We start from the raw sequence: 84,862 nt of genomic DNA, 5'->3' as shown, positions 1-84,862 counted from the left end.
ATGCTCGATGCTGTGAGTGCCCACACAGATTGCTTGATTCAAATTGTTAAAGAGCGACGCAGCTTTTGGCTGCTGAGGGAGTGGCATTCTACTCAACCGCCTTCTCGAGTCAAGCCTTATTTTTACAGGCTTTTCGAGGCTATCGACTCAGGCTTTGCGTTGCCGCTTGCCCTGTCGATGGAGGCGCATTATAGAGACATAGATCACATTGGCAAGCCTTCATCGCAATAAAATTGCAAAAAAATGCTAATTCTTAGTTATTCATATCAAAACACAGTTTTTATACAGACTTACCCACAGGACAAGCCCGAAAAGGGCTCATTATACCCCCTATTACCTCCCGTTCCTCTCTGCCCGTCTCCTGTTCGAAGGGTTGCTGACCATATCAATCCATATATAAAGGAAGAGAATCGCAAAGTGACGCTCAGACCAGTCCTGCCTCAGCAACCCAGGCAGCGATCAGCTCGGCTGCCGCCATGGAGCGGCAACCCGATATATTCTGCCCGGCCCAGAGTGGCGAGAAACCGCGGTCTCCCGCCTTTTCGGCTGCGGCACGCAACGGAGCCAATGCGCCGCTGGCATACGGGAAGTCTGGCGGCAGCACCGAAAGGGGGCCGAGTTCCCGCATCAAGCGGTTGACTATCCCCCGCGCCGGACGGCCGCTGAACAGATTGGTCAGTGCGGTGTGTTGGCCATGCCTCCCCTGCAGCGCCGCACGGTGCTGGGGCGAGGTCGTCGCCTCGTGGCAACAGAGGAACGCCGTTCCCATCTGGACTGCGCTCGCCCCCATAGCAAGGGCGGCTCTGATGCCCTTTCCATCCACGATGCCTCCTGCAGCGATGACCGGGATCGCTACTGCCGCCACTACCTGTGGCAGAAGGGTAAAGGTGCCCTGCTGCAAGCTGAGATCCTCACTCAGGAAGTGGCCGCGATGGCCACCCGCCTCCAGCCCCTGGGCGATGACGGCATCGGCTCCGTGGTCAGCAAGCCACTGCGCTTCTGCCACCGTGGTGGCGCTGGCAAACACTTTTGCGCCTGTGGCTTTTACCTGGGTAAGCAATTCGGGCTCGGGCAAGCCGAAGTGGAAACTGACCACGGCAGGTCTGAACTCTGCAAGCAGGGCTGCATGCTCGTCATTGAAGGGGGCCCGAGAGGGGGCTCGCGACGGCGCAGCGGCATCCACCCCGAACTCGGCGTAATAGGGTAACAGTACCTGGCGCCAGCGCTGCTCCGCTGCCGGTTCCGGCTCCTGCTGCCGATGGCAAAAGAAGTTGATGTTGTATGGGCCCGGCCCGCTGGCGGCGAGGCGGCTCAGCTCCTGGCGCAGCTCGGCACCACTCAGCATGGCGGCAGGCAGGGAGCCCAGTGCCCCCGCACTGGTCGCCGCCATCGCCAGGGCGCTGTCCTGCACGCCCGCCATGGGGGCCTGAATGACGGGATAGCGCATCCCCAGTTCGGCAAAGAGCGTCATGTGATGGTTTCCTGTTTCTGATGGTGAGTCTGCCTGTGCGCCAGAGGAGGGTTGAGTCGGCAGAGCGCACCTGACATGCTGACACGTCGTCTGGCGATATCGCCTGTCCAGTTCCCGGCCAGACATCCTGTCTTGGCTTTCATCCATCAGGCTCCTTGAGGTTCATTGCACATCGGGCCCGCGAAGGGCCCGAACGTGAGGTGTCAGCGCACGCTGCGCAGCAGGAAGTCCGGCTGGCCACAGGAGCGGCGCTCCCGCTTCTGCATCTCGTCGGAGCAGGGAACGGCATCCGTCCCCTGCTTGTTGATGCAGATGTAGATCTCCCGCAGGAAACGGCCCCCATCAGCGCAGGCCACCGTGATGTTATCGGGGGCCAGCCACTCGTTGGCACTCGCCAGATCGGCCTTGAGCTGGAAGCTGTTTTTGCGCAGCGGCTCTTCCGGCGATTCATAGGCGGCCGGGATCTTCACCTTCTGGCGCAGATCGCTGGCCAATTGGTGAAATGCCTCCTGGCTCAGCCCGGAACAGGTGCCGTGCTTCTCCCATTCATGGCGATAGAGGAAGCGGCTGGGGTAGAGCCCGGCAAACTGCTGCTCCATGTCCGCATCCAGCCGCTCGCGGGTGCAGCTGGCGGGGTAGCCACGCTGATACTGGGGCCAGAGCCCATGCAGCACGAACCCCAGCTTGCGGGCGCACTGCTCCCGATCCCCTGGCTTGATGGCGCAATGCTCGGGCGACCAGGAGAGTGCCATGGCGTAATAGTCAAACTCCCCCGCATAGCCTTTGCCCTGGGCGGCGGAGATCCACAACAGCGACCCCACCAGCCATACCATGACCTGCTTCATCTCTCGTTCCCCCTCATCTCTTTGCACCCGGTGGCGCCCCATTTTGCGCCCTCATGCTCCCATAACAGGGAGTCAAAGAACAATCGCTCAAAATGGCCTTACTCACTGTGGGTCAGACCAGTAAAAGGTTTCCCCTGCCGGATCAGAGGCGTAAGCTGGCTCTCCGGCGGGCCTTCATGACGCGCCACGTTTCCCCGATTTCATCAGCAACAGGACGTAACATGATCCGCAAGAATCCCTCAGGTCACCTGCCCGTTATCGACGAATCCGCCTATATCGACAAGACCGCCATCATCTGTGGCAAGGTGATCATCAAGGAGAACGTGTTTGTCGGCCCCTATGCCGTGATCCGCGCAGACGAAGTGGACGAGAGTGGTGACATGGAACCCATCGTCATCGGCGCCAACTCCAACATTCAGGATGGCGTCGTCATCCACTCCAAATCCGGCGCTGCCGTCACCATCGGCGAGTTCAGCTCCATCGCCCACCGCAGCATCGTCCACGGGCCCTGCGAAGTGGGTAACCGGGTCTTCATCGGCTTCAACAGCGTGCTGTTCAACTGCCACATCGGCGAAGGGTCAGTGGTGCGCCACAACTCCGTGGTCGATGGCTGCGATATTCCCCCCGGCTTCTATGTCCCCTCCACCACCCGCATCAACCAGCAGAGCGATCTGGCGCAGATCCCGCGCGTCACCGTGGACGCCACCGAGTTCTCCGAGGATGTGGCTCACACCAACATCGACCTGGTCAGGGGTTACAAGGCGCTCTCCAACGAGTTTTGAACCGGCGAGCGGTTCACGACACACAACGGGCGCCACGGCGCCCGTTGTCACAACTGTAAAGAGGGCGAAAAGAGGGTGTAAAGGTGGTTGAGCCGGGCGCACGCGTCGCGTTTGATGGGGGCGTTCCCATCAATGGAGTCATCATCATGTCACGCTATCCTGTCGCCATTGCCCTGCTGCTGGGCACCACTCTCCTTCATGCCGGCGAGATGCCGCCCCCGATGGGCGCCCGCCAGGGAGGTCCCATGACACCGCCCCCCTCCGTGCTCTATCACGCCAGCAAGCAGGGTGCGGATCCCCAGGCCCTGGTCCAGGCGCTGTCCAAAAACATTGATGCCGCCAAGCCGGATACCCGCTACGAGGTCACGGTCAGCGTGCGCGAACTGCCGCCCCAGCCACTCAAACCCCAACCCGCCGGTGCGCCGCTCAAAGGGCAGTGAGATGAGTCTGCACCGCCCTTCACTCTGGCTGCTTGCCATGGCCATCGCCCTGCCCGCCATGGCGGGTCCGGGGAACATGGGCAGACCGGGCGGATGGGAGAGCCCTGCCCCGCAGTACGGCCATGGGGCTGGCCCCGGCTTCGGCCACCCCGTCGACAGGCTGCCGGGAGGGGTGGAAACCTTGCTGCTGGCCGGACTCACCTACTATGTGCTCGACGGCATCTTCTACCGTCGGCAGGAGAACCACTATGTGGTGGTCTCCCCGCCTCCTCAGGTCCTAGTGGTGGCAGAGACAGGGCTCATCCCTCTTGATCTGGATGGCCGCCGCTATTACGTCAGGGAGGGTCACTACTACCTGCGAGAAATAGACGGGCGCTACACCGAGGTGCCGCCGCCAGCGGCGCTGCGCTGAATCGCACGGAGGAACTACGAGCAGGGGGCCTTGGCCCCCTCTTTCATTACCGGGGTGTTTACCCCACTCAGGTCTGAGCCGCGTACCTCAGGACGGGTCATGCAGGGGCAGCGTCATGGTCACTCTCAGCCCCCCCTGTGCGCGATTGCGCGCCTGGATGGTGCCGCCCTGCAGAATCACCGCCTTGCGGGCGATGGCGAGACCGAGCCCGTAGCCCTTGCCCATGCGGGGTGAGCCGATGCGCACGAAGGGGTCGAAGATCCCCGCCAGCTTCCCCTCCTCCACCCCGGGCCCCCGATCGGCGATGGAGAGCTGCATCTCTTGGCCCAGGCGCAGCAAGCGAACACTCACCATCTGGCCCGACTGCGAGAAACGCAGGGCGTTGCGCACCACATTATCCACGGCGCGGCGCACCAGCTCGGCATGCCCCAGCAGGAGGCAACCCTCCCCCAGCGCCGCCTCGAGCGCTATCTCGACTCCGGATTGCTGGGCTTCGAACCTGGCATCCTGGACGACGGTCTCCACCAGCGCCAGCAGGTCGTAGTGGCTCTGCTCAAGCCCGTGGCCCTGCTCGGCACGGGAGAGGGTCAGCAGCTCCCCTATCATCCTGTCCATCCGCTCCGTCTCGAGCCGGATCCGCGCCAGGGCGTCGCTCGCCTTCTCCGGGCGCTGCTCCGCCAGGCCGATGGCCATCTGGATGCGGGCCAGGGGGGATCGCAGCTCGTGGGAGACGTCGTGAAGCAGCTGCTCGCGCCCCTCGACCAGTTGCTGCAACCGCTCCACCATGAGATCGAACTCCTTCGCCACCTCCGTCAGCTCGTCCCGGCGCCAGCGCAGAGCGGGCCAGAGTCTGACCTCCAGATCCCCTCTGGCTACCCGATCGAAGCTGCGCCGCAGGGCGTTCATGGGCCGGGTCAGGTGCCAGGCGAACAGAATGCTGAACAAGAGTCCCCCCAGGCCGCCAATCCAGAGCATGGGCGGAGGAATGTTGAGCCAGGAGAGGGGGCCGGGAGCAGGCCCGCCGGGGAGGACGCGCGGGTCCGCTCTGGTCTGCAGCAGATAGGTCTGCCCGTCGCTGGCAATCACGGTGCGTGTCAGCACGCTGCCCGGGCCAGGTTCCCCGGAGGCTGGCAGCCTGGATGCCCGGGGCGCTGGCCGGGAAGGCGCATCGGAGACATCGAGGAGTGTTATCTGCAGCAACGGCGGCGACATGGCCTGGCTCAATGCCGTCGCAGCCTCGATTCCCCCCTTTGCCAGCACGGCTGCCGCCATCTCCAGATGCTGGCTCGCCAACTGCTGGGCCAGGTGCTCTTCCGGGGGAGCACGCTCGGCACGAAAACCGAGCCAGAGCAGTTGGCTGACCAGCACGATGGCCAGCCAGAACCCCAGCAGAATCTTCCAGAACAAACGTCCCTTGAGGATCACCGTATCTTGTACCCTATGCTGCGCACCGTCTCTATGGTGACGGCCTCTCCCGCCTTCTGCTGCAGCTTCTGCCTCAGGTTGCAGATGTGCACATCGACGCTGCGATCATAGGCCTCCCGCGGGCGCCCTACCCCTTGCAGGGAGAGGGTGTCCTTGGTGACCACCTGCTCCGGTGCTCGCACCAGCAACACCAGCATGTTGAACTCGGTGGCGGTCAGCTCCAGCGGCTCCCCCTGCCAGAGGCAGACCCGGTTGGCCGGGGTGACCGTCAGATCCCCCAGGATGAGGGCATCCGGCGAGGGGGTTGCGCTCCCCCCCTCGTTGACCCGCCGCAGAACGGCCCGCAGCCGGGCCACCAGCTCCCTGGGGTAGCAGGGTTTGGGCACATAGTCATCGGCCCCCATCTCCAGTCCCACCACTCGATCCACGTTGTCCCCCTTGGCGGTCAGCATGATGATCGGCAGGCGGCTGCGCTGGCGCACCTGGCGCAGCACCTCGGTGCCGCTCAAGTCGGGCAGCATCACATCCAGCAGCAGGGCGCTGTAACGGCCGGAGAGGGCATGGTGCACACCTTCCCCTCCGGTCAGCACCTGGGTGGTATCAAACCCCTCTCCCCCCAGGTATTCACTCAACATGGCGCCCAGTTCGGCATCATCATCCACCAGCAGGATCTTCATATGCGGTCTCCCTTGTCGGCGGCCATTTTCGCCGCTTGCCACGCACTTGGCAGCCATTTTTACGAAACCCTTACGCTTGGCGCAAAGAGCCTTAACCCGGCTCTGGGGTAGAGTGCCGCCGTGATCGTCATTCAGGATACAGGTTGTCATGCCCACGTTCTCCCCTCGTCTCTTCTGGCTGCTGCCCCTGTGCGCCCTCGCCCTGTTGCTGGCCTGGCGCCCCCAGGCCAAGGCACCCGCCAGCGACTACATCACCGCCAGTGCCGAGACCCGGGATCTGGAGCAGCTCATCATGGCGGACGGCACCCTGAAGGCGCGCAAGCAGGTGAGCGTGGGCGCCCAGGTGTCGGGCCAGATCAAGAAACTGCACGTGACTCTGGGGCAGGAGGTCAAACAGGGGGAGCTGCTGGTCGAGATCGACGATCTGCCCCAGCAGAACGCCCTCAAGGATGCCCTGGCCCAGCGCGACAACCTCCAGGCCCAGCTGGATTCCAAAGAGGCCACCCTTCGCAATGCCCACCTGGCATACCAGCGCCAGCGGCAGATCGTCGCAAGAGGTCTTGGCAGCACGGCCGACCATGACAGCGCCAAGGCGACCCTGGACGAGACCCTGGCCGATATCCGGGCCCTCAACGCCCAGCGGGTGCAGGCCGAGATCGCGGTGGACACAGCCCGGGTCAACCTGGGGTATACCCGGATCCTGGCCCCCCTCTCCGGTACCGTGGTGGCCATGCCGGTGGAGGAGGGGCAGACCCTCAACGCCAGCCAGAGCACCCCTACCCTGCTCAAGATTGCCCAGCTCGACACCATGACGGTGGAGGCCAGGATCTCCGAGGCCGACGTCATCAACGTCCGGGTCGGCATGCCGGTCTATTTCACCATTCTTGGCAACAGCCAGCGCCGCTTCGAGGGATCCCTGCGGGCCATCGAGCCCGCCCCCGACACCATCAATGACGACGACACCACCAGCAGCAGCGACAGCAGCGCCATCTATTATCACGGCCTGTTCGAGGTGCCCAACCAGGATGGTCAGCTCAGGATCAGCATGACGGCCCAGGTCTATCTGGTGGTCGCCCGGCTCAAAGATGCGCTGGTGATCCCGGCCATCGCCCTGCAGGGGGATCAGGTCAGGGTGATCGACGACGGAGGCCGGATCAGCCTGCGCCGGGTCAAGGTCGGCCTGAACAACAAGGTGGATGCCCAGATCCTGTCGGGCCTGAGCACCGGTGAGCGGGTCATCGTCAGCGAAGTGAACGCAGGCCAGAGCAACGCCGCCGGGGGCATGCCGCCCCCCATGGGGATGTGACCATGGGCGCCTTGTTGCAGCTGCGGGGCATCCGCCGCCACTTCAAAGAGGGTGAGCGCACCGTCACCGTGCTCGATGGCATCGATCTGGCGATCGCCCGTGGAGAGATGGTGGCCATCGTCGGCGCTTCGGGCTCCGGCAAATCCACCCTGATGAACCTGCTGGGCTGCCTGGATCAGCCGAGCGAGGGGGCCTATCTGGTGGCCGGGCGCGATACTGCCACCCTCAGCCGGGACGAGCTCGCCGCCCTGCGCCGGGAGCACTTCGGCTTCATTTTCCAGCGTTATCACCTGCTGGCGGATCTCGATGCCCGCACCAATGTGGAAGTGCCCGCCCTCTACGCCGGTCTGGATCCGGCCGAGCGACGCCAGCGGGCCGAGGCCCTGCTGACCCGCTTCGGCCTCGCCAGCCGGCTCGAACACAAGCCAAGCCAGCTCTCCGGCGGCCAGCAGCAGCGGGTCAGCATCGCCCGGGCCCTCATCAACGGCGGCGAGGTGATCCTGGCCGACGAGCCGACCGGGGCCCTCGACAGCCAGAGCGGCGCCGAGGTGATGGCGAGCCTTCAAGCTCTGCATCGCCAGGGCCACACCCTGGTGATCGTCACCCACGACATGGACATCGCCCGCCACGCCGAGCGGATCATCGAACTGAAAGATGGCCGGGTGATCGCCGATCGCCGCACGCGCGAGCCACAGGCCCATTCCCAGGCGACCCAGACCGCCACCAAGACGTCCGCCAGGGGGAAGACCCCGCTGATGGCGGGGCTCGGGAATGCCCTGCAGATGGCCCTCAAGGCCATGGTTGCCCAGCGTCTGCGCACCTTTCTCACCATGCTCGGCATCATCATAGGTATCGCCTCGGTGGTGACCGTGGTGGCCCTCGGGCAGGGCTCCCGGGAGCGAGTGCTGGAGAACATCAACGCCATGGGCACCAGCACCCTGGAGGTGTTCCCCGGCCGCGGCTTTGGGGACATGCGCTCCGCTACCATACAGACGTTGCGGATCGGGGACGCCGAGGCCATCGCCCGGCTGGACTACGTGCACAGCGTCACCCCCAGCCTCAGCACCAGCGCCACCCTGCGCCTTGGCAGCACCGCCGTCTCCGGCACCATCAACGGCGTCGGCGCCCAGTTCTTCCAGGTCAGGGGCTATCGCCTGGCCCAGGGCATGGGCTTTGATCGCCAGAGCGAGGAGAGCCTGGCCCAGGAGGTGGTAATCGACGAGCACACCCGGGACAAGCTGTTCGCCCCGACCCAGTCCCCCCTGGGCCAGGTGATCCTGCTGGGGGATCTGCCCTGCCGGGTGATCGGGGTCGCCATCAAGAACCAGAGCGGCTTTGGCAGCGACGAGACCCTCAACGTCTGGATCCCTCATACCACCGCCATGAGCCGCCTGCTGGGGCAGAGCCATCTGCGCAGCATCAGCGTGCGGGTGCGGGACGAGGTGAGCCTGGACGCCGCCCAGGACGGCATCAGCCGCCTGCTCACCCTGCGCCACGGCAGCCAGGACTTCTTCCTGCTCAACACCGACAGCATCCGCCAGACCATCAGCCAGACCAGCGCCACCCTGACCACGCTGATCGCTCTCATCGCCCTCATTTCCCTGATCGTCGGGGGCATAGGGGTGATGAACATCATGCTGGTCTCGGTCACCGAGCGCACCCGGGAGATAGGGGTGCGGATGGCGGTCGGCGCCCGGACCCGGGATATCCAGCAGCAGTTCCTCATTGAAGCCGTGCTGATCTGCCTGCTGGGGGGCGTGCTCGGCATCGCCCTCTCCCTGGTGCTTGGCCAACTGTTCGACCACTTCAGCAGCGGCGTCCGGATGAGCTACTCCCTTGCCGCCATGGGGGTGGCCTGCCTTTGCGCCAGCCTGATCGGGGTAATATTCGGCTTCGCCCCGGCCCGCCGGGCCGCCAGGCTGGATCCCATCCACGCACTGGAGCGCGAATAGCCCGCATTGACGCCGGGGTGACGCCACTCACCCCGACACCGGATCAGGGGCCGATGCCCGGCCCCGCCACCAAGCCTGAACGCCCGCACTTCTTCCCTGAATGCGCGGGTTCTTTGACCGGGTCCCGTACCCGGTCTTTTTTTGTCTCCCGCCCGCCACACCCACAAAAAAAGCCGCCCGAAGGCGGCTTTTGTCATCACGGGCCAGGCGGTGATTCCGGGCCATCAGGCGCCGATGATGCCGCCATCGTCCCGGGTGATCCGCAACACAGCGGAGCGGGGAATGGCGGTGCCGCCGTCCGGGAAATGGGAGGGCGCCCCCTCCTCACCCGGGTGCTGCACCCCGACGAACAGGGTGCGCCAGTCAGGCGTGAAGGTGAGGCCCGTTATTTCGCAGGCCACGGGGCCGGTCAGGAAGCGGCGCACCTCGCCGCTCGCGGGATCGGCGCACAGCATCTGGTTGTTACCCATGCCGGCAAACTGCTTCTCGTTGGAGTAGTCGCCGTCGGTCTGGATCCAGAGCCGCCCCGCCTCGTCGAAGCCGATGCCGTCCGGGCTGTTGAACATGTTGTCCGGGTGGATGTTGGCACTGCCCGCCATCAGCCCCTCCTTGTGCACGCCGGGGTTGCCCGCCAGCAGGAAGAGATCCCACTCGAAGCGATCGCTCCCGTGATCGTCCCCCATCGGGCGCCAGCGGATGATCTGGCCATAGGGGTTCTCGGCCCTGGGATTGGCGCCATCGAGAGGTTGGTTCTCCTTGAGGCCGCGGTTCTTGTTGTTGGTCAGGGTGCAGTAGACCTCGGCCCTGTGGGGATGCACGGCCACCCACTCGGGCCTGTCCATGGTGGTGGCGCCGAGCCGGGTCGCCGCCTCCCGGGCGAAGATGAGCACCTCCCCCTGATCGGCGAAGCCGTTCTCCCGGGTCAGGCCGTGCTGGCCGTGTACCAGGGGCAGCCACTGGCCAGTGCCCTTGAGCTCCCCCTCCCTCGCCTCGAAGCGAGCCACATAGAGGGTGCCCTCGTCCAGCAGATCCCGGTTGGCGGGGTCATTGCCCGGCGCCACCTTGTTCTTCGAGACGAAGCGGTAGATGTGCTCCCCCCGCTCGTCATCGCCGAGGTAGACCACGGCGCGGCCATCCTGGTTGACGGTGAAGGCCGCATTCTCATGCTTGAAGCGGCCAAGGGCGGTACGCTTCTTCGGGGTGGAGGCTGGATCGCGGGGATCGATTTCCACCACCCAGCCGAAGCGGTGCGGCTCCTGGGGATGCTTCGCGAGATCGAACCGCTCGTCGAACCTGTGCCAGCCAAAGCCCGCATCCTCGGCGGCCAGGCCGTAGCGGGCGGCGCGCTGGTCCAGCACCGGCTTGCCCTCGCTGCCGAAGTAGCCGTTGAAGTTCTCCTCGCAGGTGAGGTAGGTCCCCCAGGGGGTCTGGCCATTGGCGCAGTTGTTGAAGGTGCCAAGGGCGGTGCGCCCCTCGGGATCGGCCTGGGTCTTGAGCAGAGCATGGCCCGCCGCCGGGCCGCTCAATGTCATGGGGGTCGTGGCGGTGATGCGGCGGTTGAGGGCCCCCTTGGGGTTGGCCTGCCACTTGCCATCTTTGCGTACCAGCTCCACCAGGGAGACCCCGTGGGCCGCCTGGGCCTTGGCGACGGCGCCGGCACTGAGGGCCTTGCCGCCATCCGCAAACAGGTATTCGTAGTTGGTGTATTCGTTGTTGACGGCGAGCAGGGCGCGATCCGGGCCCAGGGGGAAGAAGCTCATACCGTCGTTGTTGTCGCCAAACTGGCGGGCCTGGGCCTTGGCGTCGTTGCTTTGGGCAAAGGCGGGGGCGTCGGCGAACAGGGCATCCCCCCAGGCGATCAGCACCTCTGCCTTGTAGCCGGGCGGCACCACTATGGTGTCGGCCACCGAGGCGGGCACGGCCTGGAAGCCAAGCAGCGGCCGGGTGGCGGCGGCCACGGCCTGGGCCACGGGGCTCGCGGCAAAGAAGGCCACCATGCTGGCGGCGCCCACCCCTTTGAGGAAGCCACGGCGGCTCAGGCCCGCCTCAATGAGGCGGTTGAACGCCGGCTCCTGCTCGCGGGGGTGGTTGGCACTGTCTTTCTCGTCAAAACGGCTCATCGGCTTTTCCTTGTTATCTCGGCGCAATCATTGCGTCATCACGGCGTCCGGCCAGAGCATGGCAGCGCTTTATTAAACGAGGATGACAAATGATGAGATAACCGGCTGGCCCGGCAAGACGCCACCGCCAACGACAAGGGGCGGTGGACACCAGTCCCACCGCCCCAAGAGACACATCGCCGACAGAAGCTCTCCCCTCTATCTAGCCGCACGTCTTCAGACTGCTATGCCCGTTTGTACCGGATAGCACCCGCTGACAGCTGGCAGCCTCTAGCCGCACTTCTTCAGGCTGATATGCCAGTTGGCGCCGGATTGCACCTGATGTTTGGCGGCGAAGCTGTCCATGTTCAGCGCCACCGACACCTGCAACAGGCTGTTGAGGTAGACCAGGGGCTGGCCCTCCGGCACATCGCCAAAGCTGCTGACGTAGGGGGCCTTGCCCTCGTATTTCAGCGCATCCCCTTCGCTGATCCTGATGCAGGCGTTGTCCCCCTTGTGGATACCCGCCTTGGTCAGCAGGCTGTCGTCGATATTGGTCCAGACGTTGCCGTACTGCACGTCCAGGATCGGAATGGTGCCCTTGAGGGTACCGTCTTGCTCGGCCACCGCGGGCTGATAGGGGATGGTCACCACCTCGGCGGGCAGCAGAGGCCCCACCTGCTCGAAGCTGATGGCACCGGAGGCCAGGCGCGCGCCGGTGTAGGCGTAGACGTCGCGGCCGTGGAAGGTGTAGGACTTCTCGGAGCCCTTGAGGCGGTTGGTCTTCTCGTCTATCTGGCGCACCGCCTCGATGCCGAAGTGCTCCGCCACCAGGGTCAGGGTGCCGTTGTCAGGGCTGACGATGTAGTGGCCGCTCCTGGTCTTGAGTACCACCGACTTGCGTTCGGTGCCGACACCGGGGTCCACCACGCTGACGAAGACGGTGCCCGCGGGCCAGTATTGCAGGGTCTGATAGAGGCGGTAGGAGGCTTCCCAGATGTTGTAGGCCGGGATCTCGTGGGTCAGGTCATGGAGCGGCAGGGTGCGGTCCACCCCGAAGGCGACCCCCTTCATGGCCGAGACGGCGCCATCCTTGAGACCGAAGTCGGTCTGGAACACCAGAGCCTCGTTGGCAAGGGCACTCGCCCCCACCAGAGAGAGGGCGAGCACGAGGGCGCGGGGGACGATACGAATATCCATGTCAGGGCTCCTTTAAAGACGTTTGGACGTCTAGATTGCCACTCATGGGAATCTTTGCAACCCCTGATGCCCGAATGGGGGGCGAAATGACTCGCCAATCCGCCCCATGCGGGTGTATCCATGGGGCATCCAACGCCGGGAGCACATCAGATGACCAGAGAGCATCACGACACCATTTTGCTGAGCCTGGGCAATACCCGAAGCCAGGTCGCGCTCACCGCGGCCGATGGCTCCAGCCAGACATTTGCATTGACACTGGGGCTCGATGCCCTGACCCCGGGACCCTTTCGCCAGGATCCACCGACGCCCCTGGAACTTGAGCAAGCCATCATGGTGGTGGAGGATGTGCTGATGCCCCTCGCGGCACGGATCCCGCCCCACCCCGTGCTGCACCTGCAAAGCCCGGAGCCCCTGGCCGAGGTGCTCGGCAACCGGGTGCAGAGCCGGGAGAACATAGAGCGGTTGTTCGGCCAGCTTGCCGCCATGGTGGAGGGGGATCCCCTGGCATCGGCCCAGTTGCCGAGGGAGAGGCGCATCGCCGCCGCCCTGCTGATCCTGCGGGAGTGGATGCACCACCTGGATGCCGGGAGCGTCGTCCTGGTCGATGGGTGATGCCCTGTCACACAGCGGGTTCGAAGCGCCGCCGAGACACCGCCCAGGCCAGCCCCAGGCTTGTCAGGGTGCTGCCGATGAAGAGCAGATCCAGCGCGACGCCAAGACCGGCCCCGTCGCTCACCCAGCCCAGCAACACGGGTACCCAGTTCGCCACATAGGCGATCACATAGAAGAGGGAGAGCAGCCGCGCGTGGCTGGCCGGGGGCGCGATGCGATTGATCAGGGTCGCACTGCCCACGAACACGGCCCCCTGGGCATAGCCCGCCACCAGCAGCCCGAGTCCCGCCAGCCAGCTGGGCAGGCCGTGAACGGCCCCGGCAAAGAGCAGCACGCACAGCGCCAGGGCCAGCACGCCGCTTTGCAGGGTATGGCGGGCATCAAGGCGACGGGCCCAGAGCTGGCAAAGCCCAGAGAAGACCAGATAGGCCGCGACGAGATAGCCGAACAGCCCCAGATCCGTCATGCCCAGCATCTCGCTCACCACCTTGGGACCCATGGCCAGCAAGCTGGCCGCCACCGCCCAGGCGGTGAAGAGCGCCAGGGCGCAAAGGAAGAACCCGGCCCCCGTGGCCCTGAGCCCCTCTCCCAGGGAGCCGCCACCCTGCCCGCTCGGGGCGGCCTCCGTCGCCCTCCCCCCTTTGGGCCAGCTCAACACCAGCCCCCCGATGGCGCAGGCCGCCATCCCCAGGATCAGCAGAAACGGCAGCGTGGTCGGGTAGAGATCCTGCTGCAGCGCCAGCCCGCTGAACACGGGGCCAAGGGCCAGCCCGGCGGTGAAAGACAATGTGGCGCTCAGCGCCGCCCGCTTGCCCCCATCCCTGGGGCCAAAACGCAGCAGCGCCACATTGGCGGCACCGGTCAGGCTGCCCGTGCCAATCCCGGCCAGCAACCGCGCCAGCAAAAGGGTCCAGAAGCTGTCGGCCAGGGAAAAGAGCAGTGCCCCGCCCCCGACCGCCACCAGGGCAGGCAGGATCAGGGTGCGCAGATCCGCCACTCGTCCTGCCAGGTTGCCCACCCCGAACAAGGCGATGAGCACGCCCCCCGCATAGCCGCCATAGATGAGGCTGAGGCCGAGATCGCTCAGAGCCAGCGCCGCCTGGTAATGGGGATAGAGCGGGGTAGGCACGCTGCTGTTGAGCAGGGCCGACATCAGGGCGAGGGAGAGAAACCAGCGCAGACGAGGATGGACAACCTGACCTGGCTCGCAAGCCGGGACGCTTGAGACAGACATGGACACTCCAGTGGCAGACGAATGAAACCGCAATCGGGAGCGACATCATAGCGATCCCGCCCACTCCGGACTGCGGCAGTTCTGCATCACGCCGACTCAATCCTGCATCACGTCGGGGTGGCGCGTGCCCTTGGCCGGGGAGCGCAGGCACGCACCGGACCCGGTCTATCCCCTTGTGCTGCCATCCCCGCTGGCATCTAATATTGCGGCGCCAATCGGGCGTTCTGCTTGAGTGAGGAGCAAGCATGATCAACTGGGACGATGCCCGCTTCTTCCTGGCCCTGGCACGGCGGGGCAGCCTGCGGCAGGCCGGACTCGAGCTCGGGGTGGATCAGGCCACCGTCGGGCGGCGGATCACCCTGCTCGAGCAGCAGCTGGGGGCCAAGCTGTTTATCCGCACCCCCAGACACTATCGCCCCAGCCCTCTGGGGGAAGCGCTGCTGCCCCAGGCCGAGGCCATGGCGCAGGCGGCCCTGGCCATGATGCGCACCGCGAGCCTGGGGGAGCTGGAAGGGGAGCTTTGCATCGCCACCACGGATACCCTGGCCCAGGGCTTCGTGCTGCCCGCGTTCACCCTGCTGCGCCAGCGCCACCCCGGTATCCGCCTCAAGTTGCTGACCGCCGTCAGCGTGAGCGACATCCCCAATCAGGAGGCGGATCTCGCCATTCGCAGCGTGCGTCCCGAGCAGGGAGATCTCGTGGTCAAACGGCTCGCCACCATCAAGATGGGGCTCTACGCCTCTCCCGACTACCTGGCCAGACGGGGCACGCCCCGTTCGGGTCAGGCACTGCAAGAGCACGACCTGCTGCTCTTTCCCAAAGAGCTGGTGGCCCGTCACTGGCTGAGTCTGTGCGGCGAACCGCTCCACGAACCCAACGTGGTCCTGCAGAGCAATGCCCAGCTGGTGCTGATGGCCGCCGCCCGGCAGGGGCTCGGCATCGCCCTGCTCTCCACCTTCCTCGCCGAGGAGGATCCCGCCCTGGTGCGCCTGCTGCCTGACCAGCACGATCCCATCGACATCTGGATGGTGCTGCACCCGGACGTGCAGAAGACGGGCCGCATGCGCGCCCTGGTGGCAGCCCTGGAGGAGGTGTTCCAGCCCCTGCAACAGACCCAGCCCTCCGCTCTCCCCTGTCAAACGCACAGGGACTGAGCGGGTATGCCCCCCATACGGGGCACTTTCTTCGCAACGAACCATGTTAGAGTCCGCCGCTGTTTTTTCCTTTGATAACGGGGCCTTACATGAAGAAGTTTGTTGTTTCATCCAGTGTCATCCTGATGGCGGGCTTGCTGACAGCCTGTGCGAGCGAGTCATCGCGCACCCTGGAGGTACCCAAGGTTGCCTCCTATCAGAGCCACTATCAGGGCGCACGCAGCCCCATCGCCGTCGGCAAGTTCGACAACCGTTCCAGCTACATGCGTGGCATCTTCTCCGACGGCGTGGATCGGCTGGGCAACCAGGCGAAAACCGTGCTGATCACCCACCTGCAGCAGACCGGCCGCTTCAGCGTGCTGGATCGCGACAACATGGCGGAGATCCAGGCCGAAGCCGGGATCAAGCAACAGGCTCAGCAACTCAAGGGCGCCGACTACGTGGTCACCGGCGACGTCACCGAGTTTGGTCGCAAGGAAGTCGGTGATCATCAGCTGTTTGGCATCCTGGGTCGCGGCAAGTCACAGATCGCCTATGCCAAGGTCAACCTGAACATCGTCAACGTCACCACCTCGGAAGTGGTCTTCTCTTCCCAGGGTGCCGGGGAGTACGAACTCTCCAACCGCGAGATCGTCGGCTTCGGCGGCACCGCCAGCTACGACTCCACCCTGAACGGCAAGGTGCTGGATCTCGCCATCCGCGAGGCCGTCAACAATCTGGTGAACGGCATCGAGACCGGTGCCTGGCGCCCGGCTCAATGAGGAGAGACGAGATGACGCTGTTCCGTCCTTCCCTGCTGCTGGTCAGCGGCCTGCTGCTGAGCGCCTGCGCCCAGGGGCCGCAGACGCTCTACAACTGGGATCAATATCAGGGGGTGGTTTACCAGCACATGCAGGGTGACGACACCGGGGTCGAAGCGCAGATCGATGCGCTGGAGAAAAACCAGCAAGAAGCGAGCGCCAAGGGGCAGGCTGTGCCACCGGGCTTTCACGCTCACCTCGGCATGCTGTACGCCCAGCTCGGCAAGGATGCCCAGACTCGCGAGCAGTTCGAAACCGAGAAGCGCCTCTTCCCCGAATCGGCCCCCTTCATGAACTTCCTGATGTCCAACAAGAAGGGAGAGACCCAATGACTCTGCGCCCCCTCCTTGCCCTCACGCTGGGTGCCCTCCTCCTGGGCGGCTGCGCACAGGGCCCCGGCTACGACTACAGCAACTTCAAGGAGAGCAGACCGACCTCCATTCTGGTGCTGCCGCCGGTGAATCACTCGCCGGACATCAAGGCGGGCCCCAGCCTGCAATCCCAGATCACCTATCCGCTCGCCGAGTCCGGTTATTACGTGCTGCCGGTGGCGGTCACCAACGAGACGTTCCGGCAGAACGGCGTGACCGAGCCCGCCGACATCCAGGCGCTGCCCATCAAGAAGCTCCACGAGATCTACGGAGCCGATACCGCCCTCTACCTCGACATCAAGGAGTACGGCACCAGCTATCTGGTCATCTCCAGCGAGACAGTGGTCACCGCCAGTGCCCGCCTGGTGGATCTGCGCACCGGCAAGCTGCTGTGGGAAGGCAGTGCCAGCGCCAGCAGTGCCGAGCAGCAGGGCAATTCGGGGGGCGGCCTCATCGGCATGCTGGTGGTGGCGGTGGTCAATCAGATTGCCAACACCCTTACCGACAAGGGTCATGAAATCGCCGGTATCACCAGCGTCAGGCTGCTCAGTGCCGACATGCCCAACGGCATCCTCCATGGCCCCCGCTCGCCGAAATACCAGGCTCGCTAAGGCGCCCGTCACAGTCCACACAAGAGGGCGCCATGCCCTCTTGTTTCAGTCGCCACCCCTTTCCCCTGCCTGACATCGCATGACGCCTCATCGTCTATCTTTTTGATATTGTTGGCTCATTCTTGCGCATGCCGGGTGACGACCCACCAACTTCATCTGGTGATGCCCGGCAAAATCAGTTACAAGAATGGCCTCTGTCACCATGGACGAGTTCACTGCATGGCTGGATCACTGTTGCGTATCATCCCCCGTCAATGGCTCTACCGATTTGGCTGGCTATGTCTGGCTCTGACAGGGCTCGGGCTGGTAGCCAACTACACCTACTTCGTCATCAGGCACGACATGGCGCTCATTACCGCCAAGCAAGCCAACCTGTTCGAGGTGTTCTATCAGCGGGCCCGCATCCTGGCGCCAGAGAAACTGGCTGACTTCATCGACAACAGCAGCATCAAGATGCCCATCTTCAGCGAGAACGGGGATGCGGCGGCCTATGCCTATGGCTATGATCTCCCCACCCTGAAGCGCCTGGCGGTCATTCCCGTGTTGCCCCCGGCCAACCAGATGCTCCTCGCCTACCTGTACGTCATCTCCAACCCCGAGGTCCTCAACCTCTACGCCTTCTATGACGATCGCCGCCTGCTTGGCATGGTCGCCAACAAGGGGATGCTGCCGAGCCAGCTGCTCCCGGTCAACACCGACCTCAATGACATCGAGCCCTGGACCCACTTTTTCGGTTGCGCCTCCTTCGCCTCCACCCATGTCCCCTGCAGCACGGATGAAGCCTGGGTATCCGAGATCTACACCGACACCTTCACCGGACTGAATACCATCACCCTCTACTTCCCCTTCGTCTATTACGAGCCCGCCATCAAGGACTACCGCTATGGACTCAAGGGCATCGACATCGCCGTCGACCGGGCGTTCAAGGATGTGCTGCACCCCTTCGAGAGCCTCAATCCGACCCGGACTGTCCTCTCCTTCGAAGAGGTCGAGCCCTGCCGCCCGTTCCACCTCTGCCTGAGCACGCCGCTGATGCGCACTCAGGCAGGCAATGATCTCTACCTCAAGTGGTCATACAGTTACGGCGATTTCATCCGGTCCGTGCTCTACGGGGCGGCCTTCAAGCTCTATCTCATCATCCTGCTGCTGATCATGCTGACGGGGCGCAGCCTGGTTACCCGTCTGCGCATCCTGGCCCAGACCGACCACCTGACCCGGCTGCCACGCCGTGACATCCTCAATCAGGCGCTGCTGCGGGAGCACGACTACCTGATGATCCTCGACATCGACAACTTCAAGTCCGTCAACGACACCCATGGTCACGGGGTGGGTGACCTGGCGCTCGTCGCCTTCGCCAATCACCTCAAGACCAATATCCGCAAGGGCGATGTCGCCATTCGCTGGGGCGGGGAAGAGTTCATCGTGCTGTTCAAGGGGATGGACGATGACAAAATGATGCATCACTCCGCCGCCCGCCTGCTGGAGCGGCCATTGCGCATCCCCGAGCTGCCCGCCCCCATCACCTTCTCCGCCGGAGTAACCCGCATTCGCGATTACCTGACGGTGGCCGAGGCGGTGCAACTGGCCGACGACCTGCTCTATCACGTCAAGCAGCACGGCAAGCGCAATATCGCCTATTACCAGGGGCAGACCATCCGCCTTGTCCGCGATCCGGGTGACAATTCGGCCCCCTGAGCGGCCCGGCTTCTGCCGCTCCCCTGCTATCTGTTACCATCCCGCCCACGCTGATTGTTTCCGTCCCGGCCACGGGGCGGGATAACCCCATACTGGTGCCCTATGTCCATTGCCACTTTCGCCGAACTGGCCCTCTCCCCCCGCTTGCAGCAAACCCTGACCGAGCTTGGCTACGCCGCCCCCACCCCGGTGCAGGCCAGCGCCATCCCCCTGATCCTCGCGGGGCGGGATCTGATGGCGGGCGCCCAGACCGGCACCGGCAAGACCGCCGCCTTCGTGCTGCCGCTGCTGGAGCAGTTGTTGCAACACCCGACGAGCGATGACCCTCGCCCCATCCGCGCCCTGGTGCTGGTGCCGACCCGCGAGCTGGCGGTGCAGGTTGCCGAGAGCGTCACACGCTACGCCAGGGGCACCGACCTCACCAGCACGCTGGTCTACGGCGGGGTGAGCATCGCCGCACAGGTGGAGGCGCTGAACGCCGGGGTGGATATCCTCATCGCCACCCCGGGCCGCCTGCTCGATCACCTGCGCCAGGGGGCGCTCACGCTGGCCGAACTGCGTCATCTGGTGTTTGACGAGGCGGACAGGATGCTCGACATGGGCTTTATGGACGAGATCAAGGCGCTGCTGAAGCAAATCCCGGCGGATCGCCAGACCCTGCTGTTTTCGGCCACCTGCGACGACAACCTCTTTGCCCTCTGCAAGGTGCTGCTGCGCGACCCGGCGCTGGTGGAAGTGGCACCGCGCAACACCACGGCGGCCGAGGTGGAGCAGCGGGTCTATGCGGTGGACAGCGATCGCAAGGTGGCGCTGGTCCAACACATGCTGACCGTGAAGGGCTGGGCACCGGCGCTGATCTTCAGCCGCACCCGCCAGGGGGCCGACAAGCTGGCCCAGCAGCTTGGCAAGGGGGGCATCAATGCGCTGGCCTTCCACGGGGATCTGTCACAGAGCGCACGGGAAAACGTGCTGCTGGCGTTTCGCGCCGGCACCTTGCAGGCGCTGGTGGCCACCGACGTGGCGGCTCGCGGCCTCGATATCAGCGATCTCAACCATGTGATCAATCTGGAGTTCCCCTATCAGCCCGAGGATTACGTCCACCGCATCGGGCGCACCGGCCGCGCCGGCAACAAGGGGCTCGCCATCACCCTGTTCAGCCCGGAAGATGCGCCCCTGCTGGAAAAAGTCGAAGCCGTGCTCGATACCCGCCTGCCCCAGCAGTGGTTCCCGGGCTTTGAACCGGATCTCACCCGCTTCGACCCCGAGCCGCGCCGCGCCAGCAAGGGAGCCCTGAAGCAGAAGGCCAGAAAGCAGGCCCTCGCGGGCAACAAGGGCGGCAAGGGACGAAAATCCTGACACGACTGTTTGCTGGGGCAGCCATGTGGCTGCCCCAGCATCACCCCTCTCCAGACCCAGGCCTGTGGGGTGACGCCAACCGCTTTCCTGCCGCTCCCCCCTTGTTTTTCTCCGCGCCCTCCTCCTCAGTCCGCTTGCCCTGACCCGACGACCCTTTGCCACACTCTGCTACAAAAGAGGTAGTCAGGGGGCACACTTTCGCCACAAAGCAGGCGTGCAATGAAGGCATGGACAAGGAGGACATCATGAAACCCGCATCCCTCGTCTGGGCCCTGCCCCTGACCCTCATCTGGCTGTTTGGCCTGACCCAGTGGCCCGCCGGTCTCTGGCCCTGGCGCCACGAGCTGCTGATCCTGACCGGTCTGCTTGGCCTTGGCGCCATGACCCTCTCCCTGCTGCTGGCCCTGCGCCTGCCCAGGCTCGAAGCCTGGTGCGGCGGGCTGGATCGCATGTTGCACCTGCACCGCAGCAGCGCCCTCTGGGCCACCGGCACCCTGGTGGCCCACTGGCTGCTGGTGGAAGCCCCCAAGTGGGCTGTCGCCGCCGACTGGCTGACCCGGCCGGCGCGCCGCGGTGCTGGTGCTGGTGCTGGTGCTGGTGCTGGTGCTGGTGCTGGTGCTGGTGCTGGTGCTGGTGCTGGTGCTGGTAACGATGCCCTCTGGCACAGCCTCGGCAATACCCTGGGGGAATGGAGTTTCTATCTGCTGCTGGCGCTGGTGGTGGTAAGCCTGCTGGCGGTGGTGCGCTACGAGCGCTTCAAGGTGGTTCACCGGCTGGCCCCGGTCATCTATCTGATGGGCTGGCTGCACGGGCTCTGCCTGCTGCCGCGCATCGGCGCCCTGACCCCGGTCGGCCTGACCCTGCTCATCGGTGGCGGGCTGGGTGCTCTGGGGGCGCTCTACTCCCTGCTTGGCCGGGTGGGGCGGGACGCACGCCGCCAGGGGACGGTCAGCGCCCTCACCCCTCTGGACGAGCGCACCCTGGAGATCCGGGTTGGCCTCACCGCCCCCCTGCACGGCTATCGCCCGGGGCAGTTCGCCTTCTTCGACTTTGCCGGGCGCGGCGAGCCCCACCCCTACACCCTGGTCGATGTCTCGGCAGACTGCCGCACCCTGACCCTGGCGGTGCGCGCCCTCGGGGATCACACCCGCTGGCTGCACCGCCACCTCAAGGTGGGGAATGCTGTGATCGTGACCGGCCCCTATGGCGCCTTCGCCCTGCCGGATCCGGCCCCCGGGCTCTGGGTGGGCGCCGGTATCGGCATCACCCCCTTCGTCGCCTGGCTGGAGGCCCTGGTACGCCGTGGTGAACAACGCCCCGGCACCACCTTGCTGCAATGCGCTCCCAGCGCCGAGGCCGCCCCCTATCACGGTCGGCTGGCCGATCTGTGCCGCCGGGCCGGGGTCGACTACCGGCTGCATCTGGAGTCCGAGCGCGGCCGACTGGATCTCGCCGCCCTGGGCGAGCGCCAGCACACCCCGGTGTGGTTCTGCGGCCCCGAGCCCATGGCCCACACCCTGGATGCCCATCTGGCCACCCCACTGCACCGGGAGCTGTTTCGCTTTCGCTGACCTTCGACACACCTCACCGCGTCACCCGAGACATAAAAAGGGCTTCCCGAGGGAAGCCCTTATCGTCACCCAGCCGCTATCAGTCGCGGCTCACCGTGAGCGTCACAAAGCCACGGTTGTTCTCGTAATATCCCCAGGCATCGTTGGCAAAACAGTAGAGATAACCGCTCTTGGTCGGCTTAATGCTGGCCTCTTTGCCGATCACAAAGGTGCTGGGCCGCGCCGGGGTACCATCGTTGTCCGGGTTACCCGCATCCGCCACCACCCCTATCAGGGCAAACCATTCCGCCTCTTCTAGCCGCTTGGTAGCAGGAACATTGGCCTGACTGTTGCGAGTCACTATGCCGTAGAAGCGCTCAATCTTGCCAAACGCATCACCCAACAGGTGTGCAAGCGCCTTGTCGCGCACCCCCTCCGGGCCCGCTGGCACGTGGGAGTCATGCCACTCACCATGAGCGCTGAAGCGGTAATGGCGGCCTGCCTCCAGATAGATACCAGTCCAATACCATGGATGGCGGGCATAGACATCCAGGGTGATCGAACCTTCCGGTGACCACTCCTTGGTGGGCAGATAGGGAAGCTGATTGATGGGAGAGAGCTTGCGCCGACCATCCACTGACTTGTGGACCTCGGCGGAGTGAAGATTCGGCAAGCTGCGCGGCGAGGTGAGCAAGAGCTTCATCAGACCGACGTGGGATTCGTGCAGCAGGCCGGCAGGATCAGGATGTAGCTGCGAGCTTGCTGACTCCCTGAACACCAATCCACACTGGCCAGCCTCCTTCATCATCCAGGCCAGAGTGATATCCGAAAGCCCGTGTTCCTTGTAGCCGCCACCCACGTCGCTATGAACCCCGGCAAACCAGATCTGCTGCATGTCTCGCCCTGGGGCCGGATCCCAGAGAGTCGGCGTGAAACTACCTCGTTTCTCGTCGATAGCGACGGCATGGCGTGCCGTCTTGATATGCTGGCCAAGCTGGACGTCGTGAAAACGGTAGTTGTCGGGACGGTCGAGCAAGTTCAGCAATCCCTTGTCATCGGGAATACCGAGAGCGCCGACAGTATCCCATACCCCAATGAAGCGGATAGCTTGAGAGGCTGGATAAAAGGTGAGATCCGCCAAGAGCTGCTTCTTGCGATATCCCTGATCGTAAATCCGCTCCACCACCTCGCCCATCCCTTCATCAGAGGCGAATCGGACTATGCCGCATCGCCCAATCATGCCCCCGAGGCTACGGGCCGTGAACGCACCACGACTAAAACCAAACAAGAAAAGTTCATCTCCTTCTTGGTAATGAGTCGCCAACCATTGATAACAGTCACGAATATCCTCACTGAGCCCAAGCCCGATCGTGCCTCCCATCACCTTGTCGATCAGACCACCACTGCCAACCCCGCTCTGGTAACGTGTGAGCTGGGTTTCGTCACAGCGCAGGGCATTGAAGATTTTGAATACATTGGTAGGCGCCAGCACACCGTCATCTTTGTTGTCTTCGCTGTTCCAGGTTCCATCGCAGCAAACAATCAATTTTCTAGCCATCACGCACTCCTTACGCGGGGATATCACGGTTACCACCTCGGTACCGTATGACGCTTTATGCTAGTCCATCCATTGGCGACCCCACTGTTGTTACATCACCTTTGTTCCTCCAAGAGCACAAAGTAGTTAAGAGATCTCTTCTTTGAAGAGACAAAGGGCGGGCACTGCTACACCGGCCTTTTCGGGTCATTTTCGCCATGGGCTGACTATCCTCAACAGGGTCTTGCGCCCAATATGGAGCTACCCATGGATCGCTACTACAAACACCTGGCCATCAGCGGCCTCATCTCCTTCGGAGGCCTTGCTCTGGTACTGCTGCTACAAACCATCCCCCTCATGTCCAACATCATGACCGCCATCTTCTTTGCCGGATCGGTGGGGGCTGTCATCAACAACTATTACCGCCTCGCCAGGCTGCACGACAGCGGTGCCATCGCCCACATCAGCCAACCCCGGGTGATCGTGACGCAGTTTTATGTTTCCCTGCTCTTTTCCGGCATTCTCGGCTTTATCGCCTACGGGCTCTTTGCCAGCAGCCTGCTCCAGGGGGACCTGTTTCCCAAGTTCAAACACATGGAGCACCCCTATGTCTCCTTGCAGACTCTGCTGACCCTGGCCTCTCCTGCAACCAATCTGGATGCCGCCAAAGCCGTCATCTGGGCCTTTATCGCCGGTTTTTCCGAGCGATTCGTCCCCAATGCCATCGACGCCCTCACCAAGGCAGTCCCCCCTTCCGGGCAAGACACCCCGGGATAAGGGCCCGGGCAAACAGGAGCATTGCCACCCTGGATGCAGACCGGACTACCCGGCATCCGGATGAAATACACTGGCGCCGCCTGTTGTTCTCGTATCGCCATCACGGACAAGCACCTTACCCCCGGCGTCAACGCAGCAATACGACGCCATGACCAAAACCCTCATTCGGATATTGATGCAGGTTGAATGAATCAATATCATTTTGCCGCCCCTGGTCATGGATAAGAATGTTGTATGTCCTTTGATAAAAAGCACGGTGAGTTCATCTTCAATGTGCAGGAACACCTGGTCACCTGCGAGCTGATCGGCCCTTTCAATGAAGAGGGTATGCTGGCGTGGATTGCACAGATAAAGTCCGTGGTGAACAGCCTGGACGGTAAGCGTTTCTGCGCCCTGGTGGACCATCGTCAGCATCAGGGGGTGGTGCTCTCCGCCCTGCCCCATCTTCAGGATATTTATGGGTGGCTTGCCCAGAAGAACCTGGTGGCCATCGCCTCCCTCTATTCGGCCAAGGTGCTCCATCACATCGCCCTCTCCTGCCTCTCTCTCACCCATCCGGACCATATCCGGGCATTCAACGACCCCCAAGAGGCCATCGCCTGGCTGGATGCACAATATCGGGCGCGGTAGGCCACCCGGCCTGGCATGAGGTTCACTATGTCGCGCACTAGCCAATCCGGCCTGTGTTGATGTGCACTGTGCCGTGACATCACCGGCCCAGTCTGGTTAAAAAGGCCGGTATCAACTCCCTCAGGTGCCACGTCCGGCAGCAACCGATGGCAGAGCCTCCAGGGGCTGGAAATGGGCACCCGTCGGGAGTACCGCCTTGGCGACTGTCTGCCCCGGCAGGGCGCCATCCGTGCCAAGGGGCATCTGCGCCGCCCGCACGCTGCCACCCCAGAAACTCGCCATCAGCACCACGGCTCCGGCCAATGTGCACTTCATCCAACCTTTCATCATCTTGCTCCCTCGAACCAATCGCCCCCTCGCCACCCCTGTGGCAAGCCGGGCCTTTTAAGCAGTGGGCAGAAGATACGGGGGATTTGTGAGGGGAAAATGAGGTTGTGTGAAGTCTGAGTGAAGTCTGGGGGAAGTCAGGGGAAAGTCCGGAAAAATCAGCAGCGACATCCTGTTCGCGAACGTCCGAATACGCTTCGCTATTCGAACCCATGCCACCTTAAAGAAGAGTTTTGTCACGTTAAGACAAAAAAAGCAGATAAGGCTTTATTGTTTCTTTGCACTCTGATATTTTATTAATAAATCTGATCAAATAGAGTCTACACAATGTTATTAGAATATGGCGTTAAGAATTTTTTCTGCTTCTACGAAGGAGTAAACGTATCCTTCAAATTGCCTGCCAACTGCCCTGATAATATATCAATGGGGAATGATATTTCTAATATTTTATGCTTAAAGGGTAAAAATGGATCGGGTAAAACCAACTTATTAAAAGGCTTATCTTTTCTAGGTGAGTTTTGTACAAACTCATTCTCCTATAAACCCGACGAAAAAATAATTTTAGAGAACTTTTATAATAATAATGAAGACACAGAGTTTTATATTGAATTCAGAGTGGATAACATCACTTACATTTATGAGTTGACTTTAAACAAAGAACATGTGGTTAAAGAGACTTTATTTAGAAAGGAAAGAAGAAAATCTAAAATAATAGAGAGAGACGGTGATAGGTTTTCTTTACTGACCTCTGAGTTTTCTCAACTAAAAAACATAAAACTCAGAAAGAATGCATCATTTATTAGTATTGCTAATCAATATGATTTTGATGAGTTAGAGGCACTCACAATTGTTTATATGTTCTTTAATAGCATTATAAGCAACGTTATTCATATTGGGCTTTCTGAGTGGAGTCCAAGCATTGATGTTGTGAGTGAAATGTATTTTGATGACCCCGACATGCTAGAATTTGCAAAAAATATAATAATAGCTTGTGACACTGGGATATCAAACATTGAAATACTTAAGAAAAAAGATAGTAATGATGAAAAGCGATTTATACCGGTCTTTACTCATACAGTTAAAGGAATTAACAAGAAAATTTTATTCCAGACTGAATCAAGTGGAACGAAATCACTTTTCATCCAACTTGCAAAATATAAATGCATTCTAGATATAGGCGGCATTCTTTGTCTAGATGAGTTTGATATAAATCTTCACCCTCATATTTTACCGGTGCTGTTATCTTTGTTCTTAGATAAGAAAGTCAATACAAATCAATCTCAAATAATATTTACCACACATAACTCAGAAATAATAGACTTTTTAGGTAGATATAGAACCTATATTGTAGAAAAGACCGAGAATGAAAGTTTTGCATACAGATTAGATGAAATATCCGGTGATATCTTGAGAAATGACAGACCAATATTGCCTATCTATAACTCAGGGAAAATTGGTGGAGTCCCTAAGCTATGAGTTTCATAAATACAAGAAAGAATGCATTCCTCGAATCTATACCAAAGGTCAGCATTGAAGATAAATGTGACTATATCGCAAGAAAATGCAAATTTAATTTTTCTTATTTTGATCATACTCAAGAACCAGCACAAAACTTTTCTGACTGGTCAAATGAACAATTACTAAAGCTTTTATGGAAACTTCATGAGTATAGTAAAGAGTCTTTGCTTCACTGGCAAAAAATGCCTGTTGGGAAAAAAAGCGGGCATGTTTTAGAAATATACAAAAGCTTTCCTAACAAATCTGATTTTTCACATCCCAAGCACGTTCCTCATCAAGCACAGTGGGGACGATTTAGACTAGAAGGAAGTGTTAGGCTGGTTGGTTTCACTATCCCAGATGATTTTAAAAACATAGAACAAAACTCTTCAGGATTTAAATTCTGTACCAATACATTCTATGTTGTATTTTTAGATAAAGACCATCGATTCTATAAAACAAAATAAAATGCCACATCATTTTGATATGTGAGCCACGCATCATTGAGGGCTCACATATCATTGATATAAATGGCTATTTATAGTGAGTGAAATACACACCACTCAGAGCTAAACTCTATTTATGGATAGGTAAACACCTCTACATTTTTACCGATTATGACCCCAACATTTTCTCTGTCTTCTGACGAAAAAAAAGACCACCCGCATCACAAGTGGTCTTTGGTTTTATAGCGAGATAAGCCAAAAATAATTAATTACTAATAGCGATCACCCAACGGCGGCGTACGTGGCGGCACCATCCGCTTGCAGCCGGTAGACTCGAAGGCCGAGGCGAAGCGCAGCAGGTTGTTGTCGTCATAGGCGCGGCCGGCGAAGGTCAGGCCCACCGGCATACCGATATCGGCCATCACCCCCATGGGGACGGTGACGGTCGGCACGCCGAGGTGGCGAATGGCGAGGTTGCCGTTGGCAACCCAGATGCCGTTGCTCCAGGCGATATCGGCGGAGGCCGGATCCACGTCCGCATCAGCCGGGGCGACATCGGCGGCGGTCGGGAACAGCACGGCGTCGAGCTTGAGCCCGTCCATCCACTCTTCCAAGTCCAGCTTGCGGGTCTTTTCCAGACCACGCAGGCCGTCCGGCACAGAGGCAATCTCGTCGAAACGCTTGAGACCGCGCTTGGCCATCTTGACGTACTCGTCCATGCCGGCGGCGAGATCCCCCTCGCGGTTCGGCAAGGTGCCCGGATCGTGGGGGAAGATCTTCGGCCCATCGACATCTTCAAGTTTGTTCAACTTGGGATCGCCGTTGGCGCGCAGAAAGTCGTCGAACGCCCAGCCGGAGAGCTCCCACAGCTCGTCGTTGAGAAACTCCGGGCTCACGATGCCGCGATTGAACACGGTCGGCGCGCCGGGTCTGTCCCCTTCGCAGTTGGATACCAGCGGGAAGTCCACTTCGATAACTTCGGCGCCAGCAGCTTCCAGCGCCTGACGGGCCTGCTCCCACAGGGCAATCACGGTCTCGCGGGTATGAATACGCTGACCGGTCGGGCCGCCGATACCGGGGTTGTCGCTGGTGCCGGCCAGTTCATCCTTGTTGATAAACATGCGCGGCACGCCGAGGCGCTTGCCCTTGAGGGCATCGGCCTTGGCAGCCAGATCCAGATAGGAAGCCGGACGCACTTCAGAAGCCTTGGGCAGCTGCACCCAGGGTTGCAGGCGCCACAGATCGCCACGGGTGTCGGCATCGTCGGCGACCACTACGTCGAGCACTTCCAGCAGATCGGCCATGGTGCGGGCATAGGGCACCACCACATCCATGGTCGGGGTCAGAGGCCAGTTGCCACGCACCGAAATCACGCCACGGGACGGAGTGTAGGCACATAGGCCGTTGTTGGAGGCAGGGCCCCGGCCGCTCGACCAAGTCTCTTCCGCCAGACCAAAGGCGGCGAAGCTCGCGGCGGTGGCAGTACCGGCCCCGTTGGAGGAGCCGGAGGCAAAGGGCGCGGTCAGGTAGTCGGCGTTGTAGGGGCTCTCGGCACGGCCATAGACACCGCGCTGCATGCCGCCATTGGCCATGGGGGGCATATTGGTTTTGCCAAGGCAGATGGCACCGGCGGCGCGCAGGCGCTCAACGGTAAAGGCATCGCGCTGGGCCACCAGATCCTTGAAGGCCGGGCTGCCGGAGGCGGCGGTCAGCCCCTTGACCAGATAGCTGTCTTTGGCGGTGTAGGGGATGCCGTCGAGCGGCCCCAGGGTTTCCCCACGGGCGCGGCGAGCATCGGACGCTTGCGCCTCTTTCAGGGCATCGTGGTTGGGCACCACGACGGCGTTGAGGCGGGTTGCTGTCTCGGGGCCGTCATAGGCTTTGATCCGCGCTTGATAGGCCTCGACCAGTTCGACCGCGGTGGTGCGGCCTGATTCGAGCGCATCGCGCAGCTCGGCAATGGAAACCTCGGTCACTTCGATCATGGGGATCTCCTGTAAAAGGGTGACTGTTTGTCATGATGATCGCCGCATCGGCGCCTGCGACCATCACATTATCAAGAGATAAAACCCCACTGAGTGGGGTTTTGAATACCAACCTCGGCTGGCTTGGAACAGGTTCTTACTTGCCAGAAGGAATTTGCTGAGTAATGCAGTGGATATTGCCACCCCCCAGCAGGATCTCCCGGGCCGGCACGCCGACCACGGTGTGCTCCGGGAAGATCTCTTCCAGAATGCGCTGGGCTTCGCCGTCGGTGGCGGCATCCAGCAGCGGATAGACGATGCGATCGTTGGTGATGAGGAAGTTCACGTAGGAACCGGCCAGACGGCCTTCTGCCTCGCGCGGCACACCGGTGCCGCTCTCGACGCCGGCAGACTCCTCTTCAGTGCAGAAGAGCGGGCCCGGCTGGGGCAGCTTCCACACTTTCAGCTTGCGACCCTTGGCATCGACCGCCGCTTCCAGCACCTGGAGGGCGGCCAGGGAGCGGGCGTACTGGGGATCGTTCTCGTCATCGGTCCAGTGCAGGGCCACTTCACCTGGGCGCACGAAGCAGCACATATTGTCGATGTGGCCGTCTGTTTCATCCATGTAGACGCCTTCGTCCAGCCAGATAAAGCTGGTGACGCCCAGATAGTCGCGCAGGTGAGCTTCGATCTGCGCTTTGGTCAGGTGCGGGTTGCGGTTTTCGTTGAGCAGGCACTCGGCGGTGGTCAGGCAGGTGCCTTCGCCATCCACATGGATGGAGCCCCCTTCCAGAATGAGCGGCGCGTCGTAACGATCCATGTCGTGCTGTTCCAGCATCCGGGCTGCGACCTCTTCATCCTGGTTCCACGGGTAGTAGAGACCACCCTTGTGGCCGCCCCAGGCGTTGAAGCCCCAGTCCACCCCACGGCACTCGCCAGCGGCATTGGTGACGATGGTGGGGCCAGTGTCGCGGGCCCAGCAGTCATCGCTGGCCATCTCCACCAGGGTAACGTGGGCGGGCATGATGCCACGGGCCTGCTCCATAAACTGGGCCGGCACCCCCATAAAGACCGGCGTCGCGCCACCGATGGCATCCGCCACCTTGGCGAAGGTGGCCTGGGCGAAGCGACCGGCTTCCCGCCAGTTGTCCGGGCGGAACGGCCAGATCATCCAGACGGCTTGCTGGTGAGCCCACTCGGCGGGCATGGTGAAGCCGTCGGCGGCCGGCGTGGAATTCATGGTCTTGATGCTCATCGCAAGGCTCCTTGCATGGATTGAGGCCCCCGATTTGCCTGGGAACCCTGAAAAAATAAGAGTGGGTCGCAGTGTAAGAAGTTGCGCGCCCATCCATCAAATGAATAGGATTAATTGTCCCATAAACACGGCGAATAATCCCCCCATGAAACTGCACCAGCTCGACCTCAATCTGCTGCTCGCCTTTGACGCCCTGATGACGCAAGGGAGCGTGACCCGCGCCGCCGAATCGCTCTTTATCAGCCAGCCCGCCATGAGCCACTCCCTCGGCCGGTTGCGGGCCTTTCTCGGCGACCCGCTGCTGGTGCGCACGCCCCAGGGGATGTTGCCGACTCCCCGGGCCCAGCGCCTGCATCTGGGGGTGCAGCAGGCGCTGCGGCTGCTGGAGCAGCAACTCTGGGAGGAGGACGAGTTCGCGCCACGCCAGTCGAAGCGCCGCTTCGTGCTCTGCACCACGGATTACGTGGAGTGCGTGCTGATCCCGCCCCTTATCCAGCGCCTCAGGAAGCTGGCGCCGGGCGTCACCATCGAAATCCGCATCCTGCGCGATACCCTGCCCGAAGCCGAGCTGGCGAGCGGCGAGATAGATCTCGTGCTGGGGTTTGACGAGTACATGCAGGTGCCGGGGTATCTGGGCAAGGAGACCTGGCTCACCGAACCCCTGGCCGGGCTGGTGCGCGCCACCCTGGAGCTGGAAGAGGAGCGCATCACCCTCGAGCAGCTAATCGAGATGCCCCATGTGTTCCACTCGCCGCTCGGCACCTCGGAGGCAAGCCTCGACCGCTATTTGCAGAGCCTGGGCCATAGCCGCACCATCTCGGTCAACAGCCAGAGCTATATGTCCGCCGCCGCCATCGTGAGCCAGAGCGACCACCTCTTGGTACTGCCCAGCATGGTGGCCGAGCTGCTCGCCAGCCACTGGCCGCTGAAAAGCCTGCCCCTGCCCGACGACGTGCCGGACTATCACCTCAACTGCGTCTGGCACCCGGTCCACGCCCAGCAACCGGCCTTGATCTGGTTGAAGGCATTGATGAAGGACCTGGTGAATCCGGGCTAAGCGGCAGCGGCTGGCATACCAAAGCAGCATGCGCAGCAGCCGGCCCAGGTGTGGCTCAAGCATCTGATGAAAGAGCTGGTGAATCCTGAATAACCCGACGGCGTGTGCCCCCCTCATCCCCAACCCTTCTCCCGCAAGGGGAGAAGGGAGCAGATCTGCGCCACTGGCAGCATCGCAAACAACCTGTCTGCTAGGGCGAAATACATCCCACCAGCACATCGACCTGTCGATTCATCAGTTCAATGTCACACCACACCACGATGGCCCCGAGATGACCACCAAAATGACAACTGTCACTCGATCTGTCCCCTCTCCCTCTGGGAGAGGGCCAGGGTGAGGGGAAGCAACCCACTCAGTCACCAGACCGGGGAATGGCTATATCTAATAGGGTCAAACAGCTCTGTATAGGCACCATGAGAACCCATGCATTTGCCAAGCGCATGAGGCGAGAAGCCACCCTTGCCGAACAGAAGCTGTGGCTGCAATTGCGCGACCGCCGTCTGGCCGGGGTGAAATTCCGTCGCCAGGTCGCCAGATGCCCATCGGGCCCTACATTGTCGATTTCATCTCTCTTGAGCAGAGGTTGATCATCGAGGTAGACGGGTCACAGCACAACGAACCGGCCGGACGGCAACATGATGGCGCAAGAACGGCCTACCTCAATCAGCAGGGCTTTCGGGTGATCCGGGTGTGGAATAACGATGTATTGAGTCGGATGGAGGCCGTACTGGAACTTCTTTTGCTCTCTTTGCGCTGAGCACGAGCCCTCCCCCTCATCCCCAGCCCTTCTCCCATTCTTTTGTAAATAAGTGGGAGAAGGGAGCAAACAACCCGGTGGCGTGTGGCATCCCCAGCAACAACCATGGCTCCCGCAAGGGGAGAAGGGAGCAAACAACCCGGTGGCGTGTGGCATCCCCAGAAACAACCATGACTCCCGCAAGGGGAGAAGGGAGCAAACAACCCGGCGGCGTGTGGCATCCCAGCAACAACAAAGGCTCCCGCGGGAGCCTTTGTTGTTTCCATCCTCGCCATCACGCCCGCAGGGCGCTCATCATCCGGGCAACGACACCGGCCAGCAGAGGGCGGTCTGGGTGGCACTGGGCGAAGGTGACCAGTCCCTGGATATGGACCTGCAAGAAGGCTGTCAGGGTGGGGATGTCCCCCTCTTTTGCCAGCTCTCCCTGCGCCTTTGCCAGGGCCAGCTGCCCGGCCAGATCCTGTTCCAGCTCGCCGTAGATGGCCTTGAAGCGAAGGTGCAGCTCCTCGTCCTGCTCCGCCAGCTCCATCAGGGTGCGGGTCAGCAGGCAGGAGCCCTGCAGGGCATCGTCCACCACCTGCTCGAGGAAGGCGTGCAGCCCCGCCAGCGGGCTGGGCTGTGCCAGGCAGCGACGGCGCAGGGCTCCCTTCTCTGCCACATAGTGATCGACCGCCGCCAGCAGCAGGCCGCGTTTGTTGCCAAAGGCGGCATAGAGGCTGCCCGGGTGCAGGCCGGTTGCGGCCACCAGCTCCTGCATGGTGGTCTTGGCATAGCCTTTGGCGCGAAAGGCTTCCATGGCGTTTCGCAAGACGGCATCCCGATCGTATTCGGCGCTGCGCATGGGGTCTCCGGTGGCAAGGTCCCGCGGGACGGAAAAAACAGGGCGGCAAGTTTACCCCAGCCTCCCCCGTCAATCCATGTTGAATGCTTGCTCAAAAAATACTTGCACGCAAACCAAAAAACGTCTTGAATGCCCGTTCAAGAATCACTCCCTCAGGACAGACGATCATGAATACCCTGTTTCAGCCCTATCGCCTCAACGACACCCTCACCCTCGCGAACCGTTTCATGATGGCCCCCCTCACCCGCTGCATGGCGGGCCCGGGTCTGGTGCCCACCGAACAGATGGCCGCCTACTACGGCCGCCGCGCCGACATCGGCCTCATCATCTCCGAAGCCACCATCATCCGTCCGGACGGTCAGGGCTACCCCAATACCCCGGGGCTCTACAGCGCCGAACAGATCGCCGGCTGGAAGAAAGTGACCGGCGCCGTGCATGCCAACGGCGGCAAGATCTTCGCCCAGCTGTGGCACGTGGGTCGTCTCTCCCACCCCTTCTTCCACCACGCCGAAGTGCTGGCCCCCTCTGCCGTCGCCCATGAGGGCACGGTGCCGCGCATGCGCGAACTGGTCTATCAGGTGCCGCGCGCCCTGACCGAAAGCGAAATCGCCCAGCTGGTTGAGGATTACGCCCAGGCCGCCGCCAACGCCATCGAAGCGGGCTTTGACGGGGTGGAGATCCACGGTGCCAACGGCTACCTCATCGATCAGTTCCTGCACCACGCCAGCAACCTGCGCACCGACAACTACGGCGGCAGCCCCGAGAACATGAGCCGCTTCGCACTGGAGGTGGTGGATGCCATCAATGCCCGCATCGGCGGGGATCGGGTGGGCCTGCGCCTCTCCCCCGGTGCCTATGTGCACCTCGAAGGGGATGCCCGGGATCGCGCCGTGTTCGACCACCTACTGGCCGAGCTGAACCAGCGCACTCTGGCCTATCTGCACCTGGGTATCTTCGATGACAGCCTCACCTTCGACTACCTGGACGGCCGCGCCTCCGACTACCTGCGTGCCCGCTACGACGGCCACCTGGTAGGGGTCGGCAACTACAGCGCCGAGACCGCGCTAGAGGCCATCGAGGCAGACCGCTTCGACCTCGTCGCCATCGGTCGCCCCCTCATCGCCAACCCGGACTACCTCGCCAAGGTGAAACAGGGCGACGCCCTAGTGCCCTATGCCGACACCATGCTGGCCGAGCTGGTCTAACCCTCGCCGGCGCCTTGCCTGACCAAGGATGGGATCCGCGCCCCCGCGCGGGTTTCCAATGTTTGGGCCCTCTCCCGGGCCCTTTTTTCTGCCTGCCTTTCACCCTTTTTCACGCAAATGGTTGTCACCAACAACCAAATGATGCTATTGGTTGCGTACAACAACCAAACACCATCACTAGGAGACAACCCCATGGATCCCCGCCCCCTGCGTGCCCTGTCGAGGGAACTGGTACGCGAACTCGGCATGCTCTCCCAGCAGTGCGGCTCGCTGGCCCTGAGCCCCCTGGAGGCCCACCTGCTCATCGAGCTGGAGAACGGTCCCGCCACCAACCAGCAGCTTGCCGAGCGCCTTCGCATCGACAAATCCAACGCCAGCCGCCCCCTGGCCCGCCTCGCCGAGCGGGAGCTGATCGCCTGGCAACCCCACCCCTCGGACGGGCGCAGCAAGGAGGCGAGCCTCACCGAGCCGGGCAAGGCACAGCTTGAGGAGCTGCACCGGCAGATGGACGAGACCATGGCGGGGGCCCTGGCCCAACTCTCCCCCGCCGAGTGCGAGCAGATCTGGGAGGGCATGCGGCTCTATCGCAGCGCCCTCTCCCGCGCCCGCCGCCAGCAGGGCTTCGTCATCCGCCCCATCACCCCGGCCGACAATCCCCGGATCGCCGCCGTGGTGCGCGCCGTCTCCGCCGAATACGGCCTCACCGCCGACAAGGGGTACGGGGTGGCGGATCCCAACCTCGATTTTCTCCACGAGACCTATCAGGGGGAGCGCAGCCGCTACTGGGTGATTGAGGGACCGGACGGCGCCATTCTCGGCGGGGGTGGCATAGCGCCGCTGGCGGGGGCAGCGGATGTGTGCGAGCTGCAGAAGATGTACTTCCTGCCCGCCCTGCGAGGGCTGGGGCTGGGACGGCGGCTGGTCTTGCAGGCGCTGGCCGAGGCTCGCGCCCTGGGTTACCAGCGCTGCTATCTGGAGACCACCGCCGTGCTGCGGGAAGCCACCGCCCTCTATGAATCCCTGGGCTTCGAACACCTGCCGGGGCCCCTTGGCTGCACGGGCCACGACGCCTGCGAGATCTGCATGGTACTGGCGCTCGACTAGCTCAAACAACAACTAGGGGCCCATGGCCCCTAGTTGTTTCATCTGTCGCCCCCTGATCAGCCAGCGCTCTGCTCCAGGGTCCCAGCAGGCCGGGAAAGCGGCCGCTTGGCCCAGACCCCGGCCAGCAGCGAGCCGGACAGGTTGTGCCAGACCGAGAAGAGGGTACCAGCCATGGCCGAGGCGGGAGTGAAGAACTTCATGGCCAGCGCCGTGGCTAGGCCAGAATTCTGCAACCCCACTTCGAAGGCCACGGTGCGGCAGATCCGCTCCTCAAAGCCCAGCCAGCGACTGACCCAGTAGCCCGCCGCAATGCCGATGCCGTTGTGCAGGATCACCGCCAGCGCCACGATGGGGCCGATGCTGGCGAACTGCCCTGCGTTGAGGGCGACCACGATGGCGATGATCATGACGATGGCGGCCATGGAGACGAGCGGCAGCACGGGCTCGATACGTGCCGTCAGGGAGTGGAGGAAGACATTGGCAACCACCCCGAACACCACGGGGATCAGCACTATCTTCACCAGGCTCAGCAGCATGTCCAGCACCGGCACGTCGACGCTCTTGCCAGCCAGCAACTGCACCAGCAGGGGGGTGACGAGCACCCCGAGCAGGGTGGAGAGAGCTGTCATGGTGATGGAGAGAGCGACATCGCCCTTGGCCAGATAGCACATCACGTTGGAAGAGGTGCCACCGGCGACGCTGCCCACCAGCACCATGCCCACGGTCAGCTCGGCATCAAAACCCAGCAACAGGCTGACCAGCAGGGCGGCCAGCGGCATCACGCTGAACTGCAATACCAGCCCAAGGCCGATGGCCTTCTTGTTGCGCACCACGTCGAGGAAGTTCTGGGGTTTGAGGGTCAGCCCCATGGCCAGCATGATGATGGTCAGCAGCGGCACTATCTGGCCCTTGAGGCCGACGAAGGGCTCGGGCTGCCAGTAGGCCAGCAGGGAAAACAGCAGGGCCCAAAGCGGGAAGAGGTGGGTGATGCGTCCAAGCATGATGTACTCCTTGTTATTGTCCAGACGCGGGCTGACCGGAGGATGCCCGCAGGGAACTTTCTCTTATACCAGCTTTGTCGCCGGCAGGCCCGTGTAGCGGCGCTCAGGAAGGGAAATAGAACCAGGCGGTCTGGATAAGACCCTCCTTCACCTCGAACACCGCCACGCTCTCGATGGGCTCGGGGGAGAGGCCGTGGATCAGCTCGTGATCGAACACCTTGTTGCCCATGACAGTGCGTGACAGCAGCTCGGCCTTGAGCAGCGGGTTGTTGAATCTGTGCTGTGCATAGAAGGCCCGCAGCGCCCCCTTGCCGACTGTGCTCGGCGTCTCGGTCGGCATGCGATAGCCTTTGAAATCCGGGGCAAAGCAGGCCACGAAGGCGTCGAGGTCGTGGGCATTGTAGGCGGCAAACTGCGCCTCTACGGGTTGGGTGACGGACATGTCTCTCTCCATGGGTGAAATTAAAATCACTTATCCTGTATTTTTATTCAACCATCAAGCCCCGGATGGGGATCTACGCCCCTTCCAATGAAACGCCCCATAACAAAAAACCCCGCCGAAGCGGGGTCTCTCTTGTCATCAGCCACCCGCTGTGCGCGGGCGGGGTGATCAGTGTTCGCGGGTCTGGCGGAAGTGAACGTCCGGGTGACGCTCCTGGGCCAGGCGCAGGTTGACCATGGTCGGCGCGATGTAGGTGAGGTTGTCACCACCATCGAGGGCCAGGTTGACCTCGTTCTTGCGCTTGAACTCTTCGAACTTCTTGACGTCGGTCCCTTCCACCCAGCGGGCGGTGGCGACGTTGACCGCCTCGTAGATGGCCTCGACGTTGTACTCGCTCTTGAGGCGCGAGACCACCACGTCGAACTGCAGCACACCGACCGCACCGACGATGAGATCGTTGCTGATGAGCGGACGGAACACCTGCACCGCCCCCTCTTCGGAGAGCTGCACCAGCCCCTTGAGCAGCTGCTTCTGCTTGAGGGGGTCACGCAGGCGGATGCGGCGGAACAGTTCCGGCGCGAAGTTCGGGATGCCGGTGAACTTGAGATCTTCACCCTGGGTGAAGGTGTCGCCGATCTGGATGGTGCCGTGGTTGTGCAGACCGATGATGTCGCCGGCACAGGCCTCGACCGCCTGTTCACGGTCACCGGCCATGAAGGTGACGGCGTCGGAGATGTTCACATCCTTGCCGATGCGCACGTGACGCATCTTCATGCCCTTGGAGTAAGTGCCTGACACGATACGCATAAAGGCGATACGGTCGCGGTGTTTCGGGTCCATGTTCGCCTGGATCTTGAACACGAAGCCGGAGAACTTCTCCTCGGTCGCCACCACTTCGCGGCTCTCGGCCTTGCGCGGCATGGGGGCTGGCGCCCAGTCGGTCAGGCCGTCCAGCATGTGGTCGACGCCGAAGTTGCCGAGGGCGGTCCCGAAGAAGACCGGGGTCATCTCGCCGGCGATGAAGGCATCGTGATCGAACTCGGGAGAGGCGCCCTGCACCAGCTCCAGCTCGCCACGCAGCTGGGCAGCCAGATCGTCGCCGATGGCGGCATCCAGCTCGGGGTTGTTCAACCCCTTGACCACCCGCTTCTCCTGGATGGTGTGGCCCTGACCACTCTGATACAGGTAGGTCTCGTCCTTGTAGAGGTGATAGACCCCCTTGAAGGATTTGCCACAGCCGATGGGCCAGGTGATGGGGGCGCACATGATGTTGAGCTCGCGCTCCACCTCGTCCATGACCTCCATCGGGTCGCGCACTTCGCGGTCCAGCTTGTTCATGAAGGTGAGGATGGGGGTATCCCGCAGACGGGTCACTTCCATCAGCTTGCGGGTCCGGTCTTCAACACCCTTGGCGGCGTCGATGACCATCAGGCAGCAGTCGACCGCCGTGAGGGTACGGTAGGTATCTTCGGAGAAGTCCTCGTGACCCGGGGTGTCGAGCAGGTTGACCAGGCAGTCGGCGTAGGGGAACTGCATCACGGAAGTGGTGATGGAGATACCGCGCTGCTTCTCCATCTCCATCCAGTCGGATTTGGCGTGCTGGCCCGAGCCACGGCCCTTGACGGTACCGGCGCGCTGAATGGCCTGTCCGAACAGCAGGACCTTTTCGGTGATGGTGGTTTTACCCGCATCCGGGTGCGAGATGATCGCAAAAGTGCGTCTCTTGGAGACTTCACTCAGAAATTCAGCTGACATAATTCGACGTTCTTCTATTGAGCGGCGGCCTGGAGCCACCGTGGGAAAAATGCGGGACAGCACCTTGGAATCAGGGCGCCCATGCAGACAACGACACCACGCGGGCGGGTCAGTGACCGCCGGTGAAGACAGGAGAAGCGCGTTGCATTACATGGGTCTGGCCCCGGATCAAAGCAAAATTGCGCGGCATTATACCCGCGCGAGTGAAAAATACCCAGCCCGCTATCACGGGGGCCCGGGGTCGGCCTCACCGGGCCGTCATCACCCGGTTGCGCCCCGCCAGCTTGGCCTCGTACATGGCCTCGTCGGCCCGGCGTACCAGTTCGCCCAGGTTGTCATCCTCGGGTTTGTACTGGGCACAGCCGATGCTGATGCGGATGGGGTGATCCGCAGGCACCCCCTCAATCTCGAGACGGGCGACGGCTTGGCGGATCCGCTCGGCCACCTCGACGGCCTCGTTCAGGAGGGTATCCGGCAGCAGCACCAGAAACTCCTCGCCGCCGTTGCGCCCCACCCTGTCGAGGCTGCGCAACTGCTCCTCGATGCACTGGGCCACGGCGGTGAGCACACTGTCACCCACGTGGTGGCCCAGCTGGTCGTTCACCTTCTTGAAGTGATCCACATCCAGCAGCAGCACGCACAGGGGTTTGCCCTCCTCCCGGGCCTGGGTGAACCATTTGCGCCCCTTGGCCTGGATCTGGCGCCGGTTGTGGATGCCGGTCAGTTCGTCCGTCATGGCGAGACGCTGCATCTTGCGGGTGCGCCCGCGCTGGTGCACCACCAGGGTACCCATCACCACCAGCAGCAGGGCCACCACCAGGTATTGCCAGTAGCGCCGCTCCTGCAACTGCTTGAGTTTCTCCGCCTGCAACTGCTGCTGGGACCTGAGGGTCTGGTTTTCCAGCTCCTTGCGGGCGAGATCGAACTCGAAACGCATCTGCAAGGAGCGCTGTTCCCGCAATCTGAGCTCGAGGGCCTGGCGGGTCTCGACATAGGTCTTGAGGCTGGTGAGGGCCGACTGGATATGCCCCTGACGCTCCAGCACCCGTGCCCGTGTCTCATGCACCCGGGCGAGGAAGCGCAGGTTCTGCTCCCGGGTAAAGATGGGCTCGGCCTCGTCCAGGTGCCGCAACGCCTCGCCGGGTCGGTTCAGGGCCTCGAGGACGTCGGCCATGACGAGGTGCCAGTGGCCCAGGGTGACGCTGTCCGCCCCCTCCGCCTGATGGAGGGAGGCTGCCGCCTGATCGAGTTTGGTCATGGCCTGGTCCGGCTTGCCCTGTTTAAGCAGGATGGTGGCTATCTCGATCCGGCTCCAGGCCAGGATCCCTTCCTGGTTTAACCCCAGATAATAGATCTCCGCTTCCACCATCAGGGGCAGCGCCTTGTCGTACTCTTCGGTGTCGATGTAGAGGAGTCCCTGCTGGCTGTGAATGTCCACCAGGTGCTCCTCGTCCCCGAGCTGCCGGTAGTCGTGCTCCAGCTCGTTGAAGTAGCTCTCGGCCCGCTCATAGAGCCCCATCCTGCGATAGGCATTGGCAATATTGGCGAGCACCTCGCGCCCCTTGGCCTCCAGCCCGAGCGCCTCGTAGCGCTGGTGGGCATCAATGAGATCCATCAGCCCCTCCGCCAGCTCCCCCTGGTAGGAGTACATCTCCCCCCGCAGGCTCAGGATGTCGGCACGCTGACGCTCATCCCCGAGCCGGCGAGCCAGGGTCAGGGCGGCGTCGTAATCCTCCCCGGCCCCGGCCATGTTGCCGAGCAGTTGCCGGTGATACCCGCGGCAGGCGAGCAACCCCACCTCGGTGACCCTGTCCTTGCGGGCACGGGCCTGCGCCAGCCCCTGCTCGGCAAACGCCACCGCGCGGCGAAACTCCTCGTCCCGTTCACTCGGCTGGGCCCAGCACTGCAGCCGGGCAAGGCGGCCCTGCACCTCGGGCGGATAGTGTGCCTGTCCGGCAGTCAGGGCGGCGACGCGCTCGCGAAACACCTGCACCGGCATCGTCGACTCTTCCAGCTGCTGCAACGCCAGTTGCAACTCGTGCCCGGCCAGTGGCGCCGCCTGGGCCAGGGCAACCCCCAGCAACAGGCCACATCCCATCAGGATCTTCATGCGGACTTTTTCTCCTCTTCACCGGCCGGACGCCGCGCTCACCGCTGTCATCATATCCCCACAGACTCTGGGCGCACAGCCGTCAGAGGGTGGGAAAACGCCTCATATCGGACGAGAGCCTCCCCTATCCCCTTCTTTACAGAAGGAGAGAGTGCATCGACTATATATGCTTTCGAACAGGGGAAGGGATGAGGAATGACCTACGAGGAGCTGAGGGAGGCTTACGACAGGTTGTTGCTGGAGAACGAGCGTCTCAAACGCATCGCGGATGACGCGCGGGAGAAGCTGGACGCCGCCATGGACGGCACCGGCCTGTGCATCTGGCAGAACCATGTGCCCACCGGCAAACTCATCATCTTCAACCGGCGCTGGGGCTCCATGCTCGGTTACCAGCCCAAGGAGCTGTCGGCCCACTTCGACGTCTGGCGCGCCCACCTTCACCCGGAGGACAGGGAGCAGGTGCTGCAGGCCTTCTTCGACCATCTGGAGGGCAAGAGCCCGTTTTATCAGGCGATGCACCGCATGATCGGCAAGGATGGCAAGACCACCTGGGTGCTGGACCGGGGCCGGGTGGTGGAGCGGGATGATCAGGGCAACCCCGTCCGGGTGATGGGCACCCACATCGACATCACCCACGAGAAGGAGTACGAGCAGCAGCTCGCCCAGCTTGCCCACCGGGATCCCCTCACCGGCCTGTTCAACCGCACCGCGCTGCACCGCCACTTTCCCGGGGAGTACCAGGCCATCTGTTTCATCGATCTCGATGACTTCAAGCTGGTGAACGACAACCTGGGCCACCGGGCAGGTGACGAACTGCTGGTCTCCCTTGCCCAGCGCCTTCGCCACTGCTGCGGCGAGGAGGTACGGCTGGGGCGCATCGGCGGGGACGAGTTCGTGCTGCTGCTGCCCTGGGCGTGCGACGATCCCCGTACCAGCCACCTCGCCCGCCAGTGCATCGATGCCATCGCCACCCCCTTCGAGCTGCCCAACGGGGACGCCTCGGTGGGACTGAGCATGGGAATTGCGGCCATCCGGCCCCAGGACGATTTCGGCGCGGCGCTGGCCCGGGCGGATCAGGCCATGTACAGGGTCAAGCGCAGCGGCAAGCGGGGTTTTTATATTGCCCAGCCAAGCGGTCAGCCGCTGCTGGATCAGGAGCAGGTCAACGAACGAGGCCTCTACCACAGGCCCACTCTCTGAGCCTGAGCACCCTCAATGGCGCTGCCAGCGCCGCAGCAGGCGTCCACGCAGGCCGCAATCGAGCAGCCAGCTGTTGTCGAACACCCGCAAAATGGCCGCCTTGGCGTGACGGGACATGGCGACCGCATGGAAGCGTGTCTGCTGCGCCCGTCGCCGGTTCATCCGCTCGAGCAGGGGGTGGGGCAGGTTCTGGGCGATGAAGTCGGAGATCACCAGCACGTCGGCCTTGGCAAAGGCGGGTTGTTCGAGCTGGGTCAGGGCCTGCTCCAGGCAGGGCACCAGATCGGTCCCTCCGTGAAAACTCATGGAGAGAAAGCGCTCCGCCTTCTCAAGCCCGGTGTCGGCGGTGATCTCCAGGGTCGCCACCTCGGTGGAGAAGAGCATCAGATAGCAGCCCCGCTTTTCCTCCATCGCCCCTTTGAGCAGGGCGAGAAACAGCGCCTTGGCACACTCCTCCGGATAGCCCCCCATGGAACCTGACGTATCGACGCAGACGATGAAGGGGCCCCGCGGCTGCACCTCCTGCCCTCCCTGCTCGGGGGAGCGCAGCATCAGACGCTGGCGCGGCAGGGTGCCCCGCGACTGGTAGCTCAGCAGGCGCCGCTCCAGATAACGGCGATAGAACTCCAGCTCCAGCTCCGGCAGCGCCAGCATCACCGCCTCGCTCGGCAGGAGGCGCATCAGATCGCTGGCCGGGTGCACCCCCACCAGATCGTCGGGCACATCGTCACTTTGCACCTCCTCCAGTTCGTGCACAGGCACCGGCGGCAGCGTCCTGTCCTCGCTGCGCCGCTCCCGCTCGCTGCGTCCAAGCAGGGCGGCGATCTCCGCGAGCAGAGGCTCCTGCTGCAACATGCGGGCGTACTGCTTCACCAGCGCCAGACTGCGCTTGTGCCAGCTCCCCTGGGCCAGATCCCAGAGCCCCCCGGCGGAGATCTGGTGCGGATCCAGGGCATCGGCCAGGGTCCGGTTGGCCAGCAGTTGATCCTCGATCTCCTGGCGCTGCTTCTCCCGCTCCGCCTCCGCTATCTGCTGCTGCAACTGCAACAGGCTGCCCACCAGGCTGGCGCGCCACTTCTCGATGAAGAGCTGGCGCAGCCCCTCGGTGGGCTGGGCCACTATCTGGCGCACCAGGCTGCGGGCATCCCCCGCGAAGGGGCTGTGCTGCTCAAGGGCTTCCAGCAGGGCGGGCAGGCGCCCCACCAGCTCCGGCAGGGGCAGTTGCCGGTGGGCCTGATAGAGCAGGTATTCCCGCTCGAGAGCCACCGGCACCGGCTTGTGACGCATCTCCTCCCCAAGCTGTTCGCTCCAGGTCTGGATGCGCTTTCTGAGCAGCTTCCCCTGCAGGGGCGAGCGCTTGAGGAACTCGGAGATCTTGGGGGTGGAGGCAAGCAGCAGCGCCATCTCCCCCGCCAGCTCCCCCTCCCCCATGAGCAGCCCCAGGTCCATCATGCCGATCTCTAGCATGGGCCACCCCGGATGTTGAGATGTGATGGAGTATCATGCTGACGAAACATGTTTTTCATCCTGTTTATTTCACCAATCCCACGTCAGGCGCGACGTCACCCCTGTGCATCGAGAAGAGGCAGACGATCCCGCCACTGCTGCAGCTCGGCCCCCAGCCGCTCCAGGTCCCGGCTCAGCACGAAGAAGCTGTCCTCCACCTGACGCAACCAGTTGTCCCCCACGAACAGATGGGGCTGGTGACGGTCGAACAGGTTGCGCTGACCCTTGAGATTTTGCAGCACCCGGTTCACCTGGCCCGTCAGGTCGTCCAGGGCCGACAGCCAGGGGGCCATCACCACCTCGGGGATGGGGGTGCGCTCCACCAGCATCAGTGGCACGGGCTGGCGCTGGATATCCAGCACGTGCAGCCGCAACTGCTCGTCCAGCACCAGTTCGTAGTGCCCCTCCTTGGGGTTGCCGAGGGGCCAGCCCACCAGCGCCTCCCCGGTGGGGTGCCAGTGAGAGAGCAGGGTGCGATCGAAGGTGAGGGTGCCGGTGAGGCGCTCGGGATCGCTGCCATCCAGGGGCGCCGGGGTGAGCAGCTGGAAGTGCACCAGCTTGCCGAACGGCCTGGCGTTGGCCAGCGGCAGTTCGGTGCCGCGGGCGCGGCGGCCGAACCACTGCTTGCGCTTGACCGCCTTGCAGCCGATGCGCAGGGCGACCGCCCCCTGCAACTGCTTGAACTGCTCGCGCAGGGAGAGCAGCTCCCGGGTCAGCGCCAGTTGCTGGTAGCCGTAGAGGCGGGAAAACTCGCCGATCATCTCCAGCAGCGCGGTGCGGGAAGCCTCGTCGTGCCAGAGGCAATCCTTGAACAGCAGCAGATCCAGGGGAGCCACCTCGTCGCGGCCATTGAAGAAGGCGCTCGCCTTGATGAGCCGCACGGCCTTCTTCCAGCGCCGATCCGAGACATAGCAGCCGTGCCCGAGCTGGCTGTCGAGCTGCTGGCGCAGCTGGTAGATGAGTTCGAAACAGGCGTCCGGCAGGCGCACCTGCTCGATGGCATCTTGCCAGGCGTCGTACTCCTCCCCCCGAATCTGCACCGCCGGGGTCAGGTTCTGATGGGACTGGCCATCGCTCGCCAGCATGGCCTGGAAGTTGGATTTCTCCTGCACCCTGTCCATCCAGACCCGCACCAGCATGCGGTCGTAGAGCGCCTCCAGCCCGCTGTCCGGGGCCGGCAGCTCGTTCGAGGCGGTGACCAGCAGCCGCATGGGAATGGGGTGCTGGCTGTCGCCGTTGCGAAACTGCCGCTCGTTGATGGCGGTGAGCAGGGTGTTGAGGATGGCGGGGCCCGCCTTCCAGATCTCGTCGAGGAAGACCACCTCGGCCTCCGGCAGGTAGCCGCTGGTCAACCGCAGGTACTTGCCATCCTCCTTGAGCGCCTGGATGGAGAGGGGACCGAACACCTCCTCCGGCGTACTGAAACGGGTCATCAGGTATTCGAAATGGCGGGCATCCTGAAACGCCAGCTTGAGGCGCCGCGCGATCAGGCTCTTGGCGATGCCCGGGGGGCCCAGCAGAAAGACGCTCTCGCCACTCAGGGCCGCCAGCAGGCCGAGCCGCAGGGCATCCTGGCGCTCATACAGTCCCTCACCAAGGGCGGAAAGGAGCCGTGGCAGGCGCTCATGAATGGGGGTGGCACGAACAGTATTCTGGGCTAAAGGCGGCATAGGCACAGTTCCGAAGCTGATAGGTCATCCGTGGTGACGGGGTCCGGCCTCTGGCCCCGCCCCACTCTCATTGTCTGTCATCTCTGCCCCCGGGGAAGCGCTCGTTTGCCATCGCCACAGGGCGAAAAGCGCACGTCCGGGGTGCAGCAAATCCCGCGAGAGTGTACTCTGCGCATCATTATTTACCCCAACGCAGATCAAGAGTGAGCCTTCGCCATGCAAGATCCCCTACTGGACCCGCTGCGCCAGCGCATCCTGGCCCGCATGGGCATCCCCCTCTGGCAACAAAGAGGCCGACTCCTGGCGGGAGGCACCAGCCCCGACGGCGCCGCGCAGCCGGCAAACACGCCCGCCGACGAGGTGCTGGCCCCGCAGGAGACCGCCCCTCTGCCGACCGGCAAGCTCTGGCTGCTGGCAGAGACGCTGCCCGCGCCCTCCCTGCTCGGGGACATCTGCCGCTGGCTCGGCCTTGGCACGGACGAGGTATCCCTGCTGTCCGAGATGCCTTCCCTGCCAGCAGGGGCCACTTCGCCCCTGCTCTGGCTGACGGCGCCGGACCCTCGCTGGCCCGATGCCCTGGTCTGCCCGCTCAAGCCCGATGGGGCGCACAAGCGCGCCCTCTGGCAGCAGTGCCGGCAGCGCCACACCCCTTGATGCTCACGACCATGGCACGGCCATGGTGTCCATCGCAAGCCTGAATCCCGTCCGGAGTGACCATGTCTGACCTCTTGCCCCACTTTCGCCCCCTGCTCGAATCGGACTTCGAAGCCATCTACCCCATCGAGCAAGCCGCCCACCAGGAGCCCTGGAGCCAGGCCAACCTGCTCTCCTGCTTCGGGCCGCGCTATCTCAACGGCCTGATGCTGGTGGACGGACGACCGGCCGGTTTCTACATCTCGGATCTGGTGGCGGGAGACAGCTCCCTGATGAATCTCTGCGTGCACCCCGATTTTCAGGGCAAGGGGCTGGGGCGAGTGCTGCTCAGGGAGTACCTGGCCCGCAGCAAGGCCGGCAAGGCCGAGGCCTGGTTCCTGGAGGTCAGGGCCGGCAACCGCACCGCCATCAACCTCTACGAGAGCGAGGGGTTTGCCGAATATTGCCGCCGCGCCGACTACTATGGCACCGGGCAGGAGAGGGAGGATGCCGTGCTGATGTCCCGTCTGTTCGACTTCGGCTGACAACCCGCAGCAGACCGCCGTCAGCGGACGCCCCCCTCTGACCTCCCAGACTCCCCCTCTTCGCTTCCCCCCTCAGGGCAGGGGCGCGTTGTCGATGGAGGGGTCTTCCAGGCTCAGGGTCACCCTCAGCACGGCCTCGAAGGCGGCTCCCGAGAGGGGCATGAAGAAGCCGCGACCATAGGTGACGCCGGGCATCCAGATCTGATCGATATCCACCGCGATCTTGATGGGGCGAAGCGGCTCACCCGGTCGCTGGACATAGATGCCAGGGGCCGTCGCAACCTGGGGGAAGCGGCGCAGAATGTGCTCGCTGCCATCCCCCGCATCCGGGTTGAGTCGCACCTTCACCAGCCCCGCCAGGGCGGATTGCATCTCGGGGGCACGCCACAGCCTGGTATTCAGCGCCTTGCAGCGTCGGCACTTGGCGCGCTCGATCACGTAGAGCAAGGGGTATCCTTCCCTCAGCGCCAGCCGCTGCGCCTGCTCATAGCCCTCGGCGCCGCTCAGCCAGGGATTCTCCTGCTCCCCCGCGCCCCCCAGCAGATACCAGAGGGCGCCTGCCCCCGCCAACAGCAGCAACACGCCGGTGAACAGGCTCTTGATCCCGATATTCATGGTGCAACTCCCTGAATGAATCCGATCCCTGCCCCCTATCATGCCTCACTCTCATCTGGTTGACGACTTTGTGATCCAGGACAAATGGCGCACACTTGTAAGCTGTAATGTTAGAGTTTAAACTCCAGCCCCGATTTTGGTGCCCCTGCGGGCGCACAACTGTTACTTGAGGATGCGTGAGATGTCGCAGTTTCATCTGGTTAGAGTGATGCGTGAGCGTATTGCCCGCCTTGGCAACAAGGCCGCCCTGCGCGTCCAGCAGGATGGCCAGTGGCGCGCCATCGGCTGGCGAACCCTGGGTCAGGCCATGGATTATTGCGCCCAGGGCCTGATCCGGGCGGGCCACCAGTCCGGCGAGATGGTCGGCATCTATGCCCGCAACATGCCCGAGTGGACCCAGGCCGACCTCGGCATCCTGGCCGCCCGCGGCGTCAGCGTGCCCATCTACCCCACCAGCACCCTCGATCAGCTGCGCTACATCGTCAAGGATGCCGGCATCAGGATGCTGTTCGTGGGGGAGCAGCCCCAGTTCGATCAGGCGCTGCACCTCATCGACAGCGGCGAGATAAGCCACATCGTCGCCCTGGACGGCACCGTCGATCTGCGCGGCTGCGCCTCGGCCAGCCACTTCCAGACCTTCCTCGTCTCCGGCAACCACCAACCCAGCGAGCAGGTGCTGCGCGAGCGCGAGCGCCACTACCGCATGGACGACCTGCTGACCCTCATCTACACCTCGGGCACCACGGGCGAACCCAAGGGGGTCATGCTCGATTTCGCCAACATGGCCGCCTGCTTCGAGATGCATGACGCTCGCCTCGACCTCAGCGAGCAGGATGTCTCCCTCTGCATGCTGCCGCTGAGTCATGTGTTCGAGCGCGCCTGGAGCTACTACGTGTTCTATTGCGGCGCCGAGAACGTCTACATTCGCGACCCGCAGAAGGTGATGGATGTCATCGGCGAGGTGAAGCCCACCGTGATGTGCGCCGTGCCCCGCCTCTACGAGAAGGCCTACGCCATGATCCAGGCCAAGGTCGCCCAGGCGCCGCGCCTGCGCCGCGCCCTGTTCGGCTGGGCCACCCGGGTGGGCAAGCAGATGGTCGCCACCCGTCAGGCGGGCAAGTCCGCCTCTCCCCTGCTCTATGGCCAGCTCTGGCTTGCCGAGCGCCTGGTGTTTCGCAAGCTGCGCGCCCGTTTCGGCGGCCGCACCCGCTTCCTGCCGGTGGCGGGCGCCCGTCTCGCGGACGAGGTGAATCTCTTCTTCCAGGCCATGGGGCTCAACCTCAAGTACGGCTACGGCATGACCGAGACCACCGCCACCGTCTGCTGCTATGAAGACACCCAGTTCAGGCTGGGCTCCATCGGCACGGCGCTAAACGGCATCGAGGTGAAACTCGGCGAGAACAATGAACTGCTGGTGCGCGCCCCCACCGTGATGCGTGGCTACTACAACAAGCCGCAAGCCACCGCCGAGGTGATGACCGAGGATGGCTTCCTGCGCACCGGCGATGCAGGCGAGCTGGATGACGAGGGCAACATCTACTTCACAGAGCGCTTGAAGGAGCTGATGAAGACCTCCAACGGCAAGTACGTGGCGCCGCAACTGGTGGAGGGGACCCTCGGCAAGGATCGCTTCATCGAGCAGATTGCCATCGTCGCCGATGCCCGCCACTTCGTGTCGGCGCTCATCGTGCCCTGCTTCGAGTCCCTGGAGGAGTACGCCCGCTCCATCAACCTGCAGTACCAGTGCAAGACCGAGCTGCTGCGCCACTCCCGGGTAATGGAGTTCTTCGAAGCCCGCATCGCCGATCTGCAAAAAGAGCTGGCCAAGTTCGAGCAGGTGAAGAAGTTCACCCTGCTGCCGAGCGCCTTCTCCATGGAGCTCGGGGAGATCACCCCCACCATGAAGCTGCGCCGCAAGATCATCGAGGCCAAGTACCAGCGCGAGATAGAAGCCATGTACAGCCATGTTTAAGAAATTGTATTGCTTGACATGCACCAGATAAATAATGGCCACCCTGAGGTGGCCTTTATTTATCTTACAAAGACCATTAGTTGGCTACTACCATATGAGACATCTTGCTGCTGTGGCCAATTTGTTCTAATCCATAAGTCTGGATAATTAGCAGTCCAAACACCTTTTTTATACCGATAGAAGTTACCTTGATAATCCAAACTACCAGGATGGCCGACTACGGTATAGTCTAAGTTTTCGAGTGAGCACCCTTCTTTTTCAGCATGGACTAAAACCTTTTCACTTAAATTCTCATTCAATGGTGAGCATAATTTTGGATTACTCGCTTGTGATATATTCATAACCCCCCATATCTCTGTGTCGGGTTGTAAAAATAGTATCTCCGTTGATTCATCCTTCAATTGCCCCCATGCACCTGGATTCAGATACTGGTTGCTATTTAACTCAGTCAATTGTTCAACAGGAACATGAGTCTCTTTATTATACCTAACTGCAACTAATCTCCAGCCCCCACCATCAATATCTACATTACAGTATAAACCGTGATACCAGCCGGTTTCTGTTGCCAAACGGCAATCAGGTCTTTCTTCATCACCCCACTCGATGCGGAAGTCACCACCATTACCATTAATATCATACCAAGTACCTTGATACTGCCGGTCTGATATTACCTTGCCAAGATAATAAGTTTTGTTTTGATTTATGTCTTGCTTCAGTTGTATTATTTTTCTATTCTCAACGAAACTACCAGTTATATTATCGCCACTACTTCCGGGAGTGATGATGTCACCATTTACATTCACAATTACCGTTGTTGATGATGCAGTCTCCTTGTCTATATTTCCATCAACCCAAGCATCTTTTGTCATTCGGTAATCTTGTTCAATAGCGGAAACCCCTATCGGAACTAACAAAGCTAACATGAACAATTTCATACAACATATCTTCCATTTCATTGTGAAATGGGAAGTATATGTTATCAACGCACAAAAAAAAGGCCCATATGGATACTTGATTTTGACAGGTAAAGCATTTTCAGAACTTAGGAAAAACTATTCTTGAATTACAAAAAACTGGATTTTATTACTAATGATTTCAGTAATAATCCGTCAATATCATACCTTAAGTATTTTCAGATAACTACTTGTAGCTCATTTCGTCACATAAAGTATCTATCGTGCCTTTCAATGTATAGTTCTAAATATAAATATTGCTGATATCAATCTACTCGACCACCATTACATACAGTTTAATCAGACCTCTCAGGGACTTTCATAACAACACCAGCTCAAAAGAATCCACTGACCTGCTCTGCTGGTGCGTTCTAGACACAGTTATCTCAGTCCGCCATCGAGAGCATTATTTATATATAATTATACTTTAACACGCCAACCCCATTTACAAGCCCGTAACGCAGTAAGCTATGGAAATATAGTAGCCAGCAAGTAACTGTACCCAATTTATTTATTACAATTAACTTTAGAACTATAAAATAAAGGAGCTATCCGATAATAAGGATATGTCGCTGGGAATAGAAAAGCCGCTCATGGAGCGGCTTTTTGCTGGGCGTCTCTCCCTTATGGCAGCTTGACCAGGGGTTGCTCGCGCAGCTCGGTGGCCCGACCGCCCTGGATCTTCTCCACCTGGGCCAGGGCCTGCTTCACCTCGTCGGCATTTTGCAGCAGGCGATAGGTCAGATCGAAGGTCTTGGTCTCCCCCGGCTGGATCTTGGGGACCAGCCCGAGCGGGCGCTGGTACTTGGTGCTGTAGGCATAGCTGGTACCGGGCTCGATGCCGGTCACATAGCCCTGGGCACGGGTGTCGGTGTTCTTCCACAGGGTGAGCACCGGCAGCTGTCGGGTGTTGTAGCCCACCGCCACTCCGGCGTTGCCGGCCCGGTTGTTCAGCACTGCCAGGGTATTGCCGTCGGCGTCGCTGTAGGGCACCAGGTTGAACACCATCTCGTCGAAGCCCTTGGTGGGCCCCAGATAGGTTTGCCAGCCCTTGAGTCCGGCCTTGGCGTAGTCATTGAACGGGGAGATCTGCTTCACCGGCGTGCTCACCTTGGCTCCCTCCTCCAGAATGGGGGCCCCGAAGTTGCCGTGATAGATGATCTGGTACTCGTTCTCGTAGTCCGCGTGGTTGGTCAGCTTGTCCTGCAGGGCAAATTCCGCCTGACCGGGCACCACGCTCAGCTGGGTCCAGGTGACCAGTTCGCTCATCTTGAAGGTGCGCTCGTCCACCCGGCCCAGCACGTGGATGGCATAGGGCGGCTCTTCGTCCACGGTCACGCTGACCACGGAGGCGGGAATGTTCTGCACCCGGCCATGCAGGCTCTTGAGGCGGCCGTCGTCATCCACCCCGGGATGACCCGTCCACTCGTAGCCGCAGCGCACCAGCATCTCGTTGAAGCCGTCGAGCCAGCCGAGGCCGCCACGGCTCTCGAGATCGATGAAGGCGGGGTTGACCACCTCCTTGACCGGTGAATCCCAGCCGAGGCGCAGATCCGCCGCCTTGACCTCCTTGATCCCCATGCCGCGGGTCGGCACCAGGGTGATCTTCATGACGCCGTTGTCGACGATGAGCAGATCCACCCCTTCCTGGCGACCGCCGTGCAGGCGTTTCTTCTCGATGGTGAAGGGAACCGGGCTCTTGATGCCGAGCTTCTCGCTGGTGATCTTCCAGTCGCCCACATCCAGCCCTTGCTGGGAGTCGGTCAGCAGAAATTCGGCGGCGTGGCCCGCGGTGGCGCCCAGGGCGAGCAGCACGGCAATGGAGAGTTTCTTCAACATGGATTTATCCTCGTGTCTCTTGTTTTTGTGAAAGCTGAATCGTTTCAGCGATCGAAAACTAGGCGTCTGACGCCCCGGACTCAAGAGACAAAAAGAGGAAATGTGAGCCGATTGACAATAAAAACGGCTTCAGCCCTGCTGAAATGAAGGCTGACTCACAGTTATGAAAGGAGGAAAAAACAGACGGGCGCCGAGAGGGGCGCCCCCCTAACCCCGCCCGCACCACATCAGGCAAGGGCCAGCGTCACCGCGGCTTCGGCGTGGATGGCGGTGGTGTCATAGAGAGGCACGGCGGCCTGGCACGCCCCCACCAGCAGGGCGATCTCGGTGCAACCCAGGATCACCGCCTGGGCACCGGTCTGTGCCAGATCGGCGATGATGGCCAGATACTCGGCCTGAGACGACTCGCGAATATCGCCGAGGCAGAGCTCGTCATAGATGATGCGGTGCACCCGCTCCCGTGCAGCGTCATCAGGCACCAGCACCTCCAGCCCGAAGCGCTCCTGGAGCCTCCCCTTGTAGAAATCCTGCTCCATGGTGAAGCGGGTGCCGAGCAAGCCCACCCGGGTCACCCCGTCGGCCTGGAGGCGATGGGCCGTGGCATCGGCGATGTGGAGCAGGGGAATGTCGATGGCGGCCTCGATCTCCGGCGCCACCTTGTGCATGGTGTTGGTTCCGATCAGCAGGAAATCGGCGCCACCGGCCTGGATGGCCCTGGCCTCGGCCGCCAGCAGACGGGCGGTGGCGGGCCAGTCACCGGCGTGCTGCAACCGCTCTATCCCGGCAAAATCCACGCTGCTCAGCAGCACCCGCGCCGAGTGCAGACCGCCGAGCCGCTCGCGTACCCCCCGGTTGAGGGCCTGGTAATAGCTGACGGTGGACTCCCAGCTCATGCCACCCAGCAGACCGATACATTTCATGGGATCTCCTTATGTAACCCGATGGTGCAAACCAATGCCGCAATCCCTCAGGGGGCGCGTTTGATCGCACCGCCCCGGCAATAAAAAAGGCCCCGAAGGGCCAACAAGACAGCCGGTAAAGGCTCAGGCCGAGGCCTAAACCCAGATCATCAGCACGCAGGCCGCCGTGGCGAGCCCCATGCCCAAATTGAAACGACGCCAGCCGGTGGCGGTGCGGATGAGGCGGCGCACCTGGGCACCGAACAGCACCCAGAAGGCACCGGTATAGAGGCCGGTCACGAAGAAAATGCCGAGCACCCAGCCCGCGGACGGCCAGTAAGCCTCCCCCGCCAGGGTGAAGCCGCTGATGGCGGAGAGCGCCATCATCCAGGCTTTAGGGTTGAGCAGTTGCAGCATGGCCCCCTGATGGGCCGGGATGAGCGGCCGGTTCCCCTCCGCCGGGCCACTGGCGTTGGCCACCTTCCAGGCCAGCCAGAGCAGGTAGGCCGACCCCACCAGCTTGAGGCCGTCGTGCAGCAGGGGCAGACGCTCGAACACCACCCCGAGCCCCAGGGCCGTGGCCAGGATCATCAGGTTGATGCCCCCCACCACCCCCACCAGCAGAGGCACGGAGCGGCGAAACCCCTGGGCGGCCCCGGCACTGGTGAGCAGCATGTTGTTGGGGCCCGGCGTGCCACAGGTGATAAGGGCAAAGCCCGCCAGGGGGAGCAACCAGTTCAGATCCATCTCAACCTCGTTCAGATACGGCAAGCCTCCTAATATGCAGAGCCGACGCCCTGACGACAAGGTCAGCAATGCATTTTCTTTGCATGAATAATCAAGACGCTGTTAATACCAGAGCATCACCACGCACAGGGCGGTCAAGGCACCCAGGCTGCCGTTGAGACGACGCCACCCCTTGTCCGAGTTGATCCAGCGGCTGAGCTGATGGCCAAACATCACCCAGGCGAAGCAGACCGGGAACCCCGCCATGGGGAAGACACTCATGATGCCCCACATGCTGGGCCAATAGTCGCTCCCCGGCAGGCTGAACAGACTGATGGCCGAGATCCCCATCATCCACGCCTTGGGATTGAGGAACTGGAAGCCCAGCCCTTCAAGCAGGGTCAAGGGGCGGGCACGGCTGGCGGGATCTCCGGGAGCGCCTGCCACCGCGATGCGCCACGCCAGCCACAGCAGGTAAAGGCTGCCCAGCACCTGCAGGCTCAGCTTGAGCAGGGGCCAGCGCTCAAACAGCGGATAGAAGCCGAGCGCCAGCACCAGTTGCAACACAGGCTGGCCCACCGCCACCCCGATGAGATGGGGCAGGGTGCGCCGCACGCCGAAGTTGGCGCCGGACGCCGTCAACATCAGGTTGTTCGGCCCGGGCGTGCCGCAGGTGAGCAGGGCGAAGCCAAACAGGGTGGCATACCATTCGATGGTCATGGGGAGACTCCTTTCTCGCCACATTGTACCGATACAATGTGTGCTTGTTGGTTGTGTACAGGCTGATAATCACGCTATATTGCGGACAATCTTGGATCAATGGATTTATTGTCACCATGACAATCTGGACGCCCGACCTCACCCCTTTCGAGGGGCCCCTCTACCTCAAACTGGTCAAGGCCATCGAGCAGGCCATCTCCACCGGCATCCTCTCACCCGAGACCCGGCTGCCAACCCACAGGGCCCTGGCAGATAAGCTGGGGGTCACCGTGGGCACCGTCACCCGCGCCTACACCGAGGCGGAGCGACGGGGCCTGCTGGCGGCCCGGGTCGGGCACGGCACCTGGGTCAGGGGAGCGGCGGATCCCGCCAACGAATGGGTGATCCGCAATGAAGACAGCCAGCGCATCGAGTTGTGGCAGAACCTCCCGGTCCAGCTGGACAGGGGCGCCATCATCAGGCCCCTGCTCACCGAGCTGGCGCAGGGGGATCTCAACGGCCTGCTCGGTTATGACAAGGAGGCGGGACGCCCCGCACAGCGCCAGCTGTTCGTCGACTGGCTCGCCGAGCAGGGCATCACGGCGAGCGAAGATCGCCTGCTGTTCAGCCATGGTGCCCAGCACGGCATCATGCTGGCCCTGCTGGCCACCGGCTGCGTGGGAGAGACCCTGTTTTGCGAGGGACTGAGCTACCCCGGCATGCTGGGCAATGCACGCCAGCTCAAGAATCAGGTGGTGGGACTGGCGATGGATGAGGAGGGACTGCTGCCAGAGGCGCTGGATGCCGCGTGCCGTACCCGCCGGGCCAAGCTGCTCTACCTCACCCCCACCCTGCAAAACCCCACCACGGCCACCATGAGCCTGGCGCGACGCGACGCCATCGTCGCCATCGCCCGTCGCCACGATCTGCTGATCGTCGAGGATGACGTCAACGGCCTGCTGCCCGAAAGTGCGCTCCCTCCCCTGGTCAACCTGGCACCGGAGCGGGTCATCTACCTCGGCAGTCTCGCCAAGATCGCCTGCGGCGGCCTGCGGGTCGGCTTCGTGTTGTCCCCTCCCGCCCTTCGCAACGGCTTCGCCCAGGCGATGCGGCTGTCGAGCTGGATGGTGAGTCCGCTGCTCATCGAGCTGGCCTGCAAGCTGGTGAGCCAGCGCCAGATCATGCCGCTCATCGAACACCAGCGAAAAATCCTGGCGCGCCGGGGTGAGCTCCTGCGCCACCTGTTGCCGGGAGCGCGCTGGCAGCCGGGGTCCATGCACGCCTGGCTGCCGCTGCCCGAGCCCTGGCGCAGCCAGGAGTTTGCGGAGGCCGCCAACGCCCTTGACGTGGGGGTCGCCAGCGGAGAACACTTCGCCGCCGGCCAGTTTGCCGCCCCGCAGGGAGTACGCCTCAGCCTGAGTCAGCCCGCCACCGACGCCCGCGTCGCCGAAGGGCTGGAGCGCCTCGCCGGGCTGCTGAGGGGCACGCCGCCCACCAATCCCCTGCTATAGTCATTGACCCTGGCACCCGAGGAACCTTCATGTCTGCCGTCCGTCCCGCCCTGCTGATCGCGACCCTGCTGCTGGGAGGCTGCGCCTCCTCGGCCCATCAACAGCTTAGCGCCGCCCTGAGCGGGCTGGAGGGGGAGCTGACGCGGCTGGAGGAGGAGTTGGCAGCCATGAACGGCCTTCACTATCAAAAAGCCATCGACGCCCCGGTGGCGCTGCGCCGCTATCTCAAGGCCCCCGCACCGACGGCGGAGGGACTGGTGCCCGTGCAAAGCCGGCTGCAAGATGGCCCCCTGCTGCGCTACGACTACCGGCTGCCCGCCGGGATGACGCAGCTGCCCACCGACAACCCCTGCCTGCGCTACGAGTTCGAGCTGCGCCGCCTCGGGCGCCTGGGCCAGCTCGAGCTCGCCTGGCAGGGAGAGTCGGGAGCCGGGGAACTGCATGTCCCGCAGCGGGACTGCCCCTTCTCGGCCAGGGGGCCCGGCCTTCAGTGATGCTTTCTTTGCCCCGCCCAAGGCCGGCACTGAGCCATCCCTGACCCAGGTGGGGTATTGACCCCCTCTGGCTCTCGCGGGAGAGTGGAGGCTAACTTTGAATCCAACCTCGCCACCCCCGACCGGCGAAGGAGCGTCAAAGATGCAGATCCTCCTCATCGAAGACGATGCCATGATGGGCTCGACCCTCACCCAGGGACTGAGTGATCTGGGGCTGCCCCCCACCGAGCTGTTCCACTGCAAAGAGATTGCAAGCCTGCCCGCCCTGCTGCGCCAGCACGCCTTTGATGCCATTCTTTGCCGCCAGTATCACCACCAGGCCCACGAGGGAGTCAGGCTGCTGCATGAAGCACACCACCTGGGCCTGCTCGCGCCCGGCTGTGTGCTCCTGCTGCTGGAGCAGGACGAGGACACCGGCCAGTTCCCCCCCTCCGACCTCTATTTCGCCCTGCGTCTGGCCGTGCCCTTCACCACGGAGCAGTTGGCGTACAGCCTGCAAGCGCTGCTGGCACTGACCACGGTGACCCGCCCCCTGGCCACCCCCATGGCGCTCAGGGAGTGGCGCAGCGCCTGCGCCCAGTGCGAGGATCTGCTTTACCGGCACGCCAGCCACAAGGGGCTGGAAGCACAGATGGACAGGGTAAAGGGCTACATGCTGCTGCAAGCCGGGGAACGGGTGCAGGCCGCCCAGCACTACGCCATCTGCACCACGGAGCACGATGCCTGGTGGCCACGCCAGGGACTGAACCAGGCTCTGCTCGGGCTGAACCGGGTGGAGAGCGCCCACAAGGATCTGGCCCGCAACCGGGAGCGACTGCCCCCCGTCATCCATCAGGCGCTGGTTCTCGCCTGCCAACTGCACGAGGCGCAGTGGGATCCGGCCTGGGAAACCTTGTCAGGCTTGCTGCAACGCTGCCCCTGGCAGCCGCAGTGGCGCCAGGTGGCCATTTTGCTGGCCTTGCTGCGAAGGGATGAAGGTCAGGTGCTGGCGCAGGCCAGCGATTTCATCCTGCGCTACTTCCCCAAACAGACGTTTCGCCACTCTGTCGAACGCTGCCTGCTGGATGCGACCCTGGCGGTGCTCTGGCATCCACCGGGAGAGGCCAGAGTTCATGAGCTGCAGCAGGCCCTGGAGGAGCTCGGCCAGCAGGCCGTGACCCTGCGGGCCCACGAGGAGGGGCTGCTGCGCGCCCTGATGCTGGGTCTGGATTATCGATTCGATGACGCCTTGATGCTGCTGGCCAAGCACCCGCCGGAGGCAGCGCGGGACAATCATCTCAACCAGTTGCTCGGAGTGGCCGTCAGCCAGTTCTGCGGGCTTCCCCACCATGCCCAGCGTTATCTGGCCCAGCTCGGCCAGTATCAGGGACCGGTGGCACAGACCCCGCTGCTGCAGGGGCTCATTTTGCAGGTGGTCGACGATCTGGCGCGGCAACTGGCGCAGCGGGAGCAGCAGCTGACCCAGCTGCGCGAGGAGCGGCAACGGGCCATGACCACGGGTCAGCTCCAGCTCGCCGTGCAGAGCGCACTGACCCTGCAGGAGCGATTCCCGGCCCAGGCGGGGGATGCCTGGCAACTGCTGGTATTGCTGACCCAGTGCTGGCCCGCCGGCATGGCGGCCCCGGCGGTGGCCCGCCTGGTGGACAGGCTGGAGCAGCGTCTCAACCACAGTGCCGCCTTCCTGGAACACCATGGGAACGCCTATCGGGAAACCCTGCAACAGGTGAGATCTCACCTGGCCCCCAAACTGCCGCCCCTCGGTCCCCATCAGGGCCTATAGCCATCCAGGGCGGTGTATGCCGCCCTGGCAGGTGCGTTACAACAAGCCCCGCACCAGGATCCCCGCGATCAGCAGGGGGGCGACCAGCCGCCAGCACCAGAGCAGCGCACCACGCATCAGCGGCGAGAGATCCGCAGGCACAATACTGTCCCCCAGCTTCCAGCCAAGCAGCAGGGTCAGCACCAGACCGAACAGGGGCATCATCAGGTTGGAGGTGAGGTAATCCAGCAGATCGAACAGGGTCTTGCCAAACAGGGTGTAGTCAGCCCAGGGCCCGAACGACAGACTGACCGGAATGCCGCAGGCCATGATGAGCAGGGTCAGGACCCGACAGGCATTGCGGCGCGACCAGCCCCACTCCTCGGTGGTGAAGCGCACCAGGTGCTCCAGCATGGAGATGGAGGAGGAGAGCGCCGCCACCAGCAGCAGCAGGAAGAAGATCACCGCCAGCCCCTGACCGAACGGCAGGTGGTTGAACACCGCCGGCATGGTCATGAAGGTGAGGCCGGGGCCGGCGGCAGGATCGATGCCGGTGGAGGCCAGCACCGGGAAGATCATCAGCCCCGCCAGCACCGAGATGCAGCTCGCCAGGGTGACCACCCAGACCCCGGAGCGCAGCGCCCCGTCACTGCTCGGCAGGTAGGCGCCATAGGTGGTGTGTACCCCGAGGCCAATGGAGAGGGAGAAGAACGCCAGCCCCAGGGCGTCGAGCACCCCTTGCCCCGTCAGGTGGGAGAAGTCGGGCATCAGGAACTGGCGTACCCCGGCCATGGCCCCCGGCATGGAGAGCCCGGTCACCACCAGGAGCAGCATCATCACGAACAGGGCCGGCATCATCCAGCGCAGCGCCCGCTCCACCCCTTGTTGCAGCCCTCCCTGCACGAACCACCAGGTGAGCCCGGCGAAGACGAGATGGGTGAGGGCCGGCCAGAGGGGATCGCTCACATAACCAGTAAAGAGTGCGGTGAGGGTGCTCGCCTCACTCAGGTTGAGCTCGCCGCCCACGGCCAGGGCCGCATAGCCCACGGTCCAGCCCCCCACCACGCTGTAGAAGCTGTAGATGAAGAAGCCACACAGGATCCCCATGTAACCCATCCAGCGCCAGTTCGGCCCCACCAGCTTGTGGAAGGCGCCGAGCACGCCGCGCTGGCTGCGGCTGCCGAGCAGGGTCTCCCCCACCAGCACCGCGACCCCCAGGGTGAAGCTGAAGAGCAGGAACACCAGCAGGAAGGCACCGCCCCCGTTGGTGGCTGTCACATAGGGAAACTTCCAGATGGCGCCAAGGCCGATCGCCGAGCCGGCGGCCGCCAGCACATGACCAATACGGGAAGACCACTGAACCTGGCTCATACAACCTCCGGGCAAGACAACATCAGTTCGATACTCCATGGCTAGACGCGGTGTGCGCCGCAACAAAAAAGGCCGCCTGAGGGCGACCTTTGCAATGAACAGTCAGACAAACGACACCTGCAAGGTCACCTCTCCAGGAAGGGGCTAAATCGGCCACAGAGAGCGATAAGGGGTGACATGGGAGGGCGACGCCTGCACGGTAAAAAGGAGCCACAGCCTAAACCATGGCAAGAGAAGTTGACAGGAAATAGTCTAAAACAGAACCAAAAACAGATTTAACCAAAATAAAATATCGAAATTTCAGATCGTTACTCTGTTTATTTTTAATTAACAGATTTTTATAAAGAGTCAATCCTGCCACCCCACTCCCCGGCCGGGGAGTGGCAGAGATGACCAACCCTCCCTACACCAGGCCGCGCACCAGAATGCCGCCAATGAGCAGGGGAGCCAGCCAGCGCCAGCAGCCCATCAGCAGGGCCCGCCAATGGGGAGCCAGCCCTTCGGGCAGCGCCTGGCGACCGAGCCGCCAGCCCAGCAGCAGCGTCAGGGCCAGCCCGAACAGGGGCATCATCAGGTTGGAGGTGATGAAGTCCAGCAACTCGAAGATGTTCTTGCCAAACAGGGTCAGGGTGGCCCAGGGACCGAACGACAGGCTCACCGGGATGCCACCCGCCATCACCAGGGCAATGACCAGGTTGCACGCCGTGCGGCGGGACCAGCCCAGGCTCTCGCACAGGAAGCACTGCAAGTGCTCCAGCAGGGAGATGGAGGAGGAGAGCGCCGCCACCACCAGCAGGGAGAAGAACACCACCGCCAGCCCCTGGCCGAAGGGCAGTTGCTGGAACACCGCCGGCATGGTCATGAAGGTGAGGCCCGGGCCCGAGGCCGGGTCAATACCGGTCGCCGCCAGTACCGGGAAGATCATCAGGCCCGCCAGCACGGCGATGACGCTCGCCAGCAGCACCACCCAGAGGCTGGAGCGGCCGACCCCTTCGCTGGAAGGCAGGTAGGCGCCATAGGTGGTGTGGATGCCAAGGCCGATGGAGAGGGAGAAAAAGGCCAGCCCCATGGCGTCCAGCACACCCGACATGCCGAGCTTGCTGAAATCGGGCATCAGGAAGTGGCGCACCCCGGCCATGGCGCCCGGCAGGGTGAGGCCGAAGGCCACCAGCAGCAGGATCATGATGAAGAGGGCCGGCATCATCCAGCGCAGGGTGCGCTCCACCCCTTGTTGCACGCCGCCCCGCACGAACCACCAGGTCAAGCCGGCAAACAGCAGGTGGGTCAGCACCGGCCAGAACGGATCACCGACGTAGTCGTTGAAACGGGCGGTCAGTGCCGCGCCGTCCCCCTGTTGCAGCTCCCCCGCCAGGGCCATGCCCGTGTACCCCAGGGTCCAGCCGCCCACCACGCTGTAGAAACAGAAGATGAACAGGCTGCACAGCAAACCCATGGCACCGACCCAGCGCCAGCGCCTGCCCATCAGTTCACCAAAGGCTCCCACCACCCCGCGCCGGGTCAGGCTGCCGATCAGGGTCTCCCCCATCAGCACCGCCACCCCCAGGGTGAAGCTGAACAGCAGAAAGACCAGCAGGAAGGCGCCGCCACCGTTGGCGGCGGTGACATAGGGGAACTTCCAGATGGCGCCGAGACCGACCGCGGAACCTGCGGCGGCCAGGATGTAACCGAGCCGGGATGACCATTGGGACTGCTTCATAAGAACTCCACGGGAAGGGCCTGCCAGCGAGGCCCGAAATGGCGCTCAGAGTACGCCCGCGGGCGCGCAATCACTCGGCGTATATCCGATATAAAACTCAGTTTTTAGCATCATTAACCAATAAAATTCGGATAACCAACCAATCGTGCCACAAAATAAAAACCGGAGCGGGGATGCTCCGGTTTGTTGTCTGCCCGGGTCTGGCGGGATTAGATCACCCCCAGCTCCCGCAGCCGTTCCATCAGATAGCTGTGGGCGGTGTGACGCTCCGAGAGCACCACATCCGGACGGGGGTGCAGGAAGAGCGGCAAGGAGATGCGGGACTTGGCGGCACTGCCCCCGGTCGGGTTGATGACCCTGTGGGTGGTGGAGGGGTAATAGCCGCGGGAGGCCTCCTGCAGCATGTCACCGATGTTGATGATGAGGGTGCCGAAATCGCAGGGCACATCCATCCACTCCCCGTCTGAACCTTTCACCTGCAGGCCCGGCTCGTTGGAGGCGGGCAGAATGGTCAGCAGGTTGATGTCTTCATGGGCGGCGGCGCGGATGGCGCCCGGCTCCTCGGTGCCGTCGAAGGGCGGGTAGTGCAGCACCCGAAGCAGGGTCTTGTGGCTCTCTTCGATCATGGAGGAGAGCGGGCAGCTATAGTGGGCGGCGATGTCGCCCGGGGTGTGCTGCTCCACCCAGCCCAGCAGCTCGGCGGCCAGATCGTTGGCGAGGCGGTAGTACTCCATCGCCTGCTCTTTCAGCTCTGCCGGCATCTGGCCCCAGGGATAGATGTGGAAGTACTCCTTGATGTCCTTCTGGCTGTGCCCCTTGGCCACCTCGGACACCGAGGGCGGGAAGTAGCCGTCCTGGGTCTCGCGATTGAACAGGAAATCCTGCTTCTGTTCGCTCATGAAGAAGCGATACCAGTTGTCATAGATGGACTGCACCAGCTCCTTCGGGATGGGGTGGTGAGTCAGCACTCCGAAGCCGGTGGTGCGCAGGGATTCGGTGAAGCGCTCGGCCGCATCGGGGGAGCGATAATCGACGGTCAGGACTTTCATTGTTTTTATGTTACATGCCAGTTAAAAGTAGGCGCAGTTTACCCTGCCTCCCCCGGCAAGAAAAGGCTGCCGGAAGCCCGTCTACAACGGCTTGAAAATACTGATAAAAACATCATGATACGGCCCCCTCGCCCGGTGCTTGTCCCGGACGGGCCTCCTCTTCTAGAATGCCCCACCCCCTTTGCTGTCGGAGCCCCCTCATGTCCCCCAAGATCCTGTTGTTGACCCTTCCCTTCCTGCTCGCCGGGTGCAGTTCCCTCTCGGAGGAGGAGTGCCGTGCCATGAGCTGGTACAACCAGGGCTATCAGGACGGGGAGCAGGGCAAGACCCGGAGCGCCACCCGCGACTATCAGAAGACCTGCGGGGAGTACGGCCTCAAGGTGGATGAGGCGGAGTGGCAGCGCGGCTACGCCAAGGGGCTGGAGCTCTATTGCATCCCCGAGCTTGCCTACAGCAAGGGACGGGAGGGGAGCGAATACCTGGGGGTCTGCCCCAACGACACCAGCTTCCTCACCCAGTTCGAGCGCGGCCGCAAGGAATACCTGCTGGAGCAGCGCCTCGGCGAATTGCAGCAGGAGCTGGAGCGCACCGAGCGGAGCATCCACCAGCTGGATCAGCAGATCCGGGGCGAGAGCGACAGCCGCCAGCGCGACTACTATCGTGCCCAGCGCGAGCGCGCCATCCGTCACTACGAAGGGGTATACCGGGACTACAACCGGCTGCGCTTCCCGGATCGGGTGATCCAGTTCTCCTTCGGGAGCTGACAAAAAGGGGCCGACATGGCCCCTTTCTGTTTATGCCGCAGACTGTTTTTCCCCTCAGGCGGGCAGGACCCAGCGCTGCAACGCCAGGGCGATGCCATCCTCGTTGTGATCCGCGGTGACCCGGTCTGCATGGGCCTGGATCTGGGGCGCCGCATTGCCCATGGCCACCGCCAGCCCCACCTGCTCGAACATGCTGATGTCGTTGTTGTTGTCGCCAAAGGCCACCAGGTTCTCCATGGCGATCCCCTCGCTCGCCGCCCACTGGGCCAGCCGGTTGCCCTTGCTGCAACCGGGCTGCACCAGCTCCACCGCATAGGGGGCCGCCCAGTCACGGGTGAAGGGCAGTCTCTCCACCACCTCCCCGACGAAACGGTGCAACCGGCCGGGGTCCTGGTTGAACAACTCCAGTTTCCAGATGGGGGACTGCAACCAGGACTCGATATCCTCGGCGGGCAGCAGGGAGACCTTGAGGTGATCCGGCTGGGTTGCCGACCAGCGCCGCATCCGGCCCACGTGCTCCTCGCAGCCCAGGTAGCCGATGCCGTCCCCCAGGTGGAACAGCGCCCCCATCTGCTGGGCTTGCACCTCCTCCAGCAGGGTGGTGAGAGGCGCCACGGCCAGGGGATCCCCGGCGAGGATCCTCTCCTGCACCGGATCATAGAGGTAGGCGCCGTTGCTGCAGATGATGGGGGTGTCGAGGGCCAGCTCGTGGTGGAAGGGACGGGCCGTCATGAAGTGGCGACCCGTCACCAGCAGCACCTTGATGTCGTGGGCCCGGGCCTGGGCCAGGGCAGCCCGGGTAGCGGACGAGATCTTGTGATCCCGGTTCAGCAGGGTACCGTCCATGTCCAATGCAATGGCCTGATAACGACTCATATCACCTCCAAGAATGTCGAGACGGGTGCGGCGCCATCCCCTCCCGTTTCCAGTGCCATGACGACACATCTCACCGCCGGGAATGCGGACTGGGCATCGCAAGGCCCATGATGGGAGACGCGCTCGCCGGGGGGCGGGAACAGCGGAGCAAAGAGCCATACCGTCCCAGACTCGGCGCCGCGATGCAAGTCCGGCCCGCCATCCCGTCGCCGAACTGTGATCCCCGCGCCCTTCGTCAGCCCGCCTCGGCGCACCCGGCCACGGCGTTTCGCCTGTCCGCCCGTCTGCGCAATCCGTAGAAACCGAGGGCACAGATCACGCCGCAGAGGCCGGCCAGGTAGAAGGGCCACTCGGTCCCCGCCAGCAGCACCAGGCTGCCCAGCACCACCGCCAGGATCTCGCTGCCCACCGCCAGACCGCGGTAGAGCCCCATCGCCTGCCCCTGCTGGCTGGCATGACTGCGGTTGGAGACCGCCACCGAGGTGGCCAGCTCCCCCAGGCTCATGCCGATGCCCGCCGGGATGAAGGTGAGCGCGAGCCCCCACCACTGGGTCGGCAGGATGAACATCAGCATGCCCACCGCCATCACCAGGTGGCCGACGATGCCAAGGGAGCTGCCGCGCCAGTGCCGTGCCAGCTGCTCACCGATCCAGGAGCCCAGCATCATGGGCACGCTCACCAGCACGGCGGCCTGGGCCAGTTGCACCGGATCCCATGCCAGCCGCTCCACCAGCCAGACATTGAAGTAGGTGAAGTAGAGCTGCACCGCCCCGTAGCTTGCCAGGGTCAGGGCAAAGTAGGGCAGGAGACGAGGTTGCAGCAGCAGTTGGCGGGTCGAGAGGGGAGCCTCATCCCGGGTCGCCGGCACCGGGGGACGATTGGGCAGTAGCCAGAGCACCAGCAGCAGGTTGATCACCGTCATCCCCACCGCCAGCCAGGCCGCCAGGCTGTAATCCCCCGAGACCACGGCCGCATAGCCTCCAATCATGGGGCCCACCACCCAGCCCAGGTTCATGCCGATGTTGATGCGGGCGAAGTTGCGTGCCTTGGTCCTGGCCGTGCTCATGTCCGCCGCCATCGCCTGCACGATGGCGATGTCGCCGTTGAAGAAGCCCTCCACCACCCGGCTCAGCAGCAAGAGCGGCAGGGAACGCCAGGCGATGCCGAGGGCCATCAGCACATACCCCGCCAGCACCCCCACCAGACAGAGGGTCAGCACCGGCTTGCGCCCATGACGATCGGAGAGACGGCCAAGCAAGGGGGCCCCCAGCAGTTGAAACAACGGATAGAGCCCCATGATGACGCCAAGCCACACCTTGCGGCTCCAGTCCGACGCCTGTGGCGTCAACATGCCCTGGGCCGGATCCAGCAGCAGCGGTGCCAGGACGGGGGAAGGCAGGCTGAATCCCGCCACCGCCAGCGTCACCGTCATCACCAATACCCAGAGGGTCGCCTGTCCCTTGATCCCTTCCATCTTTGCCTCATTAAATAAAGTTATTGGTTTATTTATATTGTGAGGGGTTGTCCATTAAGTAAAGCAGATTGTTGATTTAAATCTCCCTGCTACCCATAATGACCTCATCCAGGCGGTCACCGCACCGATACCCACCACCGGAGCTCCCATGAACGCCAGTACCGACAAGATCCTCTATCTGTTGAAAACCCGCGGCCCCCAGAGCGCCGCCGAACTCGGCGACCAGTTGCAGATGACGTCCATGGGGGCGCGCCAGCACCTGATGGCCCTGGAGTCCGAGGGCTGGGTGGGGTTTAGTGACGAGGCCCGCGGCCGTGGTCGCCCGGTGCGCCTGTGGCACCTCACCGACCAGGCCTGGCAACGCTTCCCCGACACCCATGGCGATCTGACCCTGCAACTGATCGACGACATCCGGCAGGTGTTTGGCGACGCGGGCATGGAGCAGCTCATCGCGCGGCGGGAGCAGCAGATGCAGACACGCTATGAATCCAGGCTGACCCAGCCGGCGCTGGCAGACAGGCTGATGACGCTCAAGGCGCTGCGCACCCAGGAGGGGTATATGGCGGACATGTCGCAGGAGGAGGACGGCAGCTGGCTGTGGTGGGAGAGTCACTGCCCCATCTGCAGTGCGGCCAGAGCCTGTCGGGGCTTTTGCCGCAGCGAGCTGGCGCTGTTTCGCCGGTTGCTGGCGCCGGCCGAGGTGGAGCGGGAGCAGTATCTGCTAGAGGGGGACAGCCGCTGCCTCTATCGCATCCGGCCGCCCCGCCCCTGAGCGGGCGGAACGCAAAAACAACAAAGCAGGCGCCGGGATGCCTGCTTTGTTGCCTTCGGGGAGGGGGTGCTCTCGTTCCAGCCCGTTGTTTCCCGATAAGGTCGAACGGCTGATGGGGCTCTTGACCCGGTAAGGTCCTTCACCACAGGTGCCTGGTCGGGCGCCTGTCTTGCCACCGGAAGATGTAACCATGGTACTCCCCGCGATGCGGTGAGTGGTTGTGAAGTAGCAGGTATTTTCAGTTGTTTTTGCAATAGTTCACCCTTAATCTAGGAAAAGTGGATTAGTAATTGCGAAGAGGTACGGAGAATGCTGAAACTTGATCGTATAGACAGGCATATTCTGGAGCTGATGCAGGAAAATGGCCGCATCAGCAACCTGGAGCTGGCCGAGCTGGTCGGGCTCTCTCCCTCCCCCTGCTCGCGCCGGGTCAAGGCGCTGGAGGATGCCGGTCTCATCGATACCCATGTCACCCTGCTCAATGCCCGCCAGCTGGGGCTGACCCTCACCGCCTACATTCACATCTCCATGGACAGGCACACTCCGGAGCGGTTCGAGAACTTCGATCGCGCCGTCAAGGATCTGCCCGAGGTGCTGGAGTGCGACCTCATCACCGGCAACGATGCGGATTACCAGCTCAAGGTGGTGGTGCGGGACATGGAGCACTACCAGCACTTCCTGCTGGACAAACTGACCCACATCTCCGGCGTGACCGGGGTGCGTTCGAGCTTCGTGCTGCGCCGCATCAAGCACAAGACCGCCCTGCCCCTCAACCACCTGGGCTGACAACCCACCCCGCATCCGGGGAGCACCAAAAGCAAGAGGAGGCCAGGGCCTCCTCTTCTTGTCTCTGCTATCAAGGGTATTCGCGGTCAACACAGCCCCCGGGCGCCATCGCCCGCCAGGTGGCGAACGCCTCGTCATGTCTCGACCTGGCTGACGTCCTGCACCTGCAGCAACCAGCCGTTCTGCTCCTGCAGGGGTTCGCCGCGCAGCCGCAGCCGCTCACCGGTCGACACCCACTGCCCTTTGGGCAGAGAGATTTCCAGGCTCTCGCTGCCGTTGTCGAACACCCAGCGATCGGCGCCCAACGACTCCATCAAGTACCCTTCCATCTCCACTCTGGACTCGGCCTGCCAGGAGGGGGAGGCGGTATCACGGCTCTCGATGAAATCCCCCTGAACACCAAAGCTGGCCAGCCCCCACAGAATGGAGAGCCCGACGATGGATGATTGCATCTCTCTCTCCCGTTGGTTTGCTACCTTGAGGGCCAGTATGGGAAGAGAAAAATGAGTGCACCATGAACAAGGTGCCAAAGTGCTGGCAAGATCGCGAAAAAAACCGGCCCCATGGCCGGTCATGTCATTTTATGTCGTACAGGTCACACTACTTGGCCGCTTCTTCTGCCATCCGTGCAGCCCTTGGTTTATTTGTCCACATGGCCACCCCGCGGTGATCCGCACAGATCCCCTCGTCGGTGACCGCCCTCACCCGGACCCCGTCCTTGCAGATGGCCTGCCAGGCATCGGCATCGTCGATCTGCAGCTCGGAACGGGGATAGGAGGTATCGGCGCAGGCGCACAGCAGGATGGCAAACAGAGGCAGCAGGGATTGCATGGGTTTCATCGGGTCACTCCTGACGGGAAAAGGGATCAGCGCCCCAGCTGCGCCGCCACGCGATCGCAAAGCTGCTTGAGCTGGGCCAACTCAGCATCGGCCAGATCCACCTGATTGCGCAAGCTGTCCGCCAGACAGCACTCCCTGACCTCCTGCTGCAACTGGCGTCCCGCCTCGGTCAGACTGATGCACTTTTGCCGCTCATCCTCGTGGGAGACGGTTCGGGTCAGCCACCCCTTGCTCTCCAGCCGCTTGACGATGGGGGTCAGGGTGCCCGCATCCAGTCCGGTCTCCTGCCCTATCTCCTTGAGGCTGACCTCGTCCCGGGCCCAGAGCGAGAGCATCACCAGGTACTGGGTATAGGTGAGATCCAGCTTGTCCAGCAGCGGCCGATAGGCACGCATCACCGCATTGGAGGCGCTGTAGAGGGCAAAACAGACCTGCTTTTTCAATTCGCTCATGGAGGACCTCGCTGACGACAAGGGGGCAGTATACCCCATCAACTTCGGGGCTGAATAGTTTGCACACAAAACAGTTGCCAGCCCCCGCGTTCAGGACTACCCTGATTTTAGTTTGCACACAAACAAAAATACCAGGCCGCCGCCCGACGCGCGGCCCCACTGCCGGAGAATGCCCATGAATGCCATCAGCCATCAAATCCAACTGCTGCGTCGCCCCACCGGTCTCCCCACCCTGGAGGACTTCACCCTCCGGGACGTGCCCCTGCCCGCCCTGCAGGAGGGAGAGGTGCAGGTCGCCAACCAGTGGCTGTCGGTGGATCCCTACATGCGCGGCCGCATGAGCGAGGCAAAAAGCTACGTTCCTCCCTTCCCCCTCAACGGTCCCCTCGACGGCGGCGCCATCGGCACGGTACAGGCATCGCGCCATCCCGATTTCAAGGTGGGGGACAAGGTGAGCAGCATGCTGGGCTGGCGGGATGCCTTCGTGGCAAACGCCGCCCAGCTCACCCGCCTGCCCGACACCACCCTGCCGCCCCAGCGCTTCCTCGGCGCCCTCGGCATGCCGGGCATGACCGCCTGGGCGGGCCTGCACAAGGTGGCACACCTGAAGGCCGGTGAAACCCTGCTGGTCTCGGCAGCCTCCGGGGCGGTCGGCACCATGGCGGTCCAGCTCGCCAAGCAGGCGGGGGCCAGGGTCATCGGCTCCACCGGCTCGGCCGACAAGGTCGCCTACCTCAAGACCCTGGGAGCCGATGCGGTGATCAATTACCGGGAGACCCCGGATCTCGACGCCGAGCTGGCCCGCCTCGCCCCCGAAGGCATCCACGTCTACTTCGAGAACGTGGGGGGCGCCATGCTGGATGCCGCCCTCAACCACCTGGTGGTGCACGGGCGCATCGTGCTGTGCGGCCTCATCGAGCAGTACAACAGCAACGGCCAGGCCAGCGGCCCGCGCAACCTCTCCCAGGTGATCCGCAAGCGCATCCTGATGCAGGGACTGCTGGTCTCCGATCACTGGCAGCACTACGGGGAGTTCCTGGCCGAGGCCATGCCGGCCTTCGAAGCGGGCACCCTCCAGGCCGAGGAGACCGTCAGCGAGGGGCTGGCCTGCATGCCGCAAGCCTTTATCGGACTGTTCCAGGGCCACAATACCGGCAAAATGCTGGTCAGACTGCCCTGATCCGGGGGCATTTCCCATCTATTTAACAGATAGAATGTCGCCAGACCCATCCATTGAAGCGATGGAAAATCGGCATCCGATCGCCCTTGAACAGGCGGCTTGCGCAACGGGCCCATCCCCCCTAAGGTGAGCCCGTTTTCCCTGGCGCACCCCGCCGTCTCAGCAAGGAGCCTCCCCTATGTCTACCCCCTATCCCCGCGTCGGTGTCGGCGTCATTCTCACCAATGGCCAGGGCCAGGTACTGCTTGGCAAGCGCAAGGGCAGCCATGCCCCCTACTGGTCCATCGCCGGCGGTCATCTGGAATTGGGGGAAACCTTCGAGTCGGCAGCCATCCGGGAGGTGGCGGAGGAGACCGGCTTCGTCATCCGCCAGCCTCGCGTCATCGCCGTCACCAACAACCTGGAGACCTGGCGCGAGAGCGGCCTGCACTACATCTCGGTCACCCTGCTGGCAGAGGTGGACGGGGAGCCGCAACTGCTGGAGCCGGAAAAATGCGAGGGCTGGATCTGGTGCGACCCGCACACTCTGCCCGAGCCTCACTTCGATGCCAGTCGCCAGTCCATCGCCTGCTGGCTGGCGGGACAATGCTACCTGCCCCAGGCACAACCTGCCCCCTGACCCTCACCGGCAGGCTGCCGCGCGTCACCCCGGTACCTCTCGTCAGCTGGCGGAGGCGACCAGCCACCCCGCCAGCCCCTGTTGATGGCAGGCTGCGCGGGAGGGCGTACCGTCACCAAACTGTCACTTTTTTGTCATATTATCCGGGCCAGGATGATGACGAGGAGGGGAAGATGGGACAGGTATTCATGCAGTTCTTGTGGCTGGGATGCATCAGTTTTGGCGGGCCGGCCGCCCATATCGGCTATTTTCAGCGCACCTTTGTCCAGCGGCTGGGCTGGCTGAACCAGGCGGAGTTCGCCCAGTTGCTGGCCCTGTGCCAACTGCTGCCGGGTCCGGCCTCCAGCCAGCTCGGCTTTGCCATCGGCCGCCACCGCGCCGGCATCGGCGGCGCCCTGGCTGCCTTCGTCGGCTTTACCCTCCCCTCCTTCCTGCTGTTGCTGGCGGCCGCCGTCGGTCTGGGTCAGCTTGCGGGCAACCTCTGGCTGGACGCCGCCCTGCACGGCCTCAAGCTGCTGGCGCTCGTCGTGGTGGCGGATGCCGTGCTCACCATGAGCCGCCAGTTCTGCAAGACGGCGCTGCAACAGGGGGTCATGGTGGCCACCGCCGCCGCCCTCTGGTGCGCCCCCGGTCTTCTGACCCAGGTCGCCATGCTGCTCGGCGCGGCCCTCCTCTGTGCCTTGCGCGAGCCGCACCCGGGGAGTCAGGGCCTCGCGTCCACTCCGGATCGCCAGCCTCACTGGCCGACCCTGCTGCTGTTCGCCCTGCTGTTCGTCGGCCTGCCCCTGGTGGCGAGCGGCCCCGTCAGCCAGTTGCTGGCCGACTTTTACCGGGCAGGCAGCCTGGTATTTGGCGGTGGTCACGTGGTGCTGCCCCTGTTGCAGGAGAGCCTGGGTCACCACCTGAGCGAGCAGCAGTTCCTGACCGGCTACGGCCTGGCCCAGCTGGTACCCGGCCCCATGTTCACCCTGGCCACCTACCTGGGCGCCGTGCTGCTGCCCGCCACACCCCTCATCGGGGCGCTGCTGGCGACCCTGGCGCTCTTCCTGCCGGGTTTCTTGCTGCTCTGGGCGCTGGGCCCCTGCTGGCAGCACTGGCTGGCCCGCCCCCGTCTGGCGGGGGCCGTGGCCGGCATCAACGCCGCCGTGGTGGGGCTGCTGCTGGCGGCCCTCTATCAGCCGGTGTGGCAGAGCGCCGTGCTCTCCCCCACCGATCTGGCGCTGGCCGCCGTCGGCTTCTACCTGCTGCGGGTGCCACGGCTCCCCGTTCTTCCCCTCGCCGCCCTGCTGACGGGGGCAGCCCTGCTGCTGGCCTGACGAACCCGCGACAAGTCAGGCAGCGCCCGCCGGGCTGGCGGTCATGGCTCTTTTCACCGAAGGGAGGCAAAGAGAGCAAGATCCGTCAGGACAGCTCGGGCCCGTTGGCCGATAGTGGGCAGCACAGAGGAGAGACCATGGATCACAACCAGACAGAGGCCTACCGCCGACGCTTTCAAACGGTGACAGAGCACATCGAGCGCCATCTCGACGACGACCTGTCGCTGGAGCGGCTCAGCGCCGTGGCGCACTTTTCGCCCTTTCACTTTCATCGGCAATTTGCCGCTTACTGCGGCGTGCCGCTGGGGCGTTACATCCAGCTGCTGCGGCTGAAGCGGGCCTCTTACCGGTTGGCATTCGCACCTCTGGACAAGGTGACTGATATCGCCCTCGATGCCGGCTTCCAGCATGGCGAATCTTTCAGTCGCGCCTTCAAGCAGACGTTCGGCCTGACGCCCAGCCAGTTCAGGCATCACCCGGACTGGGCCAGCTGGCATCGCTGCCTGCCACGGCCCCCCACAAAGAGGATTGACCCCATGCGAGTCGACATCATCCAGTTCCCGCAGACCGCCGTCGCCGCCCTGACCCATCAGGGCCTGCCCGAGCGCATCAACGACACCGCGGCGCGCTTCATCCAGTGGCGCAAGGCCACGGGCGGCTCCCCGGTCGCCACCAGCCGGACCTATGGCCTGGCGCCGGACGACCCCGCCACGACGGAGGGTGCGGCGTTTCGCTTTACCCTCTGTGGCAGCGTCGAGGCCCCCGTCGCCGAGGACAATGAGTGGGGTGTGAAGAATGCCCTCATCCCGGCCGGGCGCTGCGCCGTGGTACGCCACCGCGGCTCCCACGACCTCCTGGCCGACTGTGCCCGGGCGCTCTACCGCGACTTGCTGCCCGCCAGCGGCGAAGAGCTGCGGGATTTTCCACTCTTCTTCCACTACCACAACTTTGTACACGAGGTGCCCACCCATGAGCTGGTCACCGACATCTACCTGCCGCTGGCATAGCCCGGCACCTGACAGGGGGAGATAAAAAAGCGGCGCCTCCGAAGGGAGGCGCCGCTGGTCGTGTCGGGGATCAGGCGTCGGGCTCGAAATCCAGGCTCAGGCTGTTGACGCAGTAGCGCTGGCCGGTCTCGGTCGGCCCGTCGGGAAAGACGTGGCCGAGGTGGGAGCCGCACTGGCTGCAGGTGATCTCCACCCGCTTCATGCCGTGGCTGTTGTCCTCGGTGTAGGTCACCGTCCCCTCGATGGCCCGGTCGAACGAGGGCCAGCCGCAGCCCGCGTCGAACTTGGCTGCTGAGTGGAACAGCACCTGCTTGCAGCAGACGCAGTGGTAATCGCCGCTCTTACGGTTGTGCAGCAGGGCACCGCTGTAGGGACGCTCGGTCCCTTTCTCCCAGCAGATGTGGAACTGCTCTGCACTCAGCTTGTCGCGCCACTGTTCAGGGTTGTTACTGCTCATTCCGGCTCCTCACCACTGATAACGGTGCCCAGCATACCCAGTCAGGGCGCCTGGCTCTACCCCGCCAGCGGGAACTGTGATCCCGTTGGCAACACGGCGACAACATCCGCTGCCACCACCCCTTCGCTCGCCAGCACCGCCGCCGGCAGGGCGACCCGCTCCAGCAGCTTGAGGGAGTGGGCACGCCCCACCGCCACCTGCCGCTTGATGTCGTCCGGCAGGAAGGGCAGGCCGTCGTTGGTGGCGGTGTCGATGGTCTGGATCCACTCCATGCCCTCCCCCGGCGGCGGCAGGCGGAACTGGATGTCATAGTCGCTGGCGTTGAACAGCACGTACCAGCGCTCCCCGATGCAGCCGATCATGCCGATGTCCATGGCAAACGCCTGCCCCATGGGGGCGTGCCAGTCCTGATCGGTGAGCTGATGGCCGTCCGGGTGATACCAGTTCACCTGGTGACAGCTGGTCGCCTTGCCGTTCCAGCCGTCGTCGCTCAGTTGCAGGTTGGAGAAGACCCCGGACTCCGCCCGCAGCGCCATCATCTGGCGGGTGAAAGCGAGCAGCCGCTCGTCCTCCGGGCGCAGTTGCCAGTTCACCCAGCTTATCTGGTTGTCCTGACAGTAGGCGTTGTTGTTGCCAAGCTGGCTGCGGCCCATCTCATCCCCGGCCAGGAAGTGGGGCGTCCCCTGTGACAGCAGCAGGGTGGCGATGAGGTTGCGCTTCTGCTGCTGGCGCAGGTTGTTGATGCGCGGGTCCAGGGTCGGCCCCTCCACCCCGTGGTTGCTGGAGAGGTTGTTGCCGTGGCCGTCCCGGTTGTCCTCGCCGTTGGCCTGGTTGTGGCGCTGGTTGTAGGAGACCAGGTCCTCGAGGGTGAAGCCGTCGTGATAGCAGAGGTAGTTGACGCTGGTGTGGGGGGAGCGCCAGTTCTTCGGGAAGAGATCCCGCGAGCCCACCAGACGGGTGGCAAAATCCCCCATCTTGCCCGCATCCCCGCGCCAGAAGGCGCGCACCGTGTCGCGGTAACGATCGTTGATCTCCAGCCATTGGCTCGGAAACTGGCCGAGACGATAGCCGAAGGGGCCGATGTCCCAGGGTTCGGCGATGAGCCTGACCCGCGCCAGCACGGGATCCGCCATCATGGCCTTGAAGAAGGCGCTCATGGGATCGAACTCCCCCGCCTCCCGCGCCAGGGTGACCGCCAGATCGAAGCGAAAACCGTCCACCTGCATCTCGGTGACCCAGTAGCGCAGGGCATCGAGCACCAGTCGCAGAGTGTTGGGGTGATCCAGATTGACGCTGTTGCCGCAGCCGGTGACGTTGGCGTGGCGATGGTAATCCGGACCGTGGGCCCCCGACTCGAAGGCGTAGTAGCCCGCGTTGTCAAACCCCTTGAGGGAGAGCATGGGGCCGTCGAAGCCCGACTCCGCGGTGTGGTTGTAGACCACGTCCAGGATCACCTCGAGCCCCGCCCGGTGCAGCTCGCGCACCATGGTCTTGAACTCGGTCACCGCATCCTTCGCCCCGTAGCGCGGTTCGGGCGCGAAGAAGGCGATGGGGTTGTAGCCCCAGTAGTTGGTCAGCCCCAGCTGCTCGAGCCTGGGCTCGGACATGAAGGCCGCCACCGGCATTAGCTGGACCGAGGTCACCCCCAGGCCCTGCAGATGCTCGATCATCAGCGGGTGGCTGATGCCCAGATAGGTGCCCTGCAGCGCCTTGGGGATGCCGGGGTGCTGGCGGGTGAACCCCTTGACGTGGGTCTCGTAGAGCACGACCCGCTCCGGCGGGATGCCGGGCTTGCCGACCCCCTGCCAGTCGAAGGCATCGTCCACCACCACCGACTTGCCCACCATGGCCGCGCTGTCCCCCTCGTAAAGGGCATCGTCCCAGTGGGTGGCACGGCTGAGCGCCCGGGCGTAGGGGTCTATCAGCAGCTTGTCCGGGTCAAACAGCAACCCCTCCTGGGGAGAGCCATGCACCCGGTAGCCATAGCGCTGACCGGCCTTGACCCCTCGCACGTGGCCGAACCAGTACTGGCCGCGCCGACCGGGCAAGGGGAGACGCGCCAGCTCCTGCTCCTCATCGTCGAACAGGCAGAGCTCCACCTTGTCCGATTGGGGAGCCCAGACACAGAAGTGGCAGCCCGTCTCGTCCAGACGGGCGCCAAGCGGGTGATCTACCCCGTTTTCCATTTCAAACATCAGGACTCCTGTTTGATGAACAAGGTCGCGAGCGGCGGCAAGTCCAGCACCAGGCTATGTGCCATCCCCTGCCAGGGGGTCGCCTCGGCGACGAAGACCAGACCCACATCATAGTTGCTGCCCCAGTAATGCTCGCTGTCGGTGTTGAGCACCACCCGATAGCGACCGGCAGACGGCACCCCGAGACGGTAACCGATGCGCGGCACCGGGGTGAAGTTGCAGGCCACCACCAGCGGATGGGCCCCCAGCTTGTCGGCCCGCAGCCAGGCGAAGATGCTGTTGTCGGCATCGTTGTGATCCAGCCAGCGGAAACCTCCCTGTTCATAATCCGCCTGATACAAGGCAGGTTCATGACGATAGAGGTGGTTGAGATCCCGGATCAGCCGCTGCTGGCCGCCGTGCCTGGGGTACTGCAACAGGTGCCAGGGCAGCTGGGCATCATGATTCCACTCGTTGCTCTGGGCGATCTCGGTGCCCATGAAGTTGAGCTTCTTGCCGGGGTGGGCATACATGAAGCCCATGTAGGCGCGCAGGTTGGCGGCCTGCTGCCACTCGTCCCCCGGCATCTTGTAGAGCAGGGAGTGCTTGCCGTGGACCACCTCGTCGTGGGAGAGGGACAGAATGAAGTTCTCGTCATAGTGGTACACCATGGAGAAGGTCATGTCGTTGTGGTGGTAGCGACGGTGAATGGGCTCTTTTTGCATGTAGCTGAGGGTGTCGTGCATCCAGCCCATATTCCACTTGAAGCCAAACCCCAGGCCACCGAGGAAGGTGGGACGGGAGACCCCGGCAAAGGCGGTGGACTCCTCGGCGATGGTCATGGCGTGGGGGTACTTGCCGTACACCTCCTCGTTGGTCCACTTCAAGAGGCTGATCGCCTCGTAGTTGTGGTTGCCGCCATCGACGTTGGGCACCCACTCACCGGCGTTGCGGGAGTAATCCAGATAGAGCATGGAGGCGACCGCATCCACCCGCAGGCCGTCGATGTGGAACTTGTCGAGCCAGAACAGGGCGCTGGCCACCAGGAACTGGCGCACGGTGTCGCGACCGAAGTCATAGATGTAGGAGTTCCAGTCCGGGTGCCAGCCACGGCGCGGATCTTCGTACTCGTAGAGCGGCGTGCCGTCGAAGCGGGCCAGGCCGTGGGCATCGGACGGGAAGTGGGCGGGCACCCAATCCAGAATCACGCCGATCCCCGCCTGGTGGCACTGATCCACGAAGTATTTGAAATCGTCGGCCGTGCCGTAGCGGCTGGTGGGGGAGAACATGCCCACCGGCTGGTAGCCCCAGGAGCCGCTGAAGGGATGCTCGGAGACTGGCAGCAGCTCGATGTGGGTGTACTCCATCTCCTTGATGTAATCCACCAGTTCCACCGCCAGCTCGCGCCAGCTCAGGCTGTCGCCGTTGGAGTGACGCTTCCATGAACCCACGTGCAGCTCGTAGATGGAAAGGGGCTGCTCGCGCTTGTCATTGAGCTGACTCTCGCGCCAGTCGGCGTCCTGCCACTGGTACTGGCCGTGGTCATAGACCACGGAGGCGAACGAGGGGTACTGCTCGCAGTAGAAGCCCACCGGGTCGCTCTTGTGGGGCAGGCGATTGCCCGCCGGGTCCTTGAGTTCGAACTTGTAGCGATCCCCGGCCTTGAGCCCCGGCACGAACAGCACCCAGTGGCCGCACTGGCTGCGCTGCATGGGGTGACGGCGGCCATCCCAGAAGTTGAAATCCCCGATGAGGCTCACCGCCGTGGCGCTCGGCGCGTAGACGGCAAAGCGTACCCCTTCCACCTGCTGGCCGAGGTGCGTCACGGTGCGCAACTGGGCGCCGAGGGTGTGGTAGAGGTTTTCCGGTTGCCAGGTGAGTTCCGCCAGCCCTTCCCAGGCGGCAGCCTGGAACTGATAGGGATCGATGATGTCGGCACTGGCGTCGGCGTAGGTCGCGATGAGCTGGTAGGGGAAGGGATTCTTGCGGCGGGTGAAAACAGTTTCAAAGAGGCCCGCTTCGTCAGCGGCGGTCAGGGTGGCAACTATCTTGCCTGACTTGAGATCCCTGACCCGGACCTCGAGTGCATCGGGCAACCAGGCGGTGAGTTTCAGGCCTGGCCCATCCGGATTGGCCAGCAGGCCTAGATGGGAGAAAGGATCGGCACAGCGGGCGGCAACCAAACGTTCAACGGGCATCGACATTTCCTTTGATGGCTGAACATCCGCTTCGGCCGAAGCCGAAGCGGATGAAAGTGAGTCACATGTTGGCGTTCAAGGCTCAACGGCTGGCCTCGTCACGGGCCCGGCTCATCTTGCCCGCCAGATTCTTGAGCGCCTCGTCGGCGAAGATATCCTCCAGATCCCGGGAGAGCTTGCGACGCCAGTTGGGGTACTCGTAGCTGGTACCCGGCACGTTGACCGGCTTGTCCATCTCCAGCCAGTCTTCGAGCTGGGTGCTGAACAGGGCACAGCTGCCGCGGGACATGTGCAGTTGCAGACCGTGGTTGAGCTCGGTATTCATGCCGACCCAGTTCACGTCTTGACTGATATTGCCAGAGATGACCCCATGAGCATGCAGGCTGTCAAGGATCCGCTGCTTGGCCTGGTGGCGATCAGCATACAGGGTCTTGAGTACGTCTTCATCCGGGTACAGGCCCAGTTCGCGTCCCAGCGCCAGATCGTCGCAGTGCCAGAAGCCCTTGAGGGTCGGCATGTCGTGGGTGGTCAGGGCGGACATCGCCTGCTCGGCGTAGTGTGCCGGGGAGATGAAGCCACCATCGTCCTTGGAACGCTCGAAGAAGAACACCTTGTAGGAGTGGACGCCGTTCTCTTTCAGGGTCACGTCGATCCCCTCCGGCACCGTCCCCAGATCCTCGCCGATCAGCAGACACTGGTTGCGGTGGGATTCCAGCGCCAGGATCCCCAGCAGGTCATTAACCGGATAATAGATGTAGGCCCCCTTGGCGGCGGACTCTCCGGGCGGCACCCACCACAGGCGCAGCAAGGCCATCACGTGGTCGATGCGCAGGGCGCCGCAGGAGCGCATGTTGGCACGGAACAGATCCACCATGGGCTGGTAGGCGGCCTCGAACAGCTGGTTCGGGTTCATGGGGGGCAGGCCCCAGTTCTGGCCGAGGGGGCCGAGAATGTCGGGCGGTGCACCGACCGAGGCTTTCGGGCAGTAGAGATCCCGGTTTGCCCAGATCTCGGTGGAACCTTCGGAGACGCCGACCGCCAGATCCCGGTAGATCCCCATCACCATGCCGGCGGCCTTGGCGCGGGCATCGGCCCGGGCCAGCTGCTCGTCAGCCAGGAACTGCAGATAGAGATAGAAGGCCACATCCTGCTGGTGCTCGGCCATCCAGGCCGCCACTTCGGGGTTGTGGTAATCGCGCAACGCCTCGGGCCAGACCGGCCAGCCCCAGGCATTCTCGCCCTTGGCATAGAAGTGGGCCTGAAGGGCGTCAAACGCTGCCTGCTGTTGCAGGCTGTCACCGCCGGCAGCCACGAAGGCATCGAACGCAGCCTGACGCTCGGCGCTGAAGCTGGCCTGGTCGAATACCTGGCGCAGCATCCCGATCTTGGTCTGGATGACGCCGGTGTAATCCACATTGTCCTTGACCCGCAGGGAGGTGAGGTGCTGCTGGAAGGCCGGGCTCGCCACTTCCGCTTTCAGGCGATCGTTGCCCAGGAATTCGGGCACCGCTTCCACATCGATATAGGCGACGTTGAGCCAGCGACGGGAAGAAGGGCTGTAGGGGCTGGCACTCTCCGGGTTGGCCGGATAGAGGGCATGAATGGGGTTGAGACCGACGAAGTGGGCTCCCCAGGCGGCGGCATTCTCAACCAGCTGGCCGAGATCGCTGAAATCGCCGATGCCCCAGTTGTGGCGGCTGCGCAGGCAGTAGAGCTGGACGCTCGGGCCCCACACCTTGCGACCATTGGCGATGGGCGCCTGCTTGTAGCAGGACTTGGGGGCGACGATGAGACGCATGGTGGCCAGCGGCTCGTCATTGCCCTCTTCCAGCAGGATGAGCTGGTGATAACCCAGCGCAGGCTGCATATCCAGGGTGACGCGATAGGCCTGGCACTCCATCTCCTCGAACTCGGCCACCCCGACCAGCTCACCCTCGATGGGGGTGAGTTGACCGGACAGCACTGCACCCTGCTCCTGCTGGAGCTGCCAGGTGAGGGCATCGTTGACGAATTCGATGGGGAGGCGAACCTCAAGAGTAACGGCGTCGCCGCTGCGTACCACCATCACGGGATCCAGCGCGCGCAGCCAGTGCTGGCGGTGCTCCTGCTCAAGCTGTTCGGACAGGGCGGCCTCGTCGTCGACGCGGTAGCCCATGGCGCCCAGCATGGCGGCCTTGCTCTCTTCCGATACCAGGGCCGGCTGGCCCCAGGCATCAACATACTCACTGGCAATGCCTTTGGCGGCAGCCAGCTGTTCAATCAGGGTGGTCATAGTTTGAGAATTCCCGCTGTGGATTCTGTCTACGCTATTTTGTGATTAATTTTTATGGTTGGTACTTGAACAGTGGCTCTTTGGCCATGCTAAACCGCGCACATTTTTACATATCTCCCCGGCTGGATGTGTGACCGGGCAGGCACTATTGTTGTTCTCTGCCACCGACTTTGCTGATGATGCATTCAACAAAAGTTGGTAGCCAGTTACATAAACCGAAAATAAATTTCACAGTTTTTCATGATATAGCGCAATTTCGAGCAGATTGTTGGTTGACTCGCGAGGGAGTTCTAGTAAATTTACAAACGGAATTTTCTTTGACTACTGAACAGTTAGGTAACCAATTATGACTATCAAAGTAGGTATTAACGGTTTTGGCCGTATCGGTCGTTTCGTTTTCCGTCTGGCCGCTGAGCGTGCTGACATCGAAGTGGTTGGTATCAACGACCTGATCGACGTTGACTACATGGCTTACATGCTGAAGTACGACTCCACTCACGGTCGCTTCAAGGGCACTGTTGAAGTCAAAGACGGCAACCTGATCGTCAACGGCAAAACCGTACGTGTTACCGCTGAACGTGACCCGGCCAACCTGAAATGGGGCGAAATCGGTGTTGACGTTGTTGCCGAAGCAACCGGTCTGTTCCTGACCGACGAAACCGCTCGCAAGCACATCGCTGCCGGTGCCAAGAAAGTCGTACTGACCGGTCCGTCCAAAGACGCTACCCCGATGTTCGTCATGGGCGTCAACCAGGATTCCTACGCTGGCCAGGACATCGTTTCCAACGCTTCCTGCACCACCAACTGCCTGGCCCCCATCGCCAAGGTTCTGAACGATACCTTCGGTATCGAATCCGGCCTGATGACCACCGTTCACGCTACCACTGCTACCCAGAAGACCGTTGATGGTCCGTCTGCCAAAGACTGGCGCGGTGGCCGCGGTGCGGCTCAGAACATCATCCCGTCCTCTACCGGTGCTGCCAAGGCTGTTGGCGTGGTCATCCCGGAACTGAACGGCAAGCTGACCGGCATGGCCTTCCGCGTTCCGACTCCGGACGTGTCCGTTGTTGACCTGACCGTCAACCTGAAGAAAGAAGCGTCCTACGCTGAAATCTGCCAGGCCATGAAGGCTGCCTCCGAAGGCGCCATGAAGGGCGTGCTGGGCTACACCGAAGACGAAGTGGTTTCCACCGACTTCCTGGGTGAGCGTCAGACTTCCGTGTTCGATGCCAAGGCTGGTATCCAGCTGAACAAGACCTTCGTGAAAGTCGTCTCCTGGTACGACAACGAAATGGGCTACTCCAGCAAGGTTCTGGACCTGATCGCTCACATCTCCAAGTAATTTGGGATGCGCAATCGCGTAGCTTGAAAAAAGGCGGCCAATGGCCGCCTTTTTGTATTCTGAATCACGGACCCTTTCTGAATGTCCCCGAGCACTGGAGCCTTTATGACACCGACACGTACGCTGACTGCCCACTGCACCCTGAGCCAGGATGGCCTGCCCCTGCTGACCATAGACAATGAGCACGCCAGGGCCGAGATAAGCCTGTTTGGCGCCCATGTGCTGCGTTACCAACGCCATGGTGAGCCGGCCTCTCTCTGGCTCAGCGACAAGGCGATACTGGATGGCAGCAAGCCCATTCGCGGCGGCATTCCCCTCTGCTGGCCCTGGTTCGGCCCCTCCCCCGCTCGCGTTGGCAGCGGCAAACCGGCTCATGGCTTCGCACGCAACTGCCTGTGGACGCTGGATGGGGTCTCCGATCACGGGGATGGCACACTCGTCCACCTCTCCCTGCGTGACAACGATGCCAGCAGGACACTCTGGCCCCATGCCTTCGAGCTGGAGCTGGACGTACTGGTCGGCAAGGAGCTTTCCCTGGTGCTGACCACCCGCAACACCGGCAAGTCAGCGCTCACCTACAATGCCGCCCTGCACACCTACCTGCAGATCAGTGCGCCGGAAGCGGTAACCGTGACCGGCCTCGGCGAACCCTATCTGGACAAGCTGACCGGCCGAAACGAACTGCAACAGGGAGCGCTGACCGTCACCGCAGCCATGGATCGCATCTACCGCCAGCCCGATGCCATGGTCAGCGTGCAGGATGGTGAGCGCACCACCCGGGTGGTCAGCGGCAACCACGACAGCGTGGTGGTCTGGACCCCCTGGCAGGAAGGGGCCAGCGCCATGGCCGACATGAGTGACGACGGTTATCGCACCATGCTCTGTGTCGAGGCGGCCATCACCGCCGAGGACGGGATCACTGTCGCGCCCGACGAGGAGCACAGCTTCTCCACCGTCATCATCTGACGATACGGCTGACGGATAAATTAAAGAGGGCTCCCGCGGGAGCCCTCTTTGCATCTTGCCATCAGCGACGATCAGGCGTTGCCCTGGGTCTTGAGCTTGAGCTCGGCGGCGAAATCCAGCATGCGATCGAGCGGGACAAGCGCTTTGAGACGCAGTGCCTCATCCACATGGATCTCGTGACGCTCGGCACCGTCGGTCAGGGCTTCCTTGATGGCCACCAGGCCGTTCATCGCCATCCAGGGGCAGTGGGCGCAGCTGCGGCAGGTAGCACCATCACCGCCGGTGGGCGCTTCCACCATCTCTTTCTCCGGGCAGGCCTGCTGCATCTTGTAGAAGATGCCGCGATCGGTCGCCACGATCAGTTTCTGCTGGGGCAGCTCTTTGGCGGCCTTGATGAGCTGGCTGGTGGAACCCACCGCATCCGCCAGCTCGATGACGGAGGCCGGGGACTCCGGGTGCACCAGCACGGCGGCATCCGGGTTCTGGGCCTTGAGCTCGCGCAGCGCCTTGGCCTTGAACTCGTCGTGCACGATGCAGTGACCCTGCCAGCGCAGCATCTCGGCCCCTGTCTTCTTCTCGATATAGGCGCCGAGGTGGCGGTCCGGGCCCCAGATGATCTTGTGACCCTGACTGTCCAGATGTTCGACGATCTCCAGTGCAATACTGGAGGTGACCACCCAGTCGGCCCGTGCTTTCACCGCTGCCGAGGTATTGGCATAGACCACCACGATGTGATCGGGGTGCGCATCGCAGAAGGTGGAGAACTGGTCGATGGGACAACCCAGATCAAGAGAGCACTCGGCCTCCAGCGTCGGCATCAGCACCCGCTTGTGGGGGCTCAGGATCTTGGAGGTCTCTCCCATGAAGCGCACACCGGCCACGATCAGGGTCTGGGCTGCATGGTCGCGACCGAAGCGGGCCATCTCCAGGGAGTCACCCACGAAGCCACCGGTGGCTTCTGCCAGGGCCTGGATCTCGGGATCCGTGTAGTAATGGGCAACCAGCACGGCCTGGCGCGCCTGCAGCAGCACCTTGATCTCGGCGATCAGGGTCGCCTTCTGCTCGGGAGTCAGGGGCTGTGGTTTGGCCGGGAAGGGGTAGTCCATCTCGACTACCGGCGGAATACTGCTCAGTGCATTGCTCATTGCGACTGTTCCATCAACGCTCGGGAAGGCCAAAATTATAACCAGAAGCCGTGCACAAACCCATCAACAAATCCAGTACAGTACAACTGTCAGGACCCGCTCCGACCATATCGTTGTCATTCTTGCCAAAAGGAGTTGTCGAATGAAACAACGTTCGCTCAAGACCAAGTTGTTGTTGCTCACGCTGGGACTTTTTCTCGCCAGTGGCGTCGCCATGACATGGATACAGTCCTCCTCGTTGAACGGTCTGCGCGATGACATCATGGCGCAGACCCGTGGCGCCCTGGAGCAGGAGGTTTCCCGTTCCCTGCAATTCCAGGCAGAGCGGTATGCCGTGCAGATCGAAGACCAGTTGCAGCAGGCCTATCAGATACCGCTCGGCATGGCGGCGCAGCTTGAAGGAAGCATGGCCCAGCCGGACCAGCGGCTGAGTCGCCCACAAGTGGAGCTCCAGCTTGGCAGCCGCCTGCGCCAGGCAAACGGGATCAGTTCCATCTACGCCCAGTTCGAACCCAACGGTTACGACGGACAGGACGCCGACTGGCAGACGGGTGCCAGCCATTCGGTTGCCGGCAAGGGCAGTCTCGAGGTCTACTTCACCCGGGAACAGAACGGAAACATCGCGCAGCAGACCATAGATGCCGCCACCAGTGACGCCAAGTTCGACACCTCGCGCAATGAATTCGGCATTCGCAACAGCGAGTGGTATCTCTGCGGTCGCGAGACACGTCGCCCCTGCCTGATGGAACCCTACCTCTACGAGATAAGCCCTGGTCAGAAGATGCTGATGACCAGCCTGACGGTGCCCGTCCTCAAGGATGGCAAGTTTGCCGGGATCACCGGGGTCGACATGAACCTGCCCATCTTCCAGCAACTGGCTGAGCACCTTGGCAAGAGCCTCTATGACAACCAGGCCGAGGTCACCCTGGTCAGCAAGGCGGGCTTCATCGTCGGCAGCAACCGCCATTCGGACAAACTGGGGCGTCCCCTGACAGAGGCCGGACTGGTTGCCCCGCATGGACGCCCCGCCGATACCGACAGCGATTTCATCCTGCAGCAGCCCATACGGATCGATGCCGCCGACAACCAGTGGTGGCTGATGATCAAGGTGCCCAAGGCCCTCGCCCTCAGCCAGGCCAACACCATCAGCCAGCAGCTCGGCAGCCTGTTGCAGGCGACCCAGCAGCAGCAGCTGGTTGCCATCGTTGTCATCACCCTAGTGGCCCTGGGCCTGCTTGTCTGGTTCATCCAGACCATCACGGCGCCCCTCTCCCTCATCAGCCGCCACGTCTCCCACCTCGCCAGCAATGAAGGCGACCTGACCCAGCAGATGCGTATCGACACCCACCAGGAGCTCATCGAGCTGGGCAGGCATCTCAATGCCTTCCTCGGCAAGCTGAGGGCCATGGTGCAGGGCAGCAAGCAGATTGGGCAACAGGTGCATCAGCAGGCCAGGGGCATGAAGCAGACGGCCGATGCCATGCGCAGCAGCCTGGATGATCAGAGCCTGGAGCTGGAGAGCGTGGTCAGCGCCATGCACGAGATGAGCACCACGGCAGTCAGCGTGGCGGGCTATGCGGAACAGGCGGCGCAGGAGTCGGAAGCGGCGACCCACCATGTCAGCACGGCCCAGCAGACATTGAGCAGGGCCCGCAGCGAGATCCATACCCTGGTCGAGGACATGCATCAGGCCGACAAGGCGGTCGCCCAGGTCGCCCAGCGCAGCACCAATATCAGCCACATTCTCGATGTGATCCGGGCCATTGCCGAACAGACCAATCTGCTGGCCCTCAACGCAGCCATCGAGGCGGCTCGGGCCGGCGACATGGGCAGGGGCTTTGCCGTCGTGGCGGACGAGGTGAGGGCGCTGGCCAACAAGACCCGCTCATCCACCGACGAGATAGGGCAGCTCATCGGCAGCCTGCAAACCGAGGTCACCAGCAGCCAGCAGCTGATGAGCACAGGGATCGCCCGCTCGGTGAGCACGGTTGAAGGCACGGAGCAGGCCTTCGAGGCACTCAATCAGGTGGTCACCCAGATCCAGCAGATCCATGATCACATCAGCCAGGTGGCGACCGCCGCCGAGCAGCAGAGTGCCGTGAGCGACACCATCAACCAGAACCTGATGCGCATCGGTGACGCCGCCACCACCCTGGGACAAGAGGCCAATGCCAGCCAGCGCCTGAGCGAGGCACTGGAACAGGCGGCCACCACCCTGGCAAGCGAGCTGGATCGACTGCGAACCTGATGAGAGACGGAAACGAAAAAGCCCGCATCGCTGCGGGCTTTTCAATATGGTGGTCGTTACTGGGCTCGAACCAGTGACCCCCTCCTTGTAAGGGAGGTGCTCTCCCAGCTGAGCTAAAC

The 84,862-nt window shown here is 62.7% G+C and carries 76 protein-coding genes and 1 pseudogene; 40 read left to right on the top strand and 37 right to left on the bottom strand.

The window, feature by feature from the left end:
* Window positions 1-231, top strand: a 231-nt coding sequence (locus BGO64_RS12855; RefSeq protein ID WP_286700773.1) for a hypothetical protein, incomplete at its 5' end; no start/stop codon positions are given.
* Between the two features lie 193 nt (window positions 232-424).
* Here the strand turns inward: BGO64_RS12855 and BGO64_RS12850 are convergent.
* Together BGO64_RS12850 and BGO64_RS12845 are read right to left on the bottom strand one after the other, a co-directional pair.
* A complete protein-coding gene (locus BGO64_RS12850; RefSeq protein WP_286700772.1) occupies window positions 425-1,471 on the bottom strand; it encodes an NAD(P)H-dependent flavin oxidoreductase in 1,047 nt (348 codons plus the stop codon).
* A gap of 203 nt (window positions 1,472-1,674) precedes the next feature.
* On the bottom strand, window positions 1,675-2,316 hold the full coding sequence (locus BGO64_RS12845) for a ribonuclease T2 family protein (RefSeq protein ID WP_286700771.1): 642 nt from the start codon (window positions 2,314-2,316) through the stop codon (window positions 1,675-1,677).
* Between the two features lie 221 nt (window positions 2,317-2,537).
* On the opposite strand from BGO64_RS12845, the gene BGO64_RS12840 reads away from it, so the two are divergent.
* From BGO64_RS12840 to BGO64_RS12830, 3 genes are all read left to right on the top strand, one after another.
* Window positions 2,538-3,098: a gamma carbonic anhydrase family protein gene (locus BGO64_RS12840; RefSeq protein ID WP_010672952.1), complete on the top strand. Its 561-nt coding sequence runs from the start codon at window positions 2,538-2,540 to the stop codon at window positions 3,096-3,098.
* Between the two features lie 146 nt (window positions 3,099-3,244).
* A complete protein-coding gene (locus tag BGO64_RS12835) occupies window positions 3,245-3,538 on the top strand; it encodes a hypothetical protein (RefSeq protein WP_010672951.1) in 294 nt (97 codons plus the stop codon).
* A 1-nt stretch (window position 3,539) separates the two neighbouring features.
* Window positions 3,540-3,950, top strand: a complete 411-nt coding sequence (locus tag BGO64_RS12830; protein WP_182955035.1) for a DUF6515 family protein — start codon at window positions 3,540-3,542, stop codon at window positions 3,948-3,950.
* Window positions 3,951-4,037: 87 nt separating this feature from the next.
* Here the strand turns inward: BGO64_RS12830 and BGO64_RS12825 are convergent, their stop codons facing one another.
* Together BGO64_RS12825 and BGO64_RS12820 are read right to left on the bottom strand one after the other, a co-directional pair.
* On the bottom strand, window positions 4,038-5,357 hold the full coding sequence (locus BGO64_RS12825) for a HAMP domain-containing sensor histidine kinase (RefSeq protein WP_286700770.1): 1,320 nt from the start codon (window positions 5,355-5,357) through the stop codon (window positions 4,038-4,040).
* Between the two features lie 14 nt (window positions 5,358-5,371).
* Window positions 5,372-6,052 carry a response regulator transcription factor gene (locus BGO64_RS12820; RefSeq protein WP_010672948.1) on the bottom strand — a complete coding sequence of 227 codons (681 nt, stop codon included), beginning with the start codon at window positions 6,050-6,052 and terminating at the stop codon, window positions 5,372-5,374.
* A 148-nt stretch (window positions 6,053-6,200) separates the two neighbouring features.
* Between BGO64_RS12820 and BGO64_RS12815 the strand changes: the two genes are divergently transcribed.
* Both BGO64_RS12815 and BGO64_RS12810 read left to right on the top strand, forming a co-directional pair.
* Window positions 6,201-7,358 (top strand): efflux RND transporter periplasmic adaptor subunit, encoded by a 1,158-nt coding sequence (locus tag BGO64_RS12815; RefSeq protein WP_286700769.1) that lies wholly within the window; start codon window positions 6,201-6,203, stop codon window positions 7,356-7,358.
* A gap of 2 nt (window positions 7,359-7,360) precedes the next feature.
* Window positions 7,361-9,310 carry a MacB family efflux pump subunit gene (locus BGO64_RS12810; RefSeq protein WP_151028385.1) on the top strand — a complete coding sequence of 650 codons (1,950 nt, stop codon included), beginning with the start codon at window positions 7,361-7,363 and terminating at the stop codon, window positions 9,308-9,310.
* A 224-nt stretch (window positions 9,311-9,534) separates the two neighbouring features.
* Here the strand turns inward: BGO64_RS12810 and BGO64_RS12805 are convergent, their stop codons facing one another.
* On the bottom strand, window positions 9,535-11,430 hold the full coding sequence (locus BGO64_RS12805) for a PhoX family protein (protein ID WP_286700768.1): 1,896 nt from the start codon (window positions 11,428-11,430) through the stop codon (window positions 9,535-9,537).
* A gap of 270 nt (window positions 11,431-11,700) precedes the next feature.
* Window positions 11,701-12,609, bottom strand: coding sequence for an SAM hydrolase/SAM-dependent halogenase family protein (locus tag BGO64_RS12800; protein ID WP_039041304.1), 909 nt, complete (start codon window positions 12,607-12,609; stop codon window positions 11,701-11,703).
* Between the two features lie 150 nt (window positions 12,610-12,759).
* Between BGO64_RS12800 and BGO64_RS12795 the strand changes: the two genes are divergently transcribed.
* Window positions 12,760-13,221, top strand: a complete 462-nt coding sequence (locus BGO64_RS12795; protein ID WP_266140250.1) for a hypothetical protein — start codon at window positions 12,760-12,762, stop codon at window positions 13,219-13,221.
* 7 nt (window positions 13,222-13,228) lie between these two features.
* Here BGO64_RS12795 and BGO64_RS12790 read toward each other — a convergent pair whose 3' ends face one another.
* Window positions 13,229-14,455 carry an MFS transporter gene (locus tag BGO64_RS12790; RefSeq protein ID WP_286700767.1) on the bottom strand — a complete coding sequence of 409 codons (1,227 nt, stop codon included), beginning with the start codon at window positions 14,453-14,455 and terminating at the stop codon, window positions 13,229-13,231.
* A 245-nt stretch (window positions 14,456-14,700) separates the two neighbouring features.
* On the opposite strand from BGO64_RS12790, the gene BGO64_RS12785 reads away from it, so the two are divergent.
* From BGO64_RS12785 to BGO64_RS12755, 7 genes are all read left to right on the top strand, one after another.
* Window positions 14,701-15,609 (top strand): LysR family transcriptional regulator, encoded by a 909-nt coding sequence (locus BGO64_RS12785; RefSeq protein WP_139737229.1) that lies wholly within the window; start codon window positions 14,701-14,703, stop codon window positions 15,607-15,609.
* Window positions 15,610-15,698: 89 nt separating this feature from the next.
* Window positions 15,699-16,370 carry a CsgG/HfaB family protein gene (locus BGO64_RS12780; protein ID WP_029313711.1) on the top strand — a complete coding sequence of 224 codons (672 nt, stop codon included), beginning with the start codon at window positions 15,699-15,701 and terminating at the stop codon, window positions 16,368-16,370.
* Between the two features lie 11 nt (window positions 16,371-16,381).
* Complete coding sequence (locus BGO64_RS12775) at window positions 16,382-16,741, top strand: DUF4810 domain-containing protein (RefSeq protein WP_010672939.1); 360 nt, start codon at window positions 16,382-16,384, stop codon at window positions 16,739-16,741.
* On the top strand, window positions 16,738-17,391 hold the full coding sequence (locus BGO64_RS12770; RefSeq protein WP_069652487.1) for a DUF799 domain-containing protein: 654 nt from the start codon (window positions 16,738-16,740) through the stop codon (window positions 17,389-17,391). Before BGO64_RS12775 ends, BGO64_RS12770 begins: the two co-directional genes overlap by 4 nt.
* Before the next feature lie 219 nt (window positions 17,392-17,610).
* Window positions 17,611-19,086, top strand: coding sequence for a GGDEF domain-containing protein (locus BGO64_RS12765; RefSeq protein ID WP_045523432.1), 1,476 nt, complete (start codon window positions 17,611-17,613; stop codon window positions 19,084-19,086).
* Between the two features lie 102 nt (window positions 19,087-19,188).
* Window positions 19,189-20,442, top strand: coding sequence for a DEAD/DEAH box helicase (locus BGO64_RS12760; RefSeq protein ID WP_286700766.1), 1,254 nt, complete (start codon window positions 19,189-19,191; stop codon window positions 20,440-20,442).
* Between the two features lie 245 nt (window positions 20,443-20,687).
* A complete protein-coding gene (locus tag BGO64_RS12755) occupies window positions 20,688-22,013 on the top strand; it encodes a ferric reductase-like transmembrane domain-containing protein (RefSeq protein WP_502686724.1) in 1,326 nt (441 codons plus the stop codon).
* A 79-nt stretch (window positions 22,014-22,092) separates the two neighbouring features.
* Here the strand turns inward: BGO64_RS12755 and BGO64_RS12750 are convergent, their stop codons facing one another.
* Window positions 22,093-23,550, bottom strand: a complete 1,458-nt coding sequence (locus BGO64_RS12750) for a T6SS phospholipase effector Tle1-like catalytic domain-containing protein (RefSeq protein WP_286700764.1) — start codon at window positions 23,548-23,550, stop codon at window positions 22,093-22,095.
* A 246-nt stretch (window positions 23,551-23,796) separates the two neighbouring features.
* Here BGO64_RS12750 and BGO64_RS12745 point away from each other — a divergent pair, with 246 nt between their 5' ends.
* Window positions 23,797-24,306 (top strand): hypothetical protein, encoded by a 510-nt coding sequence (locus tag BGO64_RS12745; RefSeq protein ID WP_049637034.1) that lies wholly within the window; start codon window positions 23,797-23,799, stop codon window positions 24,304-24,306.
* Window positions 24,307-24,540: 234 nt separating this feature from the next.
* A complete protein-coding gene (locus BGO64_RS12740; RefSeq protein WP_286700763.1) occupies window positions 24,541-24,936 on the top strand; it encodes a hypothetical protein in 396 nt (131 codons plus the stop codon).
* Between the two features lie 234 nt (window positions 24,937-25,170).
* Here BGO64_RS12740 and BGO64_RS20865 read toward each other — a convergent pair.
* Window positions 25,171-25,266: pseudogene (locus BGO64_RS20865) on the bottom strand (subclass B2 metallo-beta-lactamase); the annotation flags it as partial.
* A 324-nt stretch (window positions 25,267-25,590) separates the two neighbouring features.
* Between BGO64_RS20865 and BGO64_RS12730 the strand changes: the two are divergent.
* Complete coding sequence (locus tag BGO64_RS12730; protein ID WP_286700761.1) at window positions 25,591-26,739, top strand: AAA family ATPase; 1,149 nt, start codon at window positions 25,591-25,593, stop codon at window positions 26,737-26,739.
* Window positions 26,736-27,227, top strand: coding sequence for a hypothetical protein (locus BGO64_RS12725; protein ID WP_286700760.1), 492 nt, complete (start codon window positions 26,736-26,738; stop codon window positions 27,225-27,227). Before BGO64_RS12730 ends, BGO64_RS12725 begins: the two co-directional genes overlap by 4 nt.
* Window positions 27,228-27,478: 251 nt before the next feature.
* On the opposite strand, the gene BGO64_RS12720 is transcribed toward BGO64_RS12725, so the two are convergent.
* On the bottom strand, window positions 27,479-29,191 hold the full coding sequence (locus tag BGO64_RS12720; protein WP_286700759.1) for an amidase: 1,713 nt from the start codon (window positions 29,189-29,191) through the stop codon (window positions 27,479-27,481).
* A gap of 136 nt (window positions 29,192-29,327) precedes the next feature.
* Entirely contained in the window at window positions 29,328-30,425 is a 1,098-nt protein-coding gene (gene aguA, locus BGO64_RS12715) for an agmatine deiminase (protein WP_286700758.1), read from the bottom strand.
* Window positions 30,426-30,570: 145 nt separating this feature from the next.
* Here aguA and BGO64_RS12710 point away from each other — a divergent pair, with 145 nt between their 5' ends.
* The 3 genes from BGO64_RS12710 (at window position 30,571) to BGO64_RS12700 (ending at window position 32,239) form a co-directional block, all read left to right on the top strand.
* On the top strand, window positions 30,571-31,482 hold the full coding sequence (locus BGO64_RS12710) for a LysR family transcriptional regulator (RefSeq protein ID WP_039041291.1): 912 nt from the start codon (window positions 30,571-30,573) through the stop codon (window positions 31,480-31,482).
* Window positions 31,483-31,853: 371 nt separating this feature from the next.
* Window positions 31,854-32,069, top strand: coding sequence for a DUF559 domain-containing protein (locus BGO64_RS12705; protein ID WP_324055981.1), 216 nt, complete (start codon window positions 31,854-31,856; stop codon window positions 32,067-32,069).
* Window positions 32,018-32,239, top strand: a complete 222-nt coding sequence (locus BGO64_RS12700; protein ID WP_286700757.1) for an endonuclease domain-containing protein — start codon at window positions 32,018-32,020, stop codon at window positions 32,237-32,239. Before BGO64_RS12705 ends, BGO64_RS12700 begins: the two co-directional genes overlap by 52 nt.
* Window positions 32,240-32,513: 274 nt before the next feature.
* Here the strand turns inward: BGO64_RS12700 and BGO64_RS12695 are convergent, their stop codons facing one another.
* Window positions 32,514-33,080, bottom strand: coding sequence for a TetR/AcrR family transcriptional regulator (locus BGO64_RS12695; RefSeq protein ID WP_010672924.1), 567 nt, complete (start codon window positions 33,078-33,080; stop codon window positions 32,514-32,516).
* 167 nt (window positions 33,081-33,247) lie between these two features.
* Between BGO64_RS12695 and BGO64_RS12690 the strand changes: the two genes are divergently transcribed.
* Together BGO64_RS12690 and BGO64_RS12685 are read left to right on the top strand one after the other, a co-directional pair.
* Entirely contained in the window at window positions 33,248-34,285 is a 1,038-nt protein-coding gene (locus tag BGO64_RS12690; protein WP_185367419.1) for an alkene reductase, read from the top strand.
* Between the two features lie 192 nt (window positions 34,286-34,477).
* Complete coding sequence (locus BGO64_RS12685) at window positions 34,478-35,389, top strand: MarR family transcriptional regulator (RefSeq protein ID WP_042864394.1); 912 nt, start codon at window positions 34,478-34,480, stop codon at window positions 35,387-35,389.
* A gap of 56 nt (window positions 35,390-35,445) precedes the next feature.
* On the opposite strand, the gene BGO64_RS12680 is transcribed toward BGO64_RS12685, so the two are convergent.
* From BGO64_RS12680 to BGO64_RS12665, 4 genes are all read right to left on the bottom strand, one after another.
* Complete coding sequence (locus BGO64_RS12680; RefSeq protein WP_041214550.1) at window positions 35,446-36,390, bottom strand: bile acid:sodium symporter family protein; 945 nt, start codon at window positions 36,388-36,390, stop codon at window positions 35,446-35,448.
* A gap of 103 nt (window positions 36,391-36,493) precedes the next feature.
* Window positions 36,494-36,832, bottom strand: a complete 339-nt coding sequence (locus BGO64_RS12675; RefSeq protein ID WP_043155376.1) for a nuclear transport factor 2 family protein — start codon at window positions 36,830-36,832, stop codon at window positions 36,494-36,496.
* A gap of 168 nt (window positions 36,833-37,000) precedes the next feature.
* Window positions 37,001-38,590, bottom strand: coding sequence for a peptide chain release factor 3 (prfC, locus tag BGO64_RS12670; RefSeq protein WP_089503670.1), 1,590 nt, complete (start codon window positions 38,588-38,590; stop codon window positions 37,001-37,003).
* Between the two features lie 244 nt (window positions 38,591-38,834).
* Window positions 38,835-40,697 (bottom strand): diguanylate cyclase, encoded by a 1,863-nt coding sequence (locus BGO64_RS12665; RefSeq protein ID WP_286700756.1) that lies wholly within the window; start codon window positions 40,695-40,697, stop codon window positions 38,835-38,837.
* A gap of 195 nt (window positions 40,698-40,892) precedes the next feature.
* On the opposite strand from BGO64_RS12665, the gene BGO64_RS12660 reads away from it, so the two are divergent.
* On the top strand, window positions 40,893-41,897 hold the full coding sequence (locus BGO64_RS12660) for a sensor domain-containing diguanylate cyclase (RefSeq protein WP_010672915.1): 1,005 nt from the start codon (window positions 40,893-40,895) through the stop codon (window positions 41,895-41,897).
* 12 nt (window positions 41,898-41,909) lie between these two features.
* Here the strand turns inward: BGO64_RS12660 and viaA are convergent, their stop codons facing one another.
* Together viaA and BGO64_RS12650 are read right to left on the bottom strand one after the other, a co-directional pair.
* Window positions 41,910-43,364 carry an ATPase RavA stimulator ViaA gene (gene viaA / locus BGO64_RS12655; protein ID WP_029313704.1) on the bottom strand — a complete coding sequence of 485 codons (1,455 nt, stop codon included), beginning with the start codon at window positions 43,362-43,364 and terminating at the stop codon, window positions 41,910-41,912.
* Window positions 43,365-43,459: 95 nt separating this feature from the next.
* Window positions 43,460-45,073 carry an ATPase RavA domain-containing protein gene (locus BGO64_RS12650; protein ID WP_201970096.1) on the bottom strand — a complete coding sequence of 538 codons (1,614 nt, stop codon included), beginning with the start codon at window positions 45,071-45,073 and terminating at the stop codon, window positions 43,460-43,462.
* Window positions 45,074-45,289: 216 nt separating this feature from the next.
* Here BGO64_RS12650 and BGO64_RS12645 point away from each other — a divergent pair, with 216 nt between their 5' ends.
* Both BGO64_RS12645 and rimI read left to right on the top strand, forming a co-directional pair.
* Window positions 45,290-45,727, top strand: coding sequence for a DNA polymerase III subunit psi (locus BGO64_RS12645; protein ID WP_049635924.1), 438 nt, complete (start codon window positions 45,290-45,292; stop codon window positions 45,725-45,727).
* A 74-nt stretch (window positions 45,728-45,801) separates the two neighbouring features.
* Complete coding sequence (rimI, locus tag BGO64_RS12640; protein WP_103244728.1) at window positions 45,802-46,251, top strand: ribosomal protein S18-alanine N-acetyltransferase; 450 nt, start codon at window positions 45,802-45,804, stop codon at window positions 46,249-46,251.
* A 72-nt stretch (window positions 46,252-46,323) separates the two neighbouring features.
* Here the strand turns inward: rimI and BGO64_RS12635 are convergent, their stop codons facing one another.
* Window positions 46,324-46,866 (bottom strand): thioredoxin domain-containing protein, encoded by a 543-nt coding sequence (locus tag BGO64_RS12635; RefSeq protein WP_223924881.1) that lies wholly within the window; start codon window positions 46,864-46,866, stop codon window positions 46,324-46,326.
* Between the two features lie 181 nt (window positions 46,867-47,047).
* Between BGO64_RS12635 and BGO64_RS12630 the strand changes: the two genes are divergently transcribed.
* Complete coding sequence (locus BGO64_RS12630) at window positions 47,048-48,838, top strand: AMP-dependent synthetase/ligase (RefSeq protein WP_286700755.1); 1,791 nt, start codon at window positions 47,048-47,050, stop codon at window positions 48,836-48,838.
* Window positions 48,839-48,897: 59 nt separating this feature from the next.
* Here BGO64_RS12630 and BGO64_RS12625 read toward each other — a convergent pair whose 3' ends face one another.
* The 5 genes from BGO64_RS12625 to BGO64_RS12605 form a co-directional block, all read right to left on the bottom strand.
* Entirely contained in the window at window positions 48,898-49,773 is an 876-nt protein-coding gene (locus BGO64_RS12625; protein ID WP_286700754.1) for a hypothetical protein, read from the bottom strand.
* Window positions 49,774-50,415: 642 nt separating this feature from the next.
* Window positions 50,416-51,630, bottom strand: coding sequence for an aldose 1-epimerase family protein (locus BGO64_RS12620; RefSeq protein ID WP_151028207.1), 1,215 nt, complete (start codon window positions 51,628-51,630; stop codon window positions 50,416-50,418).
* 227 nt (window positions 51,631-51,857) lie between these two features.
* A complete protein-coding gene (locus BGO64_RS12615; protein ID WP_043155387.1) occupies window positions 51,858-52,550 on the bottom strand; it encodes an aspartate/glutamate racemase family protein in 693 nt (230 codons plus the stop codon).
* Window positions 52,551-52,685: 135 nt separating this feature from the next.
* Entirely contained in the window at window positions 52,686-53,276 is a 591-nt protein-coding gene (locus BGO64_RS12610; RefSeq protein WP_010672906.1) for a LysE family translocator, read from the bottom strand.
* Window positions 53,277-53,378: 102 nt separating this feature from the next.
* Complete coding sequence (locus tag BGO64_RS12605; RefSeq protein WP_039039402.1) at window positions 53,379-53,975, bottom strand: LysE family translocator; 597 nt, start codon at window positions 53,973-53,975, stop codon at window positions 53,379-53,381.
* Between the two features lie 116 nt (window positions 53,976-54,091).
* On the opposite strand from BGO64_RS12605, the gene BGO64_RS12600 reads away from it, so the two are divergent.
* From BGO64_RS12600 to BGO64_RS12590, 3 genes are all read left to right on the top strand, one after another.
* A complete protein-coding gene (locus BGO64_RS12600) occupies window positions 54,092-55,465 on the top strand; it encodes an aminotransferase-like domain-containing protein (RefSeq protein WP_048206924.1) in 1,374 nt (457 codons plus the stop codon).
* Window positions 55,466-55,494: 29 nt separating this feature from the next.
* Complete coding sequence (locus tag BGO64_RS12595; protein ID WP_286700753.1) at window positions 55,495-55,959, top strand: hypothetical protein; 465 nt, start codon at window positions 55,495-55,497, stop codon at window positions 55,957-55,959.
* Window positions 55,960-56,101: 142 nt separating this feature from the next.
* Window positions 56,102-57,739 carry a response regulator gene (locus BGO64_RS12590; RefSeq protein ID WP_286700752.1) on the top strand — a complete coding sequence of 546 codons (1,638 nt, stop codon included), beginning with the start codon at window positions 56,102-56,104 and terminating at the stop codon, window positions 57,737-57,739.
* Window positions 57,740-57,775: 36 nt separating this feature from the next.
* Here BGO64_RS12590 and BGO64_RS12585 read toward each other — a convergent pair whose 3' ends face one another.
* The 3 genes from BGO64_RS12585 to BGO64_RS12575 form a co-directional block, all read right to left on the bottom strand.
* Complete coding sequence (locus BGO64_RS12585) at window positions 57,776-59,089, bottom strand: sodium-dependent transporter (RefSeq protein WP_041211033.1); 1,314 nt, start codon at window positions 59,087-59,089, stop codon at window positions 57,776-57,778.
* A gap of 403 nt (window positions 59,090-59,492) precedes the next feature.
* Window positions 59,493-60,806 (bottom strand): sodium-dependent transporter, encoded by a 1,314-nt coding sequence (locus BGO64_RS12580; RefSeq protein ID WP_286700751.1) that lies wholly within the window; start codon window positions 60,804-60,806, stop codon window positions 59,493-59,495.
* A gap of 209 nt (window positions 60,807-61,015) precedes the next feature.
* Entirely contained in the window at window positions 61,016-61,855 is an 840-nt protein-coding gene (locus tag BGO64_RS12575) for an isopenicillin N synthase family dioxygenase (protein ID WP_010672899.1), read from the bottom strand.
* 200 nt (window positions 61,856-62,055) lie between these two features.
* Between BGO64_RS12575 and BGO64_RS12570 the strand changes: the two genes are divergently transcribed.
* Complete coding sequence (locus tag BGO64_RS12570; RefSeq protein WP_010672898.1) at window positions 62,056-62,619, top strand: DUF2799 domain-containing protein; 564 nt, start codon at window positions 62,056-62,058, stop codon at window positions 62,617-62,619.
* A gap of 54 nt (window positions 62,620-62,673) precedes the next feature.
* Here BGO64_RS12570 and BGO64_RS12565 read toward each other — a convergent pair whose 3' ends face one another.
* Window positions 62,674-63,495 (bottom strand): Cof-type HAD-IIB family hydrolase, encoded by an 822-nt coding sequence (locus tag BGO64_RS12565; protein WP_109112599.1) that lies wholly within the window; start codon window positions 63,493-63,495, stop codon window positions 62,674-62,676.
* Between the two features lie 235 nt (window positions 63,496-63,730).
* Entirely contained in the window at window positions 63,731-64,969 is a 1,239-nt protein-coding gene (locus BGO64_RS12560) for an MFS transporter (protein WP_286700750.1), read from the bottom strand.
* 148 nt (window positions 64,970-65,117) lie between these two features.
* On the opposite strand from BGO64_RS12560, the gene BGO64_RS12555 reads away from it, so the two are divergent.
* The gene (locus BGO64_RS12555) at window positions 65,118-65,741 is read left to right on the top strand and encodes a helix-turn-helix transcriptional regulator (protein ID WP_286700749.1); all 624 of its coding nucleotides are present in this window, start codon (window positions 65,118-65,120) and stop codon (window positions 65,739-65,741) included.
* Window positions 65,742-66,050: 309 nt separating this feature from the next.
* The gene (locus tag BGO64_RS12550; protein WP_010672894.1) at window positions 66,051-66,527 is read left to right on the top strand and encodes an Lrp/AsnC family transcriptional regulator; all 477 of its coding nucleotides are present in this window, start codon (window positions 66,051-66,053) and stop codon (window positions 66,525-66,527) included.
* Between the two features lie 134 nt (window positions 66,528-66,661).
* On the opposite strand, the gene BGO64_RS12545 is transcribed toward BGO64_RS12550, so the two are convergent.
* The 3 genes from BGO64_RS12545 to BGO64_RS12535 all read right to left on the bottom strand — a co-directional run bounded on the left by BGO64_RS12545 (window position 66,662) and on the right by BGO64_RS12535 (window position 67,819).
* Window positions 66,662-66,979 carry a hypothetical protein gene (locus BGO64_RS12545; RefSeq protein ID WP_128272358.1) on the bottom strand — a complete coding sequence of 106 codons (318 nt, stop codon included), beginning with the start codon at window positions 66,977-66,979 and terminating at the stop codon, window positions 66,662-66,664.
* A gap of 148 nt (window positions 66,980-67,127) precedes the next feature.
* On the bottom strand, window positions 67,128-67,358 hold the full coding sequence (locus BGO64_RS12540) for a hypothetical protein (protein ID WP_029313696.1): 231 nt from the start codon (window positions 67,356-67,358) through the stop codon (window positions 67,128-67,130).
* A 35-nt stretch (window positions 67,359-67,393) separates the two neighbouring features.
* Window positions 67,394-67,819: a MarR family winged helix-turn-helix transcriptional regulator gene (locus BGO64_RS12535; protein ID WP_029313694.1), complete on the bottom strand. Its 426-nt coding sequence runs from the start codon at window positions 67,817-67,819 to the stop codon at window positions 67,394-67,396.
* Window positions 67,820-67,994: 175 nt separating this feature from the next.
* Here BGO64_RS12535 and BGO64_RS12530 point away from each other — a divergent pair, with 175 nt between their 5' ends.
* The 4 genes from BGO64_RS12530 to BGO64_RS12515 all read left to right on the top strand — a co-directional run bounded on the left by BGO64_RS12530 (window position 67,995) and on the right by BGO64_RS12515 (window position 71,941).
* Window positions 67,995-68,999 (top strand): NADP-dependent oxidoreductase, encoded by a 1,005-nt coding sequence (locus BGO64_RS12530; RefSeq protein ID WP_286700748.1) that lies wholly within the window; start codon window positions 67,995-67,997, stop codon window positions 68,997-68,999.
* Window positions 69,000-69,177: 178 nt separating this feature from the next.
* Window positions 69,178-69,618: a nucleotide triphosphate diphosphatase NUDT15 gene (locus tag BGO64_RS12525; RefSeq protein ID WP_039039391.1), complete on the top strand. Its 441-nt coding sequence runs from the start codon at window positions 69,178-69,180 to the stop codon at window positions 69,616-69,618.
* Window positions 69,619-69,791: 173 nt separating this feature from the next.
* Window positions 69,792-70,934 (top strand): chromate efflux transporter, encoded by a 1,143-nt coding sequence (gene chrA, locus BGO64_RS12520; protein WP_286700747.1) that lies wholly within the window; start codon window positions 69,792-69,794, stop codon window positions 70,932-70,934.
* A gap of 137 nt (window positions 70,935-71,071) precedes the next feature.
* Window positions 71,072-71,941, top strand: a complete 870-nt coding sequence (locus BGO64_RS12515) for an AraC family transcriptional regulator (RefSeq protein WP_286700746.1) — start codon at window positions 71,072-71,074, stop codon at window positions 71,939-71,941.
* 70 nt (window positions 71,942-72,011) lie between these two features.
* Here the strand turns inward: BGO64_RS12515 and msrB are convergent, their stop codons facing one another.
* The 4 genes from msrB to malQ all read right to left on the bottom strand — a co-directional run bounded on the left by msrB (window position 72,012) and on the right by malQ (window position 79,042).
* Complete coding sequence (gene msrB / locus BGO64_RS12510; RefSeq protein ID WP_049635936.1) at window positions 72,012-72,398, bottom strand: peptide-methionine (R)-S-oxide reductase MsrB; 387 nt, start codon at window positions 72,396-72,398, stop codon at window positions 72,012-72,014.
* 56 nt (window positions 72,399-72,454) lie between these two features.
* Entirely contained in the window at window positions 72,455-74,593 is a 2,139-nt protein-coding gene (gene glgX, locus BGO64_RS12505; RefSeq protein WP_286700745.1) for a glycogen debranching protein GlgX, read from the bottom strand.
* Complete coding sequence (gene glgB, locus BGO64_RS12500) at window positions 74,593-76,770, bottom strand: 1,4-alpha-glucan branching protein GlgB (protein WP_286700744.1); 2,178 nt, start codon at window positions 76,768-76,770, stop codon at window positions 74,593-74,595. Before glgB ends, glgX begins: the two co-directional genes overlap by 1 nt.
* Window positions 76,771-76,852: 82 nt before the next feature.
* Entirely contained in the window at window positions 76,853-79,042 is a 2,190-nt protein-coding gene (gene malQ, locus BGO64_RS12495; RefSeq protein ID WP_286700743.1) for a 4-alpha-glucanotransferase, read from the bottom strand.
* A 346-nt stretch (window positions 79,043-79,388) separates the two neighbouring features.
* Between malQ and gap the strand changes: the two genes are divergently transcribed.
* Window positions 79,389-80,384, top strand: a complete 996-nt coding sequence (gap, locus tag BGO64_RS12490; RefSeq protein WP_010672882.1) for a type I glyceraldehyde-3-phosphate dehydrogenase — start codon at window positions 79,389-79,391, stop codon at window positions 80,382-80,384.
* Between the two features lie 105 nt (window positions 80,385-80,489).
* Complete coding sequence (locus tag BGO64_RS12485) at window positions 80,490-81,350, top strand: D-hexose-6-phosphate mutarotase (protein ID WP_042015770.1); 861 nt, start codon at window positions 80,490-80,492, stop codon at window positions 81,348-81,350.
* A gap of 71 nt (window positions 81,351-81,421) precedes the next feature.
* On the opposite strand, the gene nadA is transcribed toward BGO64_RS12485, so the two are convergent.
* Window positions 81,422-82,495 carry a quinolinate synthase NadA gene (gene nadA, locus BGO64_RS12480; protein ID WP_286700742.1) on the bottom strand — a complete coding sequence of 358 codons (1,074 nt, stop codon included), beginning with the start codon at window positions 82,493-82,495 and terminating at the stop codon, window positions 81,422-81,424.
* Window positions 82,496-82,637: 142 nt separating this feature from the next.
* Between nadA and BGO64_RS12475 the strand changes: the two genes are divergently transcribed.
* Window positions 82,638-84,743 carry a methyl-accepting chemotaxis protein gene (locus BGO64_RS12475; protein ID WP_286700741.1) on the top strand — a complete coding sequence of 702 codons (2,106 nt, stop codon included), beginning with the start codon at window positions 82,638-82,640 and terminating at the stop codon, window positions 84,741-84,743.
* Window positions 84,744-84,862: the final 119 nt, after the last annotated feature.

This window comes from Aeromonas sp. 62-46, from assembly GCF_001898585.1.
Lineage (GTDB): Bacteria > Pseudomonadota > Gammaproteobacteria > Enterobacterales > Aeromonadaceae > Aeromonas > Aeromonas caviae.
This window is presented reverse-complemented; position numbering and strand designations above follow the sequence as displayed.

Bases quoted from the DNA above. Each gene is read 5' to 3' on its own strand.
- BGO64_RS12550 (WP_010672894.1), top strand. From the start codon at position 66,051: ATGCTGAAACTTGATCGTATAGACAGGCATATTCTGGAGCTGATGCAG.
- BGO64_RS12835 (WP_010672951.1), top strand. From the start codon at position 3,245: ATGTCACGCTATCCTGTCGCCATTGCCCTGCTGCTGGGCACCACTCTC.
- glgB (WP_286700744.1), bottom strand. From the start codon at position 76,770: ATGCCCGTTGAACGTTTGGTTGCCGCCCGCTGTGCCGATCCTTTCTCC.
- BGO64_RS12790 (WP_286700767.1), bottom strand. From the start codon at position 14,455: ATGTCTGTCTCAAGCGTCCCGGCTTGCGAGCCAGGTCAGGTTGTCCAT.
- aguA (WP_286700758.1), bottom strand. From the start codon at position 30,425: ATGAGCATCAAGACCATGAATTCCACGCCGGCCGCCGACGGCTTCACC.
- BGO64_RS12545 (WP_128272358.1), bottom strand. From the start codon at position 66,979: ATGCAATCATCCATCGTCGGGCTCTCCATTCTGTGGGGGCTGGCCAGC.
- BGO64_RS12845 (WP_286700771.1), bottom strand. From the start codon at position 2,316: ATGAAGCAGGTCATGGTATGGCTGGTGGGGTCGCTGTTGTGGATCTCC.
- BGO64_RS12680 (WP_041214550.1), bottom strand. From the start codon at position 36,390: ATGCTTGGACGCATCACCCACCTCTTCCCGCTTTGGGCCCTGCTGTTT.
- BGO64_RS12685 (WP_042864394.1), top strand. From the start codon at position 34,478: ATGGATCCCCGCCCCCTGCGTGCCCTGTCGAGGGAACTGGTACGCGAA.
- BGO64_RS12635 (WP_223924881.1), bottom strand. From the start codon at position 46,866: ATGAATATCGGGATCAAGAGCCTGTTCACCGGCGTGTTGCTGCTGTTG.
- BGO64_RS12770 (WP_069652487.1), top strand. From the start codon at position 16,738: ATGACTCTGCGCCCCCTCCTTGCCCTCACGCTGGGTGCCCTCCTCCTG.
- BGO64_RS12555 (WP_286700749.1), top strand. From the start codon at position 65,118: ATGAACGCCAGTACCGACAAGATCCTCTATCTGTTGAAAACCCGCGGC.
- msrB (WP_049635936.1), bottom strand. From the start codon at position 72,398: ATGAGCAGTAACAACCCTGAACAGTGGCGCGACAAGCTGAGTGCAGAG.
- BGO64_RS12580 (WP_286700751.1), bottom strand. From the start codon at position 60,806: ATGAAGCAGTCCCAATGGTCATCCCGGCTCGGTTACATCCTGGCCGCC.
- BGO64_RS12615 (WP_043155387.1), bottom strand. From the start codon at position 52,550: ATGAAATGTATCGGTCTGCTGGGTGGCATGAGCTGGGAGTCCACCGTC.
- BGO64_RS12810 (WP_151028385.1), top strand. From the start codon at position 7,361: ATGGGCGCCTTGTTGCAGCTGCGGGGCATCCGCCGCCACTTCAAAGAG.
- BGO64_RS12745 (WP_049637034.1), top strand. From the start codon at position 23,797: ATGGATCGCTACTACAAACACCTGGCCATCAGCGGCCTCATCTCCTTC.
- BGO64_RS12625 (WP_286700754.1), bottom strand. From the start codon at position 49,773: ATGAAATTGTTCATGTTAGCTTTGTTAGTTCCGATAGGGGTTTCCGCT.
- BGO64_RS12585 (WP_041211033.1), bottom strand. From the start codon at position 59,089: ATGAGCCAGGTTCAGTGGTCTTCCCGTATTGGTCATGTGCTGGCGGCC.
- BGO64_RS12830 (WP_182955035.1), top strand. From the start codon at position 3,540: ATGAGTCTGCACCGCCCTTCACTCTGGCTGCTTGCCATGGCCATCGCC.
- BGO64_RS12775 (WP_010672939.1), top strand. From the start codon at position 16,382: ATGACGCTGTTCCGTCCTTCCCTGCTGCTGGTCAGCGGCCTGCTGCTG.
- BGO64_RS12525 (WP_039039391.1), top strand. From the start codon at position 69,178: ATGTCTACCCCCTATCCCCGCGTCGGTGTCGGCGTCATTCTCACCAAT.
- BGO64_RS12530 (WP_286700748.1), top strand. From the start codon at position 67,995: ATGAATGCCATCAGCCATCAAATCCAACTGCTGCGTCGCCCCACCGGT.
- glgX (WP_286700745.1), bottom strand. From the start codon at position 74,593: ATGTTTGAAATGGAAAACGGGGTAGATCACCCGCTTGGCGCCCGTCTG.
- BGO64_RS12620 (WP_151028207.1), bottom strand. From the start codon at position 51,630: ATGTTGAAGAAACTCTCCATTGCCGTGCTGCTCGCCCTGGGCGCCACC.
- BGO64_RS12475 (WP_286700741.1), top strand. From the start codon at position 82,638: ATGAAACAACGTTCGCTCAAGACCAAGTTGTTGTTGCTCACGCTGGGA.
- BGO64_RS12850 (WP_286700772.1), bottom strand. From the start codon at position 1,471: ATGACGCTCTTTGCCGAACTGGGGATGCGCTATCCCGTCATTCAGGCC.
- BGO64_RS12805 (WP_286700768.1), bottom strand. From the start codon at position 11,430: ATGAGCCGTTTTGACGAGAAAGACAGTGCCAACCACCCCCGCGAGCAG.
- BGO64_RS12820 (WP_010672948.1), bottom strand. From the start codon at position 6,052: ATGAAGATCCTGCTGGTGGATGATGATGCCGAACTGGGCGCCATGTTG.
- malQ (WP_286700743.1), bottom strand. From the start codon at position 79,042: ATGACCACCCTGATTGAACAGCTGGCTGCCGCCAAAGGCATTGCCAGT.
- BGO64_RS12720 (WP_286700759.1), bottom strand. From the start codon at position 29,191: ATGATCGAAGTGACCGAGGTTTCCATTGCCGAGCTGCGCGATGCGCTC.
- BGO64_RS12570 (WP_010672898.1), top strand. From the start codon at position 62,056: ATGTCCCCCAAGATCCTGTTGTTGACCCTTCCCTTCCTGCTCGCCGGG.
- BGO64_RS12575 (WP_010672899.1), bottom strand. From the start codon at position 61,855: ATGAAAGTCCTGACCGTCGATTATCGCTCCCCCGATGCGGCCGAGCGC.
- BGO64_RS12695 (WP_010672924.1), bottom strand. From the start codon at position 33,080: ATGCGCAGCGCCGAATACGATCGGGATGCCGTCTTGCGAAACGCCATG.
- BGO64_RS12710 (WP_039041291.1), top strand. From the start codon at position 30,571: ATGAAACTGCACCAGCTCGACCTCAATCTGCTGCTCGCCTTTGACGCC.
- BGO64_RS12650 (WP_201970096.1), bottom strand. From the start codon at position 45,073: ATGCCGCCTTTAGCCCAGAATACTGTTCGTGCCACCCCCATTCATGAG.
- BGO64_RS12785 (WP_139737229.1), top strand. From the start codon at position 14,701: ATGATCAACTGGGACGATGCCCGCTTCTTCCTGGCCCTGGCACGGCGG.
- BGO64_RS12740 (WP_286700763.1), top strand. From the start codon at position 24,541: ATGTCCTTTGATAAAAAGCACGGTGAGTTCATCTTCAATGTGCAGGAA.
- BGO64_RS12675 (WP_043155376.1), bottom strand. From the start codon at position 36,832: ATGTCCGTCACCCAACCCGTAGAGGCGCAGTTTGCCGCCTACAATGCC.
- BGO64_RS12795 (WP_266140250.1), top strand. From the start codon at position 12,760: ATGACCAGAGAGCATCACGACACCATTTTGCTGAGCCTGGGCAATACC.
- BGO64_RS12610 (WP_010672906.1), bottom strand. From the start codon at position 53,276: ATGGATCTGAACTGGTTGCTCCCCCTGGCGGGCTTTGCCCTTATCACC.
- BGO64_RS12765 (WP_045523432.1), top strand. From the start codon at position 17,611: ATGGCTGGATCACTGTTGCGTATCATCCCCCGTCAATGGCTCTACCGA.
- BGO64_RS12800 (WP_039041304.1), bottom strand. From the start codon at position 12,609: ATGGATATTCGTATCGTCCCCCGCGCCCTCGTGCTCGCCCTCTCTCTG.
- BGO64_RS12565 (WP_109112599.1), bottom strand. From the start codon at position 63,495: ATGAGTCGTTATCAGGCCATTGCATTGGACATGGACGGTACCCTGCTG.
- BGO64_RS12815 (WP_286700769.1), top strand. From the start codon at position 6,201: ATGCCCACGTTCTCCCCTCGTCTCTTCTGGCTGCTGCCCCTGTGCGCC.
- BGO64_RS12700 (WP_286700757.1), top strand. From the start codon at position 32,018: ATGCCCATCGGGCCCTACATTGTCGATTTCATCTCTCTTGAGCAGAGG.
- nadA (WP_286700742.1), bottom strand. From the start codon at position 82,495: ATGAGCAATGCACTGAGCAGTATTCCGCCGGTAGTCGAGATGGACTAC.
- BGO64_RS12645 (WP_049635924.1), top strand. From the start codon at position 45,290: ATGCAAGATCCCCTACTGGACCCGCTGCGCCAGCGCATCCTGGCCCGC.
- BGO64_RS12755 (WP_502686724.1), top strand. From the start codon at position 20,688: ATGAAACCCGCATCCCTCGTCTGGGCCCTGCCCCTGACCCTCATCTGG.
- BGO64_RS12665 (WP_286700756.1), bottom strand. From the start codon at position 40,697: ATGAAGATCCTGATGGGATGTGGCCTGTTGCTGGGGGTTGCCCTGGCC.
- BGO64_RS12730 (WP_286700761.1), top strand. From the start codon at position 25,591: ATGTTATTAGAATATGGCGTTAAGAATTTTTTCTGCTTCTACGAAGGA.
- BGO64_RS12750 (WP_286700764.1), bottom strand. From the start codon at position 23,550: ATGGCTAGAAAATTGATTGTTTGCTGCGATGGAACCTGGAACAGCGAA.
- BGO64_RS12590 (WP_286700752.1), top strand. From the start codon at position 56,102: ATGCAGATCCTCCTCATCGAAGACGATGCCATGATGGGCTCGACCCTC.
- gap (WP_010672882.1), top strand. From the start codon at position 79,389: ATGACTATCAAAGTAGGTATTAACGGTTTTGGCCGTATCGGTCGTTTC.
- BGO64_RS12780 (WP_029313711.1), top strand. From the start codon at position 15,699: ATGAAGAAGTTTGTTGTTTCATCCAGTGTCATCCTGATGGCGGGCTTG.
- BGO64_RS12630 (WP_286700755.1), top strand. From the start codon at position 47,048: ATGTCGCAGTTTCATCTGGTTAGAGTGATGCGTGAGCGTATTGCCCGC.
- viaA (WP_029313704.1), bottom strand. From the start codon at position 43,364: ATGCTAGAGATCGGCATGATGGACCTGGGGCTGCTCATGGGGGAGGGG.
- BGO64_RS12540 (WP_029313696.1), bottom strand. From the start codon at position 67,358: ATGCAATCCCTGCTGCCTCTGTTTGCCATCCTGCTGTGCGCCTGCGCC.
- BGO64_RS12840 (WP_010672952.1), top strand. From the start codon at position 2,538: ATGATCCGCAAGAATCCCTCAGGTCACCTGCCCGTTATCGACGAATCC.
- BGO64_RS12660 (WP_010672915.1), top strand. From the start codon at position 40,893: ATGACCTACGAGGAGCTGAGGGAGGCTTACGACAGGTTGTTGCTGGAG.
- BGO64_RS12485 (WP_042015770.1), top strand. From the start codon at position 80,490: ATGACACCGACACGTACGCTGACTGCCCACTGCACCCTGAGCCAGGAT.
- BGO64_RS12725 (WP_286700760.1), top strand. From the start codon at position 26,736: ATGAGTTTCATAAATACAAGAAAGAATGCATTCCTCGAATCTATACCA.
- BGO64_RS12705 (WP_324055981.1), top strand. From the start codon at position 31,854: ATGGCTATATCTAATAGGGTCAAACAGCTCTGTATAGGCACCATGAGA.
- BGO64_RS12595 (WP_286700753.1), top strand. From the start codon at position 55,495: ATGTCTGCCGTCCGTCCCGCCCTGCTGATCGCGACCCTGCTGCTGGGA.
- BGO64_RS12600 (WP_048206924.1), top strand. From the start codon at position 54,092: ATGACAATCTGGACGCCCGACCTCACCCCTTTCGAGGGGCCCCTCTAC.
- BGO64_RS12560 (WP_286700750.1), bottom strand. From the start codon at position 64,969: ATGGAAGGGATCAAGGGACAGGCGACCCTCTGGGTATTGGTGATGACG.
- chrA (WP_286700747.1), top strand. From the start codon at position 69,792: ATGGGACAGGTATTCATGCAGTTCTTGTGGCTGGGATGCATCAGTTTT.
- BGO64_RS12760 (WP_286700766.1), top strand. From the start codon at position 19,189: ATGTCCATTGCCACTTTCGCCGAACTGGCCCTCTCCCCCCGCTTGCAG.
- BGO64_RS12605 (WP_039039402.1), bottom strand. From the start codon at position 53,975: ATGACCATCGAATGGTATGCCACCCTGTTTGGCTTCGCCCTGCTCACC.
- BGO64_RS12535 (WP_029313694.1), bottom strand. From the start codon at position 67,819: ATGAGCGAATTGAAAAAGCAGGTCTGTTTTGCCCTCTACAGCGCCTCC.
- BGO64_RS12515 (WP_286700746.1), top strand. From the start codon at position 71,072: ATGGATCACAACCAGACAGAGGCCTACCGCCGACGCTTTCAAACGGTG.
- BGO64_RS12690 (WP_185367419.1), top strand. From the start codon at position 33,248: ATGAATACCCTGTTTCAGCCCTATCGCCTCAACGACACCCTCACCCTC.